This window comes from Pseudomonas yamanorum, assembly GCF_013386765.1.
In the GTDB taxonomy this organism is placed as follows: domain Bacteria; phylum Pseudomonadota; class Gammaproteobacteria; order Pseudomonadales; family Pseudomonadaceae; genus Aquipseudomonas; species Aquipseudomonas yamanorum_A.
This window is the reverse complement of the sequence record NZ_JACARE010000021.1, coordinates 57,672-165,652: the sequence shown is the minus strand read 5'-3', so window position 1 is coordinate 165,652 and position 107,981 is coordinate 57,672. Positions and strand designations below refer to the sequence as shown.

Annotated in this window: 103 protein-coding genes and 2 pseudogenes (1 of these 105 only partly in view); 39 read left to right on the top strand and 66 right to left on the bottom strand. The window is 60.4% G+C overall.

From position 1 onward, the window contains the following. Positions 1-267 precede the first annotated feature (267 nt). The 3 genes from HX875_RS18050 (at position 268) to HX875_RS18040 (ending at position 2,817) form a co-directional block, all read left to right on the top strand. Positions 268-1,014 carry an SDR family oxidoreductase gene (locus HX875_RS18050; RefSeq protein WP_177044234.1) on the top strand — a complete coding sequence of 249 codons (747 nt, stop codon included), beginning with the start codon at positions 268-270 and terminating at the stop codon, positions 1,012-1,014. 87 nt (positions 1,015-1,101) lie between these two features. Beyond that, positions 1,102-2,010, top strand: a complete 909-nt coding sequence (locus HX875_RS18045; RefSeq protein ID WP_218171957.1) for a LysR family transcriptional regulator — start codon at positions 1,102-1,104, stop codon at positions 2,008-2,010. A 177-nt stretch (positions 2,011-2,187) separates the two neighbouring features. Beyond that, a complete protein-coding gene (locus tag HX875_RS18040; protein ID WP_177044233.1) occupies positions 2,188-2,817 on the top strand; it encodes a GlcG/HbpS family heme-binding protein in 630 nt (209 codons plus the stop codon). 385 nt (positions 2,818-3,202) lie between these two features. On the opposite strand, the gene HX875_RS18035 is transcribed toward HX875_RS18040, so the two are convergent. Together HX875_RS18035 and HX875_RS18030 are read right to left on the bottom strand one after the other, a co-directional pair. Further along, positions 3,203-4,087 carry an SDR family oxidoreductase gene (locus HX875_RS18035; protein ID WP_177044232.1) on the bottom strand — a complete coding sequence of 295 codons (885 nt, stop codon included), beginning with the start codon at positions 4,085-4,087 and terminating at the stop codon, positions 3,203-3,205. Positions 4,088-4,117: 30 nt separating this feature from the next. Continuing rightward, entirely contained in the window at positions 4,118-4,870 is a 753-nt protein-coding gene (locus tag HX875_RS18030) for an SDR family NAD(P)-dependent oxidoreductase (protein WP_177044231.1), read from the bottom strand. A 103-nt stretch (positions 4,871-4,973) separates the two neighbouring features. On the opposite strand from HX875_RS18030, the gene HX875_RS18025 reads away from it, so the two are divergent. Then, positions 4,974-5,555, top strand: coding sequence for a TetR/AcrR family transcriptional regulator (locus HX875_RS18025; RefSeq protein ID WP_177044230.1), 582 nt, complete (start codon positions 4,974-4,976; stop codon positions 5,553-5,555). Between the two features lie 94 nt (positions 5,556-5,649). On the opposite strand, the gene HX875_RS18020 is transcribed toward HX875_RS18025, so the two are convergent. The 6 genes from HX875_RS18020 to HX875_RS17995 all read right to left on the bottom strand — a co-directional run bounded on the left by HX875_RS18020 (position 5,650) and on the right by HX875_RS17995 (position 13,795). Beyond that, a complete protein-coding gene (locus HX875_RS18020) occupies positions 5,650-7,011 on the bottom strand; it encodes a DUF1329 domain-containing protein (RefSeq protein ID WP_177044229.1) in 1,362 nt (453 codons plus the stop codon). A gap of 14 nt (positions 7,012-7,025) precedes the next feature. After that, positions 7,026-8,888: a DUF1302 domain-containing protein gene (locus HX875_RS18015; RefSeq protein WP_177044228.1), complete on the bottom strand. Its 1,863-nt coding sequence runs from the start codon at positions 8,886-8,888 to the stop codon at positions 7,026-7,028. Positions 8,889-9,067: 179 nt separating this feature from the next. Further along, positions 9,068-10,969 carry an acyl-CoA synthetase gene (locus HX875_RS18010; protein WP_177044227.1) on the bottom strand — a complete coding sequence of 634 codons (1,902 nt, stop codon included), beginning with the start codon at positions 10,967-10,969 and terminating at the stop codon, positions 9,068-9,070. Continuing rightward, positions 10,969-11,922 (bottom strand): fumarylacetoacetate hydrolase family protein, encoded by a 954-nt coding sequence (locus HX875_RS18005; protein ID WP_177044226.1) that lies wholly within the window; start codon positions 11,920-11,922, stop codon positions 10,969-10,971. The genes HX875_RS18010 and HX875_RS18005 overlap by 1 nt, the downstream gene beginning before the upstream one ends. An 86-nt stretch (positions 11,923-12,008) precedes the next feature. Then, positions 12,009-13,097, bottom strand: a complete 1,089-nt coding sequence (locus tag HX875_RS18000; protein ID WP_218171956.1) for a VOC family protein — start codon at positions 13,095-13,097, stop codon at positions 12,009-12,011. Between the two features lie 83 nt (positions 13,098-13,180). After that, positions 13,181-13,795 carry a TetR/AcrR family transcriptional regulator gene (locus HX875_RS17995; protein WP_177044225.1) on the bottom strand — a complete coding sequence of 205 codons (615 nt, stop codon included), beginning with the start codon at positions 13,793-13,795 and terminating at the stop codon, positions 13,181-13,183. Between the two features lie 275 nt (positions 13,796-14,070). Between HX875_RS17995 and HX875_RS17990 the strand changes: the two genes are divergently transcribed. From HX875_RS17990 to HX875_RS17980, 3 genes are read left to right on the top strand one after another with little or no spacing between them, the layout of a single operon-like run. Continuing rightward, entirely contained in the window at positions 14,071-15,144 is a 1,074-nt protein-coding gene (locus tag HX875_RS17990) for an amidohydrolase family protein (RefSeq protein WP_177044224.1), read from the top strand. A 55-nt stretch (positions 15,145-15,199) separates the two neighbouring features. Beyond that, positions 15,200-16,408 (top strand): amidohydrolase family protein, encoded by a 1,209-nt coding sequence (locus HX875_RS17985; protein WP_177044223.1) that lies wholly within the window; start codon positions 15,200-15,202, stop codon positions 16,406-16,408. Position 16,409: 1 nt separating this feature from the next. Beyond that, the gene (locus tag HX875_RS17980) at positions 16,410-17,654 is read left to right on the top strand and encodes an NADH:flavin oxidoreductase/NADH oxidase family protein (protein WP_177044222.1); all 1,245 of its coding nucleotides are present in this window, start codon (positions 16,410-16,412) and stop codon (positions 17,652-17,654) included. A gap of 10 nt (positions 17,655-17,664) precedes the next feature. Here the strand turns inward: HX875_RS17980 and HX875_RS17975 are convergent, their stop codons facing one another. From HX875_RS17975 to HX875_RS17955, 5 genes and pseudogenes are all read right to left on the bottom strand, one after another. Beyond that, on the bottom strand, positions 17,665-18,324 hold the full coding sequence (locus tag HX875_RS17975; RefSeq protein ID WP_177044221.1) for a TetR/AcrR family transcriptional regulator: 660 nt from the start codon (positions 18,322-18,324) through the stop codon (positions 17,665-17,667). Positions 18,325-18,404: 80 nt separating this feature from the next. Then, positions 18,405-20,000, bottom strand: coding sequence for a bifunctional 3-(3-hydroxy-phenyl)propionate/3-hydroxycinnamic acid hydroxylase (locus HX875_RS17970; protein ID WP_177044220.1), 1,596 nt, complete (start codon positions 19,998-20,000; stop codon positions 18,405-18,407). Between the two features lie 200 nt (positions 20,001-20,200). After that, a pseudogene (locus HX875_RS33180) lies at positions 20,201-20,473 on the bottom strand (integrase); the annotation flags it as partial. Positions 20,474-20,505: 32 nt separating this feature from the next. After that, a complete protein-coding gene (locus tag HX875_RS17960; RefSeq protein ID WP_177044219.1) occupies positions 20,506-20,967 on the bottom strand; it encodes a hypothetical protein in 462 nt (153 codons plus the stop codon). A 143-nt stretch (positions 20,968-21,110) separates the two neighbouring features. Beyond that, positions 21,111-22,100: an NAD(P)H-dependent amine dehydrogenase family protein gene (locus HX875_RS17955; RefSeq protein WP_177044218.1), complete on the bottom strand. Its 990-nt coding sequence runs from the start codon at positions 22,098-22,100 to the stop codon at positions 21,111-21,113. 350 nt (positions 22,101-22,450) lie between these two features. On the opposite strand from HX875_RS17955, the gene HX875_RS17950 reads away from it, so the two are divergent. The 3 genes from HX875_RS17950 (at position 22,451) to HX875_RS17940 (ending at position 24,421) form a co-directional block, all read left to right on the top strand. Further along, the gene (locus tag HX875_RS17950) at positions 22,451-22,834 is read left to right on the top strand and encodes a VOC family protein (RefSeq protein WP_177044217.1); all 384 of its coding nucleotides are present in this window, start codon (positions 22,451-22,453) and stop codon (positions 22,832-22,834) included. A 258-nt stretch (positions 22,835-23,092) separates the two neighbouring features. After that, the gene (locus tag HX875_RS33175; protein WP_177044216.1) at positions 23,093-23,803 is read left to right on the top strand and encodes a CPBP family intramembrane glutamic endopeptidase; all 711 of its coding nucleotides are present in this window, start codon (positions 23,093-23,095) and stop codon (positions 23,801-23,803) included. Between the two features lie 51 nt (positions 23,804-23,854). Further along, a complete protein-coding gene (locus tag HX875_RS17940; RefSeq protein WP_177044215.1) occupies positions 23,855-24,421 on the top strand; it encodes a hypothetical protein in 567 nt (188 codons plus the stop codon). 1 nt (position 24,422) lies between these two features. Here the strand turns inward: HX875_RS17940 and HX875_RS17935 are convergent, their stop codons facing one another. From HX875_RS17935 to HX875_RS17925, 3 genes are all read right to left on the bottom strand, one after another. After that, positions 24,423-24,776 carry a hypothetical protein gene (locus tag HX875_RS17935; RefSeq protein ID WP_177044214.1) on the bottom strand — a complete coding sequence of 118 codons (354 nt, stop codon included), beginning with the start codon at positions 24,774-24,776 and terminating at the stop codon, positions 24,423-24,425. Positions 24,777-24,901: 125 nt separating this feature from the next. Continuing rightward, entirely contained in the window at positions 24,902-25,960 is a 1,059-nt protein-coding gene (locus HX875_RS17930) for an NAD(P)/FAD-dependent oxidoreductase (protein ID WP_177044213.1), read from the bottom strand. A 12-nt stretch (positions 25,961-25,972) separates the two neighbouring features. Then, positions 25,973-26,509: an AAA family ATPase gene (locus HX875_RS17925; RefSeq protein ID WP_177044212.1), complete on the bottom strand. Its 537-nt coding sequence runs from the start codon at positions 26,507-26,509 to the stop codon at positions 25,973-25,975. A gap of 118 nt (positions 26,510-26,627) precedes the next feature. Between HX875_RS17925 and HX875_RS17920 the strand changes: the two genes are divergently transcribed. Next, positions 26,628-26,996, top strand: coding sequence for a hypothetical protein (locus tag HX875_RS17920; protein ID WP_177044211.1), 369 nt, complete (start codon positions 26,628-26,630; stop codon positions 26,994-26,996). 16 nt (positions 26,997-27,012) lie between these two features. On the opposite strand, the gene HX875_RS17915 is transcribed toward HX875_RS17920, so the two are convergent. Then, a complete protein-coding gene (locus HX875_RS17915; RefSeq protein ID WP_177044210.1) occupies positions 27,013-27,894 on the bottom strand; it encodes a LysR family transcriptional regulator in 882 nt (293 codons plus the stop codon). 122 nt (positions 27,895-28,016) lie between these two features. On the opposite strand from HX875_RS17915, the gene HX875_RS17910 reads away from it, so the two are divergent. After that, positions 28,017-29,147 (top strand): epoxide hydrolase family protein, encoded by a 1,131-nt coding sequence (locus tag HX875_RS17910; protein ID WP_177044209.1) that lies wholly within the window; start codon positions 28,017-28,019, stop codon positions 29,145-29,147. Here HX875_RS17910 and argC read toward each other — a convergent pair. Then, positions 29,131-30,063, bottom strand: coding sequence for an N-acetyl-gamma-glutamyl-phosphate reductase (gene argC / locus HX875_RS17905; RefSeq protein WP_177044208.1), 933 nt, complete (start codon positions 30,061-30,063; stop codon positions 29,131-29,133). The genes HX875_RS17910 and argC overlap by 17 nt on opposite strands. Before the next feature lie 112 nt (positions 30,064-30,175). Here argC and HX875_RS17900 point away from each other — a divergent pair, with 112 nt between their 5' ends. From HX875_RS17900 to HX875_RS17880, 5 genes are all read left to right on the top strand, one after another. Further along, a complete protein-coding gene (locus tag HX875_RS17900; protein ID WP_177044207.1) occupies positions 30,176-31,060 on the top strand; it encodes a LysR family transcriptional regulator in 885 nt (294 codons plus the stop codon). 79 nt (positions 31,061-31,139) lie between these two features. Next, positions 31,140-31,685, top strand: coding sequence for a hypothetical protein (locus tag HX875_RS17895; protein WP_371317262.1), 546 nt, complete (start codon positions 31,140-31,142; stop codon positions 31,683-31,685). Further along, the gene (locus HX875_RS17890) at positions 31,682-31,996 is read left to right on the top strand and encodes a DUF2388 domain-containing protein (RefSeq protein WP_177044206.1); all 315 of its coding nucleotides are present in this window, start codon (positions 31,682-31,684) and stop codon (positions 31,994-31,996) included. Before HX875_RS17895 ends, HX875_RS17890 begins: the two co-directional genes overlap by 4 nt. 94 nt (positions 31,997-32,090) lie before the next feature. After that, entirely contained in the window at positions 32,091-32,885 is a 795-nt protein-coding gene (locus HX875_RS17885) for an alpha/beta fold hydrolase (RefSeq protein WP_177044205.1), read from the top strand. 101 nt (positions 32,886-32,986) lie between these two features. Further along, entirely contained in the window at positions 32,987-35,182 is a 2,196-nt protein-coding gene (locus HX875_RS17880) for an OsmC domain/YcaO domain-containing protein (protein WP_177044204.1), read from the top strand. Positions 35,183-35,298: 116 nt separating this feature from the next. Here the strand turns inward: HX875_RS17880 and HX875_RS17875 are convergent, their stop codons facing one another. The 3 genes from HX875_RS17875 to HX875_RS17865 are packed head-to-tail and all read right to left on the bottom strand — an operon-like array spanning position 35,299 to position 39,399. Next, positions 35,299-36,717, bottom strand: coding sequence for an efflux transporter outer membrane subunit (locus HX875_RS17875; protein WP_177044203.1), 1,419 nt, complete (start codon positions 36,715-36,717; stop codon positions 35,299-35,301). After that, a complete protein-coding gene (locus tag HX875_RS17870) occupies positions 36,714-38,294 on the bottom strand; it encodes a DHA2 family efflux MFS transporter permease subunit (RefSeq protein ID WP_177044202.1) in 1,581 nt (526 codons plus the stop codon). The genes HX875_RS17875 and HX875_RS17870 overlap by 4 nt, the downstream gene beginning before the upstream one ends. Next, positions 38,287-39,399 (bottom strand): HlyD family secretion protein, encoded by a 1,113-nt coding sequence (locus tag HX875_RS17865; RefSeq protein ID WP_177044201.1) that lies wholly within the window; start codon positions 39,397-39,399, stop codon positions 38,287-38,289. The genes HX875_RS17870 and HX875_RS17865 overlap by 8 nt, the downstream gene beginning before the upstream one ends. 99 nt (positions 39,400-39,498) lie before the next feature. Here HX875_RS17865 and HX875_RS17860 point away from each other — a divergent pair, with 99 nt between their 5' ends. Next, the gene (locus HX875_RS17860; RefSeq protein ID WP_177044200.1) at positions 39,499-40,203 is read left to right on the top strand and encodes a CerR family C-terminal domain-containing protein; all 705 of its coding nucleotides are present in this window, start codon (positions 39,499-39,501) and stop codon (positions 40,201-40,203) included. Positions 40,204-40,205: 2 nt separating this feature from the next. Here the strand turns inward: HX875_RS17860 and HX875_RS17855 are convergent, their stop codons facing one another. From HX875_RS17855 to HX875_RS17835, 5 genes are all read right to left on the bottom strand, one after another. Then, positions 40,206-40,826, bottom strand: coding sequence for a LysE family translocator (locus tag HX875_RS17855; protein ID WP_177044199.1), 621 nt, complete (start codon positions 40,824-40,826; stop codon positions 40,206-40,208). A 49-nt stretch (positions 40,827-40,875) separates the two neighbouring features. Further along, positions 40,876-43,293, bottom strand: a complete 2,418-nt coding sequence (locus tag HX875_RS17850; RefSeq protein ID WP_177044198.1) for a TonB-dependent siderophore receptor — start codon at positions 43,291-43,293, stop codon at positions 40,876-40,878. 106 nt (positions 43,294-43,399) lie between these two features. After that, a complete protein-coding gene (locus HX875_RS17845) occupies positions 43,400-44,344 on the bottom strand; it encodes a FecR family protein (RefSeq protein ID WP_177044197.1) in 945 nt (314 codons plus the stop codon). Further along, a complete protein-coding gene (locus HX875_RS17840) occupies positions 44,337-44,870 on the bottom strand; it encodes an RNA polymerase sigma factor (RefSeq protein ID WP_177044196.1) in 534 nt (177 codons plus the stop codon). Before HX875_RS17840 ends, HX875_RS17845 begins: the two co-directional genes overlap by 8 nt. Before the next feature lie 122 nt (positions 44,871-44,992). Beyond that, positions 44,993-46,624, bottom strand: a complete 1,632-nt coding sequence (locus HX875_RS17835) for a sensor domain-containing diguanylate cyclase (protein WP_177044195.1) — start codon at positions 46,622-46,624, stop codon at positions 44,993-44,995. A 152-nt stretch (positions 46,625-46,776) separates the two neighbouring features. Here HX875_RS17835 and HX875_RS17830 point away from each other — a divergent pair, with 152 nt between their 5' ends. Continuing rightward, positions 46,777-47,814 (top strand): alpha/beta hydrolase family protein, encoded by a 1,038-nt coding sequence (locus tag HX875_RS17830; protein ID WP_177044194.1) that lies wholly within the window; start codon positions 46,777-46,779, stop codon positions 47,812-47,814. 3 nt (positions 47,815-47,817) lie between these two features. Here the strand turns inward: HX875_RS17830 and HX875_RS17825 are convergent, their stop codons facing one another. From HX875_RS17825 to HX875_RS17795, 7 genes are all read right to left on the bottom strand, one after another. Then, complete coding sequence (locus HX875_RS17825) at positions 47,818-49,161, bottom strand: APC family permease (RefSeq protein WP_177044193.1); 1,344 nt, start codon at positions 49,159-49,161, stop codon at positions 47,818-47,820. A 137-nt stretch (positions 49,162-49,298) separates the two neighbouring features. Continuing rightward, entirely contained in the window at positions 49,299-50,051 is a 753-nt protein-coding gene (locus HX875_RS17820; RefSeq protein ID WP_177044192.1) for an N-formylglutamate amidohydrolase, read from the bottom strand. Continuing rightward, positions 50,035-51,369 (bottom strand): glutamine synthetase, encoded by a 1,335-nt coding sequence (locus tag HX875_RS17815; RefSeq protein ID WP_371321484.1) that lies wholly within the window; start codon positions 51,367-51,369, stop codon positions 50,035-50,037. Before HX875_RS17815 ends, HX875_RS17820 begins: the two co-directional genes overlap by 17 nt. After that, positions 51,366-52,010, bottom strand: a complete 645-nt coding sequence (locus tag HX875_RS17810; protein WP_177044191.1) for an isochorismatase family cysteine hydrolase — start codon at positions 52,008-52,010, stop codon at positions 51,366-51,368. The genes HX875_RS17815 and HX875_RS17810 overlap by 4 nt, the downstream gene beginning before the upstream one ends. Positions 52,011-52,012: 2 nt before the next feature. Continuing rightward, on the bottom strand, positions 52,013-52,867 hold the full coding sequence (locus tag HX875_RS17805) for a MurR/RpiR family transcriptional regulator (RefSeq protein ID WP_177044190.1): 855 nt from the start codon (positions 52,865-52,867) through the stop codon (positions 52,013-52,015). A 722-nt stretch (positions 52,868-53,589) separates the two neighbouring features. Beyond that, positions 53,590-54,978, bottom strand: coding sequence for a hypothetical protein (locus HX875_RS17800; protein WP_177044189.1), 1,389 nt, complete (start codon positions 54,976-54,978; stop codon positions 53,590-53,592). A 267-nt stretch (positions 54,979-55,245) separates the two neighbouring features. Continuing rightward, complete coding sequence (locus HX875_RS17795) at positions 55,246-55,746, bottom strand: Lrp/AsnC family transcriptional regulator (protein WP_177044188.1); 501 nt, start codon at positions 55,744-55,746, stop codon at positions 55,246-55,248. A gap of 118 nt (positions 55,747-55,864) precedes the next feature. Between HX875_RS17795 and HX875_RS17790 the strand changes: the two genes are divergently transcribed. The 4 genes and pseudogenes from HX875_RS17790 to HX875_RS17775 all read left to right on the top strand — a co-directional run. Next, positions 55,865-56,899 carry a histone deacetylase family protein gene (locus HX875_RS17790; RefSeq protein WP_177044187.1) on the top strand — a complete coding sequence of 345 codons (1,035 nt, stop codon included), beginning with the start codon at positions 55,865-55,867 and terminating at the stop codon, positions 56,897-56,899. Between the two features lie 76 nt (positions 56,900-56,975). After that, positions 56,976-58,385 carry an amino acid permease gene (locus tag HX875_RS17785; protein ID WP_177044186.1) on the top strand — a complete coding sequence of 470 codons (1,410 nt, stop codon included), beginning with the start codon at positions 56,976-56,978 and terminating at the stop codon, positions 58,383-58,385. Positions 58,386-58,589: 204 nt separating this feature from the next. After that, entirely contained in the window at positions 58,590-59,999 is a 1,410-nt protein-coding gene (locus tag HX875_RS17780) for an OprD family outer membrane porin (RefSeq protein WP_177044185.1), read from the top strand. Between the two features lie 59 nt (positions 60,000-60,058). After that, positions 60,059-60,304: pseudogene (locus HX875_RS17775) on the top strand (TOBE domain-containing protein); the annotation flags it as partial. Between the two features lie 161 nt (positions 60,305-60,465). Here HX875_RS17775 and HX875_RS17770 read toward each other — a convergent pair. From HX875_RS17770 to HX875_RS17760, 3 genes are all read right to left on the bottom strand, one after another. Continuing rightward, positions 60,466-60,975: a cytochrome P460 family protein gene (locus tag HX875_RS17770; protein ID WP_177044184.1), complete on the bottom strand. Its 510-nt coding sequence runs from the start codon at positions 60,973-60,975 to the stop codon at positions 60,466-60,468. Continuing rightward, on the bottom strand, positions 60,975-62,015 hold the full coding sequence (locus HX875_RS17765; RefSeq protein ID WP_177044183.1) for an alpha/beta fold hydrolase: 1,041 nt from the start codon (positions 62,013-62,015) through the stop codon (positions 60,975-60,977). Before HX875_RS17765 ends, HX875_RS17770 begins: the two co-directional genes overlap by 1 nt. Positions 62,016-62,148: 133 nt before the next feature. After that, positions 62,149-62,676 (bottom strand): GNAT family N-acetyltransferase, encoded by a 528-nt coding sequence (locus HX875_RS17760; protein ID WP_177044182.1) that lies wholly within the window; start codon positions 62,674-62,676, stop codon positions 62,149-62,151. A 150-nt stretch (positions 62,677-62,826) separates the two neighbouring features. Between HX875_RS17760 and HX875_RS17755 the strand changes: the two genes are divergently transcribed. Then, positions 62,827-63,954 carry a GGDEF domain-containing protein gene (locus tag HX875_RS17755; protein WP_177044181.1) on the top strand — a complete coding sequence of 376 codons (1,128 nt, stop codon included), beginning with the start codon at positions 62,827-62,829 and terminating at the stop codon, positions 63,952-63,954. Between the two features lie 3 nt (positions 63,955-63,957). On the opposite strand, the gene HX875_RS17750 is transcribed toward HX875_RS17755, so the two are convergent. From HX875_RS17750 to HX875_RS17720, 7 genes are all read right to left on the bottom strand, one after another. Next, positions 63,958-65,634: an ATP-binding protein gene (locus tag HX875_RS17750; protein ID WP_177044180.1), complete on the bottom strand. Its 1,677-nt coding sequence runs from the start codon at positions 65,632-65,634 to the stop codon at positions 63,958-63,960. A 141-nt stretch (positions 65,635-65,775) separates the two neighbouring features. Next, complete coding sequence (locus tag HX875_RS17745; RefSeq protein ID WP_177044179.1) at positions 65,776-66,195, bottom strand: organic hydroperoxide resistance protein; 420 nt, start codon at positions 66,193-66,195, stop codon at positions 65,776-65,778. A gap of 140 nt (positions 66,196-66,335) precedes the next feature. After that, complete coding sequence (locus tag HX875_RS17740; RefSeq protein WP_177044178.1) at positions 66,336-67,190, bottom strand: CAP domain-containing protein; 855 nt, start codon at positions 67,188-67,190, stop codon at positions 66,336-66,338. 81 nt (positions 67,191-67,271) lie between these two features. Further along, positions 67,272-68,597 carry an MFS transporter gene (locus tag HX875_RS17735; protein ID WP_177044177.1) on the bottom strand — a complete coding sequence of 442 codons (1,326 nt, stop codon included), beginning with the start codon at positions 68,595-68,597 and terminating at the stop codon, positions 67,272-67,274. Positions 68,598-68,655: 58 nt separating this feature from the next. After that, entirely contained in the window at positions 68,656-69,849 is a 1,194-nt protein-coding gene (gene lhgO / locus HX875_RS17730; RefSeq protein ID WP_177044176.1) for an L-2-hydroxyglutarate oxidase, read from the bottom strand. A gap of 106 nt (positions 69,850-69,955) precedes the next feature. Then, positions 69,956-70,666 carry a FadR/GntR family transcriptional regulator gene (locus tag HX875_RS17725; RefSeq protein WP_177044175.1) on the bottom strand — a complete coding sequence of 237 codons (711 nt, stop codon included), beginning with the start codon at positions 70,664-70,666 and terminating at the stop codon, positions 69,956-69,958. 46 nt (positions 70,667-70,712) lie between these two features. Continuing rightward, the gene (locus HX875_RS17720; protein WP_177044174.1) at positions 70,713-71,939 is read right to left on the bottom strand and encodes an MFS transporter; all 1,227 of its coding nucleotides are present in this window, start codon (positions 71,937-71,939) and stop codon (positions 70,713-70,715) included. A gap of 111 nt (positions 71,940-72,050) precedes the next feature. Between HX875_RS17720 and HX875_RS17715 the strand changes: the two genes are divergently transcribed. Together HX875_RS17715 and HX875_RS17710 are read left to right on the top strand one after the other, a co-directional pair. Then, positions 72,051-72,941, top strand: a complete 891-nt coding sequence (locus HX875_RS17715) for a LysR family transcriptional regulator (protein ID WP_177044173.1) — start codon at positions 72,051-72,053, stop codon at positions 72,939-72,941. 363 nt (positions 72,942-73,304) lie between these two features. Beyond that, positions 73,305-73,979, top strand: a complete 675-nt coding sequence (locus HX875_RS17710; RefSeq protein ID WP_177044172.1) for a GNAT family N-acetyltransferase — start codon at positions 73,305-73,307, stop codon at positions 73,977-73,979. Positions 73,980-74,025: 46 nt separating this feature from the next. Here HX875_RS17710 and HX875_RS17705 read toward each other — a convergent pair whose 3' ends face one another. After that, positions 74,026-74,628, bottom strand: a complete 603-nt coding sequence (locus HX875_RS17705) for a TetR/AcrR family transcriptional regulator (RefSeq protein ID WP_177044171.1) — start codon at positions 74,626-74,628, stop codon at positions 74,026-74,028. 91 nt (positions 74,629-74,719) lie between these two features. Between HX875_RS17705 and HX875_RS17700 the strand changes: the two genes are divergently transcribed. Next, complete coding sequence (locus tag HX875_RS17700; RefSeq protein ID WP_177044170.1) at positions 74,720-75,328, top strand: NAD(P)H-dependent oxidoreductase; 609 nt, start codon at positions 74,720-74,722, stop codon at positions 75,326-75,328. Here HX875_RS17700 and HX875_RS17695 read toward each other — a convergent pair. Further along, positions 75,325-76,194, bottom strand: coding sequence for a LysR substrate-binding domain-containing protein (locus HX875_RS17695; protein WP_177044169.1), 870 nt, complete (start codon positions 76,192-76,194; stop codon positions 75,325-75,327). The genes HX875_RS17700 and HX875_RS17695 overlap by 4 nt on opposite strands. 107 nt (positions 76,195-76,301) lie before the next feature. On the opposite strand from HX875_RS17695, the gene HX875_RS17690 reads away from it, so the two are divergent. Next, on the top strand, positions 76,302-76,580 hold the full coding sequence (locus HX875_RS17690) for a carboxymuconolactone decarboxylase family protein (RefSeq protein ID WP_177044168.1): 279 nt from the start codon (positions 76,302-76,304) through the stop codon (positions 76,578-76,580). Positions 76,581-76,585: 5 nt separating this feature from the next. After that, entirely contained in the window at positions 76,586-76,960 is a 375-nt protein-coding gene (locus tag HX875_RS17685) for a tautomerase family protein (RefSeq protein ID WP_177044167.1), read from the top strand. A gap of 1 nt (position 76,961) precedes the next feature. On the opposite strand, the gene HX875_RS17680 is transcribed toward HX875_RS17685, so the two are convergent. The 3 genes from HX875_RS17680 to HX875_RS17670 all read right to left on the bottom strand — a co-directional run bounded on the left by HX875_RS17680 (position 76,962) and on the right by HX875_RS17670 (position 79,541). Then, positions 76,962-77,351 carry a hypothetical protein gene (locus tag HX875_RS17680; RefSeq protein WP_177044166.1) on the bottom strand — a complete coding sequence of 130 codons (390 nt, stop codon included), beginning with the start codon at positions 77,349-77,351 and terminating at the stop codon, positions 76,962-76,964. A 32-nt stretch (positions 77,352-77,383) separates the two neighbouring features. Then, the gene (gene aroA, locus HX875_RS17675; RefSeq protein WP_177044165.1) at positions 77,384-78,640 is read right to left on the bottom strand and encodes a 3-phosphoshikimate 1-carboxyvinyltransferase; all 1,257 of its coding nucleotides are present in this window, start codon (positions 78,638-78,640) and stop codon (positions 77,384-77,386) included. A gap of 100 nt (positions 78,641-78,740) precedes the next feature. Beyond that, on the bottom strand, positions 78,741-79,541 hold the full coding sequence (locus HX875_RS17670) for an isocitrate lyase/PEP mutase family protein (protein WP_177044164.1): 801 nt from the start codon (positions 79,539-79,541) through the stop codon (positions 78,741-78,743). Between the two features lie 174 nt (positions 79,542-79,715). Here HX875_RS17670 and HX875_RS17665 point away from each other — a divergent pair, with 174 nt between their 5' ends. Beyond that, positions 79,716-80,069 (top strand): DUF1428 domain-containing protein, encoded by a 354-nt coding sequence (locus HX875_RS17665; protein ID WP_177044163.1) that lies wholly within the window; start codon positions 79,716-79,718, stop codon positions 80,067-80,069. Between the two features lie 212 nt (positions 80,070-80,281). Further along, positions 80,282-80,911, top strand: coding sequence for a lytic polysaccharide monooxygenase auxiliary activity family 9 protein (locus tag HX875_RS17660; RefSeq protein ID WP_177044162.1), 630 nt, complete (start codon positions 80,282-80,284; stop codon positions 80,909-80,911). A gap of 166 nt (positions 80,912-81,077) precedes the next feature. Here the strand turns inward: HX875_RS17660 and HX875_RS17655 are convergent, their stop codons facing one another. The 5 genes from HX875_RS17655 to HX875_RS17635 all read right to left on the bottom strand — a co-directional run bounded on the left by HX875_RS17655 (position 81,078) and on the right by HX875_RS17635 (position 84,889). Continuing rightward, on the bottom strand, positions 81,078-81,632 hold the full coding sequence (locus HX875_RS17655; protein WP_177044161.1) for a UPF0149 family protein: 555 nt from the start codon (positions 81,630-81,632) through the stop codon (positions 81,078-81,080). Between the two features lie 88 nt (positions 81,633-81,720). Then, positions 81,721-82,974, bottom strand: a complete 1,254-nt coding sequence (locus HX875_RS17650; protein WP_177044160.1) for a chloride channel protein — start codon at positions 82,972-82,974, stop codon at positions 81,721-81,723. Between the two features lie 114 nt (positions 82,975-83,088). Beyond that, positions 83,089-83,772, bottom strand: a complete 684-nt coding sequence (locus HX875_RS17645; protein ID WP_177044159.1) for an anti-sigma factor — start codon at positions 83,770-83,772, stop codon at positions 83,089-83,091. After that, a complete protein-coding gene (locus HX875_RS17640) occupies positions 83,769-84,296 on the bottom strand; it encodes a sigma-70 family RNA polymerase sigma factor (protein WP_177044158.1) in 528 nt (175 codons plus the stop codon). The genes HX875_RS17645 and HX875_RS17640 overlap by 4 nt, the downstream gene beginning before the upstream one ends. Before the next feature lie 71 nt (positions 84,297-84,367). Further along, positions 84,368-84,889, bottom strand: coding sequence for a DUF3455 domain-containing protein (locus tag HX875_RS17635; protein WP_177044157.1), 522 nt, complete (start codon positions 84,887-84,889; stop codon positions 84,368-84,370). A gap of 136 nt (positions 84,890-85,025) precedes the next feature. Here HX875_RS17635 and HX875_RS17630 point away from each other — a divergent pair, with 136 nt between their 5' ends. Both HX875_RS17630 and HX875_RS17625 read left to right on the top strand, forming a co-directional pair. Further along, positions 85,026-85,805 (top strand): class I SAM-dependent methyltransferase, encoded by a 780-nt coding sequence (locus HX875_RS17630; protein WP_177044156.1) that lies wholly within the window; start codon positions 85,026-85,028, stop codon positions 85,803-85,805. Positions 85,806-85,887: 82 nt separating this feature from the next. Then, a complete protein-coding gene (locus HX875_RS17625; protein WP_076013626.1) occupies positions 85,888-86,673 on the top strand; it encodes a sulfite exporter TauE/SafE family protein in 786 nt (261 codons plus the stop codon). Here the strand turns inward: HX875_RS17625 and HX875_RS17620 are convergent. Further along, positions 86,670-87,905, bottom strand: coding sequence for an acyl-CoA dehydrogenase family protein (locus HX875_RS17620; protein ID WP_177044155.1), 1,236 nt, complete (start codon positions 87,903-87,905; stop codon positions 86,670-86,672). The genes HX875_RS17625 and HX875_RS17620 overlap by 4 nt on opposite strands. 263 nt (positions 87,906-88,168) lie before the next feature. On the opposite strand from HX875_RS17620, the gene sfnG reads away from it, so the two are divergent. Further along, a complete protein-coding gene (gene sfnG, locus HX875_RS17615) occupies positions 88,169-89,260 on the top strand; it encodes a dimethylsulfone monooxygenase SfnG (RefSeq protein WP_177044154.1) in 1,092 nt (363 codons plus the stop codon). Here the strand turns inward: sfnG and HX875_RS17610 are convergent. Then, positions 89,244-90,344 (bottom strand): GNAT family N-acetyltransferase/peptidase C39 family protein, encoded by a 1,101-nt coding sequence (locus HX875_RS17610; RefSeq protein WP_177044153.1) that lies wholly within the window; start codon positions 90,342-90,344, stop codon positions 89,244-89,246. The two genes, sfnG and HX875_RS17610, sit on opposite strands and share 17 nt — an antisense overlap. Positions 90,345-90,438: 94 nt before the next feature. Here HX875_RS17610 and HX875_RS17605 point away from each other — a divergent pair, with 94 nt between their 5' ends. Both HX875_RS17605 and HX875_RS17600 read left to right on the top strand, forming a co-directional pair. Continuing rightward, positions 90,439-92,025: a RimK family protein gene (locus HX875_RS17605; RefSeq protein WP_003215278.1), complete on the top strand. Its 1,587-nt coding sequence runs from the start codon at positions 90,439-90,441 to the stop codon at positions 92,023-92,025. A 6-nt stretch (positions 92,026-92,031) separates the two neighbouring features. Continuing rightward, on the top strand, positions 92,032-92,973 hold the full coding sequence (locus HX875_RS17600) for a magnesium transporter CorA family protein (protein ID WP_177044152.1): 942 nt from the start codon (positions 92,032-92,034) through the stop codon (positions 92,971-92,973). 246 nt (positions 92,974-93,219) lie between these two features. On the opposite strand, the gene map is transcribed toward HX875_RS17600, so the two are convergent. Together map and HX875_RS17590 are read right to left on the bottom strand one after the other, a co-directional pair. Next, positions 93,220-93,981, bottom strand: coding sequence for a type I methionyl aminopeptidase (gene map, locus HX875_RS17595; RefSeq protein WP_177044151.1), 762 nt, complete (start codon positions 93,979-93,981; stop codon positions 93,220-93,222). Then, positions 93,978-94,181 carry a ParD-like family protein gene (locus tag HX875_RS17590; protein ID WP_177044150.1) on the bottom strand — a complete coding sequence of 68 codons (204 nt, stop codon included), beginning with the start codon at positions 94,179-94,181 and terminating at the stop codon, positions 93,978-93,980. Before HX875_RS17590 ends, map begins: the two co-directional genes overlap by 4 nt. Before the next feature lie 258 nt (positions 94,182-94,439). Between HX875_RS17590 and ilvA the strand changes: the two genes are divergently transcribed. Then, complete coding sequence (gene ilvA / locus HX875_RS17585) at positions 94,440-95,468, top strand: threonine ammonia-lyase, biosynthetic (protein WP_177044149.1); 1,029 nt, start codon at positions 94,440-94,442, stop codon at positions 95,466-95,468. 229 nt (positions 95,469-95,697) lie between these two features. Next, entirely contained in the window at positions 95,698-95,967 is a 270-nt protein-coding gene (locus HX875_RS17580; RefSeq protein ID WP_177044148.1) for a DUF1652 domain-containing protein, read from the top strand. 82 nt (positions 95,968-96,049) lie between these two features. Here the strand turns inward: HX875_RS17580 and HX875_RS17575 are convergent, their stop codons facing one another. Beyond that, positions 96,050-96,310, bottom strand: coding sequence for a DUF2790 domain-containing protein (locus HX875_RS17575; RefSeq protein WP_177044147.1), 261 nt, complete (start codon positions 96,308-96,310; stop codon positions 96,050-96,052). A 278-nt stretch (positions 96,311-96,588) separates the two neighbouring features. Here HX875_RS17575 and aqpZ point away from each other — a divergent pair, with 278 nt between their 5' ends. Further along, a complete protein-coding gene (aqpZ, locus tag HX875_RS17570; protein WP_177044146.1) occupies positions 96,589-97,293 on the top strand; it encodes an aquaporin Z in 705 nt (234 codons plus the stop codon). Here the strand turns inward: aqpZ and HX875_RS17565 are convergent. From HX875_RS17565 to HX875_RS17530, 8 genes are all read right to left on the bottom strand, one after another. Beyond that, the gene (locus HX875_RS17565; protein ID WP_177044145.1) at positions 97,283-99,886 is read right to left on the bottom strand and encodes an autotransporter family protein; all 2,604 of its coding nucleotides are present in this window, start codon (positions 99,884-99,886) and stop codon (positions 97,283-97,285) included. The two genes, aqpZ and HX875_RS17565, sit on opposite strands and share 11 nt — an antisense overlap. 155 nt (positions 99,887-100,041) lie before the next feature. Continuing rightward, on the bottom strand, positions 100,042-100,980 hold the full coding sequence (locus tag HX875_RS17560) for a carbohydrate kinase family protein (protein ID WP_177044144.1): 939 nt from the start codon (positions 100,978-100,980) through the stop codon (positions 100,042-100,044). Between the two features lie 12 nt (positions 100,981-100,992). Next, complete coding sequence (gene xylB / locus HX875_RS17555) at positions 100,993-102,474, bottom strand: xylulokinase (protein WP_177044143.1); 1,482 nt, start codon at positions 102,472-102,474, stop codon at positions 100,993-100,995. A gap of 151 nt (positions 102,475-102,625) precedes the next feature. Further along, positions 102,626-104,107: a mannitol dehydrogenase family protein gene (locus tag HX875_RS17550; protein ID WP_177044142.1), complete on the bottom strand. Its 1,482-nt coding sequence runs from the start codon at positions 104,105-104,107 to the stop codon at positions 102,626-102,628. Between the two features lie 18 nt (positions 104,108-104,125). Beyond that, positions 104,126-105,229 carry an ABC transporter ATP-binding protein gene (locus tag HX875_RS17545; protein WP_177044141.1) on the bottom strand — a complete coding sequence of 368 codons (1,104 nt, stop codon included), beginning with the start codon at positions 105,227-105,229 and terminating at the stop codon, positions 104,126-104,128. A 43-nt stretch (positions 105,230-105,272) separates the two neighbouring features. Further along, a complete protein-coding gene (locus HX875_RS17540) occupies positions 105,273-106,103 on the bottom strand; it encodes a carbohydrate ABC transporter permease (protein ID WP_003215312.1) in 831 nt (276 codons plus the stop codon). Positions 106,104-106,113: 10 nt separating this feature from the next. After that, on the bottom strand, positions 106,114-107,040 hold the full coding sequence (locus tag HX875_RS17535; RefSeq protein WP_003215314.1) for a carbohydrate ABC transporter permease: 927 nt from the start codon (positions 107,038-107,040) through the stop codon (positions 106,114-106,116). A gap of 195 nt (positions 107,041-107,235) precedes the next feature. Next, positions 107,236-107,981 carry the 3' portion of an ABC transporter substrate-binding protein gene (locus tag HX875_RS17530; RefSeq protein WP_177044140.1) on the bottom strand. Its footprint extends 565 nt past the window's final position, so only the last 746 of its 1,311 coding nucleotides appear in the window; its start codon lies beyond the right edge, outside the window — the gene reads right to left on this strand; it ends in the stop codon at positions 107,236-107,238.

Here is a 107,981-nt window from a genome sequence, read left to right as displayed (position 1 = left end):
AGGGTTTTGACACACTCTGGGCCGAAAGCGGACAGTGGGAAAGGCCTTGATGGAGCCAAAAAAGAAAGAGTTCACCGTTCAGAACGCCACTTCAACAATTTCTTCATTTTTTGATTAAGTCTTACGCGATTTCAACGAATTCCACAAAATTTCGACGAGATATACCATTCGAACAAGCAACCCATTTACCGAATGGTAGTTGCAGGATGGCGTTCTCGTTTTTTGCCAGCCGACTTAATTACTTTTAATAACATGAAGGGGAATATCATGAAACTCAAAAACAAAGTTGCCTTTATTACCGGCGGCACGTCAGGTATCGGCTTGGAAACAGCAAAGCTGTTCCAAGCGGAGGGAGCGAATGTTGTACTGGTTGGTTCGAACGCGGAACGCTTGGAAGTCGCGGGCAACGAGCTCAATGGTAGCGTGTTATTGATTCAAGCTGACCTGCGCAAGGTATCTGACATCGATCGGGCCATTGAAGAAACCCGTGCAAAGTTCGGTCAGATCGACATCGTATTTGCAAATGCTGGTGCCACTACCGTCGCTCCGCTGGCCGCCGTAACGCAGGAGTACATCAACGATAACCTTGCACTGAATTTCACAGGAACATTTTTCACGATCCAAAAGGCAGTCCCTCTGATGAGCGAGGGCGGAAGCATTATCGTTACGACCTCTTTCCTGAACACCATAGGTTTTCCAGGCATGTCGATTCTGGCCGCCACCAAGGCCGCAGCTCGCTCTCTGGTTCGTACCTTAGGCGCTGAATTGGCACCGCTCGGCATTCGTGTCAACGCTGTCAGCCCGGGCGCCATAGCAACCCCTTTTTACAGTAAAATTGGCCTGCCAGAAGAGGTGCTTTCCCAGGTTGCGGCTACTGTTACTGACAAGGTAGCACTTAAGCGTTTCGGAAATCCTGCGGAGCTGGCGAAGACCGTGCTGTTCCTGGCAAGTGATGATTCGTCATACACCACAGGGACCGAAATGGTGGTAGATGGTGGCCTGACGCAGTTTTAGTATGCGGCAGCATCACAACGAAAATGTTCAAGGCCGAACGTCTCGTCCTTGAACTAAAATTTCTTCTGCATATTTTTGGGGCGTCACTTGGACCGATTGGATGCGATGGCAATGCTGGTGTCTTCAGCTGATGAAGGTAGTTTGTCTGCGGCGGCCAGAAAGTTAAACATTCCGGTTGCAACGCTCACGCGAAACGTTAACAACCTTGAAATGCTGGTAGGCACAAAGCTGCTTATAAGAACGACGAGAAAGCTCGCGTTTACCGATGCAGGCCTTGAGTACATTGCAACAGCCAGACGAATATTGGAGGACGTGAGCGAATTGGAAAGGCGTGCCGTGGGTGAGTTTACGACCCCTCGAGGAGAGCTGGTCATCAGCTCGCCAGTACAAGTCGCGCGCCTGCGAGTGCTTCCTGTCATCAACCAGTTCCTCGAACTCTATCCGGAGATTCGAATCCGGTTATTACAGTCTGATCGTATTATTGACCTGGTAGATATGCACGCTGACGTAGCTATTCGGGTCGGGCACTTGCGGGACAGTAGCCTAATCGCTAAACGAGTGGGCTCATTGAGAGTAGTCATGGTAGCAAGCCCGGCTCTCTTGGATAAATATGGTTCGCCCAAAACGCCTGAAGACTTACATGGGTTTCCCTGCATTGTATTTGACAGCCCCAGTCTTTCGCCATGGCGCTATCGCAGTCAGGATAATGGGAAAATCTGTACAGTTGACCTAGTACCCAGGTTGCTTGTCTCCTCACCAGATGCAGCCGTTGATGCAGCCATTAATGGGGTCGGTATTACGTCCGTTCTTGAACACGATGTATATGACGCGATAAAGGCTGGAAAGCTGAAGTATGTTCTTCGAAGTTTTGAAGCTGAACCTGTTCCGGTCCATGTGGTTTTCCTTTCTCGAAATTCAATGCCTGCAAAGTTGCGCAGCTTTATAGATTTTTCTGTGCCTCAGCTTAGGCAATTACTATCGAGGTTTGGCAAATAGAGATAATTGCCCATAAATAAAAAACCCAAGTAAATACTAAAGCCTCTTGGAGTAAAGTGGCGAGCACTCTATTTCAAGGCTGGGCAGGCCATCCAATTTAACTATTCTATGATTAAGTGTTAATCACAACCTGGTGGTTATTTTTTTAATCTGCAAATTGTAATATGGTCCGGCCGCATGGAAGCTGCGATCAGCTGTTACCATTGTCCCTTTCAGTGTGAGATTAAATCAATGAAACCCGATAGTGTCAGTAAGTCGATCAAAAGATTTTTCGCGCAGCAGTGTCATTGTGTAGCTAAACCCGCATTGTTAGCCGTGATTATTGGGCTAGCATTGCAAGCGCCTGCAGAGGCTCAAATATCTATTAGCAGTAAAGCGCTCCCTTTGAACAGTGCCATCATTGCCGCTCAAACGGCAGTAGATACCTGTAAAGCTAACGGCTATGACGTTACCGCGACTGTTGTGGATGTATCTGGCACCCCGCAAGTAATTCTACGGGCTGATCGGGCTGTCATCAGCACTAAAGATAGTAGCTATCGCAAAGCTTACACCGTAGTGACTATGGGCACGATTTTCAACGTAGATACTACAAGTGGTTTTATCGGAGTCATCTCGAAGTTCCCTCCTGTAGTGGCTGAATCGCTTGCCAGTACGCCTAACGTGACAGCGTTACCCGGTGGCGTAGCATTTAGAGTGGATGGCGAAACCATTGCCGGGATTGGCGTCGGGGGTTCACCAGGTGGTGACAAGGATGAAGTCTGTGCCCAGGCGGGCGTGGCCAAGGTGGCGCAGCTTATGAAGAAGTAGTCATCTGTGCTGCGTCAGCAGTAACTACACTGACTTGGCTAACAGAGAAATTACGGCCAGGTGGTTGGTTATCATCTCGCCCGATCTTTAGCAGAGAAATTGCACATCTGCATCGCCTCGGCTTTCCTAGATATGTCGAAGTCAAAAAAAGCAAGCTGAGGCAAGGTTCAATCAGTCCGCTTTTGACCGATTTCGGCCTTTCAAATTGGGCAGAAAACATCGGCCAAAAGCGGCCCTCAGGTGTCTACGAAACTAGGGAGGATTCACTCACGTACGCCGTACGAGTTACCGAAGGTGTTAACTCTGATATCGAAAACCGAGCCTGACCTCACATCAGATTCTCGCTATTTGCTCCCTATCGATCTTGTTGAGCGAAGCTAAGGCATCATAGTGACTCATTTACAGCGCTATAATTTGATCCAATGAATTCCAGGCAACTGATCGGACGTCGGCCGATCAAGCGCTCCAGATCACCGGTAATCTCCTCGAATTCACCTGTATTTACCGCCGCGATCCACTCGTGCAAAAAGTCAGCAACAGGAGCGGGGATGCCATCACCGACTAGCCTTGCGGCGAGTACTTCCTTCGACACGGTCTGATAAGGGACTTTCCTACCAACGACCTCTGATAATGCCGCTGCTATTTCTCGGAATGAAATCGCTCCGCTGGCACCAAGGGTATAGGTCTTGCCCTCGTGGCCTGTTTGGGTAAGGATCAATGCGTTGGCGTACGCTAGATCTGCTCGTGAAACCAGCGTTGCGCGGCCATCACCTGCGGTAACTTGAACACCGTTGGAGGCCCAGCGTGCTCCCAAAAAGTATGGCAAGGAGTCCTGGTACACACTATTGCGTACTACGGTGTAAGCCAGCCCGCTGTCTACCAAGGCCTGCTCAGTGGCAAGGTCCGATTCGGTCACCATCGAGATCAGGTTGACTGACCCGGTTTTGCGCTGGATCGACGTATAGACGAGGTGGCTGACACCGGCATATTTTGCCGCCTGGATGATATTTAGGTGCTGTGGCAAACGGTCCGTGAACGCAACTGCCGAAACCATCAACACCTTCTCGATGCCTTCGAATGCTGCAATCAGTGACGACTGATCCAGATAGTCGCCGCGCCGAACTTCCACACCTTGCGCCGCGAGTGCCTGAACCTTGCCAGGATCTCGGACCATCGCAACCAATTGGTTCGCTTCCGTGATTTGCAGCAGTGCTTTCAGGGTTTGAGAGCCCAATTCGCCAGAGGCGCCTGTCACCAATATCTTGCCCATGATTGACCTTCTGTTAGTGAGTAAAAGGGGTCACACCTGTGCCCAGCCGCCATCAACTGGGATTTCAGCGCCGTTGATGTAGCTGGCTCCGTCGGAGGCCAGGAAGACGGCTACTTTGGCAATCTCATCGGGTTGTCCGACGCGCCCAACCGGGATCAGTTCGGCGAAGAGGCCAAGCATGGCCTCTGCAGCTTCCTTGTCCGGCGCAGCACCCTTGAGGCCTGGGGTTTCAATGGCTCCCGGGCTGATGACGTTCACGCGAATGTTGCGATGCTTAAGGTCGAGCATCCAACCGCGGGCGAAACTGCGGATAGCGGCCTTGGTGGCGGCATAGATGCTGTTGCCGGGCATGCCTTTGCTGCCGACCAGTGAAGAGACCAATACAATGCTGGCCCTATCACTTAGCAGCGGCAGCAGTTTCTGAACGGTAAACACCATCCCTTTTACATTCACTGCGAACAGACGGTCGAAGGACTCTCCGGTGATCTCGCCAAGAGGTGCGCGCTCAAGAATCCCAGCATTGGCAAACAGGATGTCCAGTCGCCCTGCCTGCTTGCCGACAACCTGCGATACGCGCTCCAAATCAGCATCGTTGGAGACATCCCCCTGAATCGCCACAGCCTGTTCGCCAATCAAGGCAACGGCATCATCAAGAGCAGCCTGGTTTCTACCGGTAATGAATACCCGAGCACCTTCCCGTGCGAAGCGTTTTGCCGTGGCCAGGCCCAGGCCGGAGCTACCTCCGGTAACCAGCGCTATTTTTCCAACAAGTGTCTGCGTCATGGTTTCATCTCATCAGTAATATAGTGATCACTACATTACGAGCGCTGGCGAGGCTGGTCAAGCTCATAATAGAATGATCGCTAAATTATCAGGAGGGCAGGCGATGGCACGTCCGAGAAAGTTTAACGAGGACGCCGTTCTGGACAAGGCCACAGATATTTTCTGGAGCAAAGGCTACGACGGCACCTCTGTGGCGGAATTGACCAAGACGATGGGCATCAGCGCCCCCAGCCTTTACTTCGCCTTTGGCAGCAAGCGCGGGTTGTTTGATGCCGTGCTTGAACGCTACGACCAACGCAGGCTCGCCCACCGTGACTGGATCCTGGCTGCACCTACAGGCCGCGAGGCCGCCAAGCGAATGCTGATAGGTGCTGTTGAGTGGCTCACCACTGCAGACGAGCCTTTGGGTTGCCTGCTGGTTCAGTCGGGGCTTGCGAACGGCTTGGCTGATTGTGATGTGGCTACAGAGCTCAGTCGTCGACGTAATCGTATAAGAGCCATGTTGCGCGAGCGTTTCGAGCTGGCGCAGCAGCAGGGTGACCTGGCCAGCACACAAGATGCCGACGCACTGGCGCTTTACATCCAGACGGTGTTCGACGGTCTGTGCCTGCAAGCCGCTGCGGGAACTGCGCGACAGCAACTGGAGACTGTTGTGGCCCGCGCATTGATGAGCTGGCCTGTGTAGCCAGGTGCGACTTGAAGCGGAGTGCCAGGTATGAAGCCGCCAGCTGCGCTGGCGGCCAACCCGTTGACTCTGTCTCGACCATATTGACGATGCGTTAACGAATGCCGTCGTTGCGCAAGGCGGTTGGTGTGTATTCTGCCGCGACGGCCTTGAAACCGATGTCCATGCTGTCCTTCTCTTCGTTACGCATCCCGGAGACCAGGTAGCGCCCGTTGATGAGGTCATACAGGGCTTCGACACCCATCCACGGAATCTTCTTGTCGTACAGCGGCGTCATGAAGCCCTCGGCGGTGCGCCACAAGGTATTGCGTGCATCGTAGTGGTCGGCAAGGGCGATTTGCCAGCTGTCCTCATCAAAGTACAAGACGCGTTTTGCATAGACATGACGCTGGTCAGCCTTGAGGTCGGCCTCAACCACCCATACCCGATGCAGTTCATAGCGGGTGATATCGGAGTTAATGTGCCCCGGCTTGATCACGTCGGTGTACTTCAGTGCGGGCGACTCCAGTTGGAAGCTATTGTAGGGGATGTAGATTTCCTTTTTGCCGAGCAGCTTCCAGTCATAGCGGTCCGGTGCGCCGTTGAACATGTCCAAGTTGTCTGCCACCCGTTGGCCGTCCGAGGCCGGGTACGGGCCATCGTAAGCAATCTGTGGGGCGCGTCGCACGCGTCGCTGCCCGGCACTGTAGATCCAGGCCATGCGCGGTTCCTTCACCTGGTCGAGAGTTTCGTGGACCAGCACCACATCGCCGGCCAAACGGGCTGGCGCCGTCACCAGTTGCTTGTAGTAGAACAACACATTGCCCGGATTTTGCGGATCGAAGTCTTTCAACTGGTCGCGATAGGTGAACTGCTGCTTGAAGTACACGGGGTTGAAGGTACCGTCGGCCAATGGTGTGGCCTGGACGTGGGTGCGCCGCACGCTGCCGCCGCGATAGCGGGTGATGTGATTCCAGACCACCTCAAGCCCATTTTGGGGAATAGGGAAGGGCGTGGCGATTTCAAAGTCCGACAGGCCGTTGCCGCCGGATATAAGTGTCGACTTCACTGCGTTCCTGGCGATGGCCTGGTTTACGTTTTCGGGCAGGGCCGCGCTTCGATGGCTGGGGAACACCCGCATGTGGAAGCTGTCGGGGTAGCGCTTGAACAGGGCCAACTGGCCCGGCGTCAGTTTGTCCTGGTACTGTGCGACATTTTGCGGAGTGATGGTGAACAGCGGCTTTTCGGCCGCGAAGGGGTTACTGAGCGCACCATTGGGCCCTGCGCTGCCCGCGTTCTCGGCCAGACCGCCGGTCCATGGGGGAATGCTCCCGTCGGCGTTGCCGGCTTTTTCTGCACCGACGGGCGTCAGGCTGTTGCCCAGCTTCGCCGCTTCACTCGCTGGCACTGCCGCCTGGGTCAGCGTGGCTGTAGCGAGCAGGGTGAGTGTGGTGGCAAATAAGGTCAGAGTTTTCATTGTGTTGGCTCCACTTAAAAGGACACGCCAAAGCTCAGGGCGATGAAGTCGCGGTCGATGTTTACGTTGTAGGCGCCGCCGAAAAAGTCGGTATAGGACAGGCTTGCGGTGTAGGTATTCAGGTAATTGGCATCGATGCCCAGGCTCAGTGCCTTGGAGCCTTCGTTGAAGCCAGGCTCGGGGCCGTAGCCTTTCACGTCATGGGACCAGGCAATATTCGGGTGCAATTCAACGCCCGGAATCACCCCGTTGTAGTCCCAGATGGCGCGCACGCGATAACCCCAAGAGGTGCTGGTGGCGAAACCATCGTTGTTGCAGTTGGAAGGCGTCTGTACATTGGTGGTGTTGGTGCATAGGCTGTTGTTGGGATACAACTCCCCTTGACCGTAGGCAGTACTGCGGCCATAGCGCAGCCCGCCTTTGCCCTCCAGGCCACCGATATGAGTGAGCCCCACTTCACCGATCAGGGTCAGGCGTTCGGCATTCATGACCTGGTCGAAGAAGTGCGTGGCGGTGACCTGAGCCTGCGTGACTTCCTTGCGTCGATAGCCGGAGACGTCCTGGCCATTGGCCAATGGCGCCGCCCCGGATGACAGCACCGGCGTCAAGGCCGGTACGCCGATGCCGGCGCTGATCAAGTCCACGGGGCTGATCTGCAGCGGCATATTGGGCCGGTAGCTGATCTCGCCTGCCAGAGTGGTGCCACTGGGCAGACTGGTGCTGAAGCTCAGGCCGTACAGGCGGATGTCTTCCGGGTAATCGACATAATACTGCGAGGTGCCCAGGCGGTAGGCCTGAGCCAGGCTCTGGCCGGTGGGGCTGGCGAGGAAACCGCCACAGGCACCTGCCGGTACGCCGACGTTGCCACACAGTTGCGGGGCAAAGCCCAGGTCAGCGGCATGCGCACTGCTGATGGCGCTGACGTAGGGTTGGCGGCTGTGATAGTTGATGAAGTACCCGGCGAACTCACTGTTCAGTTCCGGTGCGAACCAGCGCAGTGCAGCGCCCCACTGGCCGCCGTCGCGAGCGTCACGGTCGCGACCGCGGGGAATCACGATACCTTCGTTGGAGAGTTGCACGCCAAACGGCGAAAGGGCCGCCCTGGCCGCCGGATTCTGGTCGAGTATCGGCCCCACCGGCAGCCCATTGCAGCCATCGGCGATCACGTCGGTCTGCGAGAAGAAAGTGCCACAGTTATCGATCGCGGTTTTTTGCCATTCCAACTGGTAGAAACCCTCCGCCGATAGGTTGTCGGTGAGATTCTGCGACAGGTAGAACATGTTGACCGGAATCAACCCCTCCTTGATCTCCGAGCCGGGTCGGCGAAAAGAGGTCACGTCCACCGGATTGATGGTGTTGATGCCGCCCTGGATAAAAGTGCTTTCGCCCCAGCTCACCACTTGCTTGCCAAGACGCACGGTGCCGGGCAAGTCTCGGATCAGGTAGTTGTGGTAAATGAAGGCGTCGAGAATCTCGGCGCCGGAAGCTTTCGCACCTTCCTGGCGACCGTGATCATCGATGTCCTTGAACCGCTGATGTTCATCCTTGAGCGCAAAGTCATACCAGTACTTGCCGCGTACAAATACGCCACTGTCCCCGTATTTGAGTTCAAGGTCGTGGACGCCTTTGAATACCCGGCTAAAGGCGTCGCCTTTCTTGAAGTTGAGCCGGCCGTCGTCGGCGCTGTGGCTGCTGAGCAGTTCCTGCTTCGGGTTCTCCAGGGACCAACTGGAGCCTACCGAGAGGCTGGAGTCGAACTGTCCGTGGATCTCGCCGATATCGAAGTTGATTGCCGATGCGGGCGCACTGGCCAATGCGGCCAGGCCGAAAGCGAGGGGCAGGCGAGCCTGTTGCCATGGGGGTTGTTTACGAGTCATTGCGTTCACTACCTCTTGTTGTTTTTGTTGTGCGTTACGCGTCCCTGCACGGTTTTCGAGGCGCAGCAGGTCTCGCAGACCATGGCAAATGCCATAGCCGGTTCTCGGAGCTCAGTTGGTGATGCTCAATGTTCAGGTTGCGGGTGGCAGTGATTGCCTCCTCAACTCAGCAGGCAGTGCTAGCCGAGCCATTCAATTTGGAAGCTGTAGCGCCCGAGCAGGGGCACGAGTTGCTCACGATGGGCGCCAGCGCCAATGTGGGCGACCAGCCCGCGACGCGGGTCTTGCAACACGTTTACGCTGATATCCTGCGCGCCCGCGTTGGCTGCCTCCAGGCGTACGACGTTGGCGATTTCCAGTTGCTGCAGGGCCGGCTTGAAGATCTTGCCTACCGGTGTCATCGGCAAGGCGTCGAGGATCTCGATGCGCTTGGGCACGGCTGAGCGTTCGGAAATGGCCTGGCTGGCAAATGCGAGTAATGTCGACGCTGCGCAGCTGTGCCCTGGCTTGAGCTGGACATACGCCACAGGCACTTCACCAGCGTGGGCATCGGGACAGCCGATGGCGGCCACCAGCGCGACGGCCGGATGCGCCTGCAACGCTTCTTCGATCTGTTTGGGGTCGATGTTATGGCCGCCGCGAATAATCAGCTCCTTCTTGCGCCCGGTGAGCCAAAAATAACCATCGGCATCCTGGCGTCCCAAGTCGCCGGTGTTCAGCCAGCGATGGCCGTCAATATCGATCCACAGGCCTTGATTGTGCTCGGATTGCAGGTAGCCAATAAATACGTTGGGGCCGTGAATACCTATCACCCCGACCTCGTCGATCATCGCATCGCGCAGGTAACTGCCGTGTTCATCCAGAATCACCGCACGCATTTCCTGATAAGGCAGACGCAGGCCAATGGAACCGATTTTGCGTTCGCCCCCCGCGGGGTTGCATGACGAAACGCAGGCACCTTCAGTGAGGCCGTACCCTTCGAGAATAGGAACGCCGATTTGCGCTTCGAAGTCCTTGAACAGCTCTATCGGCATGGGTGCAGCACCACAAAGAGCGCTTTGGAGACTGCTAAGGTCGTGCTCTTTTATCGATTGTTGCAGCAGCGCGGAATATACGGTGGGCACACCAGAGAAAAAATTGATCTTGAAGTGCTCAACCATCGCCCAGAAATTCTGGATGACCCCGGCCCCGCGGTACCCCTGAGGAGTGCCGATCACCACTTGGTCGCCCTTGGTCCACGGCATCAGGCCGGTGACTAATTGGCCGTTCACATGGAATAACGGCAAGCCGCAGAAAATCACCAGGCCGGGTTCCCGAGGCTCCATGTTGCGAGCCATGGCCCACGCATTGAAAACTTCGGAGCCATGGCTGCGCATGGCAATCTTCGGCAACCCCGTGGTGCCGCCTGTGCAGAAGTATGAAGACGGATCTTCGGCGCGAATATGCCTGGCGCTGTTCAGGTACTGATGACGCTGTTTCTTCATCAGGTCCCTCAGGTCGGCAATTGCCAGATGCCGGTAGCGTGCTTTTTCCCGTTTGGCCATCCAGCGCAATGCCAACCCTTTAAACGTGCTGACATAGGGCGCCATGCTCACCCAGATCACGTGCTTGACGCTAGGTAACTGGTCCAGTTGCGTAGCTAGCCGTGGCCACAGATCGCTACCAGGCGTCGGTGCCAGGGTGACCACGACTTTGGCGTTGGCCGCCCGCAGCAGGTCGGCCATCTGAGGCGCCTCCAACAACGGATTGACCGCCATGACGATGCCTGTCGCCTCGCCGCCCCAGATGGTGAAATGGGTTTCCGGCAAATTCGGCAAAATAAACGCGATGACGTCGTCAGCGCCCAGGCCGAGTTCGTGGAACGCGTTAGCAGCGCGGGTGATGTCGATCAGCAGCTCGGAGTAGGTCCAGTCGTGGGTCTTGCGAAAATTCTGCCCGTCGAGAAAAAAGCGTAGGGCGGGCGTATTCGGGCGCTCTTTTGCACAATTTGCCAAGGCATCATAGGTGCTCGCCGACAGTCCCTGACGACTGAGCGGGGTGCGTTCCAGCGCCTGAATATCGGCCAGGTTTGTGATCGCCATCAGGCTTGCTCCACCACAAGATTACGCTGGGTGCCAAGATCGATCTTGCCATCGGCGCTGCGAATACTGGCTTCGACAAGATCGCCGGCTTTGAGGTACTGCGTGCGGCTCTCCTGTGTTTTCAGAAAGATCTTCCACTTCACCGCATCCGGCAGCAAGGCGCCGATTCGTTGCTTCGCGGGGGAGGGCACGGTAAGCGCGCAGCCGGCTGGCGTGCCGGTGGCGATCAGGTCGCCGGAGTTGAAATCCTGTACACCGGACAGCTCGGTCAAGGTTTCTGCCGGGCCGTACACCAGGTTGGCGGTGCTATCGTTTTGTCGGACCTGCCCATTGACCGTCAGCCGCAGTTGCAGGTTCTTCAAGTAGTGCATGTCGGGCGCTTCGAGCAGGCACAGGTAAGGGCCGACAGGGCCGAAGGTGCGATAGCTTTTACCCTTGTAGAACTGCATTTGCGGAATCTGGATATCGCGAGCCGAATAGTCATTGACCACCACCAGGCCGGCGACGAAGTCGTGCAGGTTGTGGTCGGTGACAGTCACCTTGCCCGTGATGGCGCGTTTGAGCACCAGACCCAACTCGATTTCATAATCGAGGAAGCGTACATGGGAGGGTTTGATCAGCTCACTGTCGGCGGCCACTATGCAACTGGTGGCTTTGGTGAAGATCATGTTGAAGTGCTTGGCGTCAGGGTCCATGCCCGACTCGATCATGTGCTGACGGTAGTTGGCGCCCTGGCAGACGAACTGTTGGTCACGGGTGACGGGCGAAAGCAACTTGACCGCAGACAGGGGGAGATCACCGTCATTCATCCGGGCCAGCTCGGTGACGCTGGTGTTATTGATGAATTCGCCGGTGCTGGCATAGTCACCGGGAATCACGGTGATTCTGCCGGCGTTTATCACGCCCCATTGCGTACGATTCTGATGTTCGAAGTGGACTACATGCACTGCCATGACAGGAGCTCCCGAGGACTCGATCGGCTGATGCTGCGTGGCATCAGGTTGTTGTTGTACTGCATTTGCGAGCGTTGCCGGCAGGCTCAGCCGAACAGCCGCGCCAAGGTCACCAACTTGCGAAAAGTCAGGTCCGGGCTGTGTCTGAGGTTGTGGATCAAGGCTCGGATGGCGCGCACGCTGAGCTTGGGTTTGGTGAAGCTCCTGGGCATGCGCTCCCCCCACTGCGCCATGGCCTGCGCACTGACGCTATGCAGTTCGGTGGGCTGATCTTGGGTGAATAGATCGCCATCGCAGTAGTGTTCATGCTTGTCGCCCCAAGGATCCTGCCAGTAGTCGAAGATCTGACTGCCGAGAATATGCCGACCTATGCCCCAGGCATGAACCCATCCACGCTCGCGCAAGACGCGCTGACCCATGCCCACTGCGTCCGCATCTACTACCTCAAAAGCACTGTGGCTGTAGGTGGGCATGAAGCCTTGCGCCAGGGCCAGGGTGTGATGGTCTGCCGGGACGTCACCCAGGTCCAGGCGCATGAACGTTACGGCGGGTGAACCGTCAGGCAGTACTTGTACATCGCTAGGGATCAATCCGAAATGCTCGGTGTACCAAGCGCAGGTTGCCTGGTAGTCCGCTACTTCCAGAACTACATGCCCAAGCTTGAGGATCTCCGGAGCGCTGGCTGGCGTACGTTGGGTGGCATTGATGCGCGGGATTTGCTCTGCCAGATTGAGGGGCAAAGGCGCGCGATGCTGCAACGGTTTGACCGCCGCTTGTCCGTAGATAGCTTCCACCACGAACCCCGACGGATCGCGCAAGCGCACCCGCTCGCCACCGCCCGGTTGTAATTGGTTTTCAACTGCTGACGCGCCCGGCAAACGCGCAAGCTTGAGAAGATCTTCGCGTGTAGCGACGGTGAGTGCGAAGCCGACGAAGCGTGCCTCGTCTGCCTTCTCGATGCGGTAGCAATAGGCTGAACTGTCGGTGCCGCGCAGATACAGCGCATCGGTAGCACGATGGCAAACGGTGAGCCCGAAGTCGCGCAGAAACTGTTCCGCCTTGGCCAGGTCCGGACGCTGAAAAATCAGATAGGCAAGCCGCTGGGCTTTGACCGTAGGGTTCGGGTGGCGAGCCGGCTGCGGTGTCGCCAGGGTCAGGATTTGGCATTTGCTCATTATTATTCTCCAACACTTTTTTCAGGCAAAAGCTGCCCGTCACCCCGAAAACCGGGGTTGGGCTACCAGTATTCAGTCGTGAATCAGTCGGAAGGCGGCAGCGGCGGCAACTCCACAGTGGCTAGCACACGAGCGTCGTCAATGCTCACTCCCAACGCCCGCAGTATCAGCTCGGCGGTATCGGTGCCGGCTTCACGCCAGGTCTTCAAGCCTTCCAAGACCAAAAACATCGAGCCCAGTACGCTGCTGGCGATAAACGAAATCACCGTGACCATTTGCTCCTGGCGGAACTGGTAGCGACCGAGACTCAACCCATGGATGAGGTCCGGTACGGCCTGGCTAGAGAACATCTCCCGCAGGGCCAGGTTGCTCAGCGCAAAGCGACTCATAAACGCGCCCCAGTGCGGTTCTTCGTGGGTGCGGCGGATAAACAGACGAATACCATTGGCCAAGCGCTGTGCAGGGTCTCCAACACTGTCGATGCTCTTTTTTACGCGCTGGTGCATGTCCGCGCTGAGCTGACTGGCTACCTGTTCAAACAGTTTGTCCATCGTCTCGACGTTGTTGTAAATGGTGCCGCGGGCCACGCCCGCTTCTTGGGCAAGGTCGCTGATGTTGACCTGGCTGACGCCTTTCTCGGCAAACAAGCGCAAAGCGGCCTGATGGATGCGTCGCTGCACCGGGTTCATTGAATCCACAAATGTTCTCCACCATTCGAATCTGACCTGATTGAACGCCACTGTTCAATTTTCGTCAATCAAGTATTTTCAGATTTAAGATATTTTTTTAGAGAAATTCTCTAGAACCCCATATGTATAGGGGGTTATCGGTATTTCCTATTTTTTTTGAGGAGCCATTAGCGTTGAACGCAGTTGACTGAGGTGAACGCTAGTGTTCAATATTGATCGAAGGTGTGTTTTTGTCGTGGGCTTCCACGGCCAGGTCGCGACTGTTCTCGCCAGGAATAACAACAATGACCCTCAAGCAAGGCCTTATTGACGTCCATCACCACATCGTTCCACCTGTATTCCGCGACGCAATTTACGAGCGGGGCATGGAGCGCCATGCGGGTGCACTCTTACCAAAATGGACGCCAGAGCAGTCGATTGATGTGATGGACATGAATGGCATTCAACGTGCCATTACCTCCATCTCCACGCCCGGCGTGCACTTGGGCGACGGTGTGGCGCAGGCACGGCAACTGGCGCGAGATTGCAACGAATACGCGGCGAAGATGCGTGATGATTTCCCGGGCCGTTTTGGCAACTTCGCGGTACTACCCATGCCGTTTACCGAAACGGCTTGTAGCGAAGCCATCTATGCCTTGGACGTGCTGAAGGCCGAGGGAATCGTGCTGTTTGGCAGCACCGATGGGGTATTTCTGGGCGACCCGCGTTTTGACGAACTGATGAACGAATTGGATCGTCGTGGCACAGTGGTGTTCGTTCACCCAAACCTGCACAAAAGCAGTGAACAGTTGGGCTTCAAGACTCCTGGCTTTTTGATCGAATTTCTCTGCGACACCACTCGCGCTGCCGTCAATCTGATCCTGACCGGGACGATGGAGAAATACCCACGCATACGCTGGATCCTTGCCCACGGCGGTGGTTTTCTTCCCTATGTGGCGTGGCGTGTTTCCCTGGCCAATGCGATGCCGCAATTCCAGCAGCTGGCGCCTCAAGGAATTCTCACTTACATCCGGCGTTTTTATTTCGACACAGCTCTCTCTCCCTCGCGCTATTCGATGGCAGCGCTCAAGGAGTTAGTTGACTCGGATCACATCCTTTTCGGCAGTGATTTTCCGTTCGCCCCGGCTCCCGCTACGAGCCTGCAATGTCAAACCCTAGAGCAAAACACTCTGTGGTCCAGCGATGAGCACTACGGGATCAATCGTGGCTACGCGCTACGTTTGTTTCCTCAATACCAGCAGCCGGGCGAGGTCGTGCAGCCAGCGCCGATCTATGAAGGCGAGTCTTTTTCCGGCCGCATGAAACGCAGCCTGACGAAGCCGCTTGGCGCACTAGCTGAACGTATGCGTAATCGTTAACACGACGCTCCTATTCAGTAACCCACTCTAATAACAAGATAAACACGGAGGTGTTATGAATCGCCGAGAATTTGTCGCCCGTACGAGCCTGCTGGCTGGGGCGACGGTGTTGGGCGCAGGCGTCGTCGGGGGCTCCTTGCCAAGGACTGTTGCGGCGCAGTCAGAAGTGCAAAGTGAGCCCGCTGCCACCAAGGAAGAGCTCAAGCCCGAATGCATTGATGTGCATCACAACATTCTGCCACCTGTATTTGTCGACGCCCTGCAGCGTCGAGGGCTGGGCGCTCTGACGGGCATGGCGCTGCCAAGCTGGTCTGTGCAACAGTCAGCGGCACTCATGGACGCACAAGGCATCCAGACAGCGATCACCTCATTACCAGCGCCTGGTGTTTGTTTTGGCGAGGGTCGGGCCGCAGCCGATCTGGCGCGTAGCTGCAATGAGTTTGCCGCCGAGATGGCGGTCACATATCCAGGCCGCTTCGGCTCCTTCGCTGTGCTGCCGTTGCCAGCAACCGATCTTGCCTGCGCCGAGGCCATTTATGCCCTGGACACTTTGCAGGCTGATGGCGTGCTGTTGATGGGCAGCAGTAATGGTGTGTTTCTAGGTGACCCGCAATTCGAAGAGTTGATGAGCGAGTTAAATCAACGCCAGGCCACAGTTTTTTTACAGGCTAATCTGCACCCCAGCAGCGCGCAATTAGGGCTGGGTACGCCACCATACGCATTGGAGATGGTCTGTGACATCACGCGCGCGGCGATCAATCTGATCTTCACTGGAACGATGGAGCGGTACCCACGCATTCGGTGGATTCTGGCGGATGGCGGCGGCTTTCTACCTTATGCGGCATGGCGTATCTCCCTGGCCAATGCCTTGCCGGAATTCGCTGATGACGTTCCTCTCGGGGTGATGACCTATTTGCGGCGCTTTTACTTCGATACAGCCGTGTCTACTTCACCTGCGTCCATGGCGGTGATCAAGGAACTAGTGGAGCCTGCTCAGGTGGTTTTCGGCAGTGGTTATCCGATCGCACCAGCCGCGTCAGTCGGCGCCGAAATCCAAACGCTACGCCAATCTCCTCTCTGGGGGGCAAAAGAACTCCGGGGTATCACCCGCGGTCATGCGTTGTCGCTATTTCCCCACTATGCGGAGAAAGGCGAGTGGCTGACTCTGGCGCCTGTGCATGAATCCGAATCGTCGCTGCAATGGTTGGGGCGCACGTTGAAAAAACCCCTTGGCGCCTTGGCGCAACATTTGAAGGATCAGTGATATGTCGGGATTGCCCCTGTTTCAGCCATTGTTGTTGCCCAATGGCACACGCATCGTAAACCGCCTTGCAAAAGCCGCTATGGAGGAGAATTTGGCAGATGAAAATCACGCCCCTGGTCCTGAATTGCTTCGCTTGTATCAGACATGGGCAGACGGAGGGGCTGGGCTCATCATTACTGGTAATGTAATGCCCGACTGCCGTGCTCTGACCGGTCCGGCAGGGGTCATTCTGGAGAATGATCGTTATCTTGAGCAGTTTAAGAACTGGGCCGTCGTATGCCGTAGCCAAGGCGCTCAGGCTTGGTTACAGATCAATCATCCCGGCCGGCAACTGATGGCCAATCTCGGCCAGGAGGCGGTGGCACCTTCAGCCATTGCGGTGAACATTCCCGGTGTGGCCAAGCTGTTCGCTCAGCCTCGGTCACTGAGCGAGGTTGAAATTCATGGCTTGATTAATCGTTATGCACGAACAGCTGTTCTGGCCGAGCGCGCCGGTTTTACGGGCGTACAGATTCATGCTGCGCACGGTTATCTATTCAGCCAGTTTCTTTCCCCACTGACCAATAAGCGGACTGACAAATGGGGCGGTAGCTTGGAAAACCGCGCGCGGATTCTCATTCGTACCATAGAGGCTGTTCGGGCGCGTGTGGCACCGCAGTTTTGCGTGTCAGTGAAACTCAATTCAGCAGACTTTCAGCGCGGTGGTTTTGAGGAGGGGGACGCGATTGAGGTCGTTAAACGGCTCAATGAACTGCCCGTGGATTTGGTCGAGATTTCTGGCGGCAGCTATGAAAGTCCTGCTATGCAAGGCCACACACGCGACGGCCAAACACTCGCTCGAGAGGCGTACTTTTTGGAGTTCGCTGAACGCATTGGTCGCGTGGCACGTATGCCTGTAATGGTCACAGGTGGGATCCGCCGTAGGGAAATTGCTGAAATAGTTATCAACAGCCCCTCTGTGGCAATGGTAGGAATGGCCACCGCTTTGGCATTTGAACCCAATTTGCCAAGTCAATGGTTGACCGGGGACGGCGCACAGATAAAGTCGGTACAGATATCTTGGAAGAATAAGGCCTTTGTTGCCGTTGCCATCACGGCGATCATCAAGAAGCAGCTCAGTTTGCTTAGTCTGGGCAAAGCCACCAAACCTGGCATCTCGCCGCTAATGACGCTGATTACCAGTCAGCTTAAAACCAAGCGCCAAGCTCGGCGCTATCGTAAATGGGTAGCTGAACAAGGCATTTAGAGTGGACCGGTTATTCGTTAGGTTGCGGCAACGGAAGGCTGGCGAGCTTTTTAGCCTTCACCGGGCTCGCACCCAAGCCTTTAAGCACCATCTCGGCGACTTTCTCATCATGTTGTTCAACCGTGCGACCCTCAACCGCACTGCGCATGCCGGCTGTTGCACAGGCTATAACCAGGTCCAGCGCGATGCTTTCATCGATAAACGACAGATGCCCCTGCTCTGCGCCGGTGCGAAGGTCCGCCTGGACGTGCATGGCGAGCGTTGACCGCAGCCCCTTGTCAAAATGTACGATTCGCACCAGTGCGCTGGCCCAGTTCGGGTCGGCAATCGCGCGAAGGATAAATAGACGCACACCAATTGCAATGCGCTGGGCACCGTTCTCAACTCCTGCACTTAACCCGGAAATACTCTCAGAAAACTCGCTGGCCATGGCGATACCCACGGCCTCCACTACCTCCTCGCGGGTGCGAAAGTAGTTGTAGATGGTGCCGGTAGAGACCTCTGCCTCTTCTGCCAGCTCCAACAAACCCGTTTCAAATACATCCTTACGGGCGAACAGCCGCAGCGCGGCATCCAATAAGCCCTGACGCGTGCGTTGTTTTTTTTTGTGGCCGCGGGTCAGAGGTTCCAGAGTGTGAGTGGCCTGTTCTGTGTCGGTTTTTACGCTCATGGAAATGCCTGATGATGTAAGACGCGGCGGGATGAAAGACAAAGATAGTAATCAAATTACCGTCAATATCGCTGATCTATTCAATTATCCAGCAAGGCCATGCATGCATTTGCCAGCTCATTTGCATGATCGGCGCCACCGCTGTGCATCACAATGCGGTCAGGTCGAACGATCAGTAACGTATTTTTCGGCAGACATTTGAGCAGTTCACCACTCAGGTCTTCGACCCAATGGGTGCCTGGATTACCCCGTTGGCCTCGCTGGACGATCTGCAAATACCCACCACCATGGGCCTGCCATCGCTCCTGGGTTGCAGTTTCCAGCAGTTGGCGAGGGTCGTTACCAAACCCTATAAGGGTCATTTGATCTCCCAGCACATCGTCACTCAAGACGATGCCATGAACAGGATCCCGCACCAGACATTGGTTCAGTAGGCCGCCAACAGGGAGGGACTTCGTTTTGCGTTGTGTGCTGAACAAGCCTTTCTTGAAGCGATTCTTCGGCTTGATGTCCAGCTCTTCAAACAGCCGGCGGGCGGGCGGGAACAGGGTCAGCGATTTCATCAGTCCGTGGATCAGCAAGGCAACGACGGCATTGCGCGGCATCACTGCGCGGCCCATCAGTTTGGCCAGGTCGATCATTTCTTTAGCGTGGGGGCGGCGTTCCTGGTCGTAGCTGCCGAGTATCCTGGGTGCGGCGCGGCCATCGAGTACCCAGGCCAGCTTCCAGCCTAAGTTGCATGCATCCCGAAGACCGGCAACCAGTCCCTGTCCGACGAAGGGTGGCGTAATGTGCGCCGCGTCGCCGATCAAAAATACCCGTCCCTTCTGAAAACTGTCGCAGCAACGTGCGTGGAAGCGATACACCGCCGTGCGCTCGATACTTAAGTCGGCAGCTTTTACCCACGGAGCCAGCAGTTGCGTAATGCGATGCGGCTGCTCCATTTCCTCTCGCGTTTCACCGGGATGCAGCATGAACTCCCAACGTTCCCGGCCACCGGGGGCCGGCATATGGGGGGTAGGCCGGCGGTGATCACACAGGAACTCAACATGGTCGATTGCCTGCCCCTGGCGTCCATTGGCATCCACGATCAGCCAGTCTTCAGCATAGGTCTGGCCAGTGAAGTCCTGGCCAATCAACGTACGCACCCGCGACCCTGCGCCGTCCGCGCCAATCAGGTATTTGGCATTGACGGTAAACGTCATGCCATCTTCGTCCAGCAGAAAAGCCTCCACGTGATCGCCATGTTGCTGAACATCCTGCAACTCGTAACCCGTGCACGTGGTGATGCAAGGATATTGCAGCAACCGGCTGCGCAGGGCGTTCTCCAGATCGGGTTGGTAAAAAGTTACCAGCTTGGGGTGGCCATCGATGCAGCCGCTGGTATTGGCGCGACTGAATTGGCCTACCAGTGGGCAGTGCATTTTGACTTCTGGGATGACCAGTTTGTCGAACGCATCCTCGGGCAGGCCGATCAACTGCAACATACGCAAGGCTTCGTTATCCAGGGCAATGGCACGTGGCATGCGCAGTATCTCGTGCTGCTTATCGATCACCACGGCGTTTACGTGGTAGCGACCGAGCAGGGCTGCCAATGCCGCGCCGACTGGGCCAAAGCCGACGATCAGTACATCAACCGAAAGGGGCAGCGGGGTACTTTTATTATTGTTTTCCATGGGAGTCCCGGTTGGTTTCAGCGTCGAGGTGCGATCTGCCGCTTTGGCTTGTCGCTATTTATGAGACATTATTCAATATTGCAAAAAATATCAATATTGAAAACAACTCCATAAATCCGAAATATTGGTAGCTCTCCGGTGGGTAGGTTCAAAACGCGTAAGGTTAGCGACGGTCTGACTTCGATCGTCGCCATGGATGGTCAGACCTCAGTTTGTTCCGCCATCTCCAGCTTCGTATCGCCGAGCAGCAGTTGAACCGCCTTTAGGGTCTTCGTCCTGCGATAGATGAGCGATGCCTTCGTACGTGTCATTGTGTGAGTGCCATACAAGGCTGGATCAAGGCCAACGGCTTTCACACAGTTTTTGACGATACGCGCGTATTGACGCGTGGATAGAGGGTGGTAGCGGCGATGTTCATGACAAGTCCTCGACGTTTTGAATGACAAGGATGGCCAATCAGAGCAACGGTCGCGAACCGACCAGAAGCGGACATGCTGAAAGGCCGTTACGGTGCTGGCAATCCTAGTCGACGTGCTTCCTCGCTCACATTCATCTTTTTTACGCCCTTGAGCGTGGGCTGATGGCCGAGCAGGTGAGTGGCAGGTGCCAGGCTGTCATTCGAAGGCACGAGTAATGCCTGCAAGCTCTCTGCATCGATAACGCCCCAGTTGGATAAATCGAAACAACCGCTGCCGCTGCATACCGCTTGGTAGACGATTCGTGGGGCACCGCTTGCGTCTGTGTCACACGAACCTCCAATGAAATCGACGTTGCTGTACCGTAGGAGCGTCGAACGCGGACCTCGTTCTACGCGCAGCATGACATCAGCGCCTTCAGTCGATCGTAATGGCAGGGTCGTGTCGACGCTCATAGTGACTGTGGCTTCACCGCACTGGAAAACCTGTTCGGCCAGAACCGATTGAGAAGCCATTGTGAGCAGGAGGGAACAGGCGACTTTCCGTAGCATGCTGGTAGCTCATAAAACAAAAAAAGGATGCTAGCAGACCTGTCTGCTAACCGGATGAAATCCAAACACTTGCAGGTTTTTAACGTCTGCTGCTGGCCGATTTCTGCCTTTCACATCGGCCAGCCTGAAATCCGCCATGACGCTCAGACCAGGGACGGTTTCAGTGGCCCAAGCTCGGAGATCAACCTTATTCCAGGCTGAGCAGCCATTACATCGGGAATCCGGTTCACCATGCATGCCGCCGAGGTGTGCACGCCATCGGCGCGGTCGATTCGGATTTTGGAGGGTGGCCTGCCATCAACCGCCCAGGTCATGTTTTCGGACTCGCCTTCGGCCAGCAGACGCAGTTCAATATGCGCGCTTGCCGTAGGCCCTTCTACGGTTTCGACAGATACGATGATCCGCAGGCCGAGCGAGGTGCCCGGTTCCAAAAATCTGTTGAGGGTACGACACCACACGGGTTGATCGGAAAGTACCGGCTCTCGCAGCTCGGTCACGTTTTTGATGGTAAAGCCCAGCGCGTGCATCACGTGCGTCGGTATGCCTTTATACAGCTCTCCTAACTGACCGGGCACCTGGGTTACTTTTTCCAAAAACTCGGATTGCGTCATGTCAACGCCATAGGCGCGCATCATACGTTCGTTCGCAAGCTCTGCGTTCGTCAAGCTGCGATGGGTCAGCGAGTGCAGCTCGGTACACGGCCCCGCAATCAGTAAACCCGCCCAGATGCGGGAGAAGTCCCAGATACCCGTCCCGGTGAACGTAACAGCGTTGCTCTTGGCCAAGGCATCTATCTTTTCGGCCAGTTTCGGATGGGCGCCTTGTGGAAAGTAGGACTCCGAGCCGTGGCAGATGACATTGATGCCGGCGCCCAAGAGGCGTTGATAAGCCGCAAAGTTGAGGCTCAACCTCTCGGTTTGCACGACAAGCGCGATGTCCGCTTCCATGGCCGCGTAGTCGGCGGTTTCACAGTCCTGTACGACGACTCCCAAGTCTTCGTCCAGCCCGGCGAGCCGCCCCAGATCCTTGCCGATCTTGGGGCCTGCCCGGTTCACCGCCGCAACGATTGGCCAGCCTTTTTTTACGAGAATGCGCACGGCCTCCATGCCGTAGTATCCGACCCCGTAGATCATGACCCTGGGCCTGGGATGTACAGGGGCTTTTGTGGCAGTGTCGTGAAAGACGCTCATGGAAATGCCTTTGGCGGATGGACCCGGACGAGAAAGCTAGCATTCTCTTTGCGAGCCCGTCGATTAAAAAGAGACAAGCAGAAAGCGACTTCGCCGCACAAAAAAATGAACAAATGGTGGCGTCAATTTTTCTCGACACTGCGGTACGCATTTGCAAATCAAGTTGGCGTTGATGTGATGGGCAATGGCAACGCCAGGCGGGTCCGGTGAGCTTGCTGAGCGGCTGACGATGCTGACAGAAACTGACACTGCTCAGCGTTAAAGTGAGTCTTTCCCTCTCAACAGGTCAGCCCATGAACTTTGCATCCGTACGCCTCGTCACTCAGCGCTTCAAATGCGTTGTCGATTTCTATCAAACGCTCTGCGCTGTTGAACCAAGGCACCTCGCTGAAGGATTCGCCGAAATTCACCTCGACGGCATCGTGCTGGCAATCAGCGACGAACGTTTGGTCCGGCTTTATAACAATGGGCTTGCCTGCGCGGCGGCAAACCGCTCAGCGATCCTGGAGTTCGAGGTCGACGACGTCGAGGCGGCGCTGGTGCTCGCGGACAAGGCAAACGCCGAGGTCGTGATGCCGATCACACTGATGCCTTGGGGCAATACCTCGGCGCTGTTGCGCGACCCGGATGGCACGCTGGTGAACATTTTTTCCCGAGCCAAGCGTGAGTTACCGTGAAAGCTAACCGCAATCAGGATGAAAATCGTCTGATCCTCGGATACAGCATCCCACTGTTCTAATAATAAAAACCTGTAGTGACCGTTTAAGACCCCGCTCGACTAGAGCCCTGAAGTTGGCTGGGCAGGGGCAGTGCGTTGGCCAACTGCATACGACGTTGAAGCTAGCTCGCCTGTGACGCTCAGATAAATAGATCGGTCCTCGTGGCGCTCGTTCGTTAATATGCCCGCCATACCAATCGGGTAAAGGAAGTTTGGCGTGAAGTACGAAGCGCTTTCAGGGCCGTCTGCGGCTTGCATGGACACTTACTCTTGGCGGCGTCGCATCTTGATGGCCTGCCTGGCGATAGGTTTGTATCTCGCGATTCAACTTGCGCTGGTGCTGGTTGTCGGCACAGGAAACTTGACCAGGCTCACGCAGCTAATCGACGGCGGTTTCTCTGCAATGGTGCTGCTGATGTTGGCGGTGATCGAGCGCAGGCACTCAGGCGGATTTCGCGCGGTTATTGGGCGCGACCTGAGCAGGACATTCAAGCTGTGTTTGCCATGGATACTGGGGGTTTACCTGGTCTGTACCAGTTTCGATATCGGGCTGGGATACGGGTCTGAGGCCTACACAATGGCCTTCCGTGGCAGTCTTCCTGCTGCTCAAAAGGTGCTCCTTCTCTCAATGGGGCTCCTGATTATTCCGATTTTTGAAGAGCTCTTGTACCGGCACTTCCTGATTCGCCTCTTCCCCCTGGACCATCGCCTTTGGCAGTGGGTGGCGATACTGGCCACCACCACGTTGTACGTGGCCATGCACATGCCGTTTAGCGGTTGGACAGAGTGCCTGCTGATCGGCACGCTCTCAGTCATCCTGGCGTATGCCCGGGTACGCAGCGCCGGCATTCTGGTCCCGGTGCTATTGCACATGTTCGCGGGCGCTGTGAATCTTTCGAGGGGGCTCGTGGCCACTCTCTGGCTGTGAGCCTGCGCTGCTTTTGACTCACCCCCGGAACTAAAAAATAGTAGGCAGGGAATGGAATATCCTTCATTTGAAAACAAACCAGAGAAAAGAGCCATTTTGGTCGCGGTGTGTTTGGTTTTTGGGGCCTGGATTCTTTATATGCTCTGGGCCGTTCGTATTGGAACACGAACAGTTTTAATGTCGTCGGTTCCTGAGTGGACGACCTATACACTCGTCGGCTGTTTGATTGGACTCATTTTTGCCGGAAGGGCGATCTACTATCGTCCTGCTGGAAGAAGCTTGAAGCGTGTTGCAGATTCTTTTGTTGGTGGCTTTTGCCTTGGTCTTGGTTTGTCTTTAAATATTTATAATGTCTGTACTTACCTGTTGCCTGGCGAGCTTGTTCATTATGAGTCAGCTTATGAGCTGAATATTCCGGGGCGTTCCTTTGGCAAATCTGGCCGTTGTGAGGCGGGTCTGGGATTTAAGGATCTAAAAACTGAGCGCTGGATTGAGCTTTGTACCACTAAGTCAGAGCTCGACGATCGAAGAAAGAAAGGTATGAATGCCGTTTGGGTGACGGCTCATTCAAACGCGATAGGCTCTTATATTCTGGGGTATGAATTTATTTATAAATGAATCAGGTTGTCAGATCACCTTCCTGACTGCGCTTCACACCCACCAATTCATCCTCCATCGCCCCATCGAAGAAACCACAGGTATAGGAGGCGCTACCGTCAGGCGCAATCCAGACATCAAACACCTTGGCGGGGCAGTCACTTCCAACCGCTTTGGTCGCTATCGCTTCCACGGCGCCAATATCTGCGATCAAGGCGGGCAACAGGGCATCCGCGTTCTGCAGATACGCGGAATAATTGGCCCGGCTTGGTACACGAATGCAAACACGCAGGCTTATACCGTTCCCGGGAACCAGCGCTTCAACAAATTCCTTGTCCCAGAATTCGCCAATGATGGCGTGTATGAGAGGTTCCATTACGCGTTCGCCACCGTTCTGATGTTTGGGAAGGGTTGATTCAGACAGACAATCATAGTGCTCCTTCTACGCAACTATTCCGTGAAACGAAGCGTCTCCAGGGGGCCGCCAGCGCAAACAGGATTCTACGCTTGAAAAAAACGGTCAGGACGGCATGGACCAAGAGCCGGGTCGTCCCTGCCATCAATGATCTCCTCACTCGCAAGACGTCCCACTATCGCGGCCAACGCGACCCCGGGATGCATCACGCAAACGTAGGCACCGTCGACGTTCGGCAGATAGCCGATGATGGGGATGCCGTCTGCGGGAATGGGCCTGAGGCCGACACAGGCCAACTCCGGCTCAATGGAAACAACTCCGTGGAGCTCGTTGCGGATGGCTTTGGCCGTTCGTAAGGCGATCGCCATGGGATGGTTTTCCACGGCGTCGTCCAGGTAGTCCTCTGCCGCCAGCAACGTACCATCCACCGCTTGCCGCACTTCCATTTCAGCATTGGAAATGAGGGTGCGCACCAGGCAGGGTTGCGTGGTGTAGCGAATGAAAATGGCCGGTGAGGCTTGTATGGGAAGGGCCACGCCAAGCATGTCTGTCAGCTTCGATGTACCTGTGCCGGCTGCCAGCACGACAATGTCGGCATCGATGACACCCGATGCCGTTTCGACACCCGTCACCCTGGTATTCAGAGTCTTGAAGCCGAGAACCGGCGTCTGTGTGAGTATCTTCGCGCCCAGCGCCCGGGCACCGGCGATCAACGTATGGGTTACGTGCACCGCATCCAGCGCACCTTCTTCGGCGGCATACAACGCCTGCTCTGGAGGATTTTCAAGGTTTGGCTCAAGGTCGAGAATCTGCGTTCGCGACACCTGCTTCGCCGAAGCCTGCCGCCTCTCACCAGCGTTCGTGTTGTAAGACAGGGCGCCTGTCCAGCGTATGTTCAGCCCCGGCAGTTGCGTTTCAAGGCGGTGGTATTCACTGATGGCCGCACCACGTAATGCTGCGATGGGATCAGGCCCGCTGTGTGAAGCGTTGATCCAGGCAAATGAGGTTGCGGTCACCCCCCACGCAATGCCTCCAGCCTCGACCACGGTTACCTGTGTGCCTTTGACGGCCAGGTGATACGCCAGCGACGCGCCGACGATGCCTGCACCAATGACGACGACGCGCGTTTCCAGGCCCTCTCTCATATCAAGCTCCATCTATTCAAGGCCGCCTTCAGGCGCTGCGGGCAAACTGCCAAGAAACTCCTCAATCTCCCGACCATCGCGCAAGTGCACCACTGGAACCTGCGGCCCTACGGCCAGCCGCACCGCCTCGATACGCGGGCGGGAGCCGCGATCAAACGTCCACACGTACTTCAGAAAGGTCAGGAATTCGCGGTCGAGTTTTTCGGTGCAGCCTGCGGGTAAGTCCGGGCGAGGGCGGTTCAGTGCACTGCGCACTAGCACCCGGGTAAAGCAGGTGAGCCGTGGCGTATCGAGCCAGATGATCAGGTCGGCACGGGGCAGGCGCAGGTCGAAGGTGCGCCGGGCGTAGTTGCCTTCGCACACCCAGGCATCAGGGGCGACTGCGTCGCGCACCCGCGTGCGGAACTGTTCGGCGTCGGGTTCGACCCAGCCGGGGGACCAGAACAGGCTGTCCAGGTGCACCACGGGCAGGCCAAGGCGTTCGCCAATTGCGCGGGCGAGGGTGGATTTTCCGCTGCCGGCATTGCCGAGAATTACGATGCGTTGCATGAGGACATCCTGTCGCGGAAAAGCCAGCAATTGTGCAGGTTTTAAATGACCGGTTAAAGCGTTATGAGGTAGGTTTACCGCCCCGGAATGGACCCTGTCGATCAAGGAAGCGCTTTATATGCAAACCCCCTTTTCCCAAATCAGCGAACGCTTGAACAATCGCCGGTTTATCGTTGCCGGCAACACCCACGGCTTGTCCGGGACAGGCACGGTGTTTCATTACCATGTCGACGCCAACGCCATCTGGGGCACTTACCAGGGCGGGCGGATTCGCATGGGCAATCAAGTCGGGCGCGCCACCGGCCCCGATACCATCGAGTTGCTGTATCAGTGCCTGACCACGGAGGGCGAGATTCTTGCCGGCTGGTCCCGGGGCACGGTAGGCGTGGATGACGCCGGGCGCACCACCCTGGCGTTTGTGTGGGGCTGGTTGTCGGGCGCGGAGGGCGGCGGCGAGTCCAGCTACGTAGAGCTCGCAGTAGAGTAGCCATACGATTTTGCGGTTACTGGAACCGCTCAACCAGGTAATCGACAAAGCACCGGACCCGCGCCGGTGTATGTGTGCCGCCGAGGAACACGGCATGAATCTCTTCCCCGTCGCCGGGGTTGAAGGCCTCCAGCAGTGGCACCAGTCGGCCTGCCTTGATCGCGTCTTCCACGGTCTCGGCGCAGACCCGCGCGATGCCGATGCCTTCGGCCGCCAACTGGCCCTGGGTGTCGCCGTTATTGGTTTCCACGTGGCCTTTGATCGTCAGTGAATAGTCATGGCCATCCTTGCGAAACGGCCAGGTGGGCGCGGCGCGTTTGAAGTTGAAACCGATGCAGTCGTGATCCAGCAGGTCTTCCGGCACCTGCGGCGTGCCGCGCCGCGCGAGGTAGCCGGGGGAGGCGATGATGACCTTGTGGGTGGCGCCAAGCCGGCGGGAGGTCAGGGCGCTGTCGGGCAACGGGCCCAATCGCACGGCGACATCGGCCTGGCCGGCGGCGATGTCGACCACGGTGTCGGTGAGGTCGATGTCTACCAGGATGTCCGGATAGCGTTGGATGAACTCGGCCAGCAGCGGTATCACGAACGTCCTGCCATACAGCAGCGAACTGCTGACCCGCAGGCGCCCGCGGGGTGAGTTCTGATCGGTGATCTGCTGTTCGGTTTCCCGCAGGTCGGCAAGGATTCGTCGGGCGCACGACAGGTAGGCGGCGCCCTCCGGAGTCACGGTCAGCGAGCGTGTGGTGCGCAGCAGCAGGCGCACACCAAGCCTTGCTTCCATCCGGTCCAGCACCCGTGCAATGGAGGAGGGCGCAAGGTTCAAGCGACGGGCCGCCGCCGAGAAACTCTGGGTCTCGGCCACGAGGGTAAAGATTTCCAGTTCGTCCGTTATATCCACGGGAAACTCACTTATGCGTTTTTCGCAAAGGCCTTGAGCGGCGCAATGGGGTTCACATCGGGTTTTATCGCGATCAGTATTGCGTAAAGCAACGTAATACGGAAACTCACCAGGAGAATCCCATGATCTTGCCCTACACCATCAACATCCCCGACGAACGTCTTGCCGCCATCCGCGACAAAGTCGCTGCATACGACTGGACCCAACTCCCCGACCTGGGCGGGTGGAAGGCGGGCGTTGGCATCAGCGACCTCAAGCGTCTGGTCACTTACTGGCTGGAATCCTACGACTGGCGTGAGGTGGAAAAACACCTTAACCAGTTGCCCAACTTCATCACCGAGATCGAGGGCGAGCACCTGCATTTCGTCCGTGTGCGGGGCGACGGTTCCAAGCCGCCGGTCCTGCTGCTCCACGGCTGGCCAGGTTCGTACCTTGAGTTTGAAGCGCTGCTTGAACCGCTGGCCGCGGATGGACACGATGTGATCGTGCCGTCGCTCCCGGGGTTTGCGTTCTCCAAGCCGATCACCGGGGTGATTGGCCCGCGTCGGGCTGCCGAGTTGATGCACGGGCTGATGGCCCGGTTGTTCGGGCGAACCCGCTTCATCGTCCAAGGCGGCGACTGGGGTTCCGGCATCGCCGGCTGGATGGCCCACGATCGGCCCGAGGCGTTGCTTGGGATTCACCTGAACATGGCTGACCTGATTGCCCAAGGCACGGTCGCAACCACGGCCGAAGAGAAGGCGTTCGTCGCCCGGCGCGACGTGCTGATCGACTGGGAAACCGGCTACAACCACCTGCAGGAAACCCGCCCGCAGACCCTGGCCGTTGCGCTGGCAGACAGCCCGGTAGGCGCCGCCGGCTGGATCCTGGAAAAAATCGGCACCTGGGCCGACCTGCCCAAGACTGCCGACGGCAACCCGGACCTCTGGCATACCTTTACCGAAGCGCAATTGCTCACCAACATCATGCTGTATCTCGCACCGTCTGCCATGGTCACCGCGACGTGGATGTATCACGGCAAACGCCTTGAGGGTTCGTCGATATTCCCGCCCGGCACCCACATCCAGGTGCCGACCGGATTCGCCGCGTTTCGCGACCCGGTGTTCGTGCCGCCACCGCGCTCATTTGCCGAGAAGACCTTCAACATCGTGCACTGGAGCGAGATGCCCGCCGGCGGTCACTTCGCGGCCTGGGAGCAGCCGCAGTTGATGCTGGCGGACTTGAGGGCCTTCATCGCTACTGTTTCGGCTTGAGCATCAGGTCCAGGTTTTGCACGGCGGCACCGGCGGCGCCCTTGCCGAGGTTGTCGAATATCGCCGCCAGCAACACCTGGCCCGTCTCGTGGTTCTCACGCACGATCAAGCGCAAGTCATCCGTGTCGTTCAGGGCTTGGGGATCAAGGTACGTCAGCTCGTTGGCGGCCTGCATCGACAGCACCTGTACGTGATGGGTGTCGCGGTAGTGCCGGGTCAAACAGTCGTGCAACTGCAACCCATCCACGCCCGGTGCCAGCAGTCTCAGTTGCAGTGGGATGGTCAGTACGATCCCCTGGCGAAAAGCACCGTAGGCCGGCACAAACACGGGCCGCTGCGTCAGCCCGCTTTGCAACTGAATCTCCGGGACATGCTTGTGTTCCAGCCCCAGGCCGTAGACCAGGAAGGCCGGTGCCTGCGAGGCGTCGGCGCCCTCATGTTCCTGCACCCCGGCGCGGCCCTTGCCGGAATAGCCTGAGACGGCATGGATGGTCGTCGGGTAGTCCCGAGGCAGCAGCCCGGCCTCAAGCAACGGCCGCAACAGCCCAATCGCACCGGTGGGATAGCAACCGGGGTTGCTGACCCGCTGCGCCGTGGCGATGCGTTGAGCCTGTTGCGGGTTCATCTCGGCAAACCCATAGGTCCAGTCGGAATGGGTACGGTGCGCCGAACTGGCGTCGATCACTCGCACGGCCGGATTCTTGATGCTGGCGACAGCGTCCCGCGCAGCCTCATCGGGCAAACACAGAATGGCGATGTCACAGGCGTTGATCATCTCGGCGCGCTGTTGCGGGTCCTTGCGGTGTTCGGGGCTGAGGGTGATCAGTTGCAGGTCGGTACGGCCGCGCAGGCGTTGATGGATCTGCAAGCCGGTGGTGCCTTGGTCGCCGTCGATAAATACAAGAGGACTTGCCATGGGATGCTCTCGGAAAGGAAATCAGGTGTCCCCATCTTCGGTGAGCGGTTAGGATAGGAAAAGTTGAATTTACAAACGATGGAATTCAGGTTTTCTGAACGAGGAGTCGCCCATGCGGGAAATCAGCCTGGATCGTTTGCGCACCCTGGTGGCGATTGCCGACCTGGGTTCCTTTGCCGAGGCGGCCCGTATGCTGAATCTCGCGCCGCCCACCGTCAGCTTGCACATTGCCGACCTGGAAGCCCGAGTGGGCGGGCAGTTGTTGTCACGCACCCGTGGGCGCGTGCAGCCTTCGGCGATTGGTGAAACCCTGGTGGAGCGCGCACGCCGATTGCTGGCGGATGCGGAACAGGCACTGGAGGATGTGGAACGTCAGGTCCAGGGCCTCGCCGGGCGTGTGCGACTGGGAGCTTCCACCGGGGCCATCGCGCAGTTGCTCCCCCAAGCCCTGGAGACCTTGAGCCAACACCATCCCGCCATCGATGTGCAGGTCGCGGTGCTCACCTCCCAGGACACTTTGAAGAAGCTCGCCGAGGGTGCTTTGGAAATCGGCCTGGTGGCGCTGCCGCAGGCGCCGGTCAAAGGGTTGCGCATCGAGCCCTGGCGGCGCGACCCGGTCATGGCTTTTTTGCCGGCGCGCCGGGAATGCCCGGAGGTGGTCACACCTGCCTGGCTGGCTGCCCAGCCCTTGATTTTGAATGACACCACCACCCGGCTTTCGCGCCTGACCTCGGAGTGGTTTGCCAATGACGGCTACCAGCCCACGCCGCGCATTCAACTGAACTACAACGACGCGATCAAAAGCCTGGTGGCCGCCGGTTATGGCGCAACGTTGCTGCCTCATGAAGCGTCCACACCGTTGACCGACAGCCGAATTGTGATGCGGCCATTGCAACCGTTGTTGTGGCGCCAGTTGGGTATCGCGCATCGTGCCGGAGACGTCGAACGGCCGACGCAGCACGTGCTGGATGTGTTGTGGGGGCTGAGCGCGGGGTAGGGTGACGGTTGTGCGCGCAGGGCAAGACGGTTAGCCTTGCACCCCGATGTAACTGGCCATTTCAAGGAAGGAAGCGCGCGTGAAGGTTTTTCAAGGAGTGATCGGGCTATCGTTTTTGGGCTTGCTGTTCGGCTGCAGCACCGGGCCTGTGCAAACGCTGAAGTTCAATGTGCCACACGGTTATTACGGCAGCTACCTCAAGCAGAAAGTCGGAAATCACGGGCAGTTGACCTGCAACGTGACCACTGAAAAAAACAATCTCGGTGAGGAATGGGTGTCTTCGGTCATTCTCGGAGCGGGCGAGGACGATGCCCAGGACAATATCCTGTTTCTCTCCAGCTACCCGCTAGGTACCGACGACCAACGGGCTTTCCAACTGCGGCTGTTCAACAAGGCACAGCGGGTCACCGATAGCCTGGTCCTGACCACTCCCGATCACAACGGGGTCTACTCACTGCGCCTGGCTTGGGCCGACGATGGCTCCATCAGCTACCAAGTCGCCAGTGGCGGGCCATGGTCTGAAAAGAAAACGGTGACGCACCCCGGCTTTTCCGTGCGGCAGGTCAGCATGCAAGCCTCGGGTATAAAGGGCACGGCTGTCTGTGAACTGGCGGCTGATCGTTGAGAGTCTTCGCGCTCATCTTCGCCTTGCTCATCACCACCTCCGCCCAGGCCAAAGACGGCATCTCCTTTGCCGACGATCCGCTGGGCTGGTCATGCCTGAGGTTCTCCACCTTCACCTTGTTCACGTCGGAACTGACGACGCGCCCGGGCAGCTTTCTTTCGGCCAAGAATGACGCATTGGCGTTTGTCGGGTCCGACGGCGAGATTCGTGGCGCGTATTTCGAACAGGCGCTGCTGAGTTTTCGCAGCACGGGCGGTAACGATGACGTCAGCGATACGCAGTTTGCCGAGGCGGTGGCGGTGATTCAGTGATGCATACGATCAGGCTATGAATACCTTCTTGAATCAGGAATTTACAGAACGCTGAAGACCGTTGAAATTAGCGGTTTTTCAGGGAGTCTTCACCATGCCATTCACCCATACCCAGCTCCCCATGACCGTCGACGGCGTACCGTTGAACATCGCCACAATCCACCGCGCCGGCACCCTGGCACCGATTGTGTTCCTGCATGGCTTCGGCTCCACCAAGGAAGACTACGCCGACATCGTCCTGCAGCCAGCATTCGATAGTCACCCGTTTGTTGCCTACGACGCCCCCGGTTGCGGTGAAAGCCAGTGCGGCGACCTGTCGAAGGTTTCCATCCCGTTCCTGCTGCAGACCGCCGTGCAGGTGCTCGAGCATTTCGACATCGACCGCTTCCACCTGGTGGGCCACTCCATGGGCGGGCTCACCGCGCTGATGTTGGCCCATCAGTTCCCGGGCCGGGTGCTGAGCTTTGTCGATATCGAAGGCAATATCGCCCCGGAAGACTGCTTCCTCAGCCGGCAGATCGTCGACTACCCGGCAGAGGATCCCGAGGCATTTTTCAGCGCCTTCATCGAGCGCACCCGCCACGCGCCGGCCTACGCCAGCGCGCTGTATTCGGCGAGCCTGCGGCACAAGGTGCGCGCCGGTGCGGTGCGGGGGATTTTCCAGTCGATGGTCAACCTGTCCGACAATGGCGACCTGATGGGCAAGTTCCTCGGCCTGGAATGCCCGCGGATGTTCATGTATGGCGAGCAGAATTCCCATCTGTCGTACCTGGCGCATATCCAGGCCCATGGCGTGCGACTGGCGCCGATTGCCCGGTGCGGGCACTTCCCGATGTACTCCAATCCCGTTGCGATGTGGCAACAGATCGCGGACTTCCAGGCCGGCTGATCGCAACCACCAACCATCAGCCAGGCCCGAAAGCACAAGACTTACGCCTCGAAACCCGGATAATGGCGGCCATATTTTGCTCGCTATTCTGGTAATCCCGCATGGAAATCAAGGTCAATTTTCTCGACAACCTTCGACTTGAAGCCAAGTTCGACGACTTCACCGTGGTGGCCGACCAGCCCATTCGCTACAAGGGCGATGGCTCGGCCCCCGGTCCGTTCGATTACTTCCTGGCGTCGTCGGCGTTGTGTGCGGCTTACTTTGTGAAGTTGTACTGCGAAACCCGCAACATCCCCACCGACAACATTCGCCTGTCGCAGAACAACATTGTCGACCCGGAGAACCGCTACAACCAGATCTTCAAGATCCAGGTGGAGTTGCCGGCGGACATCTCCGATAAGGACCGCCAGGGCATCTTGCGTTCCATCGACCGCTGCACCGTGAAAAAAGTGGTGCAGGCCGGGCCGGAGTTTGTGATCGAGGAAGTGGAAAACCTCGACGCCGATGCCCAGGCACTGCTGATGCCGAGCGCGGCGTCCGATGCAGGCACTTACATCGCGGGCAAGGACCTGCCGCTGGAAACAACCATCGCCAACATGTCGGCCATCCTGGCGGGCCTGGGCATGAAGATCGAGATCGCTTCGTGGCGCAATATCGTGCCCAACGTATGGTCGCTGCATATCCGCGATGCCCACTCACCGATGTGTTTTACCAACGGCAAGGGTGCGACCAAGGAAGGCGCGCTGGCGTCGGCACTGGGCGAGTTTATCGAGCGGTTGAACTGCAACTTCTTCTACAACGACCAGTTCTGGGGTGAAGACATCGCCAACGCGGCGTTCGTGCATTACCCGGACGAGCGCTGGTTCAAGCCTGGCCGCAAGGACGAACTGCCGCCAGAGATCCTCGACGCGCACTGCCTGCACATCTACAACCGCGACGGCGAGCTGCGCGGTTCGCACCTGTACGACACCAACTCCGGCAACGAGGAACGCGGGATTGTTTCGCTGCCGTTCGTGCGCCAGTCCGATGGTGAGGTGGTGTATTTCCCGTCCAACCTGATCGAGAACCTGTACCTGAGCAACGGCATGAGTGCGGGTAACACCCTGGCTGAAGCCCAGGTGCAGTGCCTGTCGGAGATCTTCGAGCGCGCCGTGAAGCGTGAAATCATCGAAGGTGAATTTGCGCTGCCGGATGTGCCCCAGGAAGTGCTGGCGAAATACCCCGGCATCCTGGCCGGTATCCAGGGCCTGGAAGCCCAGGGCTTCCCGGTGCTGGTCAAGGACGCGTCCCTGGGCGGCGAATTCCCGGTAATGTGCGTGACCTTGATGAACCCGCGCACCGGCGGCGTATTTGCCTCGTTCGGCGCGCACCCAAGCCTGGAAGTCGCGCTGGAGCGCAGCCTGACCGAGCTGCTGCAAGGCCGCAGCTTCGAAGGCCTGAACGACTTGCCGCAGCCGACGTTTGAAGGCCACGCGGTGACCGAGCCGAACAACTTTGTGGAACATTTCATCGACTCCAGCGGCGTGGTGTCGTGGCGCTTCTTCAGTTCCAAGTCGGATTACGAGTTCGTCGAATGGGACTTCTCAGGCCAGGGTGAAAACTCCAACGCCGAAGAGGCCGCGACGTTGTTCGGCATCCTCGAAGGCATGGGCAAGGAAGTGTACATGGCGGTGTACGAGCACATTGGCGCGACCGCCTGCCGGATCCTGGTGCCGGACTATTCGGAGATCTATCCGATCGACGATCTGATCTGGGACAACACCAACAAGGCGCTGTTTTTCCGCGAAGACATCCTGAACCTGCATCGCCTCGACGAAGCCGAGTTGAAGGGCCTGGTTGAGCGTCTGGTGGAAAGCGAGCTGGACGACTACACCGACATCCCCACCTTGATCGGCATCGAATTTGATGACAATACGGCGTGGGGTCAGCTGACGATTCTGGAATTGAAGCTGCTGATTTACCTGGCCTTGCAGCAGTTTGAAGAAGCCAAGGAACTGGTGGAAATGTTCCAGCAGTACAACGACAACACGGTTGAGCGCGGGTTGTTCTACCAGGCCGTGAATGCGGTGCTGGAGATGGAACTGGACGAAGACCTGGAGCTGGCGGATTACGAAGTCAACTTCCGGAGGATGTTTGGCAACGAGCGGATGGATGCGGCGATTGGCTCGGTGAACGGCAGTGTGCGGTTCTACGGGTTGACGCCGACGAGCATGAAGCTGGAAGGGCTGGATCGGCATCTGCGGTTGATTGACAGCTACAAGAAGCTGCATTCGGCGCGGGCCAATACCGCCCGCTGACCTGTTAAGGAAGACCCCTGTAGGAGCTGGCTTGCCGGCGATGCAGGCACCTCGGTGTATCAGGTACACCCAGTTGATGCCATCGCCGGCAAGCCGGCTCCTACAGGGTTAAGCGTTTACAACGTCCATCCCAGCCCGAGCGCCTTGTGCAACGACGCAAAGTCCTTGAGCAACGCCGCATCCCCGGAAATCCGGCTTTCCTGCGCCTGGTACCGCGTACGCTCCGCATCCAGCCAGTCCAGCGTACTCGCCGTGCCTGCTTTATAACGCTGGCGCGTCAGGTCCGCCGCCCGTACCGCCGACGACTCCACATTCCTCAGCAGCACCACGTTCTGCCGCTGGTTGCCATACCGGGCCAACGCCACATCCGCGTCACGCAACGCACTCAACACCACGCTTTTGTAGTGGGCGAGGGCTTCATCGCGGCCGGCTTGCGCACCTTTGACACTGGCCGCCACCCGGCCGAAATCCAGGGCGTTCCAGGTCAGCCTTGGCAACAGCAACCAGGTGCCGCTGTCCTTGCGCGCCAGGTGCCCGGGATCCGCCGCCGAGAATGACAGGTCGCCCATCAGGCTGAGTTTGGGAAACCAGTCGGCGGTTTTCTCGCCGATCTGCGCGTTGCTGGAAGCCAGCTGGCGCTCGGCGACGCGGATATCGGGCCGGGCTTTGAGGATCGTCGCCGGGTCGGCAAACGGCACCTGGCTCGGGATGGCGGGCAGGGCGCGAGGCGTGCTGAGTTGTGCATCCAGCTCGCCCGGCTCGAGGCCGCACAGCAGGTTCAACTGATCCACCGCCTCGACGATTGACGCTTGCAGCGGCAGGCGTTGAGCCCGAGTGTTTTCCGCTTGGGTCAGCACCTGTTCCAGTTGCAGCTGTGAGGCCACGCCACGACTGCGCCGTTGTTGGGTCAGGTCCAGCGCCTGCTCCTCGGTGTCGACACTGGCATCCACCAGCGCGAGCCGCGCCTGTTGGTCGCGCAGGTCGGCATAGGTCTGCACCACCTCGGCGGCCAGTTGTACCTGGGCATCGGCCAACTGCGCCTGTGACGCGTCGTTTTCGGCTTGGGCTGCCTCGATTGCACGACGGGTGCCGCCAAACAGATCGGCCTCCCAGCTGGCATCAAAGCCGGCGAGGTAAAGACTCAATGGCCCGCGTCCGCCGCCACCGCTGCCACCCAGCGCCGACGTGTCGGGGGAGCGCAGTTTGAGCATCGCGGCATCGCCGGTGATCTTGGGCAGGGCGTCGGCGTTGGCGCCGCTCAGGCTGGCGCGCGATTGCTTGAGTCGGGCCTGTGCGGTCGCCATGTCCGGGCTGTTTTGCAGCGCCTGGGCCACCAGCTGGTTGAGTTGCGGGTCACCGAGGGTTTGCCACCACTGGGCGACACCCGGCGTACTCGCATCGCTGCCTGCGTGAGGCAAGCGTCCGGCCGCCAGGGTTTTTGGCGCGGCATCCGGCGCGCCGTGGTAGTCCGGCCCCACGGTGCAGGCCGCCAGCAGGCCGACGGTGAAGAGCAGGGGAAGTGAGCGATAAATCATGTTCGTTGGCCTGCCTGCGCCGCGCGCTTTTTCAGGATGAAGATCAGGGGAAGGCACGCCAGCATGGCGAGTCCCAGCACGTAGAAAGCGTCGTTGTAGGCCATCACCGCCGCTTGCTGGGCGATGTCGCTGGCCAGGTGGCTGAGGGCTTGCAGCGAAGCGGTGGACGGATCACCGGTTTGCGCCAGGTAGCTGGCGGTGTCGCTGGCCATTTGGTCCTGGGTCAGCTGGGTGTTGGCCTGGATGCCTTCGCGCAGCATGTCGTCGTGGAAGTGGCTGCGCCGATCCATCAGTACGCCCAGCAGCGCCAGCCCCAGGGTGCCACCGAGGTTGCGTGACATGTTGTAGAGCCCGGCCGCATCACCGGCATCTCGCGCCTCTACCGAGCGCATGGACAGCTGGCTGAGGGGCATCATCACCAGGATCTGCCCGAAGCCCCGCAGGATTTGCGACCAGTAGAAATCATGCCCGACGCTTTGGGCGGTGAGCTGGGTGTCGAGAAAACAGCTGGCCCAGTACATCAACAGGCCCACGCCGACCATCATCCTGAGGTCCAGGCGGCCGAGCATTCTCGGCAAAATCGGCATCAGCAGAAACGCCGGAACGCCCGACAGCAACATGATCGAACCCGATTGCTGCGCGTTATATCCCGACAGGATGCCAAGGAACTGCGGCACCAGGTAAGCCGTGCCATAGAGCCCGGCGCCGACCGCCGTGGCAATCAGCAGCACACTGCCAAAGCTGCGGTTAAGCACCAGTTGCAGGCGCAGGATCGGCGTACTCGACCGGACCTGCCCAACGGCAATCAGGAAGAAACCGACCACCATCGTGATGCTCAGCCAGATGATCAACTGCGAGTCGAACCAATGCTCACGCTGGCCTTCCTCCAGCACCACGGTCAGCGAACTCAAACCCATGGCCAGGCCGAGGATGCCCAGCCAGTCGGCCTTGATGAACTGTTGAAGGTTCATCCGCTCACTCGGCAGGCCGGTGATCAGCAGGGTAATCAGGGTGATGCTGACGGGCAGGTTGATGAAGAAACACCAGCGCCAGTTGATGTTTTCCGTGAGCCATCCGCCAATCACCGGGCCCAACAGCGGGCCGAGAATCACCGTCATGCCGAACATCGTGGTGCCGATTGCCAGCTGGTGAGCGGGCAGGCGGGTGCGCACGATGGTTTGTGCGGTTGGGATCATCGCGCCGCCGGCAAAACCCTGGCCGATGCGCCCGGCGATCATCGCGCCGAGGCTTGAAGACAGCCCGCAGAACATCGAGAAAAACGTGAACATCAACGCGGTGCCGATCAGGAACCGGCGCAGGCCGAACACCCGGGTCAGCCAGGCGGCGAGGGGAATCATGACGATTTCCGACATCAGGTAACCGGTGGCGATCCACGTGCCTTCCGTGCCGGTGGCGCCAATCTGGCCCTGGATCTGCGGCAGGGCCGAGTTGGTGATCGAGATGTCCAGGGTCGCCAGCAATGCCCCCAGCGAACCGGCGGCGACCGCGATCCAGTCCGTCAGCGAGGCGTTGCGCGGTTTGTCCGCGGGCACCTCGGTCAAAATGGCTTCAGCCATGGTTGGCATCTGCCTTGTGGGTGCGGGTGTCGACTTCCACGGTGGCGGACAAGCCGGGTACCAGCGCCTGGCGAACGTCGTCATCCGGCAGGTCGAGGGAAATCCGCACGGGCACCCGCTGCACGATCTTGGTGAAGTTACCGGTGGCGTTCGACGGTGGCAGCAAGGCGAACTGTGCGCCGGTGCCGGGGGACAGGCTGTCGATATGGCCCTGGATGTCGTGGCCCGGCAGCGCGTCTACGTGCACGGTCACGACCTGCCCGGTGTGCATCTCGCCGATCTGGGTTTCCTTGTAGTTGGCGGTCAGGTAGATCGCGCTCACCGGCACCACGGTCAGCAGGCGTGTGCCCGGCTGCACGTATTGGCCGACGCGCACGCCACGGTCGGCGATGCGCCCGTCGAGGGGGCTGCGGATCACCGCATCGTCCACATCCAGTTGGCTCTGGGCCTCGCTGGCCTTGGCCACCCCGAGTTGCGCCTGGGCTTGCTTGAGCTGGGCTTCAAGGGTGCCGTAGCGGGTCTGGCTGGAGCGCAACGCCGCCTGCTTGGCGGCCACGGTACTGCGGGCCTGGGCCAGTTGGTTGTTGAGCTGGGCCAGGCGTTCTTCAGGCTCGGCCCCGGAGCGCGCCAGCGGTGCATAACGTGCGACTTCGGTTTGCGCATGCTGGGCATCGGCCTGCGCACCTTGCAGTTGGGCGCGGGCTTCGGCGATGGTCGAGTCCTGCTGCACCAGGTCGGCCTGGGCCTTGGCAAAGTCGGCCTCGCGGGCTGCAATCGTCGCCGAGGCTTCGTCACTGACCGCCTGGTATTTGCGGGCATCCAGGCGTACCAGCACGTCGCCACGCTTGACGTTCTGGTTGTCGGCCACCAGCACTTCGGCCACGTAGCCGTTGATTTTCGGCGCCACGCTGATGCTGTCGGCTTGCAGGTAGGCGTCGTCGGTGGTCTCGATAAACCGTCCGGTGAGCCACCACCAGGCGCCCCATGCCAGCCCGGCCAACAGCGCTGCGCCGGCGAGTGTGAGCAGGATGCCTCGGGCTTTGCCGCGTTGGCCGTTGACGGTGGTATCAGGAATGACCTGAGAAGAGGGAGGTGCAGCGGACATCAAGTCACTCCAGTTTTATATCAGTTGGAATAAATTCGTTTTTCCACGAAAATTTGTCAACTGGTATATTTTGGTTACGTTAAAAAAATGGAGTTGCACATGGCACGACACAAACCAGCCGCCGAAGGGGGTTATCAGCGAGGCGAGGAAACTCGCGCGCGGATCGTCGAGGCTGCCGTTGAGGTATTTGGCGAGCGCGGCTACGACGGCGCGTCCACGCGGGATATTGCGAACGCCGCCGGGGTCAATGCACCGGCGATCCAGTACTACTTCGATGGCAAGGAAGGCGTGTATCTGGCCTGCGTCGAGCATTTGATTGCGCTGTTATGGCGAAAAATGTCGCCCTCCGTTGAAGCGGCGGAAAGCGCGCTGGCCGACCCTGAGGTCAACGATCAGGCGCTGATCGAAGTCTCATTGGGTATCCTCGGCACGGTGGTCTCGACGATTCAGGACAGCCCCCAAACCACCGTGTGGCGTGCGTTTATGGATCGCCATCAAGCCGGCCTGTGCCCGGAAAGCGCGACGATGGCCTTTGAAGAGCGCTTCAAATCGCGCATTGCCAATGTGATCCGGCTGTTGATCGCACGCCTGGCCGGCCTTGCGGTCGACGACGAGCGTACGGTGATCCATTCCATGGCGCTGTTCACCCAGGGCCTGGCCTTTCGGGTGCAGAAGCCCAAGCTGCTCTCGGCCCTGAACTGGACGGAAGTGAACCAGAAGGAAATGGAGTTGGTGCGGGATGTGGTGCTGATGCAGGCGCGGTTTACCCTCGAAGGCCTGGTGCGGCACCGGGACCGGCGCTGACCTCAGCGCTTGCTGAAGGCCAGCCGGGCGGCAAACAGCACAAAGATCATGCCGGTGGTGCGGTCCATCCACTGGATCACCTTTTCACGCCGCAGCACGCCTGCCAATGGCTGCGTGGCGCCTATCAGTATCAGTGACCACACCAGGCTGATCAGCACATGGATGCTGACCAGGCCAAAGGTCCATCCCACCAGCGAATGCCCCTGGGGAATGAACTGCGGCAGGAACGACACGTAGAAAATCCCGACCTTGGGATTCAGGACGTTGCCCAGCATGCCTTTCAGGAACCAGTTGGCGCCGGGTTTTCCGTCGGCCTCGACAGACGCCAATGAGCGGCGCGGGCGCACCAGCATGTTCAAGCCGAGCCACGCCAGGTAAGCCGCACCGCAATACTTCAAGACGTTGAAGGCCACCTCGGACACGGCAATCAGCGCGCCCAGCCCAAAGGCCACCGCCGCGCCCCACAGTAAACAGCCGGCGTTGATGCCCAAGGTGGCGCGCAACGCCTGTTGTTTGCCTTCGACCGTTGCGGTGCGCAACACCAGGGCCGTGTCCAGCCCGGGTGTGAGGGTCAACAGCGTCGCGGCGAAGGTGAAGGCGAGCAGGTTATCGGCGATGGACATGGGCAGGGCACGTCGAAGTGGGCACCCGCCCACGTTAACAGCCCCTCTGTCAGAAATTCCAGCGGGTGCTCAGCATCACGTTGCGCGGGTCACCGTAATACGACGAGTTATAAAAACCGATGTTGGTGTAGTAAGACTTGTCGAACACGTTGTTGACGTTGAGGGTGGCCGACAGTTGGTCGGTGATCTGGTAGCGCGCCATCACGTCCACCAGCCACAACGGATCCTGGGAAAACTTTTCCTTGATGCCATTGTGTTCGAGGATCTTCCAGCCCGTGCCCTGCCAGCGCACGCCGCTGCCGAGGGTCAGTTTGTCCAGCGGCCCCTTGAGCTTGTAGGTGGTGTAGAGGTTGACCTGGTCCTCCGGCTCCCAGGTGGAGAGTTTATCGCCCGCCTGATCGCGCATGATCTTGTGGGTGTAGCCTGCCGCCAGTTGCCAGCCCGGCGCCACTTCGCCGGTGATCTCCGCTTCATAGCCCTTGGTCTTGGCCTTGACGCCCTTGGACGCGTAATCAAGCCCCGGGTAGCTGTTGGCGACATAGTCCAGATCGTCCACCGGCTTGTTTTCCTCATGCACTTCGAAGTAGGCGAGGCTGGCGTTCAGGCCCCCGTCGAAGAACTCACCCTTGAGGCCGATCTCGTAGTTCTTGCCTTCGTCGGGATTGAGTGGCTTGTCGTTGCCATCCCGGTAGTCGTCCTGGGGCAGGTAGATTTCGGTATAGCTGGCATAGGCCGAGAAATGATCGTCGAGGTCGTACACCACACCGGCGTAGGGCACGACTTTGCCGGTGTCCTTGATCTGGCTGGTGCCGCTGACTTCGTAGTTGTTGACGCGGGCACCGAGCAGCACGGTCAGGTCGTCGGCCAGGCTGAAACGGCCGGTGGCGTAGTTGGCGCTCTGGCGAGTGGTTTCATCGTTACGTTTGGTCTGCGGGCCCCAATCCGGTTCGGGCGCATCGCCGTCCCAGCCAAAGTAGTCGTAGCTGTTGTTGAGGTTGGTGGCGTTGGTGTAGTCACGGCCCAGCCAGCGCGAGCGCGATACCGAGGTACCCAGCACCAGTTGGTGTTCGCGGCCAAACAGGCTGAAGGGCCCGCTGGCATACAGGTCGCCGGTGTCGCTGGTGGTCTCGCCGGTGTACTTGCGCGTCAGCATCTGCGCCTTGCCGGTGACGGCGTCAGGGTCGAGCAGTGCGGCCAGTGGCGCGTGGTAGCCGTTGATCTGGTGATTGTATTGGCCTTTGACCATCCAGCCATTGTCGAAGTTATGTTCCAGGGTCGAGAACACGGTGCGGGTGTACTGCTCCCAGCTGCTGAACTTGGCCCCGTTGTTGAACGAGCGGGAGTTGCTGATGGGTTGGCCCTTGGAATTGAACAGCGAGGCGCTGCCCGACCAACTGGAGCCCTGCGGATCACTGTCCTGATAATCGGCGCCGACGGTCAGCAAGGTGTCCGGTGCCAGGTCGAACTCCAGAATCCCGTAGTAGACACTCGTCTGGCGCTGGTAGTGGTCGATGAACGAGTGCTTGTCCTGATACGCCGCGACGGCGCGCCCGCGCACATTGCCGGTCTCGGTGAGGGGCCCGCTGACGTCGATTTCCGAGCGGTAGTTGTCCCATGAACCCGCACCCAGGTCTACGTAGCCCTTGAACTCGGCGGTGGGTTTCTTGCGCACCATGTTGATGGTGCCGCCGGGGCCGCCGGCGCCGGTCAACAATCCCGTGGCACCCTTGAGCACTTCCACCCGGTCGTAGATGACGGTGTCGGTGAGGGTATGGCCGGAGGAATATTGCGCATCCTGGAGAATCGGAATGCCGTCGTACTGGAAGTTCTGGATGGCGAAACCACGGGAATAGTAGCTGGTGCGGTCGCTGTCATAGGTTGCCACGGTGATGCCCGGGGTATGGCGCATCACGTCGTCGATGGACTTGAGGCCGAAGTCGTCCATGGCCTGGCGCGTCACTACGGAAATCGACTGCGGCGTCTCCCGGGGTGTCAGCACTAGGCGCGTGGCGGTGGCGATAGTGCCCGGCGTGTAGGAACCGGAGCCTTCGGTAACAGTGCCGAGCTGGTTGCTGACCACGTGGGTGGCGCCCAACTCCAGGGCGCCCGTGGCCGCCAATGCTTCGAGCATCACCGCATTGTCGCCGTGCTGCTCAACCCGCAGGCGCGTGCCGGCCAGCAGTTTGGCCAAGGCCTGGCGCGTGGTCATGGTGCCGTTGATGGCAGGGGACTCGATGCCGGCGGCGAGGTCCGAGGAGTAGACGATCTGCAGGCCGCTTTGCTCGCTCAACTGATCCAGCGCGTTGGCCAGGGGCTGCCGGGGGATGGCCAGCGCGTAGGTTTTCGACTGGTCGCTTGCGACGGGCGCGGTGTTGGGTTCGGCCGCCGTTGCCTGCGCGCATGCCAGGAAAACCGCGAGCGCCAGCGCGCTGCGAGCGTGCGTCGAGTGGAGAGTTGGAAAGTACATACGAGCCCCGTAACGAATAGGAATTGTTTGCAATAACAAACCCCTGACGGGTTGAGACTTTGAAACCCGTAAAACTTTTTTCATAAAACGCTACGGGCTGTCCGGCTTAGTGGATGACCAGCACTTTTCCGGGTAGTTGGGTGACGTGGGTCGCGGCGACCTTGCTCAATGCCTGGACGATGGCCAACGGGTCATCCAGCCGGTAATTGCCGCTGACCCGAACCTTTGCCGCCTCGGCGTCGAGCAGCCAGATCGGGGCAGGGTAGTAGCGTTTGAGGGTGTCGAGCACTTCGGCCAGCGGCGCGTCCTGAAACGACAGTCGCCCGTTGACCCAGGCCATTTGCCGCTCTGCACCTTCGGTGTGGGCGTCCTGCAGATGATCCTGCTTCAACTGCTGCCAGCTACCCGCCAGCAACAGGTTTTGCTGGCCGCTGCTGTCGGCAACGTTGACCCGGCCTTCGCGCACCGCCACGGTGACATCCAGATGGTTCAGCGCCACGCTGAATTGAGTGCCGACGACGGTGACTTTGGCACCTGCACTTTCAACAATCATCGGGCGAGATGCGTCATGGAACGCCTCGATAAACACTTCGCCGCGCAACAGACGGATCTGTCGCTGCGGACCCTTCATGTGAGTGCTGATGGCGCTGTGGCTGCCGAGGACGATCTGCGAACCGTCCTCCAGGGTCAGGCGCTGGACCTCGGCAACCGAGGTCATGTGGTCGGCGCGCAGGCGCATGGGCACATCGGCGATCCATCCGCCGACCAGCATGATCAACAGCGAGGCAGCCACCGCGAAAAGTCGCGACCGGCGGCGCCTGGCACGCGGGCGTTCAGGGATGTGCAGGCTGGTCTCAAGGTTGCGCAGGGCTTGTTCGAAGGCGAGGTCGTTCCACATCGTTTCGAGGGCTTGATACGCCTGTGCGTGAGCGTTTGATGCGTTACGCCATTGCTCGAACTGATGGCGCAGCAACGGATTGCCGGCCACTTCATCGCGCCGGGCAAACCAGTCGGTGGCTTGTTGGCGAGCCACTTCGATTGAATCAGTCATCGCAAGCCTGCTCCTGAGTGGCTCTGGTACAGGCATCGAGCGCACTGCGCAGGTCTTTTTCGACGGTACTCAAGGACACGTCCAGTTGCTGTGCAATCTGCGCTTTGGAAAAGCCCCGCAGTTTATCGAGGATCAATATTTGCTGCTGGCGCTTGGGCAGGGTCGCAAGCACTTGCTCGAAGCGCTTGAGTTGCTGCTGGCTTTGCGCATGGTTGTCCGGGCCCGGGGCGGATGTGGGTATCTGCGCGAGGTAGCTTTCATCCGCGACCTGGCATTCGAAGCGCCGCTTGCTGCGCTGGCTGCGCAAGTGATCAAACGCCAGGTACTGCGCGGTCTGGTACAGGAATGGACGGATATGTTCGATGGGCCTGGCGCTCAGCGCCTTGGCCACCTTGAGGTAGGTTTCCTGGGCAAGGTCTTCGGCCAGGCTGGCGCAGCCGGTGACGCGGGCGAGCATGCGAACCAGTGCAGGGCGCTGGCCGATAAATAGCGCGCTCAGTTTGTGCTGACTGTCCCCGTTATCCATAACGCCCCACACCGTCCTATGCGCGAAAGCTGGGCATTATAATGAGATTAAATATCATTACCAGCATGGTTTGGGGCCGAAAGAGCACTGCTGTGTCCTGGGCGGCTGGCCGTCAGGATGACTCACGCTACCTGATTACGCCCTGATGATTTGGCCCGATACAACTGCTGGTCCGCACGCCTGATCAGCACCGTTGTGTCGCTGTCCGAAGCCTCGGCGAGGCCGATGCCAATACTCACCGTGATCTGCCCGACCGTCTCAAAATGCGCCCCGGCAATGGCCGCACGAATCTTCTCGGCCACCCCATCGGGGCTGTCCGGGGCTTCGATTTCCGGCAGCAGCACCGCAAACTCTTCACCGCCGTAGCGGGCCACAAAGTCGGTGGTGCGGATAGTTTCCTGGGTCAACTGTGCGAGGTGGCGCAGCACGTCATCCCCGACCGCATGCCCATGGGTATCGTTGATCCGCTTGAAATGATCAACGTCGATCAGCAGCAGCGCGAAGGCACGCCCGCTGCGCTGGAACAAAAGGCTGTATTCGGCAAGCTTTTCATCGAAGCGCCGACGGTTGTAGACGCCAGTCAGCGCATCGTGGCTGGCCAGGTTCAGCAACTCGGCGTTGGCCTGGGTGAGGGCGATGGTGCGTTGGGCGACCGTGGCCTCCAGAGACGCGTTGGTCTCTTGCAGTTCGCGCTCCTTGCCAAGCAGGGACTGGGTCATGCTTTTGATCGAGCGCCCGAGCTGGGCGATCTCCCGCACGAAATGGTCCTGGGGGAAGTAGGCACCGGGCTGTTGGTCCTGGACCTGTTTGGCCGAGCGCGCCAACTCCTCGATAGGCCGGCTGAGGTAGGACGCCAGGTAATACGCCACGAAGCCGAAAACCACCGCCGCGATCACGCCCAACAGCAGCAGCTTGTAGAGCAGCACGCGGGCGGGTTGCAGGGCGATTTCCAGCGGCTGGCGCATCACGATGTACCACGTCAGGCTGGAATTCGACGGGCTGGGCACCGCCACGGCGCTGGTCACGTAGCCGTTGTCGACCGACCAGCCGGTATCATTGGCCAGGCGGTCCTGGGGCAGTTGCTGGCCGGCCAGTTGTTCCGGGTAGAGCACCTTGCCGTCGTTGTCGATGATCAGGGCCTCGATGTCCGGCGCGGTCCCTTTGGCGGCCTCGACAATTTGCGTCACCCAGGTCCAATGGGCGTGAGCCCCCAGTACCCCAATCACCTTGCCTTCGGCGTTGCGAATCGGCGCGGCAAAATCGATGAAGCGCCAGGGCTCGCCGTTGGCGCCCGGCAGCAGCTTGGCCAGCAGAACCGCCTCGTGGGGATCGCCGGTGTAGTTGCCCTGCAAGCCGGCCTGGAACCAGGGGCGCTGCGTTACCGATTGGTTCACCAGCAGCCCATTCACCGCCTGGCGCACACGCCCATCGGTATCGGCCACGCCCATCCACGCATACTCGGCGCGGGACTGGGTGCGCTGTTCCATGGAGGTCAGGATATCCGGATCGTCCAGGTTTCCACGGCTGAACAGCGGCGCGCGGCTGAGCAGTGATACTTCCAGCTGGCGTTCACGCAGTTGCACCGCCAACAGCGCGGCGGTGGAACGGGCGGTGCTTAACAGCGCGTTGCCACTGGCGAGTTTCAGTTGCTCGGTGGCGATGTGCCCAACGTAGAAACCTACGCTAACCAATGTCAGCAGCGACAAACCGGCAAACCATAGGGTCAGGTGACTACGCAGGCTGGCTTTGATCATGGGAGGGATCTGAAAGGAGTGTTCTTACATAGTAGCCATACCATTCGGATGGTTTCCATAGCCTCATGCTTTATACGCACATTGATTTCACACCTGCTTTCCCACGATGGTCGTGCAAGAATATGGCGCTTAGCCACTTAGGGAACTCAAGGATGAAAACGCTGTGTGCTGCGCTGTTGTTGATGGTTGTGTCCGGTCTGGCCCAGGCCAATGACGTCAAAATCGGATTCCAGGAAATCGTGATTCCCGACGCGGAGCACGGCAGGCCGTTACAGGTGGCGGTGTGGTACCCGACCAATGCCGCTGGCACGCCACAACTGATCGCGGACAACCCGGTCTTTGTCGGCGCCCCAGCCTTGAAGGACGCCGCGCCTGCCGCCGGCGAGCATCCGTTGGTGGTGATTTCCCACGGCATCTTCGGCAACTGGATCAACCAGTCCTGGCTCGCCAGCGCCTTGGCCGGGCAGGGTTATATCGTTGCCTCGCCCAACCACCCCGGCACCACCAGCAAGGACCGCACACAGCCCGCAGCCTCCGAGCTCTGGAAGCGCCCCCTCGATATCCGTCGGGTGATTGATGCGGTGATCGCCCAGCCCAAGCGCTTTGGCGCAGTGGCCCAGCACAAGATCGCCGTAGTGGGGCACTCCCTCGGTGGCTGGACCGCACTGGAAGTCGGCGGCGCCCGCTTTGACCCGCAGCGCTTTACCGAGGACTGCAAGGTGCATCCGCAGATCGCCCCTTGCAAGGCGTATGAACTGATCGAAGCCGGCCGTACCGAGCAGGCCAAAAAGCACCTGGCCGAGGACTTGAGCGACCCGCGCGTGGCGGCCATCGTGTCCCTGGACCTGGGCTTCGCCCGTGGCTTCAGCGATGCAAGCCTGGCGGCGCTGCACCGGCCCACGCTGGTGATTGCGGCGGGCACGCCGTCCCCGGAGTTGCCCGCCGCGCTGGAGTCTGCCGACCTGGCCAAGCGCCTGCCGCCGAATACTTCGCACTATGTGGAAATCAGCGACGCCACCCACTTCACTTTCCTGCCCCTGTGCAAGCCGGGCGCGGTGGAGCGGATTGAACAGAGCGACCCCGGCGAAGGCTTCATCTGCCTGGATGCCAAGGGCGCCCGTCCCAAGCCGCAGATCCAGCAGCAGGTACTCACCCTGATCAGTGAGTTCCTGCAGCAATCCCTGCGCTAGCCGTCAGATGTCCTTGGACAACACCAGGCTCGCACCCTTGCGGCTCAGGAACCACAGGTAGACCAGCCCGATCACCACCCAGGCAATCCCGAGTTTCTGCGCCTGCAAGCCCATGTTGAACATGATCGCGAAGGTGATCACAAAGCCGAGGATCGGCGTGATCAGGTGCCGCCACACGTTGCCGGACTTCATGCGGCGCCAGTAGTAGTTGATCACCGTGATGTGCAGGATCATGAAGCCGCTGAGGGCACCGAAGTTCACCAGCGAGGTGAGGGTGTCCACGGTGTCGATGAAGAAGTAGCAGATGATCAGCGACAGCACGCCCACCAGGTAAATGCTCAGGTAGGGTGTGCTGTACTTCGGATGGACCTTCGCCAGGATCCCCGGCAGCTTGCCATCCCGGGCCATGCCGAACAGCAACCGCGACACTGCCGCCTGTGAGGTGATGGACACCGCCACACCCCACGCCAACGCAGTGGCAATCGCCGTCAGTGAGGCCAGCCAGCTGCCACCGGCAATCGCGGCGATTTCATAGAACGCCGAGTCGGCGGAGGTGAAACCCATGCCCGCCGCCAGGTCGGTGGCTAGCCAGGTTTGTGCGACAAAGATCGCGCCCATCACCAGCAAACTGATCAACGCCGCCCGGCCCACACTGCGCCCGGCATCGCCCTTGGTTTCTTCCGCCAGGGTGGAAATCGCATCAAAGCCCAGGAACGACAGCACCGCGATTGAAACGCCTTGCATCAGCAGCCCGAAGTTGAAGCCTGTGGGGTTGTACAGCGGAGCCAGCGTCAGGTGGCCGTTGCCGGCACCACCGTGCAGGGCCTTCCAGGCGCACACCAGGAAAATCCCCAGCACCACCAGTTGCGCCAGCAGGAACACGATGTTCATGCGCGCGGTAAAGGTCATGCCCCGCAGGTTGACCAGCGTGGCGCTGACCAGGAACGCCAGGATGAATGCGGTTTTCGGAATCTCGGGGTACAGGTGGTTCAGCGCAATCGCGGCGTAGATATACAGCAGCGGCGGGATCAGCAAGTAGTCGAGCAACAGCAACCAGCCGGCAATAAAACCGACACCCGGATTCCATCCGCGCTGGGCATAGGAATACACCGAGCCGGCAATCGGAAACGCCCGCGCCATGCTGCCGTAGCTCAACGCGGTGAACAGCATCGCGACCATGCCGACGATGTAGGCCAGCGGCACCATGCCGGGCGCCTCGGCGTTCACGTAGCCATACACGCCGAACGGCGCGATGGGGATCATGAAGATCATCCCGTAGATCACCAGGTCCGTGAGGGACAGGCTGCGTTTCAGTTCTTGTTTATAGCCAAACTCTTCAATTGCCATGATGGGGTACTTCCGTATGAAGTAAGGCGAATGCGCAGCCGCCGAAACGGCTGAACATGTTCTTGAACCCGGCAGGTTAAAAGACGCCCAGGCGGTTTTTTTTATAGTTGTAAGACCGGTCTTGCCAACAACAGCAGCTACAGCAGTGGAGCCAGATAGTCCGCCCATGACTGGAGTGCATGGGGCGTTCGCAACAGGTCGTTCCTGACTTCCAGCAGCACGGCATCAATGCCCCGCTGATCACCGTGGAACGGCACGGTCATGTCGCCGAGCACATCCACTTCGTAAGGCTGGTTGGCCGCGACGTTCAGGCCTTGGGTGGCCAGGCCTTGCAGAATCCCGTCGGCATAATTGGCGGCGTCGGCAAACAACACACCGGCCTCCAGGGTGCGGGGCTGGCCGTGGTAAACCGGGGTGAAGCTGTGAACGGCGACGATTCGCACCTCGCGACCGGCGGCCAGTCGCTCATCGATCAGGGCGCTCAAGCGCTGGTGAAAGGGCGCGAACAAGCGTTCCTGACGATAGCGGCGAACGCTCTCTGGCAGTTCCCGGTTGCCCGGTACGTCGTAGATTTCGCTGCGGGGCGGAATGCTGTCGGGCGCCTCCAGCGGGCGATTGAGGTCGATCAGCAAGCGCGAATAGGCTGCCGAGATCAACGTCGCATCCAGGGCCTTTGAGAGCCGTTCCGCCAGCTTCAGTGCGCCGATATCCCAGGCAATATGTTCCTTCGCCGCCTCATCGCTCAGGCCCAGGGCGTTCAGTTCGGTGGGGATGTAGGAACTGGCGTGTTCGCACACCAGAATCACCGGGTGCTCGGACGCTTCCCGGCTGACCCGGTACACCGGTTTCTTGAACAGGCCGTGTTCGGGGGAATCAGTAAAGGCGGGCATAGTGATCACACAATTCGGCTGGCGTCAGTTTCTCGGTGGATTTGAGTTCTTCGGCTTTCAATGCGAAGTAGGCATCCATCATCAAGGGCGGCAGTTGTTCCAGCAGTTGCGGGGTGGTGCGCAGGCTCGCCAGCGCATCGGCGAGGGTGTCGGGCAGGGCGAGGATGTTGTGTGCCTGGCGTTGTGCTTCGCTCATGGACTCCGGGTCTTCATCGGAGGAGCTGTCCAGCGTGAGCTGTTGCTGGATGCCCAGTCGGCCGGCGATCAGCACGGTGGCCATGCTCAGGTGCGGCGAGGCAGTCGCATCCAGCGGGCGGAACTCCAGGTTGTATTGCTTAGCCGGGGACTTGCCACCGATGGTGATCGTCGGGCAGATCCGCAGTGAGGCTTCGCGGTTGCGCTGGCCAAGGTTGGCGTAAGACGCACTCCAGTGATGAGGCTTCAGGCGCAGGTAGGAAATCGGCGTGGGTGCACTGAAGGCGCACAGCGCGGGCAGGAACTTCAACACGCCCGCCGCCCACTGCCGGCCTGTTTCGGACAACCCGTTGCTGCTCTGCGCGTCGTACATCACCGCGTTACCGGCCGGGTCCTGCAAGCTGATATGCAGGTGCACCCCGTTGCTCACACCATCGGCTTCCAGCTTGGGCGAGAAGCTGATATCCAGCCCCATCTGCCGGGCGATTTCCCGGGTGATCTCCCGCACATTCACCGCCCGATCCGCCGCCGCCACGCCTTGAGTGGGGCGGCAAGTGACTTCGTACTGAGCCTTGCCGTACTCCGGCAAAAACATCTCGGGTTCGACGCCGGCAGCTTTCAGCGCGCTCAACAACCAGCCGCCAAAAGACGCGGCATGATGCTGGGCCGAAAGCGAGAAGGCGTGATGAGCGTTATTCGGGTCTTTGTAGCCTAGGTTGAACTCATGCTCGAACGCTGCCGTGACTTCAAGGCCGAGCTCATCGCGATAACGCACGATCTCGTTGCGCAACAGCGTGCGCGGGCAGGCGGCCCAGGGCTGGCCGTCGGTTTCGCAGATATCGGCGTGGAAAAAGTCGAGTGCGGGCGCATGGGCGTCCGGGCCGTTGGGCACCTGCACGCGGGTATTCATATCCGGGATCAGGCGCAAATCGCCGCAGGAGCCCCAGGGATTATTCTCGGCCACCCGGTCTTGCGGCGTCAGTGCGCTGTTGGCCGGCACCCAGCCCACACCGGCTTGCTGATAACTCTCAAGCTCCTCAGTGGGAAACGAGCGCCCGCGGGTCACGCCAATCAGGTCGGTGGTGACGATGGTGGTCATTGCCGTTGGCTGGATCAGGCTCACGGGCGCAACTCCTGCAAACGGTTGATCACGGTTTGAGTGTCGGTGATCCAGCAATAACCCTTGATCGCTTCCAGGCAGGCGTGATGCCGCTGCGGGGTGTAAGTGGCGCAGGCATCTTCAATCAGCGTCACCAGGTAGCCGCGATCCGCCGCGTCACGGACCGCCATGTCCACGCACTGGTCAGTGACGATACCGGCGATGATCAGGTGTCGGGTTTCCAGGTTGCGCAGCACGTAGTCGATGTTGGTGGAGTTGAAGACCCCGGAGGACGTCTTGGGCAGCACGATTTCATTTTCCACCGGCGTCAGCTCGTCAATCACGCCGGCCTGGTAGCTGCCCTTGGGCAAATGCATGTCTGACAGCTTGTGATCCAGCGAGCGATCACGGCCGTCGGCCGTCAGGCTTTCGATAATGGTGTGAAGAACGTTTTGCCGCGCTTCACGCACAGCATTCAACAGCCGGACCTGATTGGGAATCACCGTTTCCCGGGCGCGGTTCAGGAAGTATTCCGCTTGCGGGCCCTGCAAATGCGGGTCGAGCGCCGGGTCGAGCCAGGCGCGTTGCATGTCCACCAGCAGCAAGGCGGTGTTGCCCGCAGTGAACGGAAGGTCGCGAGGCGAATGATGGGGGAGCGTGAACATGGTTATTTTTCCTCCAAAAGGTGAGCCGCGAATTCCGTGCGAAGGGCATCGATCCCTTCCAGCCGGGCATCCAGGCCGTTGCTGTGTTGAGTCAGGGTGGCGATCAGGGCTTCTACCTGCGCGAGGGCCGGCACCATCGTGTCAAAGGCCGACACCGACTCCACCGGGGAGCTGATGATCAGGTCGGCTAATTCCCGCAGCGGCGAGGCGTAGATGTCAGTGAACAGCACCACGCGAGCACCCCGCGCCTTGGCGGCAGCGGCTACGCGCAAGGCTTGGGTTTGATAGCGGCGATAGTCGAACAGCAGCACCAGGTCCTGGCGCTGGATGTCATGGATTCGGTCGGGCAACTGGGCGTTGTCTTCCAGGGCATGACAGCCCGGGCGCAACAGGCGCAAGTGGTTCACCAGGTAGCCCGCGAGAAAACTGCTGAGGCGGCCGCCGAAGCCAAACACCTGGTGCTTGGTATCCAGTACCCACTCGGTCAGCACGCGCACGTCTTCGGGCTGGGTCAGGGCCTGGGTTTCCTGAAGGGCGCGATTGCAGTCATCCAGGTAGGTGGTCCAGGCGTCATCCTGGGACGAGTGCGCCCGAGGTTGCAGCAGGGTGATGGGGGAGCGCAGACGGTGGTCCATTTCGCTGAGCAGCGCGTCTTGGAATTCGGCGTAACCACCGAAACCGAGCTTCTTCACCAACCGCATGATGGTCGGGTCGCTGACCCCGGCGTGTTCCGCCAGGCGCGCCATGGAGCCGAGGCCGCTGCGTGGATAGTGGTCGAGCAGGGCACGGATCACCTTGCGCTCGGAGGGCGTAGGGCTGAGTGCGGCGTCGGTGAGTTTATCGCGTAGGTTGGTCATATCTCGCCTTGTTGTTTTTGCTACGGCTTGGCGAGAATGAGTGTATTGGTAGTAAATGCTACATGTAAAGGCAGATTTCGGCTTTTTGTTGGAAACACTACAGGGGGCGTCAAGGATATAGGGGGCAAAGGTTTATGTGGGAGCTGTCGAGCCTTGGCGAGGCTGCGATGGGATCACCTCGGTGAACCTGAAAGACCGAGGCGCCTGCATCGCGGACAAGCCCGGCTCCCACAGTGTGGGTGGCACTGCTTTACTGTGGGAGCTGTCGAGCCTTGGCGAGGCTGCGATGGGATCACCTCGGTGAACCTGAAAGACCGAGGCGCCTGCATCGCGGGCAAGCCCGGCTCCCACAGTGTTGGTGACACCGTTTTATTGTGGGAGCTGTCGAGCCTTGGCGAGGCTGCGATGGGATCACCTCGGTGTACCTGAAAGACCGAGTCGCCTGCATCGCGGGCAAGCCCGGCTCCTACAGTGTTGGTGTCACTGCTTACTGTGGGAGCTGTCGAGCCTTGGCGAGGCTGCGATGGGATCACCTCGGTGAACCTGAAAGACCGAGGCGCCTGCATCGCGGGCAAGCCCGGCTCCCACAGTGTTGGTGTCACTGCTTACTGTGGGAGCTGTCGAGCCTTGGCGAGGCTGCGATGGGGTCACCTCGGTGTACCTGACAGCACGAGGGGCCTGCATCGCCGCCTCGCTAGGCTCGATGGCTCCTACACGAGTGCTTATTCGAATGTGTCGATCCGGTGATCATTGTAGGAGTAAGGGTTCTTGTCGAGGCTGGCCCGGAAGAAGTAGCCATAGTCTTCCAGATAGTAAATGCGACTCACCGGGTCTACCTCTTCGGCCCTGTCCTGACAGGCCAACGCTTTTGCCTTGCCCAACAGCCGGGGGTGGAGTTCGCTCGCCGCCAGTTCGCGTTCTACCCGACAGTCACTGGTTGCGGGTTTGGAGACATGGGTGCCGGCCCGGTTGTTAACGACGGAGAAGGCCCTGGTGTAGCTCACCGTTTCCCCGACGGGCAGGTTTTTCCAATCCCCGCTGTAACTCAGCTGGGTGAGCGTGGTAGTTTGCTGCATGCCACGCGGGCCCTCGGTGAATGAGGCCCTGGAGTACAGGGCGAGAAAGCCGCGCCATCCCGCGGTATAGGTCTCGCCATCTTCCTCACGTAGAGCGACGTTCAATTGCCCGCTGACCGGGTCGCTAGAAAAGAAACGCTCCTCCTTGACCGGCTCGGTGACGCCCCGAAATGTCGAGGTGCCCGTCACCCGCAGGTACTTGAGCGAACGGCTCGGCGGGTCGAGATTCAACTGCTCGATCGCCGCCAATATCGCGGGCGCCACGGCGGGCAAGGTCACGGGCAACGGTACGATCAGGCGCGGTGTAAACGGCTCCAGCCCTGCCACCTTGTCGGCGCCCTCGCACACCTTGGCGAGCAGCGCCCGTTGTTGTGGATTGCCACTGGCGATGGCTTGGCTGGGCGGCGAACGGTCGACACCGCCATCGCTGACCTGATTGCTCGCGTCCAGGCTGTAACTCGCCAGCCGCTTGAACGTGCCGGCGCCACAAGACACAGCGTACCGCTCACGTTGTTGCGCATAAGGCGCGTTGTGAGGCGGCGATTGGCGAATGACCGGGCTATCGATCGCCCCCCAGAAGCGCACCTCATCGCCCGCCTTGCTCAGGCTATTGCGATCGAGCAACAACCAAATGCCGTGATCGTCTGCACTCAGCCGGCGCCAGTCAGGTGTTGGCGTTTGGGCGCAGGCTTGGATGAATGAAGGGTTGGCAGCCAGTATCGGCCGCAATTTCTCAGGTATCCCGGAGCCCGGGCCGTACTGGGCACTGCCCGTGGAGTACACCCGCTGATTGCTATTGAGATAGGTCAGTCGCAGGCGTTTCGACGAACACGCGGCCTCCACCTGAATCGACTGGTTGGGCACGTTAGTTGGCAGTTGAAAACTCAGCACATCACCATCGCGCAGGATGCTGTCGGCCACCAGGGGTTGGGCCAGGATGGTCTGCAAACCCCATTCGGTTTTTGTGTCGGGCGTGGCGCAGCCGGCCAGGCCGATAATGCCGGCAATAAGCATAAAGACAGGGGATAGACGCACGTGGACCTCTCTGAATCCATTCGGGGTAGGTGTTGGCTGCCCAGGTACGAGCGTGGCTCAGGCGCTGGACGAAGGGATTGTAGGAGAGGTTGGGAAGGTTGTCGGATTAATTGCTGTCACATAGCCACCTTTTATGACATGGCATGAGCACGACCTGTGGCGAGGGAGCTTGCTCCCGTTGGGCTGCGAAGCGGCCCCAAAAAACTCAGGGGCGCTGCGCACCCCAACGGGAGCAAGCTCCCTCGCCACAGTGGTTATTGAACCGGATCATTTTCCCACCCGCCCCGGAATCGCCACCCGACTCGTCGCCTTCACCTCCCGCAACGCCAGACTCGACTGAATCGACGCAATCCCCAACTGCCGCCGCAGCACGCTCTCCACAAAATCACTGTACCCATCCAGATCCTCCGCCAGCACCTGCAACAGATAATCCGCATCTCCGGTGATCTTGTGGCAGGACTGCACCTGGGGCAGTTCCTTGATCACCGCTTCAAAATCCTCCGGCGTATGGTCGGAATGCACCGCAAACCGCACATGCACAAACGCCATGATTTCCAGCCCGAGCATCTTGCGATCCAGGTTGGCCTGGTAGTCCTTGATCACGCCTTCTTCCTCCAGGCGCTTACGCCGACGCCAGCAGGGCGTGAGGCTCAGTGACAGGCGCTCGCTGAGTTCGGCGTTGGAAATACTCGCGTCTTCCTGCAGCAACGCGAGGATGGCGAGATCGGTGTCGTCAAGTGCGACCTGTTTGGTTTTATTTTTCTTCATGGTGGCTCTTTGGGGTAAAAATGCCCGATTACGCTAGCATCGGCGCACGTAAAAGCAAAGAAAGCCCAGCGCAGCCAGAACAAAATAATCACCTGTCTTTCACGGGTGGATGTCTTTTATGTTGACTGTATTCAGTGATTCTCATCGTTTGCACCATGGCACCGAGCTTAAGGATGGCGTGCTCAAGCCGTCCTTCGAACAACCCAGCCGTGCCGACACCGTGCGTGATCGGGTCAAGCACGTTGGGCTGGGCGATATCATCGTGCCGCGCACGTTCGACCGGGCCTGTTACGTCAATGCCCACAGCGAACGCTACGTGTCTTTCCTGGAAACCGCCTGGGCGGAATGGACTGCGATTGGCCGTGCCCATGACGCCTTGCCGCTGGTGTGGCCAGTGCGTGACCTGGCCAATGCGCACGTGCCGGAATTTATCGACGGCAAGCTCGGGTTTTTCGCGATGGATGCCGGCTCGCCCATCACCAGCACCACCTGGGAGGCGGTGAAGACCAGCGCTGATATTGCACTCACCGGCCTGGCCTTGATCGATGAAGGCCACAACAGTGCCTTCGCCTTGTGCCGTCCACCGGGTCACCACGCGGCGCGGGAATACATGGGCGGTTATTGCTACCTGAATAATGCGGCCATCGCAGCGCAACAGGCGATCACCCAAGGCGCCAAACGGGTCGCGGTGCTGGACGTGGATTTCCACCACGGCAACGGCACGCAGAACATTTTCTACGACCGTAGCGACGTGTTGTTTGTCTCGCTGCATGGCGAACCTGCGGTGTCGTATCCCTACTATTCGGGCTTCAGTGCCGAGCGCGGTGCGGGGGCGGGCGAGGGGTTCAACCTGAACTACCCGCTGGCCAAAAACACCGGGTGGAGCACCTATAAGGAAGCTTTGATCGACGCCTGCACCCAACTGCGCAGGTTCTCGCCAGAGGTGCTGGTGATCTCCCTCGGTGTCGACACGTTCAAGGACGACCCCATCAGTCACTTCCTGCTGGAAAGCCGCGATTTCCTCGGCATCGGCGAGATCATCGCCAGCGTTGGCGTGCCCACGCTGTTCGTGATGGAAGGCGGCTACATGGTCGATGAAATCGGCATCAACGCCGTCAACGTGCTGCACGGTTTCGAGAACAAGCACGCCTGATCCCGACGCCATTCCAACAATAAACAATCCCGACTTTTTTCTGCCAAAACTCAAAAACATAACAAGAGGTTTTGTGATGAAAACAACCGTGCCCGGGCTGATTGAAAAGCCCGCTTTGCAACGCACCCTCAGCAACCGACATATTCAACTGATGGCCATGGGCGGTGCGATTGGTACCGGCCTGTTCATGGGCTCGGGCAAGATCATTGCGCTGTCCGGCACCTCGATCATCCTGATCTACATGATCATCGGGCTGTTTGTGTATTTCGTGATGCGCGCCATGGGCGAGTTGCTGTTATCCAACCTGAACTTCAAGAGCTTCGCCGACTTTGCCGGTGCGTACCTGGGGCCGCGTGCGGCGTTCTTTCTCGGCTGGTCGTATTGGCTGAGCTGGAGCGTGGCGGTGGTGGGGGATGCCGTGGTGGTGGGGGGCTTTTTCCAGTACTGGTTCCCGGACGTGCCGGCGTGGATCCCGGCGATTGCGATGCTGCTGACGCTGTTTGCATTGAATGTGCTGACGGTGCGGCTGTTTGGCGAGGTGGAGTTCTGGTTTGCGATCATCAAGATCATCGCCGTGGTGACCCTGATCAGCGTGAGCGTGGTGCTGATTGCCAGCTCGTTTGTGTCACCCACCGGCGTCACCGCCTCCCTGACGCATTTGCTGGATAAACAGGCGGCGTTTCCCAATGGCCTGTTCGGCTTCTTTGCCGGGTTCCAGATGGCGATCTTCTCGTTCGCCGGCACTGAGTTGATCGGCACGGCGGCGGCTGAAACCCGCTCGCCCGAGAAGACGCTGCCCAAGGCGATCAACTCGATTCCGCTGCGGATCATCCTGTTTTACGTGCTGGCCCTGGCGTGCATCATCGCCGTGACGTCCTGGCAGCAGGTGTCACCGAGCAAGAGTCCGTTCGTTGAGCTGTTCCTGGTGGCCGGGTTTCCCGCTGCAGCCGGGCTTGTGAACTTCGTGGTGCTGACGTCGGCGGCATCGTCCGCCAACAGCGGGGTGTTCTCGGCCAGTCGCATGCTGTTCGGCCTGGCGGACTTGGGCGATGCCCCCGAAATTTTCCGGCGACTGTCGAACAACAGCGTGCCGTTTATCAGCCTGGCGTTTACCACCTTCCTGATGCTGCTGGGCTTATTGCTGCTGTTTATAGTCCCGGAAGTGATGACGGCCTTTACTATCGTCTCCACCGTTTCGGCGATTTTGGTGATCTTTACCTGGTCGACGATCCTGGCGTCCTACATCTCCTATCGGAAAAAGTGCCCAGAGCTACATGAAAAATCGCTGTACAAAATGCCCGGTGGTGTACCGATGGCCTGGGTTTCACTTGGGTTCCTGGCCTTTGTACTCAGCTTGCTGGCACTTCGCCCAGACACCCGCCTGGCGCTTTGCGTGATGCCGGCGTGGTTTGTGTGGCTGGCGGTTGCCTACCATTTCTCGCATTTTCGCAGCCGACTTCAGCCTGATCAGCGCACAGCGCTATAGCGGTCGTCATACAACTCACGCGGATTCGACCGTCAAAAAAGGCCGTTCTGTACGGCCTTTTCATGACGGTTTTTTCATCGCTACATGACAAAAATTTCACATTCTGCGCCATAGGCCCCATGCCACAATCCGCAGCGTTTGCAGGGCCGCAACGGTATTCGCTCGAAGGACAGTAAAAAAATAATGTTCACAGGGGCGCAGTAAATGAAACTCTCTACATTAGCGTTGGCCATCACCGCGGCCGTCCTCGCACAACACGCCAGCGCAGATGACTTTGGTCTTGGCTCACTCGGCACGGGTAACGGTCACAGCGGCTTCCTTGAGGACAGCCACTCGTCGATCAGTTCGCGCACCATGTACTACAACGCCGACGTTCACTCCGGCACCGCGAATGACCTGCGTGAAGCGGCTCAAGTACTGCGTTTCGACTACAAATCCGGTTACACCCAAGGCACCGTAGGCATCGGGTTCGACGTGATGGCCTTTGGCGCCTTGCGTCTGGACGGTGGCGATGGCCACGCAGCGGGTAACGGCCTGTCGGGTAACGGCAACAGCTTCTTCCCCGTGAAGAACAACGGCACCGAGCCTGCTGACAGCTTCGGTCGCGCAGCCGGCAACGTTAAATTCCGTATTTCCCAGACAGAACTGCACGTGGGCGGTGGCTTGGCCCCGATCCTGCCGATCCTGGTGTCCAACGACAGCCGTGCCGCGCCGCAAACCTTTGACGGCGGCATCCTGACCTCCAAGGACATTCCCAACGTCACCTTCACGGGCGGCGAGCTGAACAAGGCCGAAGGTCGTGCATCGAGTAACTCCACGGGCTTGAGCGTCGCCGGCGCCACTCGCGACAGCGACAGCTTCCGTTTCGGCGGCGTTGACTACCAGCCGTTCGGTTCTTCTGACAACGTCATCGCTAAAAACCTGACGTTGCAGTACTACTACGCCGACCTGGAAGACTTCTACAAACAGAACTATTTCGGCCTGGTGCATGTACTGCCGTTGGGCAATGACCAATCGTTCAAGACCGACCTGCGCTATTTCGACAGCACCAGCGACGGCAAGAACGGTTCGGCCGGCTATGCGTTCAACAACAACGGCGGCTATGCCAAGCACGCCGGTGAAGTCGACAACAAAACCTACAGTGCTGCCTTCACCTACCAGTTGGGCGGCAGCCAGTTGATGCTCGGCCACATTGGCGTGAGCGACGACGGCGGCTTCGTGTGGGTCAACCAGGGCAGCATCGCCGACCCAACTGCCCAAGGCGCGGCCGGCTCCGACTTCTACCTGTTCACCGACGCAGTGGTTGGCCAGTTCTCCCGCGCGGGCGAGCAGGTCAATTTCGGTCAGTACCTGTATGACTTCAGAACCCTGGTGCCGGGCCTGAAAGCTTCCGTTGCCTACCTCAACGGTAGCGACATCAAGGCCAAGGTTGCCGGCGGCAGCGATCAGTCGGAACGCGAAACCGATTTCCGTCTTGATTACGTCGTGCAAGAGGGCCCGCTGAAAGGCTTCGGTACAACCTTCCGTACCGGTAGCTACCACGGTCACAACACCGGCACTGCCGACCAGGACCAAACCCGTTTGATCTTCAACTACACCTACGCGCTGTTTTAATCAGTCGCGGGTAAACGCTCCAAACGAAGGCCGCCTGTTGGGCGGCCTTTTTTTTGCGCATCCGCAATCTGGGCATCGCCGTGGGCAAGGAAGCGATCGCGCTGATCAAGGCTCCGTGGGTGATGCTGATGACTGAATCCAGCGACATCCGCCTGTCGGCCCGCAACTGCCTGGAAGGCAAAGTGCTGAGCGTGAATGACGGCGCGGTGAATGCGCAAGTGGTGATCGAGCTGGGCCTGAAGCCGGGTGTGAGTGCCACGGCGGTGATCAAGGCGTCCCATATCATCCTGGGTGTGCCAGCCTGATAAAACCCACCCACGTAGCAGCTGTCGAGCCCAAGCGAGGCTGCGTCAGCGGTGTATCTGACACACCGCCGACGCAGCCTCGCTTGGGCTCGACAGCTGCTACGGATCGGTCGTGACGGAGCGCGAGTCATTAATCAGCGTTGCAGCGATCATTCAATGGGCTAAGGCGCCAGCCGCGTAAACACATAATCATGGTTCTTCACCAACGCCTGATGGCAGGCAAAGCATGTCTCATGCTGCGCCTGGTCCGCCGGTTTGCCGTTGATGAACCGTCCAAAGCCCCAGCCTCCGGTCGCTGCATACTTCTTCGAATCCTTGACCATGAACTGCACGGTGGTGGCCGCGCCGGGAATCGAGGCGGTCTTGAACTCGGGCGACTGCACATGTTTCCACGCCAGCTTGGCCAGCACGGTGCCGTCGGGGAAGGGCAGCGTGCCCTCGCGGTAGGCCTTGAGCGCGACGGTGTTGCCCAGCACCACCCGAAGTTCATTCAGCGGGTCGGCTTCCTGGGCCGGCGCGATCAGCTCCCATTGGCGGTAGCCGTCGGGAATTGTCACACCGTAGATCGGCGAAGGCTCGCTGGTGGCCGGGCCGCCAGAGGCGAACCCGGTAGCGGCGGCCACCACGGCGGCGGTTGTAGCGACGAGTGCAGCAAGGTGCAGGCGCTTCATCACAGGTGATCCGCATCAATCACGGCCTTGGCAAAGGCTTGCGGGGCTTCCTGCGGCAAGTTGTGGCCGATGCCGCCGCTGATCAGCCGGTATTCGTATTTGCCGGTAAAGCGCTTGGCGTAGTCTTGCGCCGCCGGGTGCGGGGCGCCGTTGGCGTCGCCTTCCATGGTGATGGTGGGCACGCTGATGGACGGGGCGGTGGCGAGTTTCTGTTCCAGCGCAGCGTATTTTTTCTCGCCCTGCACCAGCCCCAGGCGCCAGCGGTAGTTGAAGATCGACACGGCGACGTGGTCGGGGTTGTCCAGGCCTTTGGCGCTGCGGTCGAAGGTGGCGTCGTCAAACACCCATTTCGGCGAGGCGATCTGCCAGATCAACTTGGCGAAGTCATGGGTGTTTTTTGCATAGCCGGCGGCGCCGCGATCGGTGGCGAAGTAGAACTGGTACCACCATTGCAACTCGGCCTTGGGTGGCAAGGGGTTCTTGCCAGCGGCCTGGTTGCCGATCAGGTAGCCGCTGACGGATACCAGCGCCTTGACCCGCTCAGGCCACAACGCCGAGACGATGTCGGCGGTGCGTGCGCCCCAGTCGTAGCCGCCGAGCACGGCTTGCTTGATGTGCAGTGCGTCCATGAAGTCGATCAGGTCGACAGCGAGTGCGGCCGGCTGGCCGTTGCGCAGGGTCTTGGCCGACAGGAAATGGGTGTCGCCGTAGCCACGGGCGTAGGGCACCAGTACGCGGTAACCCTGGGCGGCCAGCAGCGGCGCGACTTCGGAGTAGCTGTCAATGTCGTAGGGCCAGCCGTGCAGCAGGATCACCACCGGGCCATCGGCCGGGCCGACTTCGGCGTAGGCCACGTCCAGCAAGCCGGCCTTCACGTGCTTCAGCGGGCCAAACGCGGTGTGGGCACTTGCGCTGGCAACCGCAGGCGCTTGCGTGTCCTGTGCACTGGCAACGCCGAGGGCACCGAACTGCAACAGCGCAAAGGCCAGCAGCGACGCGCCCATCAGGCGGCGGGATGGGATGTTCAACTGTGTGTGCATGGTGAGCCTCCGGCGGCGGGTTGTGTGCCTGGCTCACAGTTGAACGTGGTTGTGTATCCCGTCTGTTTCGAGAAAACGCTTGGGTTAAAGCTTTTGTATCGCAGGGGTGTTTGGACACACTGCGATACACAGGTCAGACGGGCCGGGTGGCCCTGTACACCAGGCTCGGCGCCTGCCCGGGTACATCATCCAGTTCATCGATGTGCTGCATGCCGATCTTTTCCAGCACCTTGATCGAGGCTGCATGCGCGGGACGCACCACGCCGTACACCTGTGGCTGGTCCAGCTCGACAAAGCCAAATTGCAACGCCGCCCTGGCAAGCTCCGTGGCAAAGCCCTTGCCCCAGGCACTGACCGCGAAGCGATAACCCAGGTTGATCCGCTGGACCTCGTTGTACTTGTACAACGTGATGCCACCAAAGCCGATCACACACGCCGGCGCTTCCCGGGTGGCGATGGCCCACTGGCCAAAGCCGTGTGTTTCCCAATGGTCCAGCCAGCGATCCATGACGTTTGCGGCCTGCTGGATATCCGTCAAAGGCCCGGCCGGGTTGTAGCGGTTAGTCTCGGGATCGCCATAGATGGCGAATACACTGGCCACATCGTCGATCGTTGGGGCCCTGAGTATCAGGCGCGGGGTGGTTACAGGACGGGTATTCATGGATGGGCTCTGATCCTTGGAGCGAGAGAGAAGGTGTTCACCTATATTTATCCTGCTTTCGGCGCTCTAGCACGCTTGATTCAGTTGTTAGGGCTACTGGCAGGATGCCACAATGGCACTTTGTCGCAGCAGTATGATCAGGCGGACCAAATGAATGGCCTTGGGCGTGGGCAGGACCAGGATTGCTTCATCGAGGAGCAGGTACGAACGGATCGATTGCATCAGCTGTTTCGCCAGTCATTTTCGGCGGTGTTCGGCAGTTATATGGCGGCGGCCATGCTGTGCTGGCTGTGCTGGGAGCGGTTTGACCAGCGGGTAATGCTGGTGTGGCTGGTGGTGCTGGCGGGGACTTCGCTGCTGCGGATCTCGATGTTCATGGCCTGGTTTCGTTGCCCCAACAGCGAGCGCACCCCCGCACGCTGGGAGCGGCGCTACTGGCTCACGTTGATGCTGTCTGCCGGGGTCTGGGGCCTGGGCGCATTGGCGCTGATGCCCACCGACGACCGGCTGTCCCAGGCCTTGGTGATGCTGTTCACCGTGGGCATGTCAGTGAGTGCGGTCTCGTGTTATTCGGCCTATCGCTATATGACCCTGGTCTCCATGGGCCTGGTATTGCTGCCATGCACCCTGTGGCTGCTGTTTCAACCGTCCTCGATGCAAGTCGGCATGGCGCTGGCGGTGCTGGTGTTTTCCTCGTTTGTCGGCGGCGCCACGCGCAAGCTGTCGGACGCCCTGGAAAAGGCCTTTCGCCTGACCCGGCAAATGGAACGTGCCCACAATATCTCCACCCGCGCCGCACAAACCGATGAGCTTACCGGCCTGATGAACCGCCGGGCATTCTTCGAGCATGCGCAGTTGCTCTACGAACAGTGCCGGCATAACCAGCAGCCGTTGTGCGCGCTGATGATGGACATGGACCACTTCAAGAACATCAATGACACCTACGGCCACCAGGCCGGGGACCAGGTGTTGCGGCAGATCGGCGGGGTGATCAGCGCCTCGTTTCGCCAGGCTGACGTGTACGGACGGCTGGGAGGCGAGGAATTTGCGGTGCTGTTGCCGGACACGTCGCTGGAGACTGGGCGGGACATCGCCGAGCAGTTGATCAAGGCGATTGCCGGGCTGGCCAGCGAGCCGGTCCATGGGCTCACCGCCAGCCTCGGCGTTGCCTGGGCCCGGGCGGTGGATCAAGACCTGCACGGCTTGATGAACACCGCCGACAAGGCCCTGTACCGCGCCAAGGCCCTTGGTCGCAATCAGGTGGCCGTGGCCGAATAGGGCTTAGCCCTTGGGCAGTGCCTTGGCCAGCACCTGGGAGACCTGGTCGGCCGAGTAGGGCTTGGGCAGGAAGGCCAGGCCTTCATAGCCGCCGTCAGCCAGTTCCTGGCTGTAGCCGGAGGTCAACACCACCGGCAGGGCGGGCCTGCGCCGCCGCAACTCCCTGGCCAGCGCCACGCCGGTGATGCCGGGCATCACCACGTCGGAAAACACCGCGTCGAACCCCATTGCATCCGCACCGGCCAGCTCCAGCGCCTGTTCGGCGTTGGTCGCCCAGGTGGTCCGGTAGCCCAGGTCCTGGAGGATCTGATTGGCAAAACGGCCCACTTCCAGGTTGTCTTCCACCACCAGGATATGGCGCTGGGCGCTTTCTGCCACCAGCCCGCAAGTCTGATGCGTGGGGTTTTCAAAGCCTTCTTCGGGCACCACCTGCGGCAGGTACAGGGTAAACACCGTGGCTTGGCCGACCTTGCTGGCCACATCGACGTTACCACCCGATTGCTTGGCGAAACCGAACACCTGGGACAGCCCGAGGCCCGTGCCCTTGCCGACTTCCTTGGTGGTAAAGAAGGGTTCGAAGATACGCTCGAACGTCTCGACGGGAATCCCGCTGCCGGTGTCGGTGAGTGAGATCGCGATAAACGCCTGGCAGGAACCGGCGTCGCCGCGGATGCTCGGTAGCGGAAGATCAGGTTCCACTTTCAGGGTCAGGGTGCCCTGGCTGTTCATGGCATCCCGGGCGTTGAGGGCGACGTTGATCAGTGCGGTTTCAAATTGGCTGGAGTCGGCGCGGATGTAACACGGCTGCCCGGGCAGTTCGACCCGCACCTGGATCCGCGCGCCGGTCACCGTCTCGAGCATTTCGCCGATGTTGTTCACCCGCTGGCCGGCATCGAACACTTCCGGGTTCAGCGGCTGGCGGCGGGCGAATGCAAGCAACTGGCTGGTCAATTTACTGGCCCGTTCCACCGTGTCGGTGACGGCGCCCATGTAGCGCTGGCGACGCTCCTCCGACAGGCCAGGCATACGCAGGAAGTCGACGGATGAGCGAATGATGGTCAGCAGGTTGTTGAAGTCATGGGCCACGCCGCCGGTCAACTGGCCGATGGCTTCGAGCTTCTGCGATTGGCGCAACGCGGCTTCGGTCTGGGTCAGCAGGGTGGTTCTTTCGTCGACACGTTGCTCAAGGCTTGCATTCAACTCCGCCAGGCGGCGGGACAGGACCACGGTGGCGGTGGTTTCGGTCACGGTGTCGAGCATGCCGACCACCTGGCCGTTCACGTCACGAATCGGGCTGTAGCAGAAGGTGAAATACGCCTGTTCCGGTGCGCCGCCGCGTTCAACCGTCAACGGGAAGTTTTCGATGAAGGTGGCTTCACCGGCGAAGGCGGCGTTGGCGATCGGGCTGATCTGGGGCCAGGCTTCCTGCCAGATTTCACTGAAAGGCCGCCCGAGTGCATTGGGTTTGTCGCCAAGAATCGGCACAAAGCCGTCGTTGTACAGCGTGGTCAGCGAAGGCCCCCAGACGATCGCTTGAGGGAAACTTGAGGCCAGGCACAGGGAAACGGTGGTCTTGAGAACGTCCGGCCATTGATCCAGTGGCCCCAATGGCGTCGTTGCCCAGTCGTGATGCCGAACCCGTTCGGCCATTTTGCCGCCGCCTTGCAGCCAGTTTGTCATTGGGTGAACGCCTTCTTTGTCGCGGTTTGCTGAAGCAGGGGTGCCAAGCTACAGACACCCCTGGATTCAGCCAGTTCAGCGGGATTATCGACTAGATGGCATTTTAATGTCTCCGCCGCATAATCACCCGTCAAACCGCGTTCAGACCACGGTGATCGCCACCTCGATATTGCCGCGGGTTGCCTTGGAATACGGGCAGGTCTGGTGGGCCAGATCGACCAGCGCCTGGGCGGCGGAGTGTTCGATACCCGGCAGGCTGACCCGCAGGCGGGCTTGCAGAAAATAGCCATTCTCGGGGCTGTTCACCAGGTCCACTTCGGCACTCACTGCGGTGTCGGCCGGCAGGCGGATTTGCAGGGTTTGCGCGGCCTTGCCCATTGCACCGATAAAGCAGGCGGACCAGCCGGCGCCAAACAATTGCTCGGGGTTGGTACCGGCGGCCTTGGCGCCGGGTGGGGACAGCTTGATGTCCAGTTGCAGGTCATCGCTGTGGGACGCGCCTTCACGCCCGCCAGTGGTGTGGGTTTTGCCGGTGTAGAGCACGGTGCTGTTCTGGGACATGACGGTTTCCTGGTAAGTGACCCGGGGTGGGCCGATGTGCACAGGAAATCGCGCTGGCGTATCCGTAATGTGTCATCGCCCGGGGCGCAGCGCCTCGCAGTGTGTCGTCTCGCTGCGAGGATACGTTGGGATACAAACCCTTATTGCTGCACGCCAAACAACCCCGTCCAGTAGATGCCCGCGTCGCTCTTCGGGTCCATGGCATAGGCGGCGCCCATTTCGCGAAATTGCGGGTTCATCAGGTTGGCGCAGTGCCCGGGGCTGGCGAGCCAGCCGTCGACCACCTTGCGTGGGGTGTCCATGCCGGCGGCAATGTTCTCGCCGATCTGCTGGCCGATGTAGCCCGCCAGTTCAGCCCGGTCGCCCGGGGTGCGGCCATCGTGGTCCAGGTGATCGAAGAAGTTACCGTTGGCCATGTTGCGCGCGTGGCCGGCGGCGGCGGTGGCCAGCGCTTCGTTCCAGCTCAAGGGCGTGGTGGCGGCAAACGCCTGGCCGCCACACTGGTGGGGTTGCTGGCGGGCGGCGTTGATGAGATCGAGCACTTTCTTGCCTTCGGTCTGGGTCTCACCCAGGCCGCTGGTCAGCAGCGGGCGAGCCAGCACGATGCGCCAGTCCTGGCCGCTGTTGCTCACGCCGATATCGATGAACTGCGGGTCGAGCACCACCCGGCAAAAGCTTTCGCGCACGGCTTTCATGGCGGCTTCGGCGTTCTTGGGCCCGCTCAGGCTGATGGCCTGGACGTTGACCATCGGGTACGCCGCCCGCGCCAGCGCCTGCTGCAAATCGCCGACGCTGTTGACCGGCAACACCAGCCGCGTGTCGCTGGCCAGCGGTGGCAGTTCCTGGGAACCCTGGTTGCCGCAGCGCTGAACCTGGCTGCGGTATTGATTGATCGAGTCGACCAACAGGCTTTCTTCACCCGCCTGCGCCTGGGCGCTGAACACCAGACTGGCGGCCAGCGTCGTAAGACCCATCATCAATGACAGAACGCGCATGGACGTTTCCCTTGAGCTTGAAAGTGCCCATGATGCGCGATGAAGGGGCTTGCATGCACCCGTTGGTCCGAACTTTTTGCCTCAGTTCTTGAATGCCGAGTGTTTGCGGCCCTGATCGCACAGGGCGAACACCACCACCAGCAAGGCCGAGATCGCGAGGATTATCACAACGCCATCAGTGGAGTGGGTGGCCGACGCCGCCACCATCGACAACGCCCCTAATGGCGCCAGGCCACCTGCGATGGCGGTGCCGATTTCCCGTCCGGTACCAAAGCCTGAAGAGCGGGTTTGGGTCGGGAACTGCCGGCTCAGGAACGAGCCCTGGGGCGCAAACATCATCGGGGCGAGGATGCCGGTACCCACGCCGATGGCGATATAGATCATCAGGCTCTCACCGGTATTGAGCAGCGCCAGGAACGGGTAGGCAAACAGCAGCGAGAACAGGCCGCCGAGCATCAGCACGGTCTTGCTGCTCCACTTGTCGCACAGCCAGCCGAAGCATGGCACGGCGACGATGGCGATCAGGCTGGCGATGGTTACCGACAGCGAAGTGACGTGCACATCAACGCCCTTGAACTGGGTCAGGTACGCCAGGGAAAAGGTCTTGAAGATGTAGCTCAGGGCGTTGTAGCCAATCGCCACAAAGAACACCACCGCCAAACCCTTGAGGTCGTTCTTGAACAGCGCCTTGAGCGGCGAGGCCTTGGCCTTCGCGGTTTCCTTGCTCAGTTCCTTGAACTCCGGGGTTTCCGGAATGCTGTTGCGCACCCACAGGCCCACACCCACCAGCGCGATGCTGCAAATGAACGGAATCCGCCAGCCGCCGGCCAACAGGAATTCATTGCCGTTGATGGTCAGCAGGTACACGGTCAGGGACGACAGCAGCAAGCCCAGGTTCAGGCCCAATGCCGGCCATGCACCCTGGCTGCCGCGCTTGCCTTCCGAGGCGTGCTCGTAGGACGTGACCGCCGCGCCGGACAATTCGGCCCCGGCACCCAGGCCCTGGATGATGCGGATAAACACCAGCACGATCGGCGCCCAGATGCCGATGGAGGCGTAGCTGGGGATCAGGCCGATCAGCGTGGTGCACACGCCCATCATGCAGAAGGTCAGCACCAGCACTTGTTTACGCCCGAACTTGTCGCCCAGGTAGCCAAACAGAATGCCGCCGAACGGGCGGGCGATAAAACCGATGGCAAACGTGGAAAACGCCATCAGCGTGGCGGCTTTCGGGTCGCTGTTATCGAAGAAGATTTTCGAGAACACAATCGCCGCCATGGTGGCGTACAGGTAAAAGTCATACCACTCCAGCATCGAGCCGAAGATCGTCGCGGCCGCGACTTTGCGCAGGCGTTTCTTGGTTTGCGCGGGCGTTTCAACGTCCGGGGTGCGGGCTGTTGCCGTCATGCTGTAGTTCCTTCTGAGTCATTATATTTATTGTCAAAGTGAGGCGTGTCGCAGGGTGTCAGTGGGGCTTGAACATGCGGTCGGCGATCATCGCGCCGATGGGCATCGCGGAGGTGGCAGCGGGTGAGGGCGCGTTGCACACGTGGAGCATTCGCGGGGTCTGGGCGAACAGGAAGTCGTGCACCAGGGTGCCGTCGCGCATCACCGCCTGGGCGCGGATGCCGGCCTCGAAGGGCAACAGGTCTTCGATGTTCAACGACGGGCAGTACTTGCGGCACTGCTCCAGGTAGCCGGACTTGAACAGCGAGTTCTTCATCTCGACGCTGCCGGAACCGAGGTTCTGCCAGATGGTTTTCCAGAAGCCCGGGAAGCTGGCGTACTGCGCCACGTCGCGCCAGTTCACCGAGAACTTGCGGTAGTTCTCGCGGCCCAGGCCGAGTACGGCATTCGGGCCGACCGTGACGCTGCCGTCGATCATGCGAGTCAGGTGCACACCCAGGAACGGCAGCTCCGGGTCGGGAATCGGGTAGATCAGGTGGTTGACGATGTTGTTTTTCGATGCCGGCAGGCGGAAGTATTCGCCACGGAACGGGATGATCTGGTGGTCGATCTTGACCCCGGCCATCACCGCCAGGCGGTCCGATTGCAAGCCGCCGCACACCACCAGGTGCCTGGCCTGCCAGCTTTCGCCACGGGTGCTGACGGTGACTTTGTCGGTGTCCTCGACGATGGCGGTCACGGTGCGTTCCAGGCAGATTTCACCGCCGGCACGGCGGATCACCCGGGCCATGGTTTCGCAGACTTCGCGGTAATCGACGATGCCGGTGGCGTCCAGGAACAACCCGCCCAAGCCGACGATATTCGGTTCGCGCTGGCGCAACTGGTCGGCGTCCAGGCGTTCGACCTTCATCCCGTTGAGCTGCGAGCGGGCGTAGAGCGCCTCCATCCGCTGCACTTCCAGCGGGGTCGAGGCCACCAGCAACTTGCCGCACACCTCGAACTTGATCCCGTGCTCGGTGCAGAACTGCTTGGTGGCTTCGGCGCCGCGCTTGCACAGGTCAGCCTTGAGGCTGCCCGGCGCGTAGTAGATGCCCGCATGGATCACGCCGCTGTTGTGGCCGGTCTGGTGCTTGGCCAGCAGGCTTTCCTTTTCCAGGATCACCACGGACGCTTCGGGCTGGCGCTTGAGCAGCTCCATCGCGGTGGCCAGGCCGACGATGCCGCCGCCGATGATGCAAAAGTCATAGATCATTGTTTTAGGTACCTACGCATTTCAGTCTGCTTATCAGGTTGTCAGACTAATGGTTTTGTTAAAAAAACGGCGCGCCGGCGGCACGCTTTAAAAGGGTTTGGATCAGTCAGTTGATGGCGGGCAGTTCCAGGTGCAGGCGCCGTGCTGCCGCGCGCAAGTGGGCCTCGGCACAGGCTGCGGCGCCTTGGGCGTCACCGTCGGCGATGGCCTGGTAGAGCGCGGTGTGTTCCTGGGTGGCGTCAGCCGAGCCACTGACAAAGCGCGTGGCGGAGTTTTCCCAGGCGGTCTTGCGGGCACTGGCCAGTTGGCTTCGCAGGAAGTCGTGGAAGGCCACGAAATAATCGTTCTTGCTGGCTTCGGCGATGGCGCGGTGGAATTCCACATCGGCCAGGGCGGCGGCTTCGAAGTCGGCACGCTTGTCGTGCATTTCCTGCAGGGCGGTTTTCATGCGCTGCAGGTCAGCGGCATCACGGCGCCGGGCGGCAATCGAGGCCGCTTGGGTTTCGATCCACAGGCGAACTTCGAACATTTGCGCGAGGTCCGGGCGGCGGCCGTTTTTTTCCGGGAAGCGGAACACGGTGCCGGCAGGAGTCTGGGAGATAAATGAGCCCAGGCCGCGTCGGGCGGTGAGTACGCCGTCGGCCTTGAGCTGGGCAATCGCTTCGCGCACCACCGAACGGCTGACGTTGAGCTGTTCAGCCAGTTGCTGTTCAGTGGGCAGGCGCGCTTCGGGCGCCAGTTGGCCGGAATCGATTTCTGCACGAATGGCGCTGACAACGCGCATAACGAGCGAATCAGGGCGCTGGAGCTCAAGCATGGGAAAACCTTGGTAATCAGGTTGTCAGACAATAGTCGTTACGATTTTACCTTGTCAAGATTCGTGTGGCGTCGAGCCGGGTGCGCAGTGCCAGGAAAAGCCCTACGCCAATCAGTGCCAATGCCACGCCGAACGTGGCCTGCATCCCACTTCCCACGCTACCTGGCGTGGCGGTGGCGAGGTCACCTGAGACATGCGCAAACACCGCACCCAAGGCCGAAGCGCCGGCGATCAACCCCAGGTTGCGTGACAGGTTGAGCAGGCCAGCGACCACGCCACGGCGGTCCGCCAGTACCTCGCTCATCACGGCGGTGTTGTTGGCCGCCTGAAACTGGGCGTAGCCGAGGGTGAGGATGATCAGCGGGGCGATGTAGCCGGCAACACCGAGGTTCAGCGGCATCAGTGATAACAACAGGCAGCCGGCCAGCATCGCCAGCAGCCCCGCAACGGTCATCGGGCCGCTGCCGAAACGGTCGGTCAGGCGGCCGGCAGGGACGCCCATCAGCGCCGAAACACAGGGCCCGACGGCCATCGTCAGGCCCATCCACGCGGGGTCGAGGCCGGCGCTGTGGGTCAGGTAGAAGGGGCCGACCACCAACGTCGCCATCATCACCGCCGACACCAGCGCACTCATGGCCAGGCCGGCGCTGAGGGTTGAATCCCATAGCGTCGACAGGAAATTGAAGCGCGATTGCGTGGACGGTGGTTCGCGACGCTCGACCCGCAGATATCGCCGGGCGAGGGCAAAGGTCAGCAGGCCCAGCGGCACGGTGATAAAAAACAGTGCGCGCCAGCCAAACCCGGCGATCAACACTCCGCCGATGCTGGGCCCCAGCGCGGTGCCCATGGCCGACATCGTGCCCAGCAAGCCCATGGCGCGGCCGGTGCGTTCCTTGGCGACGGTCTCGCCCACCAGCGCCATGGTCATCGCCATCATGATCGCCGCACCCAGGCCTTGCAGGGCGCGAGCCGCGATCAAAAGGCCGAGGGATGGGGCCATGCCACACAGGGCGGAGGCAACGGTGAACAGCAACAAACCCGCCAATAGCAGGCGGCTGCGGCCCATCAGGTCGCCCAGTCGACCGACGCTGACGATCACGGCGGTGATCGCCAACAAATACGCGAGCACCACCCACTGCGCTGCCTGGAAGGATGCATCAAACGCCAGTACCAGACTTGGCAGGCCGACATTGGCGATGCTGGTGCCCAAAGACGCCAGCAGCATGGACAGTGACAGGGCGGCGAGGGCGCCACGGGGTGCAGGTGATTTCATCAAGAGGCTCCTGGAGTTGACCGCTGTCAGAAATCTACGCCGTCACCTAACATGGCGGAAGGCGCAGCAGTTGCACTGTATACGTGCGCCAAACGCCATGTGAGGTTTGCCGTGTCGACACCTGATTTCAATTTGCTGGTCACCCTGGATGTGCTGCTCGCCGAAGGCAGCGTTGCCCGCGCCGCCCAACGGTTGCGCCTGAGCCCGTCGGCGATGAGCCGGGCGCTGGCGCGATTGCGCGAAACGACGGGCGATCCGTTATTGGTCCGCGCCGGCCGAGGCCTGGTGCCAACCCCACGGGCGCTGGAGCTGCGCGAGCAGGTCAGCCAGTTGGTGCAGGACGCTGAAGCGGTGTTGCGTCCGGCTGCGAAGCTCGACCTGAGCCAACTGGTGCGTACCTTCACCTTGCGCACCAGCGACGGTTTTGTGGAGAACTTCGGCCCGGCGCTGCTCGCACGTATCGCCCGGGAAGCGCCGGGCGTGCGATTGCGTTTCGTGCACAAGCCGGACAAGGCCAGCACACCGCTGCGCGATGGCAGCGTCGATCTGGAAACCGGCGTGGTCGACAGCAGCGCCAGCCCCGAGGTGCTGACCCAAGCACTGTTCCGCGACCGATTTATCGGCGTGGTGCGCAAGGGGCATCCGCTGAGTAAGGGCGAAGTCACGCCGCAGCGGTTTGCCGCAGGCCAGCACATCTACGTGTCCCGACGCGGCCATGATCAGGGCCAGATTCAACAGGCTCTCGAAGCGCAGGGGCTGACACGGGACGTGGTGACCATCGTGGCCGGGTTCTCCACCGCCCTGGCGCTGGCCCGTAGCACCGACCTGATCGCCAGCGTGCCGGAGCGGCACACCGCCAACCTGCACAGTGATCTTTATCGTTTTGCGCTGCCATTTGCGTTCCCGGACTTCACCGTCTCGATGCTCTGGCACCCACGACTGGACGCCGACCTGGCCCATCGCTGGCTGCGCGGTTGCCTGCGGGAGGTATGTGCGCAATGAACGGCCGTACCTTTGTGGTGAGGGCGCTTGCTGTGGTGAGGGAGCCTGCTGTGGCGAGGGAGCTTGCTGTGGCGAGGGAGCTTGCTGTGGCGAGGGAGCTTGCTCCCGCTGGGCTGCGCAGCAGCCCCATCAAGCGCACCGCGTTTCTTCAGCCATACTCCCGTTGTAGGTTTGAGGGCCGCTTCGCAGCCCAGCGGGAGCAAGCTCCCTCGCCACAGCAAGCTCTCTTGCCACAACAGGCTCCCTTTCCACGGCAAGCCCCTCCCTATCCACAATATGAATGAGGCAAATGGCTTTGGGTCCAAAGCAGCCCTTCAGCAGGTACAATCCGCCCAGACTTGACACGAAACACCAGGAATTCGAATGTTCAGCCTTACCCGTTACGAAACTCCATGCCCCGAGCCGATCAACGCGCAGATCCTGCAGATGGTGGTCGACTACCTGACGGACATCAGCATGGTCGCCATCCCGCCGAGCAACCTGCTGTACAACGTCTACCAGTACGCCATTGGCTACGAGGTGCACCTGTACCTGGAAGCGCTGGGCGGGTCCAAGGGCATCGCGGTTGAACTGATCGTCGCGCTGGACGAGCAGGAGCAAGTGATCGGCTTCCTGCTGTACCTGCCGGTGAAGGATGATCCCGAGGCGTGCGGCGTGGCCTACATGGCGGTGCACGCCAGCCATCGGCGCAAAGGTGTGGCGCGGGCAATGATGCAGGACATGCTGGCCCGATACCCCCATGCCGAACTGACCTGCGCGGTGGAGAAGGTGCCGGCGTTCGAGTCCATGGGCTTTCAACTGCGCGGCGTACGTGGCACCCAAGTGCTGATGAACACCCGCGACTACAGCACCGACGGCTTGATGGGTTTGCTGGATGTGGCATCGATCTACAGCTCGCTGGAGGTGCGGCAGATCCACACCTACCTGCTGCAAAAGCACGGCAAGCGGGCGATGATCGATGCGGAGAAACAGCGTGATCGTCACTTCGACCAGATGACCCACAAAGCGCGGATGTTTGTACACGCCAGGTTGGGCTGACGCAGGACAATGTGGCGAGCTTTAGCGAGGCTGCAATGGCGGCCGTTTAATCGCGCCCTCGATTGACCATCGCCTTGATGCTCGCAAACAGCTCCTCCTGCGCCTCCAGCGCGCTGATTTCCCCGCTGGCGGCGGCGTGGGAAAGAGCATCTGCCGCGCCCAGCATCCCCCTCAAACCCGCTTGGCCTATCACACCGTCGACGGCAAAAGGGGCGAGAGCATCGCGGCATTTGCCGAGGAAAATCACGTCGTACTCGCGCTTGATGGTTTCCAGCTCCGGGCTGCCGGCCAGCGCCGCAATCACGCCCGGAATCTCGCGCCCCTGCAACAGCACACAGTCGACATAACACGAGGCAATCACCCAGGCACGGTCGTCCAGGGTGGGCTCGCTGGCCTCGATGGCGGCGGCAAACACCTGGTTCTGCCGCGCGTCGAAATCTTCATACAGCGCGGCCAGCAGCCCCGCGCGATCGCCGAAATGGTCATACACCACCGGCTTGGTCACGCCGGCCAGCTCGGCCAGATGCCCCAATGTCAGGGCGTCGGTGCCTTCTTCACGCACCAACTGCCAGGCCACGTCGAGCAATTGGCGTAACCGGTCATCCCGGGACAGGCGGCGGCGAGGGGCAGGGGATTGATCGCTTGACATGCTTATATACCAAAAGTAACTTGCCAACGGTAACTTAGCTCAAGCCTACTCAATTTGCCTGCCCGTCGCTACCCCCGAAGGAGTTTCTGCCATGCACGCCCTCATCGTTGTTGCCCACCACGACCCGCAATCCCTGACCCACAGCCTGGCCAAGCAGGCCGCCGCCGGCATCACGGCCGCCGGCCACACCTTCGAAATCGCCGACCTCGCTGCCGAAGGCTTCGACCCGCGCTACAGCGCCGCCGACCACAAAGTGCATCGCACCCGCGCCACGCCACCGGCCGACGTGCTTGCCGAACAGGCCCGGCTCGACCGCGCCGATGCATTGGTGCTGGTGTTCCCGATCTTCTGGTGGTCAATGCCGGCCTTGCTCAAAGGCTGGATCGACCGGGTGTTCGTCAACGGTTGGGCAATCGACTACAGCCTGGAAACCAAGGTGGTGAAAAAACTTGGCCATCTGCAGGTGCATTTGCTGGGCGTGGGCGGGGCCGATGAAGGCGTGTTTGAACGCCACGGCTACGCCAACGCGATGCGCACGCAAATCGACCACGGGATCTTCGATTACTGCGGCGCGAAGGTGCTCACCTCCGAGCTGCTGCTGGACTCGGAGAGCGGCGCGGCCGAACAGCATCTGGAGACGGTAGCGAAGCTGGGGCGGCAATTGTTTGTCGCTGCCCTGGAACCCAGCGAAACCGCCTAAACAATCTGCTGTTCAAGGCTGCTCTGTATCAGCGTTGCCAACTGCGCCACTGCCGCGTTTGGTGCCGGGTGGCTGCAATGCAATTCATAGCCCAGGGACGGCACCGGCGGCAGTCCGTCGAGCACCCCCAGGTGCGCCGGCAAACCGATGCGGGTGCGCAAGGTCACGCCCAACCCGGCGTCGACGGCCGCCCAGATCCCGCCGACGCTGGGGCTGGTCAAGGCAATGCGCCAGGCAATCCCTGCGCGGTCCAGGGCTTCGGTGGCGGCGCTGCGCAATACGCAGGGCGCCTCGAACATCACCAGTGGCAACGGCGCGTCCTCGGCGCGTGGCAATAGCGGCTTGTCCCGCGGGCCAATCCAGTGCATCGGGGTTAGCCCCAGGCGCGTGCAACCGGACGAGTTGTGGCCGGTTTCCCAGGTCAGCGCCAGGTCCAGGCGGGTGTTGTCCATCAGGCCCAGCAACTCTGCGTTGCGCCCAATCCGCACTTCGAGGCTGATCAGCGGGTACAGCCTGGCGAAGCGCCGCAGGACGTCACTGAGCACATGCTCGCCAAAATCCTCCTGCAAGCCGAGGCGCAAGGTGCCTGCGGTTTGGGTTTCGTGGAGGCTGCCGAAGATGCTGTCGTTGAGTTCCAGCAGTCGCCTGGCATGACTGAGCAGCGCCTCGCCCACCGGGGTCAGCGCGAGCCCGCGCCCGGATTTACCCAGTACCGGCGTGCCGACCTGTTCTTCGAGTTTCTTTAATTGCGCGCTGACGGCCGAGGTTGAACGGCCCAGTCGGTCGGCCGCCTTGGCGAAGCTGTTCAGCTCCACGCCGGTGACGAAGGTGCGCAGTACATCAAGGTCGAAGGTGGGACGGCGCATTTTATATTCCATAAAAACAGGATGGTTGGTGCTGTTTAATCTGATATTCGGAACGATCCTGGCCTGCTAGTTTTTGCCCGTCAACTGAATTGTCGGAGCGAGAGTCCATGAGCAGCAAATTTACCGAACTGACCCGCGACGTGTTGTTCGCCGATATCTGGGAGCGCGATGGCCTTTCCCCCAAGGAGCGCAGCCTGATCACCGTGGCGGCGCTGGTGGCGATGTATCGCCTTGAGCAATTGCCGTTTCACTTGCAGCGGGCGATGGATAACGGCGTGAGCGCCGATGAGCTGAGCGAAGTCATCACCCACCTGGCGTTCTATTCCGGCTGGCCGACAGCGGCGTCGGCGCTGAACCTGTTGGCCGCCATCAATCCTGGGGAGTAACCACCATGCCTTATGCCCGAATCTCCCTGCATCGCGGGAAATCCCCTGAATATCTGCAAGCGCTTTCCCAGGGGCTGCATGATGCCCTGGTTGAAAGCTTCAAGATTCCTGTCGCGGATCGCTTTCATGTGATCCACCAGCACGAAGTGGGCGAGATGATCATCGACCCCAACTACCTGGGCGGCCCGCGCAGCCACGACTATGTCCTGATCGCGATCACCGGCGGCAAACCCCGGGATACCGAGACCAAGCGCGATTTCTACCGGGTGCTGGTGGAGCGGTTGGAGGCGGCCATCGGGCTGAGCCCGGAAGATGTGATGGTGGTGATTACCACGACGGCGGCGGATGAGTGGTCGTTTGCGGGTGGCAGGGGGAACTGACTCAGCCTTCGCGAAACAGGTCATGGGCATCCAGCAACCGATACGCAATCTCCGGCTGCTTCTCCATACCCTTGCGAATCGCCGCCGGAATCGACTGCCGGGTCTTGCGACACAGGCCTGGCAACTCATCGATAACGATCTGGATCCCGCGCATGCTTTTGACTTCCGTATGCCCGGGGGCGATGTGCACGCGGATGCCCAGTTGCTGGTACATCAGGTGTTGCATGCGTTCCAGGTCGGGCAGGCTTTGCAGGTTTTCGAGGCGTTCGAGCAGGCGTTTTTCTTCCTGGCGCGTCAGGTGCAGGATGCGTGCATCGGCGCCGGGAAGTTCGAGGAGTTTCTCGCGATTGCAATCGCAGGCACCGGGTGGGCAGGGTTGGCGAATCGTCATGAAGTCTCCCTCCCGTTACCGGCGCCGACGGCTTACCAGGTCAACTGGACGCCAAGGCTTTCCAGCTCTTTCCAGTACTCAGGATAGGTCTTGCCGACGCAGTCCGGGTCCTGAATCCTGATCCCCGAAACCTTCAGGCCTGCCAAGGCAAAGCACATCGCGATGCGGTGATCGGCGTGGGTGTCGATCAGCGCGTTGCACGTGGTGCCCGCCAGGGCCGGATCGCTGGCCACCAGCAAATCATCACCTTCAATGGTCGCCAAACCCGCACGGATTTCATTCAGGCCGTCATGCAGTGCCTGCACCCGGTCACATTCCTTGACCCGCAGGTTGGCCAGCTCGGTGAAGCGTACCGGTGTGTTGTTGAACGCGGCCAGTACGGCGAGGGTCGGAATCGCATCCTGCATCTGCGAACCGATGACCACCGGTTGCATGTGCGGGAATTGCGCGATCACTGCCTGGGCCTTGGCATCGGGCTGGGTGAAATCCTGCGGGGCGACACCGAGGTCGATGCGGCCACCGGTCAGCACTTCGGCCGCCCACAAGTAAGTGGCGGCGGACGCGTCAGGCTCGATCAGGTAGTCGTGGGCGGTGTAGCCGGTGGGGGCCACGCGCCAGGTGCTTTCATCGACGATGTTCACCTGGGCACCGAAGGCGCGCATGCAGTCCAGGGTCAGGTCGACGTAACCACGGGCGCCGATGTCCTTGCCGGTCAGGGCCACTTCAATCGGTGCCTCGCCGCACGCCGCCAGCATCAACAGCGCCGACACGTACTGGCTCGACAGGCCGCCGTCGATCTCGAAACGCTTGGCCTGCACGCGGCCGGTGCCGTGTACCGTTACCGGCGGGCAGCCGGTTGGGCTGTCGACCTTGATGCCGTTTTGACCGAGGGTCGCGAGCAAAGGGCCGATCGGGCGTTTTTGCATGTAGGCGTCGCCGTCCAGCACCACCGTGCCTTGAACGGTGGCCACGGCGGCGGTGAGGAAGCGCATCGCGGTGCCGGCGTTGCCGAGGAACAGCGGCTGCGCCGGCAATTGCAGCTTGCCAACGCTTGTGACGACGAACGTGGTGTCGTCCGGTTCATCAATCACCACGCCCATCTGCCGCAGGGCCACCGACATGTGGCGGGTGTCATCGCTTTTCAACGCGCCGCTCAAACGGCTGGTGCCCTTGGCCAGGGCAGCCAGCAGCAGGGCACGGTTGGTAATGGATTTGGAGCCGGGGGGCGCTACCTTGCCGTTCAATGGAAAGTTGGGCGGTGTAACGGTCACGGTTTTCTGCGAACTCAAGGTACAAGGCTCCTGCTTCAAGGCGGGTGGCGTTTGGCGGACACGAATAATCGGCCAAACACGCTACCGTTGTCGAGCGGGGATCGTTGAACGTCGCAGGTTATGGCGCCATGCGGCCATTCAAGTCGCCATAGGTGAACGCCTTGAGTTCGTGCGTATCCAGTTGCCCGGTCCGCAGGAAGCCTTCGGCCAGGCTGTGCATGGCGCCGTACAGGAATTCGGCAATGCTCGAACCCGCCGTAAGGCGGCGCACGCCCAAGGCTTGCAGCGTCTCGGGGGTGGGCAGGCCGGCCCAGGCCAGCACGTTGACCGGCAAGCTCGTCGCCTGGCAGAGCTGACGGATTTCGTGCTCCTGGTGGATACCCGCGGCAAACAGTCCATCGGCGCCAGCAGCCTGGTACAACGCGGCGCGCTTGAGCAGTTCTTCCAGGCGCTGTGGCTCGGGCGCCAGTCCTTTGAGATACACGTCACTGCGAGCGTTGATAAACAGCTTCACACCGCAGCTGTCAGCAACCCGCCGGGCGACTTCGATTTTGCGGACCAGCAATTCAGGTGTGCCGGCACCGTCTTCAAGGTTGATGCCGACGGCGCCCGCGTCGATCACGGCCTTGATCACCCGACCCACCTGCTCCGGGTCGTCGGAGTAACCCGCCTCGATGTCCACGCTCAGCGGCACATCGATGACGCGGGCGATGGACTCGACGGTGCTCACCAGCAAAGGCAGCGGCAGTTGATTGCCGTCCTTGTAGCCGTGGGTCCAGGCGACGGCTGCGCTGCTGGTGGCAACGGCCTGGCTGCCCAGTTGTGCCACCAGGCGTGCGCCGCCTGCATCGGCAACGTTGGGCAAGATCAGCAATTGGGCGTGGTGCAGGGCGTGGAAGGCGGTGGCGTGGGCGGTCATGGCGGGTCAGTCCTTTGAGCGGTTTTTTTGATTGAAGGCGCCTGTCATATCAACAATCGGCCCGGCATCGCAATCGATAAAACACCACTGGTCGACATTTCCCACGTTGATGTCGATTGAGCGCCTGATTGATCGACTACAGACAGAACAACCCGTCGAATCAGGAGAGTGATCATGTCGTACGTAGATGGCTGTGTAATCGCGGTACCCACCGCAAAACGCGAACAATTCATCCAGCACGCCAAGGCCGCCGCCGTGGTGTTCAAGGAGCATGGTGCGCTGAATATCGTTGAGTGCTGGGGTGATGATGTGCCCCAGGGGCAGGTGACGTCGTTTCCCATGGCGGTAAAGCTCAAGGACGACGAAACCGTGGTGTTTTCCTGGATCGTGTGGCCTTCACGCCAGGTGCGTGATGCCGGAATGAGTAAGGTGATGGACGACCCGCGCCTGAAGGCAGACGTCAATCCGATGCCGTTTGATGGGCAGCGGATGATCTATGGCGGGTTTGAAATGATCCTCAACACGTGAGGACAAGTGTTCATGGATAGCAGCTGTAGTCCGATCGCCTGTTGCAGGGTAGGACGGACGACAGGTCCGGTGCAGGACTGCTGAGAAAACTCCGCAAAACAAGGATGTTGCGCGATTTGTCTGACAGAACCGTCGGGTAGACAACCCGGCGGGGTGGGCTAAGTTCAAGGCGCTTCCCATGACGGGAAGTCTTCAATCAAGGAGTGACTGAAATGAACAAACCCCAGACTCAACTCAGGCATGGTCGCGTCGTGACCCCCGCCAGCCGTGGCTCGGTGGCGGTAGAACGCGGGCTGCTGGAGAACTGGCAAGTCAATGAAATGGAAGGCGGCAAGAACTTCCCGGCCCTCAGCGCCGGACCGTTTCCGGCGCCTTATGAAACCGACGATCAAAGCGTCACGCCACCCGCAGACGGGCACATCCTCAGCGGCGGCAAGACCGATGCCCGGGACTGCGTGAACTTCACCGACGAAGAAATGGGTAAAAAGCTCAACACCCCGTTTAACTGGCCGTTGCTGAATGTTGAAGCCGGCCAGGTGTTCAAGGTGCAGTGGGACTACACCGCCGCGCACGTGACCCGTGGCTATCGCTGGCTGATTACCCGGGACGGCTGGGACCCCAAGCAGCGCATCAGCCGGGCTCAATTGGAGGCCAAGCCGTTCTACGAGGACTTCTACACCCAGGTACCGTATTACCAGCACTCGGCTGAACTGAAAGCCAAGGTCGAACATCAAGTGACGTTGCCCAAGGGCAAGAAGGGCCGGCATGTGCTGGTGTTGATGTGGATCGTGGCCAACACCGGCAATGCGTTTTATCAGGCGTTTGATGTCGACTTTAAATAGTCGCAACTGAACCTGGAGGAACAACATAAATGTGGGGAGGGAGCTTGCTGTGGCGAGGGAGCTTGCTCCCGCTGGGCTGCGTAGCAGCCCTAAAAAACCATGGGCGCTTCGCACCCAGCGGGAGCAAGCTCCCTCGCCACAGGTGTTGCGTTCAGCACAAGCTCAATCAGCGCTGGGCCAACCAGTAATCGTGCAACACACGGGCCGCCGGTTCGATCGCTGCAACCCGTTGCTGATGGGCATTTACATCCAGGTCTGCCGGCAGTTCAAAGTTGTCCTGCTCGGCACACCAGGAAATTTTCTCAAACTGCCCGGCCTGTTCGGCAGGCAGCTCTGGCCAGTTGCCGATCGCGGCGCCACGGATATAACCAAAGCACCATTCTTCCGCCAGGGTCAGTGGCTGGCCCTGGTGCTCGGTTTCTTCGAAACGCGCCTTGAATCCTTGGGCGTCAGTCGCCAACTGTGTGGCGATAGCGTTCATGTGCCGCACGCTCAGTTCAAGAAACCGCTTGGCTTCTTCCGGGCTTTCCCAATCCGGGTTCTGCCCACCAAAGATGCCGGGGAACCACTCGGCCACGTCCACCTGCGCAGGGCTTGAGACCAGAGCAGTGAAGTAACCGTCGAGCTCGGCCAGGTTCAACACCGAATGATCGTCGCCGTACTTGAGCAGGGTTTCGTCGATGAACTCGAAATCGGCAGGGGCGAGGGGTTGGTCGTGCATGGAGATGTCCTTTGTGCGTAGAGCGCCGCCGATAGGGGCGGCTTAAAGCGCGGAGGATGGCGCGTGCCGGGTTTTTAATCCAGCCTCTTCAGCGCTTTTCCCACAACACGCACAGCTTGCTCATGCACATCGAACCCGCCACGGCGAGGATGATCGGCACCAGGAAGTCGTGGTCGATGCGGGTAAATTCCGCCACCAGCACAATTGCGGTCAAGGGCATGCTCATGCTCGACGCCAGGAACGCCGCCGCGCCAATGATCGCGAAGGCCCCCAGCGGCACGCCGGGCCACAGCAGGCTCCAGGCGCCGCCGAGGATGATCGCCAGCAAAGCGCCGTTGGCCAGCGCCGGGGTCAGCAGGCCGCCTTCGGCACCGGCGCGCAGGCTGCTGGCGGTGATCAGCACCTTGACCACCAGCAGTACGGCGGCGAGGGCGATGCTCAGTTCATTGTCGAAACCCAGCTGCGCCGGGCCTTTGCCGTTGCCGAGAATCTGCGGCAGGAAAATCGCCAGGCCACCGATGATGCTGAAGTTGATCAACGACAGCACCGGCAGTCGCCAGCCTCGGGCGGCGTTGTTGCGGGCCGCGCCGGTCAGCCGAGTGAAACCGTAGGCAGCCAGGCCAAACACCGGGCCGCAGGCCAGCGCCCAGGCGATCAAGCCGGGGCTGAGCACAAAGTGCGGCACCACGTATTGTGACTCTGCGCCCAAACCAATCCAGGCCACCGACGCACCGATGGCCGAGGTGGTCAACGCAATCACCGCCGCCGGCCAACTGAACACACCCACCAACACTTCGAGCACAAACACCGCGCCCCCCAGCGGCACGTTGTACACCGCCGCCAAGCCGGCGCCCGCGCCGCAGGCGACGATCAGCCGGTGCATGTCCGGCGCCAGGCGTGCCCGCTGTGATAACCAGGTGGCCGCCAGCGCGCCGACTTCCCTTGGCGCCACTTCACGGCCCAGGGGGGAGCCGAGGGCAACGGTGATGATTTGCAGCACGGCGTGGGCGAGGGTGGTCTTGGGCGGCATGATCGGCGCCTGGGCCGAGACTGCTTGTTTGATGCTCACCAACGGCCGGCCATAGCGGTAGATCAACCACCAGCCCACGCCCGCCACCAGGCCGCAGGTGATCAGCACCAGCACCCGGCGTTCAGGCGCGGCGGCAGTGACGCCGAGCAAAAAGGTTTCGTGGCTGATCAGGCTGTCGAGGCTGTAGCCGTAGGCCAGGTGCTGGATGCCGTGCAGCAGCAACGCCAGGAGCATGCCGCCGATGCCGGCGCCGATACCGGTGAAGATGACCACCAGGGCGAGAATCAGCAAAGAGCGGGGCTTGGAAGGCATAAAGGGTCCACAGGGCCGGATTTTCGAGGCTGATTCTATAGCGTGCAGGTGCTGCTACCGCGCTGACATGTAATGCAATGGCGCGAATTGGCCTTCCACAACATTGCATTACGTTCAGATTACTTTAACGGCCCGGCCGATTGCCTGAATCGGACCTGTCGGCTTGCCGGTTTTCGATCCGCCGGGGTTTTCCAGGGTCAGCTCAAACAGTTGGTTGGGCGCCAGTGGCGGCAGTTTGTCCAGGGGCACCGACAGCGATTGCCCGGGCTTGACCAGCCCCAGCGACACCGGGCCTTGCCAGTCTTCGCCCTTGGTCCAGAACTGCAGGGTCTTGTCTGCCGGTACTTCCATGATGCCCAGGGGGATCAGCTGGATTTCCTGGGTATTACTCGCCTGTATCACCCAACCCGGTGCCTGGCTTTGCGGTGCGACCAGCACCACCACATAAGCGGTCGGGTTGATGGTTGCTGTCTGGGTCAGCAGCAATGTTGCCAATACAAGACTCGCCGCGAGGCCCGCACCGGCCAGTCCGCGCCACAAAGACAGCCGGTTCCACCATGAGACCGTTGAGTCTTGAGGGACGGAATGCCCCAGGCTGCGCTCGATACGTCGCCACAAATTAACCGATGGCGTGACGGGGTCGGCCTGCTCGGTCAATGGCAACAGGCGCTGCTCCCAGGCGTCCACCGCTGCACGCAACTCGGCGTCGGTAGCCAGGCGTTGTTCCACCTCGGCACGCTGCGCGGCGGGCAAGGTGCCCAGCACATATTCGCTGGCCAGTTCGTCGATGCTGTTCATGCCATGCACTCACGCAATGCCGCGAGGCTGCGTTTGATCCACGCTTTCACGGTGCCCAGCGGGGTGCCGAGTTTGTGCGCGATTTCGCTGTGGGAATAACCGTCTACATACGCATGCAGGATGCAGTTGCGGCGGGCCGGGTCGAGTTGTTCGAGGCAGCTGTAGATGCGTCCCGAGCGCGCCTGATACTCGAAGGTGTCGGTGTGCTCCGGGGTTTCATGTTCTTCGTCGAGGGGCACTTCGCGTCCGGTGCTGCGCACCGCATTCAGGGCCAGGTGCCTGGTCACGCTATAGACCCAACCGCGGGCCGAGCCTTTGTGCGGGTCAAAACTGGCGGCTCCATTCCAGATCTTGATAAAAGCGTCATGCACGATGTCTTCGGCCAGGGCCTTGTCGCGCACGATGCGCAACGCAACGCCCAGCAGCCGGCTGCTTTCCTGTTGATACAGGCGGCGCAGGGCCGGTTGATCGCCCCGGGCGCAGGCCAGCAGGCAGGCTTCATACTCAAAATCGGCTTCAGGCAAGGACAGGGTTTCCCGGTGGATGCCCCGGTAGTGAACCCGGGGCGCTTTCGCAGCAGCGTAGACGACTTTACTTAATTGGCCGCCCAGAAGATGTAGTCGGCCTGGTACTTCACCACTTGCTGCTTGCCCTTGTTGGCCGCCGTGCATTCGGTGCTCGGTGCCACGCCACCCTTAAGGGCGACCCGTTGAATGTAGGCAACGCCACTCATCGCGCCCTTGCCTTCGGCGGGGTTGGCCTTGACCAGTTGATAGGGCAGGTTGCCGGGGCTCGACGGCGCTACGGCCAATTGGGTGCCGGTGACTTTCGAGCCGTCCTTGGCCTGCCAGGTGGCGGGCGGGCCGAAGTAGCTGCCGACTTGCTGGCCGCTGCGGTCATTGAGCACGGCCTTGGGGCCGACGAAAAACCATTCGGTCTGGCCAGCAGCATTGGCCTTGTCACGGCATTCGTAGGTGATTTCGCCGACGCCGGTGGTTTCCATCGCCACCTTGTGACCGTCCGGCACCTTGATGCTGTCGGGTAAACCGGTCTGGGCAAAGGCAGTCGGTGCAGCAGCGAACAGGCAGGTCACGCAGAACAGGGCTTTGGCGTTCATCGGTGTCTCTCCATAAGGGCAGCAAGGCGCTGCTACCGGTACTACCCACGACACGCGCAAACGGATGCAGCGATTAGAAAATAATTCGGCAAGGGCGCACACTGTGGCCCCCGCACTACCAGAGGAGAGATTGGCGATGACCGGTGTTCACAAGGCTGCTCAACAGGGATTCTCTACCCAGGCCGTCACCTACGCCCAAGGCCGACCGGATTACCCACGCCAACTCACGGGCTGGTTGACCGACGCCCTGCAGATCAACTCGCACTCCACCGTTATCGACCTGGGTGCCGGTACTGGCAAGTTCACCCGTTTGCTCAGCACCGTGGCGCCGACCTTGATTGCGGTCGAGCCGGTAGAGGCGATGGGCGCGCAGTTGAAGAAACAGCTGCCGGACGTGCGCCTGCTGTCAGGCACCGCCGAGGCCATTCCTCTTGAAGAGGCCACCGCCGATGCGCTGGTGTGCGCCCAGGCGTTCCACTGGTTCTCCACGGAAGCGGCCCTGGCTGAAATCCACCGGGTGCTGAAGCCAGAAGGCCGGCTGGGTTTGATCTGGAACGTGCGGGACGAATCCGTGGACTGGGTCGCGGCGATCACCGAGATCATTACGCCCTACGAGGGCGACACCCCGCGCTTCCACACCGGGCGCTGGCGCGAAGCGTTCACCGCGGAGTATTTTTCCGCGCCCGAAATGACCTGCTTCCCCTACAGCCACGTCGGCAGCCCCCAGGAAGTGATCATGGATCGCTTCCTTTCGGTGAGCTTTATCGCCGCATTGCCGCCGGCGGAAAAGGCGCTTGTCACTGAGCAGCTGCAGTCGCTGATCAACACGCATCCGGCCTTGCGCGGCCGTGAGACGGTGGCATTCCCGTACCAGACTCAGGCCTATCGCAGCCAGCGCCTGACGAAAAAGGCATAAAGTCAGATCGTATTGATATAAGTCGTTATAAGAAAAATCGCTATGCTGCGGCCAGAATTTTATAAGGCCGCAGGTAGTGGTAATGGATGTAGGTAATTTTGGTTTCTCGATTGCTGGCCTGATTGTTGGATTTATCGTGGGAATGACCGGTGTTGGCGGCGGCTCGTTGATGACGCCGATCCTCTTGTGGTTCGGCATCAACCCGGCCACCGCCGTGGGCACCGACCTGTTGTATGCCGCCATCACCAAGTCCGGTGGGGTGCTGGTTCACAGCAAGAATCGCAACATCGACTGGACCATCACCGGTTGGCTGACCCTGGGCAGCGTGCCTGCGGTGCTGCTGACCTTGTGGTTCCTCAAGAGCCTGGACACCGATCCCGCCGCCTTGAACGCGGTGATCAAGCAGTCCCTGGGCGTGGTGCTGCTGCTGACGGCCACCGCCATTCTGTTCAAGAACAAGCTGCTGGCTTTCGCCCAGCGGCATGCCGGCGACGACTACAAGATGGCGCCGCGCAACCTCAATGCGCTGACCATCGTCACCGGCGCGATCCTCGGCACCATGGTGGCCCTGACCTCCATCGGTGCCGGCGCCCTGGGCACCGTGGCGCTGTTTATCCTGTACCCGTTCCTGGCCACCAAGCGCCTGGTGGGTACGGAGATCGCCCACGCCGTGCCGCTGACCCTGGTCGCCGGCCTTGGCCACGCGAGCATGGGCAACATGGACTGGACGCTGCTCGGCTTCCTGTTGCTGGGATCGCTGCCGGGGATTTATGTCGGCAGCCACATGGCCGGCAAGGTCCCGGACGGGATATTGCGTCCTTGCCTGGCGTTTATGCTGGTGATGATCGGCTTCAAGCTGGCGCTTTAACGCGCCGGCCCATTGCCGATCTGCCACACAAACGGCGGCTCGGTGCCGTTGATCACCCGGTCGCCGACAATCCGCGCCTTGTAGATCACCGGGTTGTGGGACGACACCGTGCGTGCGTTGCGCCAGTGCCGATCCAGGGATTTGCCCTGGCGTACGTCCGAAGCGCCCAGCGCGTTGAACAGTTCAGTGGTGGCGCGCTGGATCAGTTCCGACACCACCACCTGCGCGGTCGCTGATTCGATTTCGGCAGCCACATTGGCTTCGTGTTCCGCCGCATCATCCCCGCCAAAGCGCGCCACGTAAGCCCGCTGCGCTGGAAGGGTTGCCTTCAGCGCGCTGGCCTCGGCGGCATACACCAGCGCCGCGACTTCACCCACCACCTGTTGAATCTGCGAATCCTGGCTCACATGGGCAGCATTGCCATGGCTGTAGATGCGCTTGCGGCTGCGCACCTGATGCGCCACATCCTTGAGGGCCGCGCGACCGATGCCGGCCAGGGTGGCGAGCAGCACCAACTGGTAGAACGCGGTCTGGTATTTGAAGCGGGTGGAAAAGTCGATGAGGTTTTCCGCTTCCACCACGGCGTCGGTAAAGCGCGAGGTGCCGCTGCCGGTGGTACGCTGGCCAAAGCCGTCCCAGTCATCGCTTTGCACTACACCGGGCTGGTGGGTGCGGGTGGCGGCAATCACATCGCCGCCGGTGTCGCTGCGCTGGGCATACACGTCGATCCAGTCGGAAAACAGGCTGCCGGTGCTGTAGAACTTTTCACCGTTGAGTTTCCATTTATCGCCGTCGGGGCTGACTTTTGTGACCACATCGCCGATGGCCACGCTGCCGATTTCAGTCCAGGCGCAGCCGACGATGTCACCCTCGACAAAACGTTTGAACCAGATGTCCCGCGCCGCGCCGGGGGCGGCGTTCAGGCGGTCTTCGGCGAACGCGAAATGCCCGCGCAGGGCCTGGGGCACGTTGGAATCGGCTTCGGCCAGTTCGATCAGCAGTTCAAACAGCTGGGGCAGGGAGGCGCCACCGCCACCGTATTCCACCGGCACGCGCACGGCGCCGAAGCCGGCTTGCTTGAGCCACTGGATGGGTTCGTAGGGCAGGGCGCGGGTTTGTTCACGCTCTACGGCGCCTTCGGCGATGCGCTGGAAAACCGGCCGGAAGCGTTCGGCCAGGGCTTGATAATCGACGCCGGTGGACAGTGGGTTGATCACGTGGTGCTCGGTCATGGGGACGGTTCCTGGGCAGTGAGTCAGGTGAGCTATTGCACAGTCCATGCCGGGCGCGAAGGCACGTGTTTACGGGGCGGGTGCTGATTCAACTGTTGTCCCTGCAACAGCAAAACGACAAACCGCTGCAATCCGTGACAGCTCGGAGCAGGCTGCTTTTCGCCTGTTTCCGCGTTCCAAGGCCTGTAGCGTGGGCCTTTCACGGTCACTGGCACACTTGCTGCTCCACACCCTGTACATGCCAATCCGCGAGGTACAGTCCAATGAGTCAGCAAGCCGTCAAATTTGCCTACTGGGTGCCCAACGTCAGCGGTGGGCTGGTGGTCAGCAAGATCGAACAGCGCACCCACTGGGGCATCGACTACAACCGCAAGCTGGCGCAGCTGGCCGAGGACGCCGGTTTCGAATACGCCCTCACGCAGATTCGTTTCACCGCCGGCTATGGCGCCGAATACCAGCATGAGTCCGTTGCGTTCAGCCATGCGCTGCTGGCGGCCACCACCAAGCTCAAGGTGATTGCGGCGATCCTGCCTGGCCCATGGCAACCGGCCCTGGCGGCCAAGCAACTGGCAACCATCGACCAGCTCACCAATGGCCGGGTAGCGGTGAATATCGTCAGCGGCTGGTTCAAGGGCGAGTTCCAGGCCATCGGCGAACACTGGCTGGAGCACGACGAGCGCTATCGGCGCTCCGAGGAATTCATCCGTGCCTTGAAGGGCATCTGGACCCAGGACAATTTCACCTTCAAGGGCGACTTCTACCGCTTCAACAACTACAGCCTCAAACCCAAGCCACTGGGCGAGCCGCACCCGGAAATCTTCCAGGGTGGCAGTTCACGGGCGGCGCGGGATATGGCGGCGCGGGTGTCGGACTGGTACTTCACCAACGGCAATACCCCGGAAGGCATCAAGGCCCAGGTCGATGACATCCGGGCCAAGGCAGCGGCGAATAATCATTCGGTGAAAGTCGGGGTCAACGCGTTTGTGATTGCCCGCGATACCGAGGAAGAAGCCCGCGCCGTACTGGCAGAGATCATCGACCAGGCCGATCCGGAAGCCGTGAATGCGTTTGGCGACGCGGCCAGACAAGCCGGCAAGGCATCCCCGGAAGGCGAGGGCAACTGGGCCAAATCCAGCTTTGAAGACCTGGTGCAATACAACGACGGCTTCAAGACCAACCTGATCGGCACCCCGCAGCAGATCGCCGAGCGCATCGTGGCCTTGAAGGCCGTCGGCGTGGACCTGGTACTGGCCGGCTTCCTGCACTTCCAGGAAGAAGTCGAGTACTTCGGCCAGCGCGTACTGCCGCTGGTGCGTGAGCTGGAGGCCAAGGCCGGGATCAAGCAAGTCGCCTGAACACCACCACCGCCGCACGCAATTTGTTATTGCCGAACCGGCACATTCGCTCGAACTCCCCGTGGCTGACCGGCAGATGCTGGCAGTCCATGGGTTGGCGATGCTGGCTGTGGTCCACGTCCGGGTCGTGCAGGTACACGAAGTCTTCGTCGCAATCGGTGACGATCACCCAGTGGGGCGACTTGGAGCGGGTCAGCCGGTAGCTGCTGATCAACACCAGCGGCTGCCCGCCGTCCCGCAGCACCTGGGGTAAATCCAGCGGGCCGCCGAGCACCTGCTCGACGTCGCTCAATGCCAACTCTTCCTCGAAGGCGTCATGCACCAACCGCATGACGTCTTTTTTATGCGCATCCCGCACCCCGTCGAGAAACAACGGCCCGCTGACGTTGACCTGCATGCGCACCCGAAAACCCCGGCGCCACGCGGCCAGTGCCAGGCCTTGGGGGCTGCAGCCACCGTGGCCGGCGGTCATGAACACGGTGGTTGCCTCACGCCATATCTGCAGTTCTTCGCGACGCTGTGCCACCCGCGCAGGTTCCAAAGCGCCCATGGCCATCAGCAGGCTGGCGGCGCCACAGGTGAAGTCGGTGGTCTGCTGGTAATAGGGAACGCTCAGGGCGCGTGCGTCCTGGTGCTGGAGGATGCGTTTTTCCAGGCGCAGGGCTGGGGCGTGGTCTTCGTAATAGTCATTGATCAAGGCAAAGCGCCGGTAACCATTGCGCTCGTACAGGGCGATGGCGCCGGGGTTGTCGGTGCGCACTTCGAGGCGCAGGTAGGCGCAGTCGTGTTCCACGGCGCAGGCTTCGATGCGTGTCAGCAATTGCTTGCCCAATCCCAGGCCCCGGGAGGACTCGGCGATGGCGATGGAATACAGGCGCGCCAGGGAGGTGCCCCGGTGGAACAGCACCAGGGCGTAACCCAGCAACTCGCCGTGTTGTTCCGCCACCAACAGTTGCCCGTGGGCGCGGCTGACCATCCACTGGAAGCTGCGGGTGGAGAGCCGGTCCGTGGTGAAACAGTGCTGTTCCAATGCCACCAATGCAGGCACGTCATCGGGTGTTGCAACGCGAAAGGAAAGAGCCATGTGACCGCCGTAAAAGTTGCGTAACGAAACGGGACTTCTCTAAAAGATCGTGCTTAATAGAAAAGGTCTAGTTCTCTAAAGCGGATCAATCAATATGTCAGCGGTACAAGGTCATTGGCGTGAAGTATCCGAGCAAACAGTGGCGGCGACAATAACTTCCAACGGTTATTTTTCCAGCCCTCCCAAGAGTGCAAGTCAAGTCGTGATCATTGTCGAGCGCAAGGAAGACTGGGCATCGTACTTCCCCAGCGAAGACATCGTCACCGCCCAGGAATACCTTGAACAAACCCGGGAAAACGAGACGGGCAAGCGGGTGCAGGTGATCAACCTGTGCCGCAGCTACAAGTACCTGGGGCACGGCTACTACTGCTCGCTGCTGGCCGAGGCGCGGGGCCACAAGGTGATTCCGTCGGTGCGCACCATCAGCGAACTGACGAAAAAATCCCTGTACGGCCTGGCCCTGGATGACCTGGATAAAACCCTCGATAAAGCCTTGAGTCATCACCTCTACAGCAATACCGAAGGCTTTACCCTGACACTTTATTTTGGCCGAACCAATATTGAACCCTTGCAGGATTTGGCCCGCCAGTTGTTTGAGGCGTTTCCCTGTCCGATCCTGTTAGTTGAATTTCGCAAGAATAACGGCTGGCACATCGAAGGCATCAAGTCTGGGGTGTTGCACAAGTTGCGCGATGACCAGGAAGATCAATTCGCCAATGCGCTGGATAACTTCAGCCGCAAGATCTGGCGTCAACCGCGCTCCCGACGGTTGGCCCGCTATGACCTGGCAATCCTGCACGATCCGCAGGAACAATTGCCGCCGTCCAACGCCCGTGCCCTGGAAAACTTCGTACGGGTCGGCAAGGGGCTGGGCATCGATGTGGAACTGATCGAGCGCAAGGACTATGCCCGCCTGGCCGAATACGACGCCTTGCTGATCCGCGAGACCACCAGCGTTGACAACCACACCTACCGCTTCGCCAAAAAGGCCGAGAGCGAAGGGCTGGTGGTGATGGACGACCCGGCGTCGATCCTGCGCTGCACCAACAAGGTCTACCTCACCGACCTGCTGAAAAGCCACCAACTGGGCATGCCCGCCACTGAAATTCTGTACAAGGAGCGACCCGAAGATTTCGAACGGGTGGGCGAGCGCCTCGGCTTCCCGCTGGTACTGAAGATCCCCGACGGGTGTTTCTCCCGCGGCGTGATCAAGGTCGAAAGCCAGCAAGCGCTGTTGACCGCCACCGCTGAACTGTTCGAGCATTCCGTGTTGCTGCTGGCCCAGGAGTTTTTCTACACCGAGTACGACTGGCGCATCGGCGTCCTCAACCGCAAACCGATCTTTGCCTGCCAGTACTTCATGTCCAAGGGCCATTGGCAGATCTACAACCACAAGGCCATCGGCCAGGACATCAACGGCGAGTGCCGCACCCTGGCGGTCCACGAAGCGCCCAAGGCCGTGGTGGAACTGGCGGTAAAGACCGCCAACCTGATCGGCGACGGCCTGTACGGCGTAGACCTCAAGCAATCCGGCGACAAGGTGGTGGTGATCGAGGTCAATGACAACCCCAACATGGACGCCGGTATCGAAGATGCCTACCTGCAGGACGACTTGTATTCCCTGGTACTGGAGGAGTTCGTCCGACGCCTGGAGCTGAAACGTCAGGGCCAGGTGTGGTGACGCGCGATGATCCAGCGCTTTGAAATAGCCGATGGCAAGTTGTACAACAGCCTGGGGGACGACGCGAATGTGCTGCTCTTCAGCAATCCCGATCCCCACGAGCGCAAGTACCTGCGCGACTGCTACAAGCTCGATGAACATGCTTTGGCCTCGGCGCTGGACCCCGACGAAGTGTCCCGCATCGAGTTCCACCCCGATAACCTGTTCCTGATCTGGAAACGCCCGGAGAATTATTCCGGTGGCGGCAACCTGGTGTTTGAAGTGGCGTCCTGCGGCTTGCTGTTTTCCGGGGATCAGTTGCTGGTGATTGCCACCGACGACAGCCAGCTTTCCGGGCTGGGCGCCCGCCGGCCGCTGCGTACGCCACTGGATGTGTTGCTGGACTTGCTGCTCAACAACATCCACCACTACTTGGGCCACCTTAAGGTGATCAAGATGGTCGCCCGGGAGTTGCAGCAGCAGTTCAATGCATCGATGAGCAACCGCCACCTGATGCAGATGTTCAACCTCAGCGAAAGCCTGATCTATTACATCAACGCCCTGCACAGCAACGGCGCGGTGCTGACGCGCCTGCGCAATCATGGCGAGAAGGAACATTTCAGCGCTGAAACACTGGGCCTGATCGATGACCTGATCATCGAGAACAACCAGTGCTACAAGCAGGCGGAGATTTACTCCAACGTGTTCTCCGGGCTGATCGATGCCCGGGGCAACCTGATGAACAACAGCATGAACAACCTGTTGCGCAAGCTGACGTTGATCAACGTGGTGTTTCTGCCGTTGAACCTGATTGCCAGCGTGGGCGGGATGTCGGAGTTCAGCATGATGACGGCGGGCACGCCGTGGTGGATTTCGTACCCGTTGTTTATGGCGGCGATGGGACTGGGGGCGGGGTTGATGGTGTTGGGGTTGAAGCGGATTGCGGGGAGTGGTGACAAGGCGGTGTGACGATGTTCGGGAGGTTATTTGTGGGGAGGGGGCTTGCTGTGGTGAGGGAGCTTGCTGTGGCTGGGGAGCTTGCTGTGGCGAGGGAGCTTGCTCCCGCTGGAGTGCGAAGCGCTCCCAAAGATCTTGGGGCCGCTACGCAGCCCAGCGGGAGCAAGCTCCCTCGCCACAGCAAGCTCCCTAGCCAGAGCAAGCTCCCTAGCCACAGACAGCAAGCCCTCTCACCACACCAACCTCCCTCACCACAGGTCATTCGCCGGCGCTGTGCTGCAACGTCAACACCTCAAACCCATCCCGCGTCACCGCCACGGTATGTTCCCACTGCGCCGACAGGCTGTTGTCGCGCGTCACCACCGTCCAGCCATCCTTCAGGCTGCGCACCTTGGCGCTGCCCTGGTTGAGCATCGGCTCGATGGTGAACACCATGCCTTCGCGCAGCTCCATCCCGGTGCCCGGACGGCCGAAGTGCAGGATCTGCGGCTCTTCGTGCATCTCGCGGCCAATGCCGTGCCCGCAATATTCACGCACCACGCTGTAGCCATTGCCCTGGGCATGGCTCTGGATGGCGTAGCCGATATCCCCCAGGCGGGCGCCGGGCTTGACCTGGCGGATCCCGGCCCACATGGCTTCGAAGGTCATTTCCACCAGGCGCCGGGCCTTGGGCGCCACGTTGCCAATCATGTACATCTTGCTGGAGTCGGCGATAAAGCCGCCTTTTTCCAGGGTGATGTCGATATTGACGATGTCGCCGTCCTTGAGCACGTCCTTGGCGCTCGGCATGCCGTGGCACACCACTTCGTTGATCGAGGTGTTGATGCAGAACGGGTAGTCGTACTGGCCCAGGCTCGCCGGCCGCGATTGCAGGTCATTGCGGATGAAGGCTTCCACGGCGCTGTCGATCTCGAGGGTCGACTGGCCTGCGGTGACGAAACCGTCGAGCATGCTAAAGACCTTGGCCAAAAGGCGACCGGCTTCACGCATCACCACGAGTTGTTCGGCGGTCTTGATCATTGACTGCGCCCCCGGATCAGGTCGGGCTTGTCCAGCAGCAATTTGTTGATCAGGTCGTTATAGGCCAGGTGCGGATTGAGTTCGGCGAGCAGGCCGATCTTGATCCAGAACTCGGCCTGGGCGTTGATGGAACGGTCCATGGCGGCGCTGGCCAGGCGGAGTTGTTCATGCAATTGGTCGGTGATCTTGACGATGCCCATGAGCTTCACTGTGCAGGGTTGATATATGAATCGTATATGTTTCGTATGCTCTGCGTAAAGCCTGGCGTTTCGCCATTGACTTGCCCCGCAGCGCCGGTTAATTTTGATTCATGACATTTCAAACCCTTCGTTGCCAGCCAAGCATTATTACCGCCATTCCTCATTTGGCGGGATAGCGCACGGCTGTACCCAAACCCGCCCTAGAGGCGGGTTTTGTTTTTCCGTCTCCAGGGCTTTGCAAATACCCAGGAGATAGCCATGAGCAGTCAGCCCCAAGCCCCCGGATTGCTTGAGCACTACGTAAAGAAGATTCTGGCTGCCCCGGTCTATGACCTGGCGGTGCGCACGCCGTTGCAGGCGGCGCCGGCACTCTCGGCGTTGCTGGGCAACCAGATCCTGCTCAAGCGTGAAGACCTGCAACCGACCTTTTCCTTCAAGATTCGCGGCGCCTACAACAAGCTGGTGCAGCTCAGTGCCGAGCAGAAGGCCCGGGGCGTGGTCACGGCATCGGCGGGCAATCATGCCCAGGGCGTGGCACTGGCCGCCCGGGAACTGGGGATCAAGGCAACCATCGTCATGCCTTGCAATACGCCGGAGCTCAAAGTATTGGGGGTTCGCTCCCGTGGGGGCGAGGCGGTGTTGCACGGCGAAAGCTTCCCTTTCGCCCTGGCCCACGCGCTGCACCTGGCCGAGGCCTCGGGCTGCACCTTTGTCTCGCCCTTCGATGACCCGGACGTGATTGCCGGGCAGGGCACCGTGGGCATGGAAGTGTTGCGCCAGCAGCAGGGCCCGCTGGACGCGATCTTCGTGCCGGTGGGCGGCGGTGGGTTGATCGCGGGGATTGCCGCCTATGTCAAATACCTGCGCCCTGAAGTGCGCATCATCGGCGTCGAGCCCGAAGGTTCCAGTTGCCTGTTGGCGGCACTGCGGGCGGGCAGTCGTGTGGTGCTGCCGAGTGTCGACAGCTTTGCCGATGGCACGGCGGTGGCACAGATCGGCGCCTTCGGTTTTGAAATCTGCCGGCACCACGTGGATGAGGTGATCACTGTCAGCAACGATGAGCTGTGCAGTGCAATCAAGTTGATCTACGACGATACCCGTTCCATCACCGAGCCTTCCGGTGCCCTGGCGGTGGCCGGTATTCGTCGGTATGTCGAGGCAACCGGCCAGCGTGGAAAGACCCTGGTGGCGATCAATTCAGGCGCCAACATCAACTTTGATAGTTTGCGACATGTTGCAGAAAGAGTTGCAGCACAACCGCCGGTTTATGAAGTTGTTGTTAGTTAAACGTTTCATCGGGGCGTTTTCACGCAACTACCTTCAGTCGAAGTAAAAACGCTCTGTGCTTATGAGGAAAGGTTACAACGAGACCGAAAATTGCCGAGTAGGCTGGTGATTGAAAGACGTCTTCCAGGGTTGGCAAGACGTGTCACGCAGGCGCCTTGGCGTGCCTGTCGACGCCCAACAAGCAGCCAAATAAATCCATTGGCGGTCTCAAATAAAGGAGAGGTTAGCCATGCTTTCGGATCTAGAGTTACGCGGCATTATTGAAGGAAGTTTCCTGCCTAAGCGGTGTGAATGTACCAAAGCCGAAGACGCGTCGTTGACGATTAAAGTCTATGACGAGAAAGACCGGGACCGGGTGGACTTCGAGGTCAAGGGGATTCAGGCCGCTAAACTCGACAGCAGTCGAGCCATCTGCAACCTGATCACAGGGTTGCGCGAAGACCTCAGGCAACATCAGGCTCCAGCCCTCAAACGAGCCGGAGCGCGTCCTTTCCATTAAACGAAACGGACGGTCGAGGTTCTGTCATCGAATAATCTGCGGGCCTGGATAAACGCCAGGCCCACTGTTATTTGCCGCTGGATCAATTCTGGAAGTCACACGCTTCCGACATTTTGCGATAGCTCACGTCCTGGACTTTGCCGGCACTGTCGAGGTACTTGATATCGGCATTGATCACTTTGCAGACATTGGTATCGGTTTCGTGCATGGCAAGCACCTTCTGCACATCCATCTTCTCACCGTAGTGGTAAGGCGTGACGACGGGGGCTGTATCAGCCTGCGCCATCCCCGTTACAGCCGTCAGGGCCAGTGCGCCACCGAGCATTAACGTACGCAGTTTCATGGTGTTTCTCCGCAAGTCGTTCGCTGACTCATCAACACGATGAGTGCGGCCGCCCTGGGCAACGGCTAAGGCCGTGCGAGTGCGGTCGATTCAACTCTCGTCCCGGGGGATTAACCATCGATTAATTGAGGCTTTGCTGACAAAAGCTTCATCTTCAGCGCATGGGTAATATCACTCCAATTAACCGGAAAAGTCTGATACGAGCCGGGCAAGTCCTCTTGCTACCGTCGCCACCGGGTCCATCAATCGGATGGCGTTGGCACTAGGGGGAATTGGATTTGCAAAAGAAAATCGCAGCAGAGTTTCTGGGGACGTTCTGGCTGACCTTCGGTGGCTGTGGCAGCGCGATCCTGGCGGCGGCGTTTCCGGAACTGGGGATTGGCTTTGCCGGCGTGGCCCTGGCCTTTGGCCTTACGGTGCTGACCATGGCGTATGCGGTGGGTGGTATCTCGGGTGCGCACTTCAACCCGGCGGTCACCATCGGCCTGTGGGTCGGGCGCCGCGTGCCGGGCGTGGATGTGGTGCCGTACATCATTGCCCAGGTCGCCGGTGCGATCGTCGCGGCCGCCGTGTTGGCGCTGATTGCCAGTGGCCGGCCGGGCTTTGAAATGGGGGCGTTCGCCGCCAATGGTTATGGCCCGTTGAGCCCGGGCGATTACAGCCTGCTGGCGGCGCTGGTGGTCGAGGCTGTGGCGACGTTCTTTTTTGTATTCATCATCATGCGGGTCACCGGGCCGGGCTCTGCAGCAGGGTTTGCGCCGATTGCCATTGGCCTGGCACTGACCCTGATCCACCTGGTGGCCATCCCCGTCACCAACACCTCGGTCAACCCGGCCCGCAGCACCGGCCCGGCGTTGTTTGCCGGCGGCGAGTATGTGATGCAGTTGTGGGCGTTCTGGGTGGCTCCGATTGTCGGGGCTGTAGTGGGCGCCATCGTTGCGCGGGCAGTGACGTGTCCGAAAGAGTCCGGCCCTACCAACTGACCCGCACCCCGGCATTGCCACTGACGCCTTCAAACGCATTGCTGTCCAGTTGGGTGTTGTAGTCCGCCGCCAGGTACACGCTGACGGTGGACGACAGCTTGGCGACAACCCCAACACCCAGGTCGGCGGTGGATGACTTGTGATCGGTCTTGATTCGGTCAACATCGTCGTAGGTCACCGTGTCGCTGCCGCCAAAGGTGCGCCAGGCGTTGACTCGCACGTAAGGCTCGATGGGCGTGTTCTGCACCAGGTAACGCCCCTTCAGGCGTGCCCCCAGGCGGCCGGTCCAGTAGTCCTGGGAGTCGTATGAAACCTTGGAGATACCGTCGTTCTGGCTGTCCATGTCGATGTGCTGGTTGATCACCTGCACCTGCGGCTCCACCACCCAATGTTCCGACACGGCAATCGGGTAGCCAGCTTCCGCCGACAGCGCCAGTGCGTGGCCCTTGTTGTCGATCTTCACGTCACGCTCGGATTTGCTGTCACCGTCGAAGCGTGTGCCCATAGCCACCAGATCGACATACCAGCCTGTGGGGTCGGTGAGGGTCCAGTAGACGCCGAAGTTGTCGCCGTCCAGCTTGACCCGCCCGGCGTGCGTGCCCTGAAAGCCCATGGCAAAGCCTTTGATGTCACCCTGCAGGCGGCTTTGGCCGACGAACAGGCCGAAGCGCTGGGTCTGCCCGCCGCTGGTTTCGGAGGCGTAGAGGTCATGGCCCACTTGATAGCCTTTGATAGAACCGTCGAAACTCGGCGACACCGTGCCGGTCCAGCTTTTGTTGAAGTCACTGCCATAGGCGCGGCCCCAGCCGGCGGGCACGGCGCCGGTTTCACTCAGCAGGCTTTGTTCACCCTGGCGGTCATGAAAGGTGCCAAGGGCTTGTAGTGTCATCAACTGCGCCGCCGGGACGACCACCGAGTACACCGGCACTTCCAGGCGGTACAAAGGAATTGGCTCGGCACCGGCGACGGCGGTGGGCAACACCGGATTGCTCGCTGCCGACTCCGGCGAGTTGGCCGCCGCAACCTGACTGGGCGGTGGAGCTGGGGGCTCGACCGGCGCGACGGGCTGCGAAGTGGGCGGCTCCACGGGCGGCTCATCCGGGTCAACCACCGGCGGCACGGGTGGCATGGGTGGCACGGGCACCACCACCGGTGGCGTCGGTGGCACGGGTGGAACCGCTGGCGGTTGCACGGCAACCACCGATGAACGCAGGTACCAGTTGTTTTCCGTGCCAGCGGTAACACCGCCCTTGAACAGCAGGTATTCATAGGCTCCGGCAGACACCGAGCCTTTAAGCGCAAAGGCGTCGGTGCTGCTGACGGCGCCATTGAGTGCCTGCACCACCTCGATCCCGTTATTTTGCGTGAACCCACCCGCGCCGCCGAGGTTGGTTACCGTCAGTTGGGTATGCCCGCTGATGGTCCCGTCGGACACCACCAGCTTGTCGCTGGCGGAGTTGTCGTCACCGAGCACCGACTGCAGCCACAGCTGGCCATTGTTGCCGACGTAATTGCCATACACCGTCAACGTATCCGTGGCGCTGTTGCTGCGGCTGGTCATGTCGAGGGTGCCGGCGTTATTGAGGGTCGCCAGGGCGCCCGCGGTGTAGGGGCGGATACTGCCTTGGGTCACGCCCAATGTGCTGCTGCCGTCGATATTGAAGGTGCCGGTGTTGCTGGCACTGTCGCCGAGGAAAAAGTCCCCGGCGAGGTCGAAGCGCGAGTTGTTGTTGAGGTTCACCGTCTCCCATCCGATATACCGTGCGGCGGTGCTGGAGGTGGTGTTGTCGAAGGTCAGTTGGTCGTTGCCCAGGCCGCCATCGATGGACGGCGTTGCGCTCAACAGGCTTTCATTCAGGCCGCTGAGCCGTGCGGTGTCGTCGCCGTCACCCATCAGCACCGCCGATTTGATCTGGCCGCCATTGGTCCAGTTGAACGTGTCATTGCCGACACTGGCGCGGATCTCGCCGGAGATGACGCCGCCGCTGACGCTAATGCTGTCATCGCCGCCGCTGGTACTGATATTGCCGCCGATGGTGCCGCCGGAAACGATGATCTGGTCGATGCCAAAACCGGTCACCAGGTTGCCGAGGATCGCGCCGCCGGACATGTTGTAGATATTGTTGTCGAGCTTCATGTCCACCCGGCCGATGGTGCCACCGGTCTGCTGCGCCACATCGCCGTCTTCAAACGCGCCAACGATGGTGCCGCCACTCATGAAAAAGGTGTCACGGCCATCGCCCTGGGCCAGGGACTGAATCTGCCCGCCGCTCATTACGAAGTCGTCGATGCCGGCGCCTTGCTGGACCGCGCCGGTAATCAGCCCCGAGCGGATTTGCACCGCGTCCTGGCCTGCGCCGAAGGTGACACCGCCATTGATGGTGCCGGAGCCGCCTGCCGGCAGGATCAGGGTGTTGTTGCCCAGCAGGTCGGTGAGGCCGGCGCTGCTGCCGCTGTCGCAGGTATAGGTGTCGTTGCCCGGGCCTGGGGTGAGCACGCAAGCCGCGTGGGCTTGCTGGGGCGTGATGTAATGCAGTGAGAGGATGCCGACAGTCAAAACGGCGCGATTGCGAAAGGTCCGTCTATTGCCCATGGATCTGTCCTGCTTTTGTTATAAAAACTGCACGTGCCTTTCGGTCTAGTACAGTTTTTGACACAGTGCAGGTTTTTTGGACCGGTGGCAGCAGGGCTGAAAGCCACGTAATACGTGGCCTTCATGATGGCACATTGGTCCTTGCGGGACGTTTGTCAGTCCAACTGATGACGGTAAGGCAAGTCCGGGCCGGTCTTGCTGCAGGTCAGCGCCGCCGCACGGATGGCGAAGGTGAGCATGCCGCTGATCTGCTCGCGGGACAGCTGTTGCAGGCCCTCGACGGAGTCCAGTTGATGTTCCGTGAGCCAGGCAATCAAGGCGGCCTGGAAAGTGTCCCCGGCCCCTACGGTATCGGCCATCACCACCTTGACTGCCGGTGCCGACCAACTGCCGTGCTGACGGCTGAACACGGTTGCGCCGTCGCCGCCACGGGTCAGGAACACCAACTGGCAACGGTGCTGCAACCAGCCTTGCAGAATGCTTTCCGGTGCCTGGCCGGGGTAGAGCAGATGCAGGTCTTCATCACTGACCTTGATCAGGTCGGCATGCTTGACCAACTCGGCCACCCGCTCGCGCCACAGCTCGATATTCGGCTGCGGGTTAAGGCGTACGTTGGGGTCGAGGCTGATCAGGCGCTTGCCGCTTTCCCGGCGGACCAGGGCCAGCAAGGTGTCGGCAATCGGCTGCACCACCAGTGAAAACGAGCCGATGTGCACGCCACGCACCTCGTCGCCCAGTGTCGGCAAATGTTCAAGCTGCAACTGCCGGTCGGCGCAACCTTCACCACGGAAGCTGTATTGCGGCGAGCCATTGGCACCCACGGCCACCATCGCCAGGGTAGTGGGCGCTGCGAACTCCAGCAGGTAGTCCTCACGCACACCTTCCTCCTTGAGCACCTGCAACAGGCGCCGGCCGAGGAAGTCGCTGGAGATCCCGGCGAAGAAGCCGGCATCGATGCCCAAGCGACGCAAACCTACCGCGACGTTGAACGGCGAACCGCCGGCAATCGCCTTGTAATTGACCAGGGACGCCTTGCCGCTGGCATCGTCCTCGCTGAAAAAATCAAACAGCGCTTCGCCACATACCAAATACATATTCGTTCGCTCTTAAAGGGATGCCACGTGCTGTTGATAACGCTCATACGCCTGCTGATAGGCGCTGACGCTGCCGGCATCCGGCACCGTGCGGCTGGCCGCGTCGACGCTGACGCAACGCTGGCACAGCTGCGCCAGGCTCTCACCGGACTGGCACCACGCCGCCTGGATCGCCGCGCCCAGGGCCGCGGCTTCGCTTTGTTCGGTGCAGATGACTTCGGTGTTCATGATATCGGCAACCATCTGCCGCCACACCGGGCTTTTCGAGCCACCACCGATCAGGCGGATGCTCTGGCTTTGCAGGCCGGTCTGGCGCAGCAGGTCCAGGCCATAGCGCAGGCCGAACGTGGTGCCTTCGACCACCGCGCGGCACAGGTTGGCGCGGGTCAGGTTGGTCATGGTCACGCCATGCAGGCTGCCGGTGGCGTGGGGCAGGGCGGGCACCCGCTCGCCATTGAGAAACGGCAGCATGCTCACGCCGTCGGCACCAATCGGGGCCTCGGCCACCTGGGCGTTGAAGGCCGCCAGGTCGAGGTCGAACAGTTCGCGGATCACTCCGGTGGCGTTGGTCAGGTTCATGGTGCAGATCAACGGCAGCCAGCCGCCGCTGGACGAGCAGAACGTCGCTACCGACGCCTGCGGGCTGACGTTGGCCTGGTCGGCAAAGGCATACACGGTGCCGGATGAACCCAGGCTCATGGTGATCACGCCGGGGGCGATATTGCCGGTGCCGATGGCGCCCATCATGTTGTCGCCGCCGCCGCTGGACACCTGGGCATTCGGGTTGATGCCCAGGCGCTCGGCGATGGCGGGCAGGACAGTGCCTACTGGCTGGTTGGCCTCGATCAACTCGGGCAACGCGGCTTCCAGGCGCCCGTCGGGGTCGATATGGCGCAACAGCGCCAGGTCCCATTCCCGGGTGCGCACGTTGAAATAGCCGGTGCCCGAGGCATCGCCGTATTCCGCGCAGGCGCGGCCGGTGAGCCAGTAGTTGAGGTAGTCGTGGGGCAGCAGGATATGGGCGATGCGCGAGAAAATATCCGGGTGCTGTTCGCGGGTCCACAGCAGCTTGGACACGGTGTAGCCCGGGGCGATGGCCACGCCGAGGCGCTCCAGGGAGCCGCTTTCGCCGCCCAGATGCTGCAGCAAGCGATCGTTTTCCGGCGTGGTTTCGGTGTCGCACCACAGTTTGGCCGGGCGCAGCACCTGGCCTTGGTCATCCAGCAGCACCAGGCCGTGTTGCTGGCCGGAGACGCCGATGGCGAGGATGTCCTGGCCGTCCACGCCGGCCTGTTGCAAGGCGCGGTGGGTGGCTTCGGTGAAGGCGTCGAGCCATTCCTGGGTGTGCTGTTCGCGGCGCCCGTTGGCGCCGCTGAGCAGTGTGTGGCTGGCGGCGCCCAGGCCCAGGACTTTGCCGCTGCCGGCGTCGAGGACGATGGCCTTGGTGCCCTGGGTGCCGCAGTCGATGCCGAGGTAGAGGTTTTGCTGGGTCATGATCGTCGCTCAGCAGTGTTGTTTTTGGAGTGAGAATGCGATCAATGTGGGAGCTGGCTTGCCTGCGATGGCGGTCTTTCAGCCAGCAACCATTTAGCTGATACACCGCTATCGCAGGCAAGCCAGCTCCCACATTTTTGATTCGGTTCCGTCAGTGGATATTGGCGAGCAGCCGCTCCAGCGTTTTACTCACACCCACATCCTGCAGGCTCTCGAAACACCGCTCAAACGCTGCCACAAACGCAGGGGAGTTGGGAATAGCCGTACCAAAAATCTCTTCCACCCCCAACAGCCGCTTGCTGATCAACGCATCGTCCGTCACCAGCCCTTGGCAAAACTCGGCGCGGGGGTCCGGAATGCGGAAGATTACGCCATTCTCATCCACGCCTTTCAAGTACAGCGCCCACGCCGCCACCACCAGCGCGGCGCGCTCGGTCTCGCGGCCATCGGCGATCAGGCGGTTGATGGTCGGGACGGTGAACTTGGGAAACTTCGACGAACCATCGGAACACACACGCTCCAACTGATCGGCAATCGCCTGGTTGGAAAAACGGTCCACCAGGGTCTGCTTGTACTCGGTCAGGTCGATACCCGGCACTGGCGCCAGGTTGGGCGTGACGTCCAAGTCCATGTAGGCGCGCATGTAGGCCACGAACAACGGGTCGTTCATGGTCTCGTGGACGAAGCGATAACCCTTGAGGAAACCCAGGTACGTCAGCGCCAGGTGACTGCCGTTGAGCAGGCCGATCTTCATTTCTTCGTACGGCGTCACGTCATCGGTGAACTGCACGCCCACCGTCTCCCACGCCGGGCGACCGTTGACGAACTTGTCTTCCAGCACCCATTGCACAAACGGCTCGCAGACCACCGGCCAGGCATCGTCGATGCCGTGGTCGTCGTGCAGTTGCAGGCGGTGCGCGGTGCTGGTCATCGGCGTGATGCGGTCGACCATGGCATTCGGGAAGCTCACATTGGCCTTGATCCACTCGTGCAGGTCAGGGTTGTGCAGCGCGGCAAAGGCCAGCAAGGCCTTGCGGGTCACGGCGCCGTTGTGGGGCAGGTTATCGCAGGACATCACGGTAAAGGCTGCAACCCCGGCGGCGCGGCGCTGGGTCAGCGCGGCGCAGATAAACCCGAACACGGTTTTCGGCGAGTGCGGGTTGGCCAGGTCATGCTGGATCTGCGGCAGGTTGGCCATGAACTCGCCGTTGCTGTCGTCGATGCAGTAGCCGCCTTCGGTGATGGTCAGCGAGACGATCCGAATCTGCGGGCTGGCCAGCTTGTCGATCAACGCCTGGGCACCGTCTTCGGCCAGCAGCATGTCGCTGATGGAGCCGATCACGCGCACTTCGGTGTCGTCGGTGTCACCCAGTTCATACAGGGTAAACAGGTAGTCCTGGCCGGCCAGGTCGTCCCGGGCCTTGCGGTCTTCGCTACGCAAGCCCACGCCGCAAATGCTCCAGTCCAGGCCGGTGCCGGTGTTCATCAGCGCATCGGTGTAATACGCCTGGTGGGCGCGGTGGAACCCGCCGACGCCGATGTGCGCGATGCCTTGGCTTGTGTTGGCGATCGCATAGGCCGGCAACTGCACTTCAGGGGCCAGTTGCGTGAGGTTTTGCTTGTTCAGTTTCATCAGGAAATTCTCGCGAAATCAGGCGGCGGCGCGCAGCGGACGGGCCACGGCAACGCCGTCAGCGTCGAACAGGTGGCATTGGGTCGGGTCCAGGTGCAGCTGCAGGGTTTCGCCATACTGGCTGGCCATGTCGCCACGGATACGCAGGGTCAACGGCTCTTTGCTGGCGGTGATCACGTGGCAGAAGGTGTCGCTGCCCAGGCGCTCGCCGACGTCGGCGGTAACGGTCAGGGTGGCCTGGCCGGGGGAGGCGATTTCCAGGTGTTCCGGGCGAATGCCCAGGGTCACCGCGCTGCCGACACTCAAGGTCGCGCTGCTCAAGGGCAGGCTGATACGCCCGCCGGCGTCCAGTTCGACTTCGCAGCCCTGTGCGTCCACGCGGGTGACCTTGCCTTTGAGGAAGCCCATTTTCGGCGTACCCAAAAAGCCTGCGACAAACAGGTTGGCCGGCTGGTGATACAGCTCCAGCGGCGAGCCCACCTGTTCCACGCGGCCACTGTTCAGTACGACCACCTTGTCGGCCAGGGTCATGGCTTCGACCTGGTCGTGGGTCACGTAGATCATGGTGGCCTGCAGCTCTTTATGCAGGCGCGACAGCTCCAGGCGCATCTGCACCCGCAGGGCGGCATCGAGGTTGGACAGCGGTTCGTCGAACAGGAAGATCTTCGGGTTGCGCACAATCGCGCGGCCGATGGCGACCCGCTGGCGCTGGCCGCCGGAGAGCTGCTTGGGCTTGCGCTCAAGCAGCGGGCCCAGCTCCAGGATGCGCGCCGCTTCGTTGACCTTGCTTTCGACAATCTTCTTGTCGACGCCGGCCAGGTCCAGGGCAAACGACATGTTTTTGCGCACGCTCATGTGCGGGTACAGGGCGTAAGTCTGGAACACCATCGCCAGGTCGCGCTTGGCCGGGGTGACTTCGGTGATGTCGCGGCCATCCAGCTCGATGGTGCCTTCGCTGACTTCTTCCAGGCCGGCAATCAGGCGCAGCAGGGTGGATTTGCCGCAGCCCGACGGGCCGACGAACACCACGAACTCCTTGTCGTTCACCTCAAGGTCGATGCCCTTGATGATGGAGAAACCTTCGAAGCCTTTTTGCAGATTCTTGATTTTCAGGTTGGCCATGATGGGCCTCCGCTTCTAAATTCGTTGTTGTTTGAGGCGTCCGTTATTTCACGGCGCCGAAGGACAAACCGCGGACCAACTGTTTCTGGCTGATCCAGCCAAAGATCAGGATCGGCGCACAGGCCAGGGTCGACACGGCAGACAATTTGGCCCAGAACAAGCCTTCGGGGCTGGAGTAGGAGGCGATCAATGCGGTGAGCGGCGCGGCGTTGGACGAGGTCAGGTTGAGTGACCAGAACGCCTCGTTCCAGCACAGGATCAGCGACAGCAACACCGTGGAAGCCAGGCCACCCTTGGCGATCGGCAGCAGTACCCGGACCATTTCCTGCCACAGGGTGGCGCCGTCCAGGCGGGCGGCTTCGAGGATGTCTTTCGGGATGTCCTTGAAGTAGGTGTAAACCATCCAGACCACGATCGGCAGGTTGATCAGGGTGTAGATGATGATCAGCGCAATGCGCGTGTCCAGCAGGCCAAAGCTCTTGGCCAGCAGGTAGATCGGCATCAGTACGCCCACCGGCGGCAGCATCTTGGTGGAGAGCATCCACAGCAGCGTGCCCTTGGTGCGCTTGGTCTCGTAGAAGGCCATGGAGTAGGCGGCCGGTACCGAGATCAGCAGGCACAGGGCGGTGGCGCTGAACGAGATCAGCACCGAGTTCCAGGCGTAGCTGAAGTAGTTGCTGCGCTCGTTGATGTGCAGGTAGTTCTCCAGCGTCGGCGTGAAGATGAACTGCGGCGGGGTGGCGAACGCGTCGATTTCGGTCTTGAAGCTGGTCAGCACCATCCAGAAGATCGGGAAGAAAATCAGGATCGCGATGGCCCAGGCCAGGGTGCCGAGCAACACGCTTTGCAGGCGGCGGGATTGTTGAAGCGTCATGGCGCGGCCCTCAAGGCTTGTCAGTCAGGTTTTTGCCGATCATCCGCACCAGGATGATCGCCGCGATATTGGCGATGACCACGGCAATCAAGCCGCCGGCCGAGGCCATGCCCACATCGAACTGCACCAGCGCCTGGTTGTAGATCAGGTAGGCGAGGTTGGTCGAGGCGTAGCCGGGGCCACCGTTGGTGGTGGTGAAGATTTCCGCGAACACCGAGAGCAGGAAGATGGTTTCGATCATCACCACCACGGCAATCGGGCGTGCCAGGTGCGGCAGGGTCAGGTGCCAGAAGATCGCGATGGCGCCTGCACCGTCGAGGCGCGCGGCTTCCTTTTGTTCCTGGTCGAGGGACTGCATGGCGGTCATCAGCAGCAGGATCGCAAAGGGCAGCCATTGCCAGGACACGATGATAATGATCGACAGCAACGGGTAATGGGCCAGCCAGTCCACAGGCTGGGCGCCGAACAGCTTCCACACGTAGGCGAGAATCCCCGACACCGGGTGGAAAATCAGGTTCTTCCAGATCAGCGCCCCGACGGTGGGCATGATGAAGAACGGTGAAATCAGCAACACCCGCACCAGGCCGCGGCCGAAGAACTCGCTGGCCTCCAGCAGGGCGCTGATTAATACGCCGAACACCACGCTGATCAGCAACACGCTGCCCACCAGCAACAGGGTGTTGGTGGCACCGGGCAGGAAGCCCGAGTCAGTGATGAAGTAGGTGAAATTCTCCAGGCCCACGAATTGGTTTTCGCCGGGGTAGAGCAGGTTGTAGCGAATCAGCGAGAAGTACAGGGTCATGCCCAGCGGCACGATCATCCACAGCAGCAACAAGGCCACGGAGGGGCTGACGAGGAACCAGCCGGGGTTGATCAAGCGGCTTTTGCGCGGCTTGTCCGGCGTAGCTGTTTGCACTTGGGCAGTGGTGGTATTCATGGTGATCAGGACCAGTCAGGTACATGCAGAGCGAGAGTCGAAGCGCGGTCAATGTGGGAGCTGGCTTGTGTGGGAGCTGGCTTGCCTGCGATGGCATCCCCCCGGTTTAACTGACAGACCGAGGTGTCTGCATCGCAGGCAAGCCAGCTCCCACCAAGAGCCTTCCACATAAAGCATTACGGTGGCGTGCCCGCTTTACTTGGGATAACCGGCCCGCTTCATTTCGCGTTCGGTGAAGGTCTGGGAATCCGCCAGGGCCTTGTCCACCGTCGAGCCACCGGTCAGTGCGCTGGAGAAGAACTTGCCGACCTGGGTACCAATCGCCTGGAACTCAGGAATGGTCACCAGCTGGATGCCCACATACGGCACTGGCTTGGCCGACGGGTCTTTCGGGTCGGCGACCTTCAGCGATTCCAGCGTCACCTTGGCAAACGGTGCAGCCTTCATGTATTCGTCGCTGTAGGTCGACTTGCGGGTACCCGGCGGCACGTTGGCAATCCCGTCGGTCTTGGCGACCAACTGGCTGTATTCCTTGGACGTGGCCCAGGTGGTGAACACCTTGGCCGCGTCCTTGGCTTTGGAGCTGGTAGGAATCCCCAGGGACCAGGAGTACAGCCACGACGTACCTTTTTCGGTTTTCTCGTGGGGCGCAAAGGTGAAGCCGACATGGTCAGCCACTTTGCTTTGGGTCTTGTCGGTCACGAACGAGCCGGCGACGCTGGCATCGACCCAGATGGCGCACTTGCCGCTGTTGAACAGCGCCAGGTTTTCGTTGAAACCGTTGCTGGAAGCACCCGGCGGGCCGGATTTCTTCATGTTGTCGACGTAGAAGTTCAGCGCGTCTTTCCACTCGGGACCGTTGAATTCCGGCTGCCATTTCTCATCGAACCAGCGTGCACCGTAGCCGTTGGCCAGGGTGGTGATCAGCGCCATGTTCTCGC

Bases quoted from the DNA above. Each gene is read 5' to 3' on its own strand.
- HX875_RS17880 (WP_177044204.1), top strand. From the start codon at position 32,987: ATGGAAATCAAGGTCAATTTTCTCGACAACCTTCGACTTGAAGCCAAG.
- HX875_RS17575 (WP_177044147.1), bottom strand. From the start codon at position 96,310: ATGAAACTGCGTACGTTAATGCTCGGTGGCGCACTGGCCCTGACGGCT.
- HX875_RS17755 (WP_177044181.1), top strand. From the start codon at position 62,827: ATGAATGGCCTTGGGCGTGGGCAGGACCAGGATTGCTTCATCGAGGAG.
- HX875_RS17665 (WP_177044163.1), top strand. From the start codon at position 79,716: ATGTCGTACGTAGATGGCTGTGTAATCGCGGTACCCACCGCAAAACGC.
- HX875_RS17655 (WP_177044161.1), bottom strand. From the start codon at position 81,632: ATGCACGACCAACCCCTCGCCCCTGCCGATTTCGAGTTCATCGACGAA.
- HX875_RS17720 (WP_177044174.1), bottom strand. From the start codon at position 71,939: ATGAAATCACCTGCACCCCGTGGCGCCCTCGCCGCCCTGTCACTGTCC.
- HX875_RS17810 (WP_177044191.1), bottom strand. From the start codon at position 52,010: ATGTTCACGCTCCCCCATCATTCGCCTCGCGACCTTCCGTTCACTGCG.
- map (WP_177044151.1), bottom strand. From the start codon at position 93,981: ATGATCAAGACCGCCGAACAACTCGTGGTGATGCGTGAAGCCGGTCGC.
- HX875_RS17620 (WP_177044155.1), bottom strand. From the start codon at position 87,905: ATGACCGAGCACCACGTGATCAACCCACTGTCCACCGGCGTCGATTAT.
- HX875_RS17790 (WP_177044187.1), top strand. From the start codon at position 55,865: ATGTTGACTGTATTCAGTGATTCTCATCGTTTGCACCATGGCACCGAG.
- HX875_RS17940 (WP_177044215.1), top strand. From the start codon at position 23,855: ATGGAATATCCTTCATTTGAAAACAAACCAGAGAAAAGAGCCATTTTG.
- HX875_RS17535 (WP_003215314.1), bottom strand. From the start codon at position 107,040: ATGAATACCACCACTGCCCAAGTGCAAACAGCTACGCCGGACAAGCCG.
- HX875_RS18010 (WP_177044227.1), bottom strand. From the start codon at position 10,969: ATGGCGATCACAAACCTGGCCGATATTCAGGCGCTGGAACGCACCCCG.
- HX875_RS17840 (WP_177044196.1), bottom strand. From the start codon at position 44,870: ATGGATAACGGGGACAGTCAGCACAAACTGAGCGCGCTATTTATCGGC.
- HX875_RS17740 (WP_177044178.1), bottom strand. From the start codon at position 67,190: ATGCGCGTTCTGTCATTGATGATGGGTCTTACGACGCTGGCCGCCAGT.
- HX875_RS17605 (WP_003215278.1), top strand. From the start codon at position 90,439: ATGTCAGCGGTACAAGGTCATTGGCGTGAAGTATCCGAGCAAACAGTG.
- HX875_RS17765 (WP_177044183.1), bottom strand. From the start codon at position 62,015: ATGCACACACAGTTGAACATCCCATCCCGCCGCCTGATGGGCGCGTCG.
- HX875_RS17970 (WP_177044220.1), bottom strand. From the start codon at position 20,000: ATGGAAAACAATAATAAAAGTACCCCGCTGCCCCTTTCGGTTGATGTA.
- HX875_RS17710 (WP_177044172.1), top strand. From the start codon at position 73,305: ATGTTCAGCCTTACCCGTTACGAAACTCCATGCCCCGAGCCGATCAAC.
- HX875_RS18015 (WP_177044228.1), bottom strand. From the start codon at position 8,888: ATGACTCGTAAACAACCCCCATGGCAACAGGCTCGCCTGCCCCTCGCT.
- HX875_RS18035 (WP_177044232.1), bottom strand. From the start codon at position 4,087: ATGGGCAAGATATTGGTGACAGGCGCCTCTGGCGAATTGGGCTCTCAA.
- HX875_RS17855 (WP_177044199.1), bottom strand. From the start codon at position 40,826: ATGTCCATCGCCGATAACCTGCTCGCCTTCACCTTCGCCGCGACGCTG.
- HX875_RS17860 (WP_177044200.1), top strand. From the start codon at position 39,499: ATGGCACGACACAAACCAGCCGCCGAAGGGGGTTATCAGCGAGGCGAG.
- HX875_RS17660 (WP_177044162.1), top strand. From the start codon at position 80,282: ATGAACAAACCCCAGACTCAACTCAGGCATGGTCGCGTCGTGACCCCC.
- HX875_RS17745 (WP_177044179.1), bottom strand. From the start codon at position 66,195: ATGTCCCAGAACAGCACCGTGCTCTACACCGGCAAAACCCACACCACT.
- HX875_RS18030 (WP_177044231.1), bottom strand. From the start codon at position 4,870: ATGACGCAGACACTTGTTGGAAAAATAGCGCTGGTTACCGGAGGTAGC.
- HX875_RS18005 (WP_177044226.1), bottom strand. From the start codon at position 11,922: ATGGCAGTGCATGTAGTCCACTTCGAACATCAGAATCGTACGCAATGG.
- HX875_RS17780 (WP_177044185.1), top strand. From the start codon at position 58,590: ATGAAACTCTCTACATTAGCGTTGGCCATCACCGCGGCCGTCCTCGCA.
- HX875_RS17785 (WP_177044186.1), top strand. From the start codon at position 56,976: ATGAAAACAACCGTGCCCGGGCTGATTGAAAAGCCCGCTTTGCAACGC.
- HX875_RS17770 (WP_177044184.1), bottom strand. From the start codon at position 60,975: ATGAAGCGCCTGCACCTTGCTGCACTCGTCGCTACAACCGCCGCCGTG.
- HX875_RS17630 (WP_177044156.1), top strand. From the start codon at position 85,026: ATGACCGGTGTTCACAAGGCTGCTCAACAGGGATTCTCTACCCAGGCC.
- HX875_RS17580 (WP_177044148.1), top strand. From the start codon at position 95,698: ATGCTTTCGGATCTAGAGTTACGCGGCATTATTGAAGGAAGTTTCCTG.
- HX875_RS17760 (WP_177044182.1), bottom strand. From the start codon at position 62,676: ATGAATACCCGTCCTGTAACCACCCCGCGCCTGATACTCAGGGCCCCA.
- HX875_RS17565 (WP_177044145.1), bottom strand. From the start codon at position 99,886: ATGGGCAATAGACGGACCTTTCGCAATCGCGCCGTTTTGACTGTCGGC.
- HX875_RS17955 (WP_177044218.1), bottom strand. From the start codon at position 22,100: ATGATCTACGGGGTCGGATACTACGGCATGGAGGCCGTGCGCATTCTC.
- HX875_RS18040 (WP_177044233.1), top strand. From the start codon at position 2,188: ATGGAAGCTGCGATCAGCTGTTACCATTGTCCCTTTCAGTGTGAGATT.
- HX875_RS17920 (WP_177044211.1), top strand. From the start codon at position 26,628: ATGCAAACCCCCTTTTCCCAAATCAGCGAACGCTTGAACAATCGCCGG.
- HX875_RS17925 (WP_177044212.1), bottom strand. From the start codon at position 26,509: ATGCAACGCATCGTAATTCTCGGCAATGCCGGCAGCGGAAAATCCACC.
- HX875_RS17560 (WP_177044144.1), bottom strand. From the start codon at position 100,980: ATGTATTTGGTATGTGGCGAAGCGCTGTTTGATTTTTTCAGCGAGGAC.
- HX875_RS17975 (WP_177044221.1), bottom strand. From the start codon at position 18,324: ATGAGCGTAAAAACCGACACAGAACAGGCCACTCACACTCTGGAACCT.
- HX875_RS17900 (WP_177044207.1), top strand. From the start codon at position 30,176: ATGCGGGAAATCAGCCTGGATCGTTTGCGCACCCTGGTGGCGATTGCC.
- HX875_RS17610 (WP_177044153.1), bottom strand. From the start codon at position 90,344: ATGGCTCTTTCCTTTCGCGTTGCAACACCCGATGACGTGCCTGCATTG.
- argC (WP_177044208.1), bottom strand. From the start codon at position 30,063: ATGGCAAGTCCTCTTGTATTTATCGACGGCGACCAAGGCACCACCGGC.
- lhgO (WP_177044176.1), bottom strand. From the start codon at position 69,849: ATGATCTATGACTTTTGCATCATCGGCGGCGGCATCGTCGGCCTGGCC.
- HX875_RS17845 (WP_177044197.1), bottom strand. From the start codon at position 44,344: ATGACTGATTCAATCGAAGTGGCTCGCCAACAAGCCACCGACTGGTTT.
- HX875_RS17705 (WP_177044171.1), bottom strand. From the start codon at position 74,628: ATGTCAAGCGATCAATCCCCTGCCCCTCGCCGCCGCCTGTCCCGGGAT.
- HX875_RS17990 (WP_177044224.1), top strand. From the start codon at position 14,071: ATGACCCTCAAGCAAGGCCTTATTGACGTCCATCACCACATCGTTCCA.
- HX875_RS17875 (WP_177044203.1), bottom strand. From the start codon at position 36,717: ATGATTTATCGCTCACTTCCCCTGCTCTTCACCGTCGGCCTGCTGGCG.
- HX875_RS17590 (WP_177044150.1), bottom strand. From the start codon at position 94,181: ATGGGCATCGTCAAGATCACCGACCAATTGCATGAACAACTCCGCCTG.
- HX875_RS17825 (WP_177044193.1), bottom strand. From the start codon at position 49,161: ATGGCAATTGAAGAGTTTGGCTATAAACAAGAACTGAAACGCAGCCTG.
- HX875_RS17645 (WP_177044159.1), bottom strand. From the start codon at position 83,772: ATGAACAGCATCGACGAACTGGCCAGCGAATATGTGCTGGGCACCTTG.
- HX875_RS17670 (WP_177044164.1), bottom strand. From the start codon at position 79,541: ATGACCGCCCACGCCACCGCCTTCCACGCCCTGCACCACGCCCAATTG.
- HX875_RS17625 (WP_076013626.1), top strand. From the start codon at position 85,888: ATGGATGTAGGTAATTTTGGTTTCTCGATTGCTGGCCTGATTGTTGGA.
- HX875_RS18000 (WP_218171956.1), bottom strand. From the start codon at position 13,097: ATGAGCAAATGCCAAATCCTGACCCTGGCGACACCGCAGCCGGCTCGC.
- xylB (WP_177044143.1), bottom strand. From the start codon at position 102,474: ATGACCCAGCAAAACCTCTACCTCGGCATCGACTGCGGCACCCAGGGC.
- HX875_RS17850 (WP_177044198.1), bottom strand. From the start codon at position 43,293: ATGTACTTTCCAACTCTCCACTCGACGCACGCTCGCAGCGCGCTGGCG.
- HX875_RS17830 (WP_177044194.1), top strand. From the start codon at position 46,777: ATGAAAACGCTGTGTGCTGCGCTGTTGTTGATGGTTGTGTCCGGTCTG.
- HX875_RS17980 (WP_177044222.1), top strand. From the start codon at position 16,410: ATGTCGGGATTGCCCCTGTTTCAGCCATTGTTGTTGCCCAATGGCACA.
- ilvA (WP_177044149.1), top strand. From the start codon at position 94,440: ATGAGCAGTCAGCCCCAAGCCCCCGGATTGCTTGAGCACTACGTAAAG.
- HX875_RS17960 (WP_177044219.1), bottom strand. From the start codon at position 20,967: ATGCTACGGAAAGTCGCCTGTTCCCTCCTGCTCACAATGGCTTCTCAA.
- HX875_RS17870 (WP_177044202.1), bottom strand. From the start codon at position 38,294: ATGGCTGAAGCCATTTTGACCGAGGTGCCCGCGGACAAACCGCGCAAC.
- HX875_RS17680 (WP_177044166.1), bottom strand. From the start codon at position 77,351: ATGACGATTCGCCAACCCTGCCCACCCGGTGCCTGCGATTGCAATCGC.
- HX875_RS18050 (WP_177044234.1), top strand. From the start codon at position 268: ATGAAACTCAAAAACAAAGTTGCCTTTATTACCGGCGGCACGTCAGGT.
- HX875_RS17725 (WP_177044175.1), bottom strand. From the start codon at position 70,666: ATGCTTGAGCTCCAGCGCCCTGATTCGCTCGTTATGCGCGTTGTCAGC.
- HX875_RS17695 (WP_177044169.1), bottom strand. From the start codon at position 76,194: ATGCGCCGTCCCACCTTCGACCTTGATGTACTGCGCACCTTCGTCACC.
- HX875_RS17545 (WP_177044141.1), bottom strand. From the start codon at position 105,229: ATGGCCAACCTGAAAATCAAGAATCTGCAAAAAGGCTTCGAAGGTTTC.
- HX875_RS17820 (WP_177044192.1), bottom strand. From the start codon at position 50,051: ATGCCCGCCTTTACTGATTCCCCCGAACACGGCCTGTTCAAGAAACCG.
- HX875_RS17635 (WP_177044157.1), bottom strand. From the start codon at position 84,889: ATGAACGCCAAAGCCCTGTTCTGCGTGACCTGCCTGTTCGCTGCTGCA.
- HX875_RS17935 (WP_177044214.1), bottom strand. From the start codon at position 24,776: ATGGAACCTCTCATACACGCCATCATTGGCGAATTCTGGGACAAGGAA.
- HX875_RS17885 (WP_177044205.1), top strand. From the start codon at position 32,091: ATGCCATTCACCCATACCCAGCTCCCCATGACCGTCGACGGCGTACCG.
- HX875_RS18020 (WP_177044229.1), bottom strand. From the start codon at position 7,011: ATGAAAACTCTGACCTTATTTGCCACCACACTCACCCTGCTCGCTACA.
- HX875_RS17700 (WP_177044170.1), top strand. From the start codon at position 74,720: ATGCACGCCCTCATCGTTGTTGCCCACCACGACCCGCAATCCCTGACC.
- HX875_RS17650 (WP_177044160.1), bottom strand. From the start codon at position 82,974: ATGCCTTCCAAGCCCCGCTCTTTGCTGATTCTCGCCCTGGTGGTCATC.
- HX875_RS17685 (WP_177044167.1), top strand. From the start codon at position 76,586: ATGCCTTATGCCCGAATCTCCCTGCATCGCGGGAAATCCCCTGAATAT.
- HX875_RS18025 (WP_177044230.1), top strand. From the start codon at position 4,974: ATGGCACGTCCGAGAAAGTTTAACGAGGACGCCGTTCTGGACAAGGCC.
- HX875_RS17985 (WP_177044223.1), top strand. From the start codon at position 15,200: ATGAATCGCCGAGAATTTGTCGCCCGTACGAGCCTGCTGGCTGGGGCG.
- HX875_RS17690 (WP_177044168.1), top strand. From the start codon at position 76,302: ATGAGCAGCAAATTTACCGAACTGACCCGCGACGTGTTGTTCGCCGAT.
- HX875_RS17600 (WP_177044152.1), top strand. From the start codon at position 92,032: ATGATCCAGCGCTTTGAAATAGCCGATGGCAAGTTGTACAACAGCCTG.
- HX875_RS17930 (WP_177044213.1), bottom strand. From the start codon at position 25,960: ATGAGAGAGGGCCTGGAAACGCGCGTCGTCGTCATTGGTGCAGGCATC.
- HX875_RS17950 (WP_177044217.1), top strand. From the start codon at position 22,451: ATGAACTTTGCATCCGTACGCCTCGTCACTCAGCGCTTCAAATGCGTT.
- HX875_RS17910 (WP_177044209.1), top strand. From the start codon at position 28,017: ATGATCTTGCCCTACACCATCAACATCCCCGACGAACGTCTTGCCGCC.
- HX875_RS17750 (WP_177044180.1), bottom strand. From the start codon at position 65,634: ATGACAAACTGGCTGCAAGGCGGCGGCAAAATGGCCGAACGGGTTCGG.
- HX875_RS17795 (WP_177044188.1), bottom strand. From the start codon at position 55,746: ATGAAGAAAAATAAAACCAAACAGGTCGCACTTGACGACACCGATCTC.
- HX875_RS17540 (WP_003215312.1), bottom strand. From the start codon at position 106,103: ATGACGCTTCAACAATCCCGCCGCCTGCAAAGCGTGTTGCTCGGCACC.
- HX875_RS17835 (WP_177044195.1), bottom strand. From the start codon at position 46,624: ATGATCAAAGCCAGCCTGCGTAGTCACCTGACCCTATGGTTTGCCGGT.
- HX875_RS17805 (WP_177044190.1), bottom strand. From the start codon at position 52,867: ATGACCAACCTACGCGATAAACTCACCGACGCCGCACTCAGCCCTACG.
- sfnG (WP_177044154.1), top strand. From the start codon at position 88,169: ATGAGTCAGCAAGCCGTCAAATTTGCCTACTGGGTGCCCAACGTCAGC.
- HX875_RS17865 (WP_177044201.1), bottom strand. From the start codon at position 39,399: ATGTCCGCTGCACCTCCCTCTTCTCAGGTCATTCCTGATACCACCGTC.
- HX875_RS17550 (WP_177044142.1), bottom strand. From the start codon at position 104,107: ATGAAACTGAACAAGCAAAACCTCACGCAACTGGCCCCTGAAGTGCAG.
- HX875_RS17735 (WP_177044177.1), bottom strand. From the start codon at position 68,597: ATGACGGCAACAGCCCGCACCCCGGACGTTGAAACGCCCGCGCAAACC.